A 111,667-nucleotide genomic window follows, 5' to 3' on the forward strand; every position below is an offset into this window, starting at 1 on the left:
GAAAAATCTCCCATGCGAACTCTTTCAAACTACCGTCAGGAGTGGTTCTCCAACATCCGTGGCGACGTGCTTTCGGGTATCGTCGTCGCTCTCGCGCTTATCCCGGAAGCGATAGGCTTCTCGGTGATTGCGGGTGTCGATCCCAAGGTGGGGCTCTATGCCTCCTTCGCAATTGCCTGCGTGGCCGCCTTTGTGGGCGGTCGGCCGGGCATGATCTCTGCCGCCACGGCTGCGACCGCTGTCGTCATGATCTCGTTGGTCAAAGAGCACGGTCTTCAGTATCTGTTCGCGGCCACTATTCTGATGGGCGTCATCCAGATCGTCGCGGGATGGCTGAGGCTCGGCCGCGTAATGCGCTTCGTCTCCCGCTCGGTTATCACGGGCTTCGTCAACGCACTTGCGATCCTGATCTTCATGGCCCAGTTGCCCGAACTCATAGGGGTCCCGACGCTTACCTACGTGATGATCGCAGGCGGCCTCGCCATCATCTATCTCTTTCCATACGTGACCAAGGCGATTCCATCGCCGCTCGTGGCCATCGTGGTCCTCACGGCCATGGCGTGGTGGTTTGGCATCGACCTGCGCACCGTCGGCGACCTCGGTGAGCTACCGTCTTCTATCCCATTCCTGATGCTTCCGCAGGTTCCGTTGACCTGGGAGACGCTGCAGATCATCTTCCCATACTCGGTGACGCTTGCTGCTGTCGGCCTGCTCGAATCGCTGCTTACCGCGCAGATCGTCGACGACATGACGGACACGCCGAGCAACAAGAGTCAGGAATGCGTTGGACAGGGCGCGGGGAACATCGCCTCGGCACTGATCGGCGGCATGGGCGGATGCGCCATGATCGGACAGTCGGTCATCAACGTAACATCTGGCGGTCGAGGACGGCTTTCAACGTTCGTCGCGGGTGCTTTCCTGTTGTTCCTGATCGTCGTCCTTAACGACCTCGTCCAGATCATCCCCATGGCTGCGCTTGTTGCGGTTATGATTATGGTTTCCATTGGCACTTTCTCCTGGCGGTCGATCCTCGACCTGAGACGCCATCCGCTTCCGTCATCCGTCGTCATGCTGGCGACGGTCATCACTGTCGTCGCAACGCATGATTTGGCGAAAGGCGTGATCGTTGGCGTCCTTCTGTCCGGCATCTTTTTTGCTGGTAAGGTAGCCCGTCTGTTCAGGGTCACGCGCGTGGAGGATGCCGAACAAAACAGTGTCACCTATGCAGTGGTGGGGCAGGTCTTCTTTGCGTCGGCGGAAGCCTTTATCCATGCGTTCGACTTCACGGATAAGGGTAAGCGGATCATCATCGATCTGACAAAGGCCCATCTCTGGGACATCACCGCAATTGGCGCGTTGGACAAGATCGTATTGAAGTTCCGTCAGGCAGGCGACGAGGTCGAAGTCCTCGGCTTCAACGAAGCGAGTGCTGATATGATTGACCGCTTCGCACTGCACGACAAGGATGAGCGGCTTGCGGCAAGCGCCTCACTGCACTGAACAACGTGGCTGCGTACATTCGTGCGTAGCCATCTGCCCCGGAGTTGTGTTGCAACGACGCCTTGCTTTTGCGCACCACGTGAACCAGTTTGATGCCGCTAGGCGAGACCCCGATCAACCGTTCCAGCCTGCTTGTACCTCATCAACACAGTCATGACGTCAGGAACTGCCAGTATGCGTTCTGCGAACTCCCGAAAGCCGCCAATCAACTTTCAATTCCAGCGATGCAATGGGGTGTTGTTTTAAATGGTGTGCGGTTAAATCATAACCGGATGTTTCTGCTTCTGAAATGTCTGCGATAGATTGCAGGAGACAAAGTGAATGTTTTAACAAACTGAAGCCTGAATGAAACCGTTGAACCAAAGCCTGCCATACTGGCGATATTCTCGACGGAACAATCGCCAGTTTCCAACAGGCGCTGCGCAACGGAAAGCCGCTGATTGAGCAACCACTGGACCAGGGTTGTCCCTGTTTTCTGGCGGAAATGGCGCGTGAAACTGCGGCGGCTCATATTGGCCCGGTTGGCGAGAACGTCGACGGTGATGGTTTCATTCAGATGAGCCAGTGCCCAGTCCATTGCCTTGGAGAGACTGTTGGTGCGGCTTATATCCGGTATCGGCATCTCAATATACTGGGACTGCCCGCCATGACGATAAGGCGCGACGACCAGTCTTCGGGCGACACGATTGGCAATTTCCGCACCCTGATCCTTCCGCAATATATAGAGACAACAATCAATGGCCGCCGCCGTGCCAGCCGAGGTAATGATGTCTCCTTCGTCGGAGTAAAGCGCATCTCTGTCGAGGTGGACGTCTGGATAGGCCTTTTGGAAGTCATCTGCCCAGGCCCAATGTGTAGAAACAGTTCTTTTTTCGAGAAGACCTGCATAAGCCAGAACGAATGTCCCCAAGCAAAGCCCCACAATTCTGGCACCGCGTGCTTTCGCCTTTACCAGAGCGTCAATCAGTGTTTTCTGGGGAATGTCATCGGGAGCGCCCCAGGAAGGTATGATCACAGTGTCAGCCTGCTCCACGACCGATAAATCGTGTCTTACGTCGATATCAAATCCGGAAAGCGTTCTTATCGGACCGATGCGTTCTGCGCATACATGCAAATTGTATCGCGGAATGCCGAGCTTCAGCAGGTCGTCGCCAAACACGATACCCGGTACTGAAAGATGAAAGGGGCTTATTCCGTCGTAGGCCAAGACAGCTACAGTGTGCATTAAAGGGTTCCATCTTCCGTTTGGCCCAATGTTAGCAGAAATTGTCCGATGAGCCACTTTCATGTCGATCGAAACCAGGCGAAGCAATTGCATCTTTTGAACAAGAGGACGTTATGATGCAACATCCCACGATAAGAGCAATCGCCGGTGCTCCCGAAACCTCCAGGCTGGACCCTTCTGTAACGGCACTCCTTGTGATTGATTTTCAGGAGGAGTATTTCAGCGGGCGACTACCCATCCCCAATGGTGCAGCAGCACTAGAGAATGCGAAGCTTTTGATTGAAAAAGCCGACAAGGCTGGAATGTCCGTTTTCCACGTCCAGCACATTACACCTTCCGGGTCTCCCATTTTTGCCGAAGGCGGGGAAACGGTCGCTTTTCATCGCGATATCACTCCAGAGAAGCACCATGCAGTCATCAGGAAATCTGAGGTCAGTGTATTCCAAGGCACCGATATCGACGTCCAGCTCAAGGCCGCCGGTGCAACGACCCTGATCATTACCGGGTTGATGACACATGCTTGTGTAGCGGGTGCCGCAAGGGATGCAGCTCCTCTGGGTTACCAGGTGATTGTCTCAGCCGACGCCAGCGCCACGCGAGACCTGTCTAATCATCAGGGTGTCATTATTCCCCACGAACAATTGCACCAGTCTGCACTCGTGTCATTGGAAGATACCTTTGCTGAAGTGCACAGCACGGCAGAAATATTGAGCTACTTCACGGCCTGATATGGAAATGATCGCGTGTCTCTGCAAATGATCGAAGCGGCCGATTGGAAGGGGTGGGTGGTGTCCATTTTACCCTTCGGTCACAAAACATTCCAAAGCCTGCCCAATTGAAGCGGGTGGGTTTTCTGTCTGTCTCCTGAAGTCGACACGTCAGAGAAGAAGAAGGACAGAAAGGGATATTGTCCTCTCCGACCGGAATGCGCCTTCATGTTTGAAACTGGTGTGCCACTCACACACTTCTCAAAGCAGTCGTTCCACTGATCAAGCTTTAAATGTCCGTGATGGACAGAAACGCGAGTGGCTGGTTTCGAGCCGACAGATGTTGAAAATGGTCTTCCTGTGTCTGAAAAGTCTGTCGTTCGAACCTGAGTTTTACACTATTGCAATCGAAATTCCTCCGAAAAAATCAACAGTAGAAATTATATCGCCAAACTTGGGAGATTCCCAATTCTCAGCGAGGGACTTCTATGTCGCCAATTGAAACTTGCCGCCCTCTACAGCCTCAATCACCATGCCGAGCGTTTCATGGCGGTCTTTTCCATCGGTAGACAGAACATGCCTTTCAAGCTGAGCCATCGATGAGAACTGTTGATGGAGTGCCGTGATCGGCGCCGGGTCGTTCAACGTGGCACCTCCACGCTCCTGGCAGCGGAGGATGGCAACATCCAACGGCGGGCGCAAGACAACGTAATGGAGAGGCGTGGCAAGTCTCCTGAACGGCTGCAGAAACCAAGGGCCGATTATGCCATCGACGATGACAAAATAGCCGCCCTTGGCATAGGCTTCGGCAACACCTGCGAGTACGTCCATGACCACGGCGTTCTGTTCATTTGCCTCGGGCAAATACGGCGGGATGGCGCCGTTTTTGATGAAGTGCCAGAAGTCGTCCGAGTGTAGATGAACCTTGGGCGAGCCGGATTCTTTGGCAAGGGCTAGTCCCGTGGTGGTCTTCCCTGAACCGGGTGGTCCCGTGAGGATAAGTATTTCGCCTGCGTGTTTCATAATGTTGCTTCGATTGTATTCTTTTACAAGAGTCTGGAGACATGTGACGCGTTTTTGCTGTTGTACCATGTCCGGTTTCTGACACTTTGATCAACCCATTGAATGACAGCAATGAGAGTCGAAGATTGTCAGTCAGTAAAGCGCTCTTATTCCAGACATTGGCTTAGCGCTCACATGCTTTAGAGCGGTAGCTCTACTTTCATGCTTCAACGACCGTTAGTGAGTGGGGGGTGTCAGTCGGCTTGCAGGAAGAGAGGATAGAAGCGGACAGTGGGGCCGCAACAATCTGTCGTGTAAGTCGGACTTTCACGCCCAACCTGGCAATCATAGACTGGTCTGTTGCTGTCTTTCGCTTGTCGCAAAAATGTTTCAATCACTTTTTGAGTAATTCTTCTACAACGTGGGAACCGAGTGTCTCTCTTAGCGCTGCAACTCCGTTTTTGGGCAATCTAGATAGGTCACTGATGATGCCCGCTTTCCACGCATCACCGCGTGCCCATGCTTCCTCCCAAGCATCGCAAAGCTCATTGCCGTGGCGCGTTTTCACGAGAGCTTGCGAAGAGCAAAGCAGCCTGCGTCAGATCTTTGTCGGCCTTCAAGCGCCCCAACATGTCATTGCGTCTTCGAGAGGACACAATCAGCTTGTGGATGGCATACCTCTCGGGAGCAGGAACGAGAACGTTTATGCCTTCGCGGAAAAGAAACACCGTGCGGATAGGCTCATAGATCAGGTAGTCGAGGAACCGCAAATTCTCTGCCGACGCGCCGCTGAGGACGGGCATGGGCGACGGTTTGCCTGTGTATTCTTTTGATCCCCGATTCCCGGTCAGGAACTCCATCCGATAGCCTTTGGCGTTCACGAAGGCGACGACCTTGGCCTTATCGGTCTGGTGCGGAACCGCTCGGAATTCAGGATCGACTACCCGGAGGATTTCGAGGATTGGCGGGAGACTATCTTGGACGCCAGCCGATATTGCGAAGTCCTGGGCGAAGTTGGCGTCGCCTGTCTGCATCGCCGCGGAGGGAAGCCAGACACCGAGCAATCCAGCATAGGTGCTGAATGCCACCGACCCAATCGAGATGGCGCGCAGCCGGAACAACCGAACGTCGGCTAAGGCTTTCGTGACGTTACCAGCGAAGGGATCAAGACTGGGAAGGCCGGCGCGTCGCAGCGTGCTAACCATGCGTCTACGCTCGCGGATGTTGTCCTTGATCTTTGTGGGCTCTTACCCGCTTTGTGATCGCTTCGTCGCTGGCGGGACCGACGTAGTTTCGTTTGTCTTTGCCCTCGGGAGTGGAGAGATCGAAATACCAATATTCGCGATCTTTGACGGTCACCCTCACAAACCATCTTTCTAAAGGGAAGTCTGTTACGAATTGTGCATCTATTGTCCGCTGCGCCAACTCCGCAAACATCGTTCTATAGCTAATGTCGATCTCTTTCATCCTGGGCCTTTCGAATGAGTTGATCGATCAGAGGCGAGCTGAACTATGTAGTTATAAGTTACTGCCAAAACCTTATAACGAATTGACCGCAAATAAAGGCCCAGGAAATGGGGCCCAAGATGTCGTGTTCGCCTGTACCACGTGGCAGGCAAAACATGCTGGAGGGGCGGGGCGACCATTATCCTCCAGTCGCAAATCATAAGCCCGCCTGAAAAACCAGGCGAGATTTTCGCATTCGGGAGCTAGCGGCGTTATGTCTTGGCCGCAGCTATTCCAATTCACGGCAAAAAGCCGAATGGCCGACTCGGACCTTATCTTGGTCGTCAGAATTGAAAGAGCATGGGTTCTTGACTGGCAATCAGATGGCTTCGCGCGATGCTAACTTGATGACAGCCTCCGAGATATCAGGACGGATTGGGCTCCGCTTCCGGCCCTTTAGGATCATTTAAAAATGCAATGGCAGCTCGGTAGTTTTGTGCTGTTATTGTCTTTAAAATATCTCTGCTCTTGTAAAACAGACATGGAAGGGCTAAATATCCGAAATCGATTTTGTCATCGAACGACGCGGCCAAAATTAAAAGCCCTTCTTTTTCTTTCAAATCGTAAAACTCGCGACGAATTTAATTTCGTTATTATTTAACCGTTCGATTTGAAGGATATTCAATATGACCAACGGAACAGTAAAATTCTTTAATAGCACAAAAGGCTTTGGATTCATTCAGCCTGATGATGGTTCTCCTGATGTGTTTGTTCATGTTTCGGCTGTTGAGCGTGCAGGTTTGCACTCGCTCAATGAAGGCCAGAAAGTAAGCTTCGAACTGGTAGCTGATCGCCGCTCGGGCAAGAAGGCCGCCGATAACCTACAGGCTCTGTAATCAGAGACGAAATGTTGTCTCCGATCTTTGACCACGGATGTACTGGCACTGCTCGTTGAGACTATTGGAAGGTCGGGTTAGCCCGGCCTTTTTTATTTTGGTCCTGTTTTTCTGATCCAAACACGGAATCAATAGCCAGAAGGGGAGTAAAATATGGGAGAGCCCACCAAAGAAACGCTCTTCAAGCAGCCTCGCACTAGAATGGAAACAAAGAACGCTGTTACCGACAAGACAGCCAAAGCCATTCTGGAAAAAGAAAGGGCTGCAGTTGATGCAAAGACTGAACGGCTTCGAGCAGCGCGACTTGAGCGTGACCACACTAAATCATCACAAGGGTAGGATAGAAATTGCAGGTACTCGTACGCGATAACAATGTTGAACAAGCGCTCCGTGTCCTAAAAAAGAAATTACAGCGCGAGGGTGTCTTTCGTGAAATGAAATCACGGCGCGCTTACGAGAAGCCGTCAGAACAGCGTGTTCGCGAAAAAGATGAGGCAATCCGTCGTGCTCGCAAAGATGCAAAAAAAAGGGCCCAGCGAGAAGGCCTTTTGCCAAAGCCTAAAAGAAAGTCGGCTCCTTCGCGTCCGCGGAATCAAGCGCCGTCAGCAGCTGAATAACTATCGTGTCCGGATGTTGGCACGATAACTCTGTGCCAGCATCCTTCACTATTGTGAGCTGGTTAAAGTTGGCTGTGCAATAAACCAGCATTTGGCAAAGTCAAAATGCGCGTTTGTGGCTGACGTTTAAAAACCTCTTTCTGACACAACCTTATCCATTTTAGAGCGTAGTTTCACTTTCTTGTTCGGAAACGACGATGGCAGATGATCAATTCGCACTTTACGGGCGAGGAACACATATGTTTGCCGGGCTTCCTGTGAGGAATTTCGGGATCTCTCTCGAATGGTATCGACGCTTCCTTGGCAGTTCGCCAAATTTTTGCCCGAACGATACGGAAGCGGTGTGGCTGATAGCAGAATACCGCTGGATCTATATCATCGTCGATCCTAAACGTGCGGGCGGCGCGATCCAGACCGTCATGTGCAGCGATCTCGAAGCCACGATCGCGGAGATTTCAAAACGAGGCATCGATTTTAGCGACGAGGAGCGGCCAGCTGAAGGGGTCCGTAAGGTCATTTATTATGACCCCGATGGAAATGAGATTGGCCTTGGCAGCATTCCTCCGGAAGAGGAATAGCTTACCGATCCTGCCGGGTTTGCACGGCCGGTTCGGGGATGTACTCCCGAGGTATCCGATGGCGCGGCTAGAAGACGTCCTAATTTCCCAACTGCGACTAGACACTTAATCAATAGCTAGGGCTCGATCGGCAAATTTTAGAGCCTTCAACTTTCCGAAGCTTCGGTTCGAGAAGGGGAGCGGGTGAAAATTCCAACCGATCGACGATTGTGATGTCGCCAGATGTTAACGGGGAGGCTTGTTTTTCACTTTTAGGTCTTGCGGCTGAGAAAAATCCTTTAATGTCAATATCTTACAAATTCAACCAGCTCCAGCAACTGCGTTCAATTCGAATAGTAGGACGCACAAACAAGTCGATCAATCTAGTGGATATACCAGGCATGGGTCGAGCACTATCTGGCGTTCGCCGACACGGCTGTAGCCGCCCGCGAACAGCACAGACTTAGGTGATGCCTCTCGTTCTGCATAGGTTACGCACATCACCTGAATTCCTTCCGGCTTGCACATGACGAGATAGGCCAGGGCGCCGTCCCAATGGCTTTCCTCGATGGCGCCCTTTATGACCATCGTAATACGGCCGTCATAGTCCGGCACGCGATTTATCCAGTCATCGATTGTCTGGCAGGTTGCCGGGGTACCAAAGCCCTCGGCTTCACGAAAGGGCCCATCTTGTTCGAACACTGGCTGGGCAATTCCAAAAGTGCAACTTGCGTATAGTACAATCGCGATCAGGGACGCCGTCGAACCGCTGCTCATCACCGACCCCTACTATCCACATTATTTCGTTTGGATCAGCATCGACCACTTCAAGAGGGCAATGCCGATCCGTGGTGCATATTCGCTTCGCCAATAATTCTATTTCTGTTCGATCTTGAGTTCTTTCTCGAAGGCGACGCGCGACTGCTCCACAATCTTCTTTAGCAGACCGGGTTTGACAAACGCGTTTTTGTCGCCGTCGTCTCTCCTGGCCTTTTGCTCGAATAGGTCGGTTACTTGCGGATGTGAGGGCAGAACGATGTCGGCCTTCATGGCGTCGAGCCGTTCAAAGCTGGTGCGGAAATCCTGCACAATATCCGGGTAGACTTTGTTGCGGACAAGATAGTTGCCTGCAACGCTGATACTACAAGGGAAAATAACCTGTCGCTGCGCGCCCGTATCGGAGTCCATCAGCGACCAAGTCGTGCAGCCTTTCGTATGACCGGGCGTTAACGTAGCGGTCATACGCAGGTCGCCAAGCGTAACGACGTCGCCGTCATGCAGCGTTCTGTCCACCTTGATCGCCGGGAAGCGGACCACGCCATAGTTGGTATCGCTTTCCGGGATACCACTTTCGAGCGCGGGCACGTCCTGCTCCATGGCCATGAATATCGCACCTGAGCTGTGCTTCAACTGCGCGATGCCGGCGACGTGGTCGTAATGCGCATGGCTACTCAGGATAATCTTAACGTCGTCGAGCCTGAATCCCAACGCTTTAATATTGTCTTCGATCGGCTTGACATTCTCTGCCAGCGTTCCATCGAGCAGGATCGCCTGCCCATTCGAGACTAGCAGATAGGAAGCCAGGCCGCGCGTGCCGACGTAATAGATGTGGTCGGTAATTTTGAACGCCTCTGTCGGCTGGCTCCAGTCAATCGGTGTGGAATGAGCGTCGATCGAGTTGCCGATCATGCCGAAAGCCAATGCCAGAACCGATACCGATATTTTTTTCATGCCTAAAACTTTCTTTCCGATGCTACGGACACAAACCACGTGTTTGAGAGGCGTAACGGCTATGTGCTCGCTTGACAAACGACGATATCTCGAAGCAGGCATTAGAAATATTTGGGCATCGCTACGTGACCGGTGGGCGACAGATCGACCCGTTCGTGCCAGGGCGTCCCCGCGATACGCTCTCGGTTAGGGTAGTTGGCAGCTGTGCAGTCAGATGGCTGTAGCCGGTACGGCCGAGGCTTCACGACCAGTCGGACGTTGTCGATGTGGGATTCTCAACCAATAGTAGCCAAGCAGCTAGATTTGGCCGTTTGCTACAACACTCTCGCACGGCAAAACTTCCGATTCCTAGTGGACCCGGGTTTTTGAGCAATTTCGGAGAAGGAGCGAAGTAATTCTCTGCCTCAAACCGGTCGTCTCGCGAGGTGATATCGATACCGCCATTTCAGATATGGTTGATTATGCCGAGCGCAGCGAAAGCGCCGACCAAGTCGGGTCTATGCACTCAGTATCCAGTCGCGAAAGGCGGTAATCTTCGGCACCTGTTGTTTGTTGTCAGGACAAACGAGATAATAGGCGAATTCCTCCATACTGGTTGAGGGCAGCAACTGGATCAATTGCCCACTTGTCAGTTCGTCCTCGACGAGAGCTGCAGGCAAAAGTCCTGCACCCTGACCGGCAAGTACCGCCTTGAGCAAAAGTCCACTGTCATCGAAGGACGGACCGCGTGCTATTGTCCGCTCGGATACGTTATGCGCTTCAAACCAAAGGCTCCAACCCTGTCGTTCGGCGTCGTGAACTTGTGGCCAGCGTACAAGATCAGACGGTTGATCTGGAATACCCAACTCCTTCACCAGATCAGCCGTCGCCACAGCGATCACCTCGACCGTCACGACGCGATCGCTACGAAGGCCGGGATAACGGCCCATCCCATGCCGGATGGCAACATCCACATCCGAACGAGAAAAATCGACGAGTGCATTGCTCGTGATGATCTTGAGATCGATGTCAGGCTGCGCCTCACGAAAGGAAGCTAATCGTGGGATTAACCAAGCGGACGCGAAGAAGGGTGTGATGCCAATGGTGAGCAGTCCGGTCTCGCTCTGGTTCGTTATCCGTTCTGACGCGTCGGCGATTTGACGGAACGCGTTCCGTATGGAAGGCAGGTAGTCGCGGCCAGCGTCGGTTAAATAGATTCCCCGCGTCACCCGATCGAACAGTCTCACTCCCAAGCTCTCCTCAAGAACCTTGAGCATCTGACTTACTGCTCCCGGTGTCACGCACAATTCCTCTGCGGCCAGCTTGACCGACAGGTGACGGGCCGCGGCCTCAAACGCCTTGAGCGCATTGAGAGGGGGAAGTCGACGGATCATAAATTAGTAAATCTAATCCTTTTGGTTCAAATCTTATAGTTTGTTCAGCAAGGTAATGAAAGATTAATGTCTCTTATCAATGACGTCAACACAGTTCCGGCTGGAAGGATGTCTATATTTTCTAAATCATAGAAAATGCGAATTGTCGCGCATGCGTGGTAGGAAGGCCAAAGACGAATGACGTTCGAGGTAGAATTCAGTGATCTGATCGATGTTGGTAGGCTTATCGCACGGCGAGTAATAACCTCTGCGGAGGTCACTGAAACACTTCTGGCGCGTATTCAACGAATAGATGGCCGATTGAACGCGTATGCGCGGCTTTTAAGCGATAGCGCAATTCTCCAGGCGGAATTGGCAGATCGGGAGATCGCGAAAGGAATACATCGAGGGCCGCTCCACGGTGTTCCCATCGCCGTGAAAGACATCTGCTGGGTCGAGGGCGCCCCTACGGCAGCCGGAACTCTGGTTAATAGGAACTATGTTCCGACACGCGACGCGACCGTGGTCCGAAAATTGAAAGAAGCGGGCGCGGTGCTGATCGGAAAAACGCAACTTACCGAGGGGGCCTATTCGGATTATCACCCTTCAATATCCCCGGTGTATAATCCCTGGAATAGCGAGTATTGGACGGGCATTTCTTCCAGCGGTTCGGCCGTCGCCACCGCAGCGGGCCTATGCTTCGGATCGATTGCCTCCGACACCGGGGGCTCCATTCGCTGGCCCTCAGCTGCCAACGGCGTATGCGGAATCAAGCCAACCTGGGGCCGTGTCAGTCGTTACGGAGCGTTCGAGCTCGCGCCTTCATTGGATCACCTTGGGCCGATCGCCCGAAGCGTGGTCGACGTCGCAGCCATGCTTAAGGTAATAGCTGGACATGATGACGATGATCCTACAACAAGTCTTCGTCCAGTTGACGATTTCCTTGCCGATACGTATGCCGATGTACGCGGTAAGCGTATCGGTGTAGATCGACGCTGGAATAGTGAAGACGTTGATCCCGAGATTCAGACGGCGTTGGCTGAAGCTTGTATGGTCTTTTCCGGCGTTGGCGTGGAGCTTGTTGATGTGTCATTTCCCGCTGTTCAGCAGATCGTGGCCGATTGGACGCCAAATTGCGCCGTAGAGACGGCTGTAGCCCATCAACTGTCCTATCCAATCCATAAGAATCAGTACGGCCCCATCTTATCATCGGTCATTGAAGCGGGAATGGTCGTTTCCGGTATAGATTATCAAAAAATATTGCTTCGCCGAGCAGCGTTTCGGGGGAACGTCGAAACGCTGTTCTTATCCGTTGACGCCGTGCTGACCCCAGTCCAGCCATTTGCCCCTCTCACATTAAAAACGATAGCGACACTGGGTGAGCAACCCGAACTGATTGCGAAATTGCAACGCTACACTTGCCCATTCGACATGAGCGGGCACCCCACACTTGCTTTTCCTGGGGGATTTTCGACGGAAGGGGCGCCGATCGGCTTGCAACTGGTGTCAGCCTCATTCGATGAAAGCAATCTCTTTAGTCTTGGCGCAGCGTTCCAGAGCGTAACGGACTGGCATCGCCGTCACCCGGTCCTTGGGGAACGTGAGGCTGGGTTTTGTGTTGCGGAAACGAAGCGATGAACCGGTTCGAGCAAGCCATGACGTCTCTAGCAGGCAGTCCGGCAGGCGTACTCGATTTCGAATGGCTTGAAATTCGTAAGGGCACCGGTCATGGACGAGCCGAAGTACCTTTCTCTTCACAGACTACTAAATGGGTAACTGTGGTCGCATTGACTGGCTCCGCGTGCGGCTCTGGCTGTCTGTCGTTCTTGTCGGATGGCGCGCGCAGTTTCGCTGCAGCGGAACTGAAGACTAACTTCATCGGAGCTGTGCGCAACCATTTCGTAGTTTGTGAAGCGCATCGGGTTTATTCCGGAAGCACCACACAAGTCTTGAACGCGGAAATATGCAGCGAAAAAGAGGGTCGAATGATCACCCTGAATCGTTGCATGCTAACGCTGCTCTATCAAAGTTATGGAGGGGTAATATGACCTCCAGAAAGCAGCCGTTCATAATTTTCTATGGCTGGCTCGTGGTCGTGGCAACTTTTGTCATAACCTTCGTCGGTTTCGGAAGTGCCTACACCTTCAGTTCGTTTGTTGAACCACTTCAGCACGAGTTCGGCGCGTCGCGCGGATCGGTGTCCCTTGTCTTCTCATTCGCAGGCTTTCTCTATTTCGGAATTGGTATTGTGTCCGCCCCGCTCGCTGATCGGTACGGTGTGAAGGTGCTTTCTGTAGTCGGGATGATCTTCGTTGGAGCCGGGCTTATCCTGGCCGGCCGGGCCCAATCCATGATTCAGGTCTATGCAGCCTATAGCATCGGCATCGGCCTTGGCGTCGGTAGCGCCTATGTGCCTGCGCTCGGCGCAGTGCAGCGATGGTTTGTCATTCATCGCGGTTTTGCTTCCGGTCTTGCGGTCAGCGGCATTGGAGTTGGGACCCTTGTTTTGCCTCCATTTGCAGTATGGCTGATCTCCACCGTCGGATGGCGCAACGCCTACACGGTCCTTGGTTTCATCGCGATTGTGCTTGGACTTCTGGCGGCATCGTTGATGGAGGACGATCCAGCGAAACGAGGACTGCAACCGGACGGTGCACGCGACGTACCCACCCCGCGGATTCATTCCCTGCAGTCGAGTTTACCGGTGGATCGGATCGTTCGAACGCCGCGTTTCATCCAGCTATACATCGCATCCCTCGTTGGCTCACTTGGGGTGTTCGTCCCTTTTGTTCATCTAACGCGTTATGCGATCGATCATGGGGTTACCCCGACAATTGCAGTGTGGTTACTCGGAGTGATAGGCATCGGCAGCACGGTTGGTCGCTTTTTTCTCGGCGGCATTGCCGACAAGATAGGTCGAGAGCGGTTCCTCGTTGCCATGTATATCGGCATGGCTGCGTCTCTCTTTATCTGGGCCATTAGCTCGTCATTCTATCCACTCGCCCTGTTCGCTGTTTTATTCGGAGTATTCTATGGAGGTTGGGTCGCAATCCTTCCAGCCGTAGTGGCCGATCTATTTGGCACACGACACGCCAGCCGTGTTATTGGCGTGCTCTATACGAGCGTCGCCGTAGGAACCCTTGTTGGACCGAGCGCGGCAGGCTTCATCTATGATGTTAGCCATAACTATTTCATTCCGATCGCCGCCAGCGCCGTATCAAGCATCGTCGCTGCGATCATCATTACCGTTGCAGCATACCGAGCTGCTGCGAAGGAGGTGGTAGCAGCTAATTGAATTCGCTTTTCAATAAACGGGGTCAATTCCTTCAAGACGAAGTGGTCATGGTTCCAGTCAACTGTTAGATTCTTGACTGGCAATCAAGCAGGCTGTCGAAGAATGCTTTGCGTTTTCGGCCGGTTGAACCGACCTATTAATCTATCCGTACTTACCCAAAACACCATGGCCAATATTCAAGATGACGTGACTTATAAAGTGAATAAGAAAGAGCACTCATATAACGAATCTCAAAAAGCCGAATTATTGCAAAGTCCAGATAACAGTCATCAATCGATGCGGGCACCACTGGTCGGATCAAACAGATGTATCCGTTCGAATGAAATACCCAGTTCGACGACATCACCCACTGTCAGCGGCATCTCGCTGTCGACGACAGCCGTCACTTTCTCTGAGCCTACCTCAAGCACAACATGGGTTTGAGCCCCGGTTGGCTCGATAAGGCGCACTTTTGCTTGAATACCGCCATGGCGCCGAACTTCCAGATGTTCAGGGCGCAATCCCAGCACAACCTTTCCGCCTTTATCAAGGTTGCTATCGGGCATGTCCAATTTTGCGCCGTTTTCCAACAAGATAACGACGCCTGCTGAGCCATGCTCAACCGTTGCGTTTAGAAAATTCATCGAGGGAGAACCAATGAAGCCTGCAACGAAGACATTAGCGGGCTTCGTGTAGAGCTCCATAGGCGTGCCCTGTTGCTCGATCCGCCCTTTGTTCAACACCACGACTCTATCCGCCAATGTCATTGCTTCAATCTGATCGTGCGTGACATAAATCGACGTAATCTTCACCTTCTGGTGCAGCTCCTTGATCTCTGCACGCATCAATACGCGCAATTTTGCATCGAGATTTGAGAGCGGCTCGTCAAACAGAAAGACAGAAGGCTTTCGCACAATGGCGCGCCCCATTGCGACACGCTGGCGCTGGCCCCCGGACAATTGATGCGGCTTGCGGTCTAATAGTGCTGTCAGATCCAGCATCCGCGCCGCTTCACCGACCCGATCCCGAATTTCCGCTTTCGGTCGGCCCGCTAATTGAAGGTTGAACGCTATGTTGTCGAAGACAGACATATGCGGATAGAGCGCATAATTCTGGAAAACCATGGCAACATCGCGCTCACTAGGATTGGCGCGGTTCACATTCCTGTCGCCAATATGCAGATCACCAGATGTGATTTGTTCGAGACCGGCAATCATGCGCAGCAACGTTGACTTGCCGCACCCCGAAGGTCCGACAAGCGCAACGAATTCTGCATCCGCAATCGAAAGATCGATGCTGGGAATGACTTCCACATTGCCATAGGTCTTGTGAATTGAACGAAGTTCGACCGAGGCCATCAACTCACCCTTTCTGCCGATTGACCGGCGAAGACTGCCGACCGGCGACGAGAACTGCAAGATCGGGCCGATCAGTCGTCAATTGTCCGATAGGCTTTCTCAACCAATATTCAAGCTCAGTTTCGGTATTTGGTACCCAACATCCAAGCCTTGGTGTCCCAACCTCAGCCACACATTGGTCTAATACAATCTCCAGCAAGCTCTTCTCAAAAGCCAACACCGTTGCAACATCGTTGCCACGCTTCAGCACTTTTTCAAATCCACCGAAAAACTCCGCCGAGCGCCGGTCAATCGACATCAGCAACTGCTGGTTTGGAAATTTCATGCGGATATCTTCCAGTACTTCCGGCACGAAGCAGGTGAGGAAGACACGATCCAGCATATTGCGCTCTTGAGCAAGGGTAATGATCTTTTCGGGCATACCGGGATATGGTCTTCCCCGCTCATCAATCTTGATCTCCAGCTCAAGCTCCAGCTGGGTGAGAGCGAAGATATCCAGCACATCCGCTAGAGTGGGTACGGTTTGACCGCGGCTGTCGTTCAAGAGGACTTTTCCAAGCGCTTCGGCACTTTGCGCCTGAACAGGTCCTCTGCCATTGGTGGTACGGTCGAGCAACGCGTCATGGATCACAACCGGCACACCATCGGAACTCAAATGTACGTCGAGTTCCACTGCATCGACATCGAAAGCGAGCAGGTTTTGAAAGCCTGCGATACTATTTTCGGCCCACAGATTACGCCCACCGCGATGACCAATGATCTTCACCATTTTTGTATTCTCCAATTGTTCACTATTTGCCGCTGTCGACGAGACCCTTCACGAACCATCGCTGCATGATGAGGATCACCAGCACGGGCGGAAGCATGGTCCAAAGCGAGGCGTTCATGAGAAGGTGCCATGTCGGAAGACCATCCGACTGCGGCATCACCTGTTTCAAACCCACAACGGCGGTCGCCATATTGGGGTCTGTCGTCATCAACAACGGCCACAGATACTGGTTCCAGCCCATCAGGAAGAGAATGATCGACAATGCCACGATATTCGACCGGGAAAGTGGAAGCAGAATGCAGAAGAAGAATTGCATCGGCTTGGCGCCGTCAATCCGCGCGGCTTCACACAGATCGTCAGGAATTGTCAGAAAGAACTGCCTGAACAAAAATGTTGCCGTTGCTGAAGCGATGATCGGCAGGATAAGTCCAGGATAGGTGTTCACCATGTTCCAGTTCAGCTCGACCGAAATGCCCAACCAAGCAAAGATGATATTCAGCGGCAGCGCCATATTGGCTGCTGATTCATAGGTTGGGACAATTCGCACCTCAATCGGCAGCATCATCGATATGAATATCAGCCAAAAGGCGGTCATTCGGAACGGAAAGCGGAAATAGGTGACTGCAAAGGCGGCAAGCACCGACAGAGCCAGTTTTCCGACGGTAATTCCGAGCGCCACGATAAACGTGTTCAACAAAAGCTGCCCGAAATTGATCGTTGTCAGAACTTCCAGCGAATTGACCAAAAACTGGTCGCCCGGCAGCCAACTCATCGGGACTTTCAACACGTCCTGCTGGCTCAGCGAACCCGTGACCACCACGAAATAAAGTGGCAGGCAAACCAACACGATCCCGATTATGAGAACCGCATGGCAAACCACGTCCAATATCGGTGTGCGTTCATTCATGATTTATACCGCATAATTGACGCGCCGTTCGACCAAGCGAAATTGCGCGAATGTGAGGGCGAGAGCGAGTATCATCAAAATGACCGACTGCGCAGCAGACGAGCCCATGTCCAGATTGACGAAGCCATCCTGATAGACCTTATAGACGAGGATCGACGTCGCCCCTGCCGGTCCGCCACGTGTCGTGGCATCTATAATCGCAAATGTGTCGAACAGGCCGTAGACGAAGTTGATGACGATCAGGAAGAACAGCGTCGGCGCGATCATCGGCAGGGAAATGCGCTGGAACCGTCGAATGGGCCCCGCACCATCGATGGCGGCAGATTCCAGGATCGAACGCGGCACGGCCAAAAGTGCGGCGACGAGAAAAATGTAGTTGTAACAGATGTGCTTCCAGGATGCCGCAAGGATGATAAGGATCATCGCATCGGTGGTGTTCTTCGTGGGGTCCCAACCGATACCGAGCGTGTGCAGTATTTGCGCAATCGGTCCGACACGGGTGTTGAACAGAAATGCCAGCATTATGCCCGCAACTGCGGGAGCGATAGCATAAGGAAGCAACAAGATCGTACGATAAGCGCCACGAGCGCGGATGATATGGTTGGTCGCGAAAGCAAACAGCAACGCAACCGAAAGCGTGATTGCATTCTGCGCCAGCGTGAACCAGAGCGTCATTTTGGCCGACATCCAGTAAGACGGGCTGGCGATTAATGCCGCAAAGTTCGAGAAGCCAACCCATTGCACTGAACCGCCAAACGGATCATTGAGCTGAAACGCCTGGATGAGCGCCCTGAATGACGGAATGAAAAAGAAGAACAGCAGGACGAGCATTTGTGGCGCCAGCAATAGGACTGGCGTTTTCCATTCTCGAAAATGCGCGCGCTTCAGGCCGCTTTCCTGCCGCTCCCCCAAAGGGGAGCGCAGACGGAAAGCACCTCCACCTTGTGCTTTCATTGCCTTATTTTCCTGCGCTTAGCTTTTCAAAGCGGCGAAGCACTTCGTTGCCGCGCGTGACAGCGGAATCCAGCGCTTCCTGTGCCGGCTTCTGCCCCAGTGAGGCGGCCATCACTTCTTCCATAATGAAGATATTGGCCTGATTGGAGTTACCGAAGCGGAAGCCCAGCGAATTATCGGAGTTTGGCTTGCGCATAAGCTGTTCAACCGCGATGGCGCGGGTGGGATGCTGCTCGAAATAGCCTTCACTTTTCAGCGCTTCATAGGCCGTCGTCGTAACGGGAACATAGCCGGTGTTTTTGCTCCACCACACCTGAGTTTCCGGCTTTGCAAGAAAGTCGAAGAACGCGGCAGCGCCTTTATATTCATCGTCGGAATGACCCTTCATTGCCCATAAAGCGCCGCCACCGATGACACTATTATGTGCTGTACGGTCCTTTTCATGGGGGAGGAAAGTCGCATTCCACGGGAATTTTGCTGAAACCTCCACCGCAGCATGAGAAGCAGTCGATGCAATAATCGTCGAACAGGTGCCTGAGGTGAACAACTGAACCGGCTGAATTCCCTGACCCGCGATCTCCATGACCCCGCTCGAAACGAGGTCATGCATGCGCTCCACTTGACGGGTCAGAGACTTGTTGAAAACAAACTCGGTATCGATACCGTCAATGCCATTGCGCTTTGTGCCATAAGGGTAGTCGTTCACGGCAGCGTAGTTTTCGAGAAAGCTCCACTCATAGTCGCCCGGCAAAACCATGGCACATTTCGAAATGCCCTTGTCATGGATCGCGTGCAACTGTTGTGTCAACTCATCCCAGTTATCAGCTGGCTTTTCAAAGCCTGCGGCCTTGAAATGATCCTGATTGTACCAAAGGATTGGCGTTGACGAGTTGAATGGCAGAGCCTGCAACTTACCCTTGTCGCGATAGTAAGCGGCAACCGGCGCAATCACCGTATTCCAGTCGATACTGTAGCCTTCCTTGGCCATCAGATCGGCGACGGGTATTACCGCCGATGAGTTCAGCATGGTCAAAAATGCGCGTTCATTGGTTTGCACAATGACCGGCGCGCGCTTCGCGCGATAGGCTGCAATCATCGCATTGATAAGCTCTTCATATTTGCCCTTATTGACCGGGACAATCTCATACTCATCCTGAGATTCATTGAACTTCTTCGAAAGTTCATTCACGCGATCATTGAGCACGCCTCCCATCGCATGCCAGAATTCGATCTGCGTTTTTGCCTCAGCCGCTATGCTGGACAGCATCGAACAGCCCAACATCAAGGAAGCCACTAAAAGACGCTTCATCGTATCCTCCCGTCTCGATCAAGTGCTTTCATTTTGAGCATACGCTCTGATAATCGTTTGTCCAGCCCATAATTGAAGCGTCAAAATGATTACTTATCCTGCCCTTTAATGCGCTTATATTTGCGTTTGGAACGCAAGGCGATATTGCTCTTCCAAACACGCCGATTTTATCATACGCTCACATATCAATCATTTTCTCATGAGTCGCTTGATGGATATCACCCAAATGAACCCCGCCTCGCTAGCATTCGATCTGGTCATTTTTGACTGTGACGGGGTGCTGGTCGACAGCGAGATCATCAGCTGCGGCGCAGTGGCCGATGTGCTGAGCAGGCACGGCGTACCGACGGACCTCGACTATGCATTGCGGACTTTCCTGGGACGCCCGGCGTCGGCAGTGACCGATGCCTTTACGGAACAAATGAACAAGCCACTCCCCGACACATTTGTTTCAAGCTGGCGAGAGTATCTTTTTACGCGCTTTGAACACGAACTGGTTGCCGTTGATGGAATTCGTTCGGCGATTGAAGCTATACCACTGCCCCGCTGCGTCGCCTCATCTAGCGATGAGGAACGACTTCAGATATCATTGGGGCAAACAGGTCTACTACCACTTTTCGAAGGCAGTATCTTCAGTACAACGATGGTTAAACACGGCAAGCCTGCTCCTGACCTCTTTCTTTATGCGGCCAGACAGATGGGGGTGTCGGCCCCACGATGCGTCGTTGTCGAAGACAGCCCCAGCGGCGTAAAGGCTGCCAAGGCAGCGGGGATGACGGCTGTCGGATTTACCGGTGGGAGCCACTATTCGGTACTGGACAATACTGAAACATTGCTTAATGCCGGTGCGGATCACATTTTAAAGCGTGCTGCCGACCTGCCTGCCCTACTGAGAGAAATTTCCGCCGATGGCCGATAACGACAAACCCAGACTGGACGATGCCGCAAGAGCGGGTTGGCTTTATTATATTGCCGGCAAGACACAGGACGAGATCGCACAGATGCTGGGCGTTTCACGCCCCACGGCACAGAGATTTGTATCACAATGCCGGTCTGAAGGGCTGATCACGTTTCGGATGAACCATCCAATTGCAAATTGCATGGAACTTGCAGGCAGGATGTCGGAGAAATTCGACCTAGCTTATTGCGACGTTGTTCCCTCGGAAGGGACTTGGCCGGAAGGTTCAACGACCGTCCCCGAAGCCGCTGCCGTTTTCATAGAGCGGCAGTTACGGTCCAGAACTGCCATTGTGATGGCGCTTGGCACCGGCCGCACCATGCGCGCCACGGTCCAGCGCGTTTCTCCACTCAACGGCTCGGTCCATCGACTGGTGTCACTGGTGGGGCATATTGGCATTGACGGATCGGCGAGCCCGTTCGATGCCTTGATCAAGCTTTCGGAAACAGTCAGCGCACAGCATTATCCGCTTCTTTTGCCGCTCTACCTATCTTCGGTAGAAGAAAGGGACGCGTTGCTAGCTATTGAGCCGGTGAGGCGCGTCCACCAACTAGCATCGACTGCCGATCTCTGGGTGACCGGGATCAGCGATCTGGCGGCGGATTCGCCACTTGCAAAAGAAGGGTTTCTTAGCCGCGATGAGCTTTTTCAACTTAACAGGCTTGGAGGCGTTGGAGAAATTTGCGGTTGGGCATTTGATATCGATGGGAAAATCGTCGAAGGTGCCACGAATTTGCGTATCACCAGCGTCGCACCGCAGATCAATGTCAGCAGACAACGCATTTGCGTGGCTTCGGGTGAACGGAAAGTGCAACCATTGTTGTCTGCGCTCCGCGGCAGCATCATCAACGGACTTATTACCGATGAAATTACCGCGATGAATTTGCTGGCCTGATAATCCAGCACCTTGATAGAAGCCTCGTTTGCATCGGTTTGACATATTTCCTGTCGTCCGCACTCTCACCCAGAAAACCGTTGGTAATTTCATTCCACGTCATCGTGCCTCCATCCAAATGCTCGCCAGCAATATGAACGTCGGCTTCTCCCAACTAATCACTACCTTTCCATGCGGGCAGGATTGTTTCTATCCATGCCGCATTGACGTTCTGCTGCACAGATCAAAAAAGCCTGTCGCAGCAACGCGTAAACAAGCGTGATACGAATTTTGACTGGCAATCAGGTCGCGGCGCTAACATTCTCCAGAATCATTTCATCGTGCTCTCGAAGCAGCAATAGTTAGCCTTCTCTTCGAAGCGTCAAGGTTGGCGTGGAGTGCTTCGTTCCCTTATTCCGAAGGGCCTGTTAAGCAGAAAGAAGCCGCCGAAATACCTCGGCGGCTTCTTCCCGACATCGCGATAATCGGGATGGCTAACTAGACAGTTTCCAACTGTTCAGGGCTCAGTCGGAGCGCTGCGGCCCGACGGTGTCCTTCGAGCTGTTCCGTTGCGCTTTGCCGAACAGCAGCTGGCGCTACAGCAGCAACGCCACGCTCGTCCAGCCATTGATGCGTGGCAATTTTTACGTATGAGCCCACCCAAAGTCCACCCGTGTAACGGCCCGCCGCCATAGTGGGCAGTGTGTGGTTCGTGCCGCAGCATTTGTCGGAGTATACAACACTGGCCAGTTCGCCGATGAAAATCGAACCATAGTTGCGGAGCTTTTTCGCCGTTGCCTTCGGGTCGCGTGTGTGGACCTGAAGATGCTCTGTTGCGATATAGTCGGAGTAGGCGATCATGGTTTCTTCGTCGTCAACAACGGTCACTTCGCCGTAATCTTTCCATGCAACCCCTGCTACAGCAGCGGTGGAAAGGTTCCGCAGCTGTTTTTCGACTTCTTTGATGGTCTCATCCGCCAGCTTCCGATCTGTCGTAACCAGGCCAACGCGTGTGCGGACGTCATGCTCAGCCTGAGCAAGCATGTCGGTCGCCAGCGTCGCAGGATTGGCTGTTTCGTCGGCAACGATGAAGATTTCGCTTGGCCCCGCGAGCTGATCAATACCTACTTGGCCGAAAACCTGACGCTTTGCTTCGTTTACAAACGCATTGCCGGGCCCCACGATTTTGTCGACCGCGGGAATAGTCTCCGTGCCATATGCCATGGCTGCGATTGCCTGTGCACCGCCGACGCGGAAGATGCGGTCTGCACCCGCCAGATGACAGCCTGCAATCATGGCCTGATGCGCATTCGGGGGAAGACAGGCGATGACCTGATCACAACCAGCGACTTTAGCCGGGACGATCGTCATTACCGGGGCTGAGAGAAGAGGATAACGTCCGCCTGGTACGTAACAGCCTACGATTTCAATCGGAATAACCCGATGACCGAGATGCAGGCCCGGCAAGCTCTCAATTTCCAACGGGAGGATCGTGCCGAGTTGTGCTTCGGCGAAACGGCGGACATTGGCGATGGCAAATTCGGTGTCTTGACGCGTCTGCGGATCAAGGTCGGCAACGGCCTTGAGCTTTTCTTCCTCAGTGACCTCGAAACGGTCGAGATCCGCTTTATCAAAAGCATGAGAATATTCGCGAACAGCAGCATCGCCGCGTTCTCGGACATTTGCGATGATGTCCTTCACTATTTTTTCGACTGGCGCCGTATCAGAGACGGCGTCTCGTGTCGGTTCTTTTATTTGAATAAACTTGCCTTTCAGCGCATCGAGACGCGACGTCATCAAAACCTCCTGTGTGGGATGATCATCCTCAACATCTTCCAAGCTTGGCTATCCGACAATTGCCCACAAACCATATGTTCATTATAATCACCAAAGCAGATGAACCAATTTCGCTCCAGGTATCCTCCCTGCGTTTACGATGACAATGTGGGTAAGCACAGAAACATGGAAAACGATATATGCCTAAAATCGGTAGCAAACTTCGCGAACTTCGTCGTCGCCGAGATCTGGGAGTTCGAGAACTCGCCGCTCGTTCCGGGATATCTCACTCCACAATATCATTGATCGAACGTGACCGGATGAGCCCGTCCATCGACACTCTTGGTGCAGTACTCGATGCGTTGGGGACAACACTGACCGGTTTTTTCTCCGATTTGCAATCCAGCCTTCCCTATTCGCCCTTCTATTCGTCGGCAGATTTAGCTGAGATTGGGAAGGTAGATACTATTTCCTATAGAGTAATCGGTCTGGACCATCCCAATCGAGAACTTCTCATGTTACATGAACGTTATGCACCTGGGGCGGATTCTGGCGAGGAATTCACTCACGCAGCACAGGAGGCTGGCATGGTACTTTCTGGTCTGGTTGAAGTTACGGTCGGAAGCCAGAAGAGGGTGCTAAAACCCGGCGATGGGTATTATTTTGATAGCCGTATGCCTCATCGGTTTCGAAATGTCTTCGACGGTCAGAGCGAGATTATAAGCGCGGTTACTCCGCCAACTTATTAATCCCTTCACCCTATACTGAAATATGGTGAATATATTGATCGTTTCGGTTAACCCCGCTTTCCAAAGTTTTCAAACGTGCTTTGCTATAGGCCATCGAGAGCACAAAGGGGAGCGTCCGATGAACATACTCAAAGTTTCGATTATAGCGTCCACAGTCCTGGCAGCAGGTGTCTTTGGTGCCCAGGCCCGTGATCTGACCGTTGTATCCTGGGGAGGAAATTTTCAGGACGCGCAACGTAAAATTTTCTTTCAACCCTTCGCCTCCACGATCGGCAAGCCGGTTTTGGACGAAAGTTGGGAGGGCGGTTACGGCGTTCTCCAGGCCAAGGTGAAGGCCGGTGTTCCAAACTGGGACGTGGTGGAAGTTGAGGCTGAAGAATTAGCGCTAGGGTGCGCCGACGGTATCTATGAGAAAATTGATTGGGAGAAGCTTGGCGGGAAGGATGCATATCTTCCTGCAGCAGTCAGTGACTGTGGTGTTGGCAATATCGTGTGGTCGACCGGGCTTTCATATGACGGCGAAAAGCTCAAAGAAGAGCCAAGGACATGGGCTGATTTCTGGGATACGAAGAAGTTTCCCGGCAAGCGCGGCCTTCGCAAAGGGCCGAAATACGCTCTTGAGTTCGCATTGATGGCCGACGGCGTTCCTGCTAATCAGGTTTATGAAGTTTTGAGCAGTGAAGGCGGCGTTGACCGGGCTTTCAGGAAACTTGAAGAATTGAAGGCAGATATCATCTGGTGGGACGCTGGCGCGCAGCCGCTACAGCTGCTCTCGTCAGGGCAGGTCGTTATGACTTCTGCTTACAATGGTCGTATCAGCGGCATCAACCGGTCCGAAGGCAAGAAGTTCGGATTTGTGTTCCCGGGCAGTGTATACGCCATCGATAGCTGGGTCATTTTGAAAGATAGCCCGAACAAGGATGCGGGCATGGATTTCATCGCCTATGCCAGCAAGGCGGAGAACCAGGCGAAACTTCCTGAATATATCGCTTACGGTTTACCGACCCTTGGGGCGACGAAGCTGGTGCTTGAACAGTTCCAGAAAGAGCTTCCGACTGCCGATGAAAACATCGGCGGAGCCATCGCTCTGGACGTGGATTTCTGGACCGACAACCTGGAAGAGTTGACGCAGCGTTTCAATGCCTGGCTAGCTCAATAAGAATCAACGATTGCAATCTCTTGCTCCGTTGCCCTCAGGGGCAGCGGAGCAGCCTTTGGCCTCGAGACTGCCAAAAATCAGCGCAGGTTATGATGAGTGACGCGTTTATCCATTTCGACCAGGTCAGCAAAGCGTTCGGTATGATGACCGTTGTCGATAATCTCGATCTGTCGATTGGCAAGGGAGAATTCGTGAGCATGCTGGGCCCATCCGGGTCCGGCAAGACAACACTTCTCATGATGCTGGCCGGTTTCGAGAATCCAACTAGCGGTGCAATTGCTGTAGGTGGCAGGCGCGTAGATGCTTTGCCGCCCCATAAGCGAAATATGGGAGTTGTATTCCAGAATTACGCTTTGTTTCCTCACATGTCTGTTGCGGACAACGTAGGATTTCCGCTCAAGATGAGGGGCCTTTCCAAAGCCGAGATTGTCGAGCGTGTGACGAAGGCCCTCGACATGGTTCAACTGGGTGCCTTCCACGAACGTCGACCAATACAATTATCCGGTGGTCAGCAACAGAGGGTTGCGCTGGCTCGCGCATTGGTATTCGAGCCGGAAGTCGTATTGATGGATGAGCCGTTGGGCGCTCTTGACAAGAAGCTTCGCGAACAGATGCAGATGGATATTCGCGATATCCATCATCGCTTAGGCTTGACTATCGTCTTTGTTACACACGATCAGACTGAAGCTTTGACGATGTCCGATCGCATAGCGATCTTCAATCACGGCAAGATCGAGCAGATCGGCGAACCCTCGGAAATTTACGACCGGCCAAAAACTCAGTTCGTTGCCGAGTTTATTGGCGAAACTAACCTAGTGAGCGGCACAGTCGCTTCATCGTCCAATGGCATCGTGGACGTCACTTTGGATGATGGTCAAACAATCAAAGTAGCATCTACCGCAGGCTTGGAACCTCGAAGCACTATCAATGTGTCTGTGCGCCCGGAACGTATAGAGCTCGGACAGTCTGGAGCGGCAAAAAATCAGCTAAAGGTAACGGTAGCCGATATTGTGTATCACGGTGACCATCTTCAGGTACAAGTGGACGCCGGAAACAGATCCTTCGTGGTCAAGGCTACTAGAACTGCGATCACGCCAAAAATAGGGCAAGAGGTCATAGCCTCTTTCGCTCCGGAACAATGCTGGGTCGTTTCATGAACCGTCCATCTCGGCTCCAAAATCAAATCAAGTCGATAGCGCTAATTGCACCACTGGGTCTCTTCCTGGCATTTTTCTTCGTCGCACCACTTGCAACGATGATGAAGTCGGCGGTTTCCGATCCTATCGCGTCAAGAGCACTACCCACCGTATCCGAGTCCCTGCAGGATTGGGACAGAGCAACTGTCCCGTCGGCGGCAGCTCAGCTAGCGCTCGCCAACGACATCCGAAATGTCAGCGACGATGAGCTTTTCGGCGACTTGGTCCGTCGATTGAACAGTGCAAAGTCCGGCTTTCGCACCTTGATGACCAAGACACGTACCGCTGTTGCGGAGAACCAGTCAATCTCCGATCTGGTGTCGGTGGACCCGCGATGGAGCGATCCGGTATTCTGGATTGCAATCCAGGAAGCGGCTAGCACCACGATTACCGACAGAAACCTGCTGTCGGCTGTCGATCTACAGCGAGACGCCAACGGCAGTATCATCAATGTGCCCGAAGATAAATCCGCCAATCGGACCACGCTCTTTCGAACGCTGATCATGGCCGGAGTGGTGACGATATGTTGTGTTGCTATAGGACTACCCTTTGCGATGGTTGTCGCATCGACTAATGGTTGGAGACGTCAATTGCTACTGGGAGCTGTGCTTCTTCCTCTCTGGACTTCGCTCCTTGTGCGAACTGCAGCCTGGTACATCATTCTTCAGGACAATGGCCTCATCAATATGACGCTTCAAACCCTTGGTTTGACAAGCGGGCCCGTTCCACTCATCTTCAACCGGTTGGGCGTCGTGATTGCAATGACCCACGTCCTTCTACCCTTCATGGTACTGCCGATCTTCAGCGTTCTCATCGGGATTCCGAAGAACCTGATGCCTGCCGCTGCATCTTTAGGTGCGTCGCCCATTCGTGCGTTTGTACTTGTATTGCTGCCACTGAGCCTTCGGGGTGTCGTGTCCGGAGGGCTTCTCGTCTTTATGAGTGCACTTGGTTACTACATCACACCAGCACTGATCGGGGGGGCTAAGGATCAGATGATTAGCTCTGTCATCGCCTATTACGCTACTGGGGCGGCCAACTGGGGTATGGCCGGCGCGCTTGGAATCGTGCTTCTGGCTGCAACAATGATCCTCTACGTCGTCTATCTTCGTCTATCTTCGGAGGAAGCGCGCGCATGAGAACGCTCATCGTCAGCAAGGCAATATTCGGGTCTGGGGTTATCATCTTTTTGATGGCTCCGTTATTTGCCATCCTTCCTCTGGCTTTTACAGACAGCATTTTCTTGAATTACCCGATTCCTGGTTTTTCTTTTCGTTGGTTTCATGAGTTGTTCACGGCCGACGCTTGGCGTCGATCCATCGTCAATAGTTTAACTATTGGAATTGGAACGACGATCCTTGCGAGCATTCTTGGTACGGTTGCTGCACTCGGATTACGTGGAAAGTCTGTATCTTTGTTATTCAGCTTCTTTCGAACAGTATTTCTGCTGCCAATGGTCGTTCCAGCAGTCGTGCTTGGCGTCGGCATGCAGTTGATGTTCGCACAGTATGGCCTCGCAAATACGTATATGGGTGTCATCGTTGCTCATACGGTCATTGCAATTCCGTTTGTTGTTGTTAACGTGACCGCTGCGCTTCAGGGCATTGACCGCCGCCTGGAAAATGCCGCAGCTAGCCTTGGCGCATCACCTTGGATGGTTTTGCGTCAGGTAACTCTACCATTGGCAACACCGGGCATCGTGACAGGGGCGGTGTTTGCTTTTGCAACGTCCTTGGACGAAGTCGTGCTAACCTTGTTTGTTGCAGGTCCGAACCAACGCACGGTTGCTCGTCAGATGTTCTCGACAATCAGAGAGAATATAAGTCCAGCCATCGCTGCTGCGGCGTTTCTGTTCATCATTGGAACGATCATCATCGCCTCGCTCTTACTGCTTTCAAAGCGAAACCCCCGAGCACACGGCTAATATAACAAGACCGCAGTAAGGAAATAGCGATGTGCGGTCGTCCGATCCGTGTTCGAACAAAAGCGGCAGGGTATGGATATGGGTCGTCGAGAGCCAATCTGGATACAAAGAAGTTTTTGACTGGCAATCTGGGAATGAAACGACGGGCGCGGTTACTTAGTCTCAATTCGATTTAGTTTAACGATTTCATCATGTGTGATGCCGCCTTGAGACCGCATGAATCTCTCAATCAGGCGATCTCGATTAACTGGCGCATTAAGCCTGTCAGCCGATTCCAGTGCCAGAACTAATTCGTTTTTGGTCAGCTCCGTGCAAAAGGCGGGCGTTCCGGGTTGTTGACGCCAGGATTCCGATAAAACACCGGCATCGACTGCGTCGAAACCAGATTCCTCGACGAGCCCCATGATGACCGATTTGGAAGCAGGCTCGTCACCGGACACAGGTATTGCTATGCGGCCTCGTGTTCCTTTAGGGTGACCTCGTTCGGCCAGAGTGGTCGCCAATGCAGCATTCCATGCCTTGATAACCGGAAGTCCAAGTTGCAGCTCCACCCAGGCGCTCTCCGGTATACCACCATCTACCCCTGAAATCACGCCGTCGCGGAAGGGGTAATAGTTGGACGTGTCAACGACTATTGTGCTTCGTGGAACCTTGAGAAAGTGACAGGTTAGCTCCCGATAACTAGAAAATGGAATTGAAAGGATAACGACATCTACATTTTCTAACGCCACCTCCTTCGATACGGCTATCGCGCCGATGTCGTGCGCCAGAGTGCGAAGAGAATCCGGACCTCTTGAGTTTGCAATTTTAACATTATGTCCGGAAGCTGCGAGCTTCCTTGCGAGGGTGGCACCAATATTGCCAGCGCCAATAATACCGATTTTCATAAGAGATTCCTTCAGTTATGGAATAACTGCTCAACTAGACCGGTAGGCCGGAATGTTTGCGCAGGCTTTTATCGAATGCTGCTTCAGGTACCAGGCGGCGAAGTAATCGTATTTTTCCAGCGAGCTTTCCGGCGGTGTAGCGGCGCTTGGGAGAGGTTGCAGTTACAGCTGCGAGAACTGTAGTCGCTACCGTTTCGGGGGTATCTCCGACAGCGATCTGATCGCGCAAGTGCTCCGACATCGTAAAGCGCATCGGTTCATACAGGCCGATAGGCTGATCGGGCTTCAGTACGTTTTCCTCGAAGGCGGAGCGAGTATAGGCAGGCTCGATCAGAATGACCCGAATTCCGAACGTGCGAACTTCATGATCGAGAGATTCTGAATAGCCCTCGATCGCATGTTTGGTGGAGGCATAAAGCGCGTTGTAGGGCGACGGGACGAGACCCAGTACCGAGCTCATATTTATAATACGGCCTGACTTCTGTTTCCGCATTACGGGTAGAACTGCGTTCGTAACACGGATGACACCGAAGACATTCACATCAAACAAGGCTTGCGCCTGAGCGATTGAGGATTCTTCCGCCCCGGCCAGGAGGCCAATGCCGGCATTGTTTACCAGCACATCAATCGAGCCAGCTTCCTTCAGGACGGTCTCGACCAGCTTCGTCACCGACCCTTCATCTGTAACGTCACAGGGCACCATGGTGATGCCGTCGATATTTTTATAATTTGCGCGCCTGCTGGTACCGAACACACGGTATCCGGCGTTAAGCAATGCTTTTGCCGTTGCCAGGCCGATGCCGGAAGAGGCTCCGGTGACAATAGCAACATCAGGTTTTGAGCGATTCATGGGGGCGGTCCTCAGTGTTTCACGACTAACGGCTGTAAGTCGGTCTGTCCGGATTTCTGTTTCAAATTTCGTCGTTCCAACGGCGGAAAAGCACGCTGGCATTCACGCCTCCGAAGCCGAAACCATTGGAAAGCGCATATTCCATAACTTTCGACTGGGCGTTTTTCGCCACGAAGCCGAGACCTTCACCAGCAATATCCGGTGTATCGAGATTAAGGGTTGGTGGGGCGACCTGGTCACGCAGAGCAAGGATCGTAAAAATTGCTTCAAGCCCCCCGGCTGCGCCCAGGAGATGGCCAGTCGCCGATTTGGTTGCGCTGACAGCGACGTTAGTCTCGGCGCCGAATACGGATCTTATGGCCCTTATTTCTCCCAGATCTCCGATCTGTGTAGAGGTTGCGTGTGCATTAATGTGACCGATATCATCGGGACGAATGCCGGCCTGTGATATTGCAATCTCGATTGCCCGTTGCGCTCCGCCTCCATCTTCCGGGCCAGACGTGATGTGATGTGCGTCAGCAGATGTGCCGTAACCCACAAGCTCGGCTAGCGGCTTGGCACCGCGTGCCAAGGCGTGACTGAGAGCTTCGATCACAAGGATGCCTGTACCTTCGCCCATAACAAACCCGTCGCGTTGTGTGTCGAACGGACGAGAGGCTTTTTCCGGAGTATCATTGAAACCCGTTGATAATGATCGTGCGGCGGCAAATCCGCCTAGGCTGACTTCGTTGATGCAGGCTTCGGTCCCGCCACATATAGCGATGTCAGCTTCGTTGGACCTGATGAGACGTGCAGCGTCTCCGATCGCCTGCACGCCAGCTGCACAGGCGGTTACCGGTGCTCCAATTGGCCCTTTAAAACCATGTCGAATAGACACCTGTCCTGCGGCCAGATTGACGAGGAACGACGGAACGGTGAACGGTGAAAGACGACGGGCGCCTTTTTGGTCAACGGCTCTGACAGCTGCGGTAATTGCGGGAAAACCGCCAATGCCGGATGCTATGATTGTAGCAGTGCGCTCTTTTTGGGTTTCCGAAACCGGTTTCCATCCAGCCTGCTTTAGTGCCTCTTCAGCGGCTGCAAGGGCGAACAATATGAAACGGTCTACTTTGCGCTGATCTTTTGGGGCAAGAATACGATCGGCATCAAAGCCGGCCTCGGCATCTTCCGATATTGTCGGCACCACGCCGCCGATCTTCGATGGCAAATCGCCCACAATGTCATCGGATAGTCGTTTCACGCCTGAACGACCGGCAAGCAAACGGGACCAGGTTACCGGCACATTGGTTGCAAGGGGACTGATTGCCCCCATTCCTGTCACAACGATACGACGCATGATGAATACTCCGACTTCAATCCATTGATTCCGAAGGCGCGCCAGCCAGACCACTCATTCGTCTTGCTTCGGCAGCTGCAGCATCGAGAAATCGTCTGGATAGGTCCTTATCGTTCACAACGCGAGAAAGCGTAACGGCACCAACCATGATGGAGAGCAGCGCCATGGCTTTGTCGCTTCTTTCTTGTGATGGTGTGCTTGTGAGCAGTTCATTGAGAACTGCCAGATGACCGCGGATGCCATCCTCGAAGGGAGCTTTCACATCCGGACTTTGACGTGCAACGTCCGCCCCGAGCGCCACGAGAGGGCATCCATCTCCGATTTCATCCCGATGGTCGAGGGAGAGATAGAGATTCAAAATCGCTTCCAATTGGGCGGCGTTGCCCGCAGCAGCGTCGGCCCACCTTCGAGTAGCGCCTTCCATGGCGCGGCGTGATGCTTTGGCCGCAAGATCATCCTTGGATTCGAACTGCTTATAAAAGCCCCCCTGTGTCAGGCCGGCGCCCTTCATTAAGTCCTTCAGTCCGATGCCATCAAAGCCATGTTCTCGGAAAAGCCTGCTTGCGACATCAATCACTGTCTCGCGATTAGCTTCCGCCTGCGCTCGGCTGACTCTCATTTGCCGTCTCCTTTAGATTTCATTTGACATCTATAACAGGTTTAGATTGTAATCGCAATCTAAATAAATCGCTTTCGTCCGTTTAGAAGGTCCACCTGCCATGAAGCGCAAATACGTTTTGGCATCGGGATGCGGCATTGCTGCATTCCTCTTATTTGAAGTATCCCGCCATAAGCGGACCGATGCCGACCCAAGTAGTTCGCCAGCTCTGGTTCGTCTGGTCGTGGCAAAGGCAGTCGGACTGCTCGCTTACCGGCATGATCGAGGCAATGATCCAGAGCGATCTCGAGTTTCTTAGCCGCCGTTTCAATGTCGTTGTGCGGCTCATAAGGCATACTTCATGAAGGACCACTTTTCAGGGGGCCGACCACTTGTTTGACGACTTTGTCCGGAGTCGTTGCCTGAAAACCCAATTCCGTAAAGTCGCACGCGGTGTAAATCATCGTTTGACGAAGCCTTGGCGGACCGCCGGGCCGGCCCTGTCTACCCTTGGTCTCGTCATTTACAGTCCTTGACAGTATCCTAATTCATAAATTATGATACCGCATAGTATCTAATAACGCGCAGGCCTATTGGCGGGTTTCGGCCGTGTCCTCCACTCAAGAAAAGAACGCAAGATGAAACGCAAATATGTCCTGGCTTTCGCAGGCATGGTCGCAGCGGCTGGTGCCGCTGCCTTCGTTCTGGTTTCCGAAACGCTTAATAGGGAAGCCGAGGCCGCGGACCCGAGGACTGCGCCACCACTGGTCAAGGTGACAGAAGTGGCGTGGACGGAAACGGCGGGGCGCTCCTTTACCGGCACCGTCGCTTCGCGGGTACAGAGCAATCTCGGGTTCAGGGTTCCGGGCAAGATCGTCGAGCGGATGGTTGATGCGGGCGAGCAGGTGAGAAGAGGCCAGCCGCTGATGCAGATTGATGAAGCCGATCTCCAGCTTGCACTAACAGCAAAGCGTAATGCCGTTACAGCGGCGCGGGCGGTCCTGATCCAGGCCCAGGCGGATGAGAAACGGTATGCGGCACTTGTGAAAAATGGATTGGCTGCCACTCCGCAGCGTTATGAACAGGCGAAAGCGGCTCTCGATACGGCCGCAGCACAGCTTGCTGCGGCTGAAGCGGACGCCAAGGTGGCGGAAAATGCGGTTGCCTATACCGTTCTTCTCGCCGATTCGGACGGAACGGTTGTCGACACGCTCGCAGACCCAGGACAGGTCGTGGCCGCGGGCCAGACGGTCATCCAACTGGCGCAGGCCGGGCCGCGTGAAGCTGTTGTCTGGCTGCCTGAAACCTTGCGGCCGGATATTGGATCTGAGGCGCAGGCCAGTATCTATGGAGGTAGCAGTCTCAACGGAAAGGCCAGGTTGCGACAGATTTCCGATTCTGCCGACCCGCAAACCCGGACATACGAGGCACGTTACGTGCTCGACGGCGCCGCTGCGTCTGCTCCGCTTGGCTCGACAGTGACGATCAAAATATCGGACGCGAACAGGCAGTCAGAGGTCGCCGTGCCCGTCGGTGCCATCGTGGACGACGGTAGCCGGACAGGTGTGTGGACTATCAACGGTGCCACTTCCACCGTGAAGTTCACCCCGGTCGACGTTAAACGGATCGGCGAGGAAACCGCCATCGTTAGGGGTATCGGCATTGGAGAGAAGATTGTTGCTCTGGGCGCACATCTTCTGGAAAACGGCGCAGCCGTCAGAATTGCCTCGAGCCAGGAGGTGACAAGATAATGCGCTTCAATCTCTCAGCCCTCGCGGTTCGCGAACGCGCCGTTACCTTATTCTTTATCGTTCTGTTGGCGGCTGCAGGCGTCTATGCCTTCGTCAAACTGGGACGCGCTGAGGATCCATCCTTCACCATCAAGACCCTGACGGTCACTTCATTCTGGCCGGGCGCCACTGCACGCGAGATGCAGGATCTTGTCGCTGAGCCACTTGAGAAGCGGCTCCAGGAACTTACCTGGTACGACCGTGTCGAGACCACCACGAGACCGGGATATGCCTTCCTGACCGTCACGCTGAAGGACAACACACCGCCCACGGCTGTCGAAGAGGAATTCTATCAAGCGCGAAAGAAGCTTGGAGACGAAGCCCGAAATCTCCCGCCGGGCGCCATGGGTCCGTTCGTCAATGATGAATATTCCGATGTAAGCTTCGGCCTTTACGCTTTGAAGGCGAAGGGGATGCCGATGCGCGACTTGGTTCGGCAGGCCGAGGTTATCCGGCAGGATCTCCTGCATGTTCCCGGTGTCAAGAAAATCAACATTCTGGGCGAACTTCCCGAACAGATCTTCGTCGAATTTTCCTATACCAAGCTGGCAACACTTGGAATATCGGCGCAGGATATCGCCGCAGCTTTGCAGAGACAGAACACCGTCACGCCGGCCGGCTCGATCGATACGCGTGGGCCGCAAGTCTTCATTCGTTTCGATGGAGCCTATAACAGCATCCAGGCCATTGCCGATACGCCGATCGTTGCCGGAGGCCGAACGCTGAAGTTGTCGGACATCGCCGACGTTCGGCGCGGTTACGAAGATCCTGCCACCTATCTCATTCGCCACAATGGCGAACCCGCCATCATGCTGGGCGTGGTGATGCAACAAGGGTGGAACGGACTGGATCTCGGCGAGGCGCTTGAAGCGCGATCCGCCGCAATCGCGCAAACTTTGCCACTTGGCATGTCACTCACCAAGGTCAGCGACCAGGCCGTCAACATCGACGAGGCGGTCGGCGAATTCATGCTGAAGTTCGCCATGGCTCTTGGTGTCGTGCTGTTCGTGAGCCTCGTCGCACTCGGCTGGCGCGTCGGCATCGTCGTCGCGCTCGCCGTGCCGCTGACGCTGGCTGTGGTTTTCCTCATCATGTTGGAAACCGGACGCTTCTTCGACCGGATCACGCTCGGCGCGCTCATCCTTGCACTTGGGCTTCTCGTGGATGACGCCATTATCGCCATCGAGGTGATGGTGGTGAAGATGGAAGAGGGCATGGACCGCATCAAGGCGGCCGCCTATGCCTGGAGCCACACAGCGGCGCCGATGCTGTCGGGGACACTCGTCACCATAATCGGACTTATGCCCGTCGGATTCGCCAAATCGAGCGCAGGCGAATATGCCGGCAACATCTTCTGGGTCGTGGGGTTTGCCCTGATCGTCTCCTGGTTTGTTGCTGTGATCTTCACGCCGTATATGGGCGTGAAGATGTTGCCTGACATAAAACCAGTCCAAGGCGGGCACCACGCCATCTACGATACACCGAACTACCGCCGCCTGCGCTTACTCATCGAATTGGCGGTTCGCCACAAGTTCATGACCTGCGGGGTGGTTGGCGTCATGATGGCTGTCTCGGTTGTCGGGATGGGAGGTGTAAAGCAGCAGTTCTTCCCGACTTCGGACCGGCCTGAGGTCCTCGTCGAAATTCGCATGCCTGAAGGCACGAGCATCGAAAGCACAACGGCCGCAGTGGCGAAAGTTGAAGACTGGTTGCAAAACCAGCCAGAAACAAAGATCGCCACCAGCTATGTCGGGCAGGGCGCACCCCGGTTCTTCTTTGCCATGTCACCGGAATTGCCTGATCCTTCTTTCGCAAAAATAGTCGTGCTTACCCCTGACGCCCATGCACGAGAAGAACTGAAGCACCGCCTTCGGGCAGCCATATCAGAAGGCCTCGTTCCGGAGGCGTCCGTGCGCGTAACGCAGCTTGTGTTCGGGCCGTATACGCCATTCCCGGTCGAGTTTCGGATCATGGGACCGGATCAAGACGAGCTTTACAGGATTTCCGCGAAGGCGCTCGCGATTATGAAGACAGTCCCCGATGTCCGCCAAGCCAATCGCGACTGGGGTAACCGCACGCCGGTGTTGCGCTTCATGCCGGATCAGGATCGGTTAAACCTGATCGGCCTTTCTCCATCGGAGGTGGCGCAGCAAATGCAAATGCTACTGAGCGGCATTCCGGTCACGCAGGTGCGCGACAACATTCGCAACGTGCCTGTCGTTGCTCGAAGCGCCGGCGAAAACCGACTTGACCCTTCGAGGCTTGCTGACTTTTCTCTGATGAGCAGAGATGGCCGTCAGGTACCGCTCGATCAGATCGGGCACTCCGAGATTCGGTTCGAGGAGCCCATCCTGAAACGGCGCGACAGGACGCCCGTCATAACGATCAGGTCCGATATCAGCGAGGCGACACAGCCGCCGGAAGTGTCGCAGCAGGTTATGAAGGCTCTCCAGCCGCTGATCGCATCGCTCCCGGTCGGGTATCGTATTGAAATGGGCGGGAACATCGAGGAGTCGCAAAAGGCAAATGCCGCACTCCTTCGGGTCTTCCCCCTAATGATCGCTGCGATGTTGATCGTGATCATCTTGCAGGTTCGCAGTCTGTCGACGATGACGATGGTCATGTTGACCGCACCGCTTGGCCTCGCCGGCGTGGTGCCGACATTGCTCCTGTTCAATCAACCTTTCGGCTTCAACGCCATTCTCGGCTTGATCGGATTGGCAGGTATCCTGATGCGCAACACGTTGATCCTGACGGAGCAGATCAAGGAGAACAAGGCGGCTGGTCTCGACGACTATCACGCCGTCATCGAAGCGACAGTACAGCGCACACGCCCTGTCATCCTGACAGCGCTCGCAGCTGTCCTGGCCTTTATCCCCCTAACACATTCGGTGTTCTGGGGATCAATGGCCTATACGCTGATTGGCGGAACGGCAGCAGGGACGGTGATGATCCTGCTCTTCCTTCCGGCGCTGTACGCCGTGTGGTTCCGGATCAAGACTCCAAAATACGGGAGCCACCGTGAAACGATTGTGGAGGAGCTGCGGAATACCAGAGCCATGGCTGCCGAGTAAGACGGTGCAACAATATCGGCGATGCCAGCCCACCTAATATGTCGTTGTGGCGCCATTGGTTTTGCGAGAGATCCGCACCATACTCTGTCTGCTGACTGTTAACCACAGTCAGCTTGCGGGATTGCGCGCGGTGACGATCCATGTTGCGCCATTGATCATCACCGACCGCTCACCGGCGCAGCCCCCGAAGGCTGCACCAACCGCGGCCGAGGCGCGGGAGCGGATGTCATCCGGCTGATCAGCAAGAGCGCTCGCTAACGGGCCGACATCGAGTGTCATGTTCACGGCGTCATCGAGAGCCGCATCCCGCGTTTCTCCCTTGCCGAATGGGATGGCGGCATCGAAGGGCGCAATAGAGACATCAATGAAACCGGCCGCCGCTAGAATACGCGCCACACGTCTCTGGTCGCCAAAGGAGAACGGGCCAGGTGTTTCGGGACCAGGCGGCGTCATCTTCGGGATGATGTCCTTGATCGCGCCTAACGGCAAACGCACCCAATCGTTCTCGGCCATGCTGCGCCAGCAGACGAAAGCGACCCGGCCATCCGGCCGGAGCGCGCCGCGCATATGAGTGAAGGCCGCCGCAGGATCGTCAAAGAACATCATTCCGAAACGCGAGAACAGGATGTCGAACGCACTTTCTGGCAACACGTCGCTGCTGGCGTCAGCTACCTGGAATATGGTCGGCGCATCCTGCGGCGCGAGCGTGCGCGCTCTTTCGATCAGCGGTTCTGATATGTCCACGCCTAGCACATAGCCCCCGGCGCCGACGCAATTAGCCAAATCCAGACAGGACGCTCCCGCGCCGCAGCCAATGTCCAGCACGCGTTCACCCGCGACGGGCGCCGCGGCTTCGATCGCCGCCTGGCCAAACGCTGCCATCATGGCATCAAGCCGGGCCTGATAAGCGACCCACCGCTCTCCGCCTTGGCCTTTCCAATCGGCAATCTGAGAAGCAATTTTACCTGTCACGACAATCCTCGTTCTGAACCGATCTTAGCCATGCTATCCGCCCTTTGATTGTTGTGACGGTGCGCGGCGATGAACATGGCGACAGCGGACCGGCAATAGGATTCGATCTCGTTGTCGTCTTCTGCTCTCGCCTCATCGAAGCGGGCGATCATCAAAAGATCGGAACCTTTGATAAGAGCAGCGAATAGGCGAGCGGACTGGAGAGGATCGGGCACATTCACAACCGCCTTCGAGTGCAACTGGCGCAACAACGCCTCGATCTGCTCGATGACATGGGCGGGACCGGCTTCGTAAAAGAGCTTGCTTAACGACTTTTGGTTTGTTTTGTCCGCCATGACCATAGCTTCGACACTTCGAACGTCCGGGCTCAGCAGTGTGCGTAGGAGCGATGATCCAGCAGCCATGAGCTGCTCTTCGGCCGATCCTTCGACGCCTTCAAGAAAGGGCTGTGGTGCAAACAACTGATGACAGCGTGCTGCGATAGCCGCGCTAAACAGCGCTTCCTTGTTCTCGAAGTGCCGATAGATGCTCAGCTTTGAAATCTTCGCTCGTTTGGCGACCTTGTCCAGGGTTGTCGCCTGAAAACCCAATTCCACAAAGAGTTCGCACGCAGCCTCGACGATTGTTTTGCCAAGTGCCTCGTTGATGGGCCTGCCACGCCGGCTTTGAATATTTTCGCTCACGAGAATTACAGTCCTTGACAGTATCTTTATTCTTGATTTAGGATACCATGTAGTTTCCGAAATTAGCAAGCCAAAGAGAGAGACGAGGGTGTGATGCAACGACGAACATTGCTGAAGCCGCGCTTTCCAGCGTCAGCGTCCCCCGTACCAGACCAATGCACAATCCAACCCATCCCCCTCTTTCCGCAACACGGAGCCTATCACCATGGATGACGTCATCATCATCGGCGGCAGTTTTGCCGGTCTCGCTGCTGCGCTGCAGCTCGGCCGTGCCCGCCGCAAAGTCACCGTTCTTGATACCGGCCTGCCGCGCAATCGCTTCGCGGGCCGTTCGCACGGTATGCTCGGCCACGATCACAAGCCGCCGTTGGACATTCTGGCCGAGGCGAGGCGCCAACTGGCGCGTTATCCTGCGATTAGGCTGGCCAATGCCCGCGCCGAAAGCATCTCCGGTACGATTGACAATTTCTCCGTACTCACTGCGGAGGGCGAAACCCTTGGTGCGCGCCGCCTGATCCTGAGTTATGGCGTTGTCGACCAAATGCCTGCTGTTCCGGGGTTTGCCGAAAGTTGGGGCACGTCCATCATCCCATGCCCTTATTGCGATGGCTTCGAAGTTGCTGACCAGCATTGGGGCCTGGTCTGGTCTGGCCCACAGTCGATGAACCAGGTCAGGCTGTTTCAAGATTGGACCGACAGGTTGACTATCTTCGGCAATGGTCACGATATCACGCCCGATATACGGGCCGATCTGGCGGGCCGCCAGCTACCTCTCGTCGATGGGCGGATCACCGAGATCGCCCGTCATGGGGATCACAATTCGACGATCAAGCTCGATACCGGCTCCGATGTCGCGGTCGACATCCTGTTCGCGCATCCGCGTAACAAGCCTTCCACAAACTTGCATGAATCATTGGGTCTCATCACGGTCGACACGCCTCTTGGCATCGTGCTCAAGGTCGATGAACGCCGTGAGACCAGCATTCCGGGCATTTACGCTGCCGGGGACCTCACCAACCCCCAGTTGCCCTCGGTCACCACGGCATCATGGCAAGGCGCTATGGCGGGAATCTTCGCCCAGCAGTCGATGCTCGTTTGAGAGCAAAGAACCCGAGCGGTGGCGCTCCAAGCTGAAGCAACGGAAGTGATCCTCATGCATTGAACCAGTTCTGGCGTCGCCCTGGTGACCGGCGCATCCCCCGGCGTCGGTCTCGCCACCGCCCAAGCCTTGGAAATCTTTTCGGGTGTTCGGAACCAGTCGCCGTGCCAAGGGGAGAAATGCGATGGCATAGGGTCATATCTCTATAAGACGTTACGGAGCTAAATTACTGCGGGTGAGTAGCAGGACCCAGAATCTTGACTGGCAATCAGTACGTAGTCAATGGCAGGGGGCAGCGGTTCATTTCCCTTCAAGGATTAGCGGTCTATGCTCTAACGACAGTTCACTTCTTGATTGGCAATCTGGAAGTGGAGTTGCATAAATCCGTTGAAGAGGCCGCCCGGTTGATGCGTCTTGGTCAGGGCGCAGCAATGTGGCCAGCGGCCTTAGGTTTCTTGAAGCCAGATCATGGTTCGTTTGGTCGGCTTCGAGTACGTATATCCCATTGACATATCCCATTTGATTCACTATCTACATCATATCACTATGGATAAAACTAGGAGTGACGCAGATGGAGCAGGGAGCAGTATTCCAGAGCAACCGGAGCCAAGCTATCCGCTTGCCAAAAGCAGTAGCATTGCCTGCTGATGTGAAACGCGTTGATATTGTTGCTGTGGGGCGCACTCGAATCATAGCACCCGCTGGTGAGGTCTGGGATAGCTGGTTTGATAGCTTAGAGGCGACTTCCGACTTCATGAATGAGCGTGATCAGCCTGCTCCACAGGAACGCGAGGCGTTCTAATGCTGAAGTACATGCTGGATACAAATATATGCATTTTCACGATCAAGAACCGGCCGCAGCAAGTGCGCGAGGCGTTCAACCGCTTCCACGATCAATTGTGCATCAGCTCAGTCAGTTTAATGGAGCTGATTTACGGGGCGGAGAAGTCTGCCCATCCTGAAAAGAACCTTGCAGTCGTGGAAGGGTTCGCAGCTCGCCTTGAGGTGTTATCGTATGATGAACCGGCAGCAAACCATACGGGCCAATTACGTGCTGAATTGGCCCGCAGTGGAACTCCAATCGGTCCATACGATCAATTGATTGCTGGCCATGCTCGCTCGCGTGGCCTGATAATCGTTACAAACAATCGCAGGGAATTTGATCGTGTTCCTGGCTTGCGAGTAGAAGACTGGACTGATTAATCCCTAACGTATGTTCACGGTATTCATTGATAATCCAGGATGATGTATTTCTGTTCACGTTACTGAAGGGTCGTGGGTTCAATTCCCTTCAAGGCGTGTAATTGTGTTCGGCACAGTGATAAAGGCGATCCTTGACAGGAATCCGCAGTCCTTGAGAATGAAGCACTTCCGACAATTTTTAAGCTTTCCTGATGCTTCGCGCTTTCGATTAGTAGGCTACCCAGTATTCCCAGTTCAGAAGATTTTAGTTTAACGAGAACACAACAACAGCTTTCCGTCAGACTTTAGGTATGCAAAATCGGCATATCGATCAGCGTACTTTCGATTTCTGCTTTCGAGGTGAGGCTCATATAATGATGTATCATTCATCAATATGTCAAGAAAGCCAAGAGGACACGAATATATGGCGTATGTAACTGCAGAAATTCGAGCTTCGAAAGTATATCATGGATATGGTGAGGATCGGAAAGCTGTAATCGATAATCTTGACGCGGGCGGATTTGTAACAAAACTTATAAAGGTTTCCAGAATTTTGTCGGTTACCGAAGATTATATTTTTATTGAGTGTCCTCACAACACCGTTCAGACGTGGGAGTATAAGGGAGCGCTTGAGGATTTCAGGTTGAAACTGCGTCAGGCGGGGGTCGCGGCGGAATGAGTGCTTCTCCTGCACGTGGGGTTGAAAAATGAAAATAGTGTCCGTCAACGTTTACTATGTGCGCGGACAGGGCCTGAAGCCCGTTCTGGTGAAAATTCAGACGGATGAAGGCATATCCGGATTAGGCGAGGCCGCCATTTCCTATGGAAGCGGCGGCACAGCTGTAGCGGGTATGATTAAAGATCTGAGCGAACGGTTTTTGTTGGGGGCTAATCCGCTGTCCATCAATCGAATCGTTTCGGACATGTACGACCAGGCGTTCTGGTTAAAGAACCCCGGCGGAATTGCTTGTGCCGGGATGAGCGCCATAGAGCAGGCGCTGTGGGATATTCGCGCCAGAGCGTTGGATGTGCCTGTATATGAACTCTTTGGCGGAAAAATTCGCGATGAACTGAACTACTATGCGAATGGCTGGTATTTCGGAGCGACATCCAACTCAGACCTGATTAGAAAAGCTGCCGACGCTGTTGACGACGGACATTATGCCCTGAAGATGTATCCGTTGGCGCAGATACAGCCAAATGGAACATTGCGGCATCCAAATGGTCGATACTCTGACAATCGTGACGCGGTCACCGCTGGAATCGAACGCGTGCGCGACGTACGAAAGGCGATCGGTTCCGATGTCAGGCTTATGCTTGATTTCGGTGGCGGCATTTCTATCGCAGACACCATGCGGTTCTGTGAGCGTATCAAAGAATATGAAATCGAGTTTGTGGAGGAAATCACCGATCCGGGCGACCTCGGTGCGTTGTCTCAAGTCGCTTCGTCGATTGATATTCCGATTGCGACTGGAGAGCGGCACTATCTCAGACAAGGTTTTCGCGATCTTCTTGAGAGACGTGCAATCAGTATATTGCAGCCCGATATTGGCAATGCGGGTGGTTTCGCGGAAGTCCATAAAATATCAGCGATGGCTGACGCCTACGGTTTGAAGGTGCAGCCGCATGTGTGCGGAAGTTCTATCGCAGCCAACATCGCGACCCACATGAGCGCCTGTTTACCCAATTTTTATATTCAAGAACATTTCCCATATTGGGCTGACATACCCGGATATATTGAAGTGGCTACCGTCCCCTTTGAGGAAACGGTCAGGAACGGACGCCTTCCGATCTCAGAACACATTGGGTTTGGAGTCGAGTTGCATGAGGCTGTCATGAAGGAACATCTTTGGGCTATTATCCGATAAATGCCGTTACCTCATACTGACGGGTGAACTGCAATCTAACATCGCTATTGTCTGCTATTTTGTTTGCCCTTGGCACTGTTGTAGGCGAGTGTGTGCCACAACTGAAGTGCTGGGATGAGATTTGATGAAAAAGCCAGGGAAACAAAACTGGGAAGTAGGGATGAACCTCATCTACTTTTCAGCCTTCCGGGCGGTGATGCTAACTGGAACGGTAAGCGCCGCTGCTGAACTTATAGGGCGCAGTCAACCCGCCGTCAGTCGGCTTCTGAATAAGCTTGAAACCGAGTTGGGTGTCACCCTGTTTGAGCGCAGAAAAGGTTTGATCACGCCGACGTCGGTTGCCCACCTTCTTCTGGATGAAATCGATAGAGCGTATACATCTCTCGATTCTTTGCGAAATTTTGCGGCAACTGTTGCCGAAGGTGAAACCAGCCGTATAACTGCGGCTGTTATGCCCGCCCTTGGGATAAGTTTCATGCCCCAGGCGCTAAAGAAGTTTAAAGATAGCTGGCCTCAAACACGTGTGCAGTTGAATATACGGCTTTCTGCCAAGATCGAAGAATGGGCGGCGTCCCAACAGCTGGATTTTGGTCTTGCTGAACTCCCATTCCGCAGATCTGGCTTTCAAACAGAAGTTTTCAGCGATGCCTCTTATATTGCTGCGGTTCCACGTGACCACCATCTCGCGAGCCGCGACAAAATTGAACCACCGGATCTTCGAAACGTACCATTTGTATCATTTGCGTCATTCACCGCAGCTGGCCCGATTATTGCGCAGGCATTCCGCGCGGCGGGTGAAAAACTGGACCCAGCTTATGAAACAACGATTTCCGCTGCGGCATATGAATTCGCCAAAATTGGCCTGGGGGTCGCGCTTATAGACCCTTATACGGCCATTCACCAACTTGATGATCGGGTAATGCTGGTGCCATTCCTGCCTAAAATACCGTTCAACGTGGCGCTTCTTCGCCCTTACTCCCGTCCGCAAAGTCGCGTGTCGGAAGCGCTTCTGGACCTTCTTTTCAGCGAGCGAGACGCAGTGTTGGCGAAGTTGCCGCACTTTTGACGGATAGGAATCAGACTTCCGGGGGCTCATCCATTATGCATTTACTGCATATAGGAGGCCAATTTTTTTATTTTGAGCATTCCGAATTAGCTGCTGTACTCGCCCGACGCCTAGGAAGGGAGCAGTTAAATGAGGATGGAGGCCGCGCGGGACGAAAGTTATGATGTGATCGTCATTGGCGGCGGTATCAACGGTACCAGCGCTGTCCGCGAACTCTCCGCCGCTGGGTACAAGGTCTTGCTTGTTGAAAAGGGTGATTTCGCAAACGGTGCGTCGAGCAGATCGTCCAGGATACTCCACTGCGGTCTAAGATATTTTGAGACGAGACATCCGGTCCGCACGTTCGCATCGTCGCCTTTGAAGTTGAAGAACGCGATTTCCATGGCGCGTGCCGCTATGAATGCGCGGGAAGAACTGGTGCGTCTCCAACCAATGCGATGCAAGCCTTTCAAAATGTGCTTTCCTTTATACGAAGCGGATGATCTGCGTGGATGGCACCTGGATATTGGGCTTTCGCTCTTGAAGCGTCTTGGATCGGGGCGACTGCCGCTGGAGTACCAACGGCACAAGCGCAACTTTGATAGCTCAGTGCCTTTGGCAAAGGACCTTCGAGATCGGAAACAACTGAAGTCGATAGCGACTTACCGCGAATACATCATGGACTGGCCCGATAGGCTTTGCGTCGATGCGGCCATCGAAGCAGAGAAGCTAGGCGCTGATGTCCGTTTGTTCACCAGTGCGAGCATCAGAGAAAAAAACTCTGATGGGCTGTGGCGGGTCGATCTTAGCACCGCAGATCGTGAAATGAGCAGCGTGTTCGCACCTATCATTCTCAATCTTGCCGGAACTTGGATCGATGACGTTCTACAGGGAGTGTCCGGGGAGGGGAATGATCGTCTGATTCACGGGACGAAAGGCGCGCATATAGTCGTTCGTCTTCCGGATTATTATCGTGGTCATGGGGTCGCGGCGCTTAACCGATTGGGAATGCCGATTTATTGTCTGCCGTTCAATGAGGACCTGTATCATATTGGCCCGACTGAAACCTATTTCGAAGGCGACGCCAGTAACGTTAAGGCCGATGACGTCGATATTGAGTTTCTACTCGATGAAATCAATTTTCTTCTCCCAGCCCTCAAACTGACGAAACACAACGTCGAATTTACCTGGGCCGGTGTGCGGCCGTTGACCTTCAATCCCAAAAATCCTGACGGCGACAGAGTTCGGCAAATTCATGATTTGAAGGGCAAAGGCCATTCGGGAATTTTCGCGATGACCGCCGGACCAGTTATGAGCCATATGAGTGCAGGAAGGGAGCTGCTGGCGACAGTAGATGCAAACATTCCGATGCGGCTTGATCGGCAAAGAAGGCCAGTGCAGCAGACGAATACACCGTTGGGGACCGATGAAGGCGCGTTGTCGTTTCGGCATTATGTCTCGTACGAACACGCCCAGGATCTGAAAGGTATCTTCTATACCCGTAGCGGCATAGGTTGGGGGCGGCACATAGACCGAGCCACTGCAACTGATGCGGCCAGTGAAATCGCGGATTTGCTAGGATGGGAGCCAGAGCAGATCGAGCGCGAAGTAGATAAGTTTCTTCAATACCAACGGGAAATTCACCGTTCGGGAGAGCCTGCAAAATCCTAACGAAACAAAAAAGAGGAGTGAACAGAAATGGGTATGCGCAGAAATCAAAATCTTGCTTTGGTGGCAGTTTCCACACTTACTATGGCGATTTCGCTTTTTGCGAGCCAGGCTCGTGCTGATGGCGAGCGATTGAAGGAAATCCTGGAGCGCGGCACTCTCCGTGTTGGTTTGCAAGGGGCTTTCAAGCCCTGGTCTTTCCCAGGTGCGGACGGCAATCTTCAAGGTATCGAAGTTGATCTCGCCAAGAGCGTCTCGGATGCGCTGGGTGTCAAACTAGAGCCCGTCATTATTACATCTGCGAACCGCATGCAGTTCCTCCAGCAGAACCGGATCGATCTGATTGTCGGCGGTATGTATGATACTGCGGAACGTCGTAAGGTGATCGGCATTATTGAACCCGCTTACTGGGCCTCGGGGCCGACCTTGCTTGCCAAGAAGGGTGTCATCAAAAGCTGGGACGACATTGCCGGAAAGCCGGTGTGCGGAAAGCAGGGAAACTACTATAATCAACAAGTCGAACGGCAACTGAAAGCAAAGCTGATTGCATTTACCGGAAATTCCGAAGGTAAGGAAGCTCTGCGTGCTGGACGTTGCATTGCTTGGGTCTACGATGATGTCAGCATCATGGCTGATCTCGAGACACCAGAGTGGCAAGATTACGAAATGCCTGTTCAGGCCCTCTATAATAATCCGTGGGCTGCTGCTGTCCCGCTTGAAGAACGCGATAAGGGTTGGGGCGCATTCATGGCGGGTATGGCATATCGCTGGCAAGCTGATGGTACGCTGATTGAACTCGCCAAGAAATGGAGTGTAGCACCGTCTGATTGGTTCACCGAGCAGAATAAGAAGCTCCATTGGGATACCGCTTACCTCGAGCCGAAAGAGTAAGGCCGGTGCTTTCTGATCAGCAGTAGCTCGGAGTGATGATGATCGAACATATATCAAGTTTCTTCCGCAATCTGAACGAGACTGCGGGCTTGAACTTTATCGTCTTCTATGACGACTACGAGTTCAGCCGCTTTCTTGAAGGGGCGTTGATTTCACTGCGGCTTATGGCGTTTTCCATCTTGCTGTCGCTGGTGATCGGCGTGTTGGGAGCTTGGGCACAAACGTCAAAAAGCGCGATAATTCGCGTGGCGGTTGATGCTTATATCCAGGCGTTTCGAAATACACCTCCGATGATCCAGCTTTTGTTTTTCTACTTCGGTCTGGGTGCGTTCACGCCAGCCGTTGACATGGGGGGATATTACGAGCCCATTATCTCTTCTTTTGGGTGGGCTGTAATCTCGCTTGGTATCTTTGGTGGGGCGTTCAACGTCGAGATATTCCGGGCTGGCCTGGAAGCCGTTCCTGAAACGACAAAAGAAGCGGCTGAAAGCCTCAGCTTTTCGAACTGGCAAATCTATATGTATGTGACACTTCCACTGGCGTTTCGCATTAGCCTGCCAGCTTTGACGAATAACCTAGTGAGTTTGGCCAAAACAACCTCGCTTGCTTATGTTATCGCCGTTCCAGAAATGACCTATGTCCTCAATCAGGTTTGGTCGGACAACATCAACGTGCCTGAGATGATCCTCGTGCTTTTTGTGTTCTATGTCGCGGTTGTGAGTATCCTCGCCTGGGGCCTCCACGCTCTCGAACGCCGTTTGGCACTACCGGGGTATGGACATGAATAAGCGCGCTTTCACAATTGTTCCTTCGCATTACGGCGTAACGGCATTCTCTAGCGCTCTGTCGTTGCGATACGGAATTGTTCTCGTTGCAATGTTTTTCGGATCATTGTGTGTCGCTTATGCGCAAACAATGAATGCCGGAACGCCGACTGCAGTCGAGACACTTTTCGGGTGGGTTCCATTCATCTTGCGTGGCTTTTTGCTGAACCTCTATATGAGTTTTTTAGCGATGGCCTTGGCGACGGTTCTCGGAATTCTGCTCGGTCTCATGCAGATCAGCTTGTTCTGGCCGGTAAGAGCCATTGCGCGCCTGGTGACGCATCTCCTGAGAAACTCGCCTTGGCTCGTTATTCTCTTCATCGCCATGTATATGATGCCAGAGGATTTTGGTCTTCCGGGCGGGATTGTGATACCGTTTCCTGGCTGGATGAAAGCAACCGTCGCTTTTGCGCTGCCCGTCATGGGCAACATAAGCGAGATCGTCCGTGGGGCGGTTCGATCCATTCCGTCGGGGCAGTGGGAATCGGCCGAAAGTCTTGGCTTTACCCGTGTTCAGACACTTTGGAACATCATATTGCCACAGAGCTTCCGGCGTTCAATACCTCCATGGATGAACTGGTACGCGCTACTTACGCTCTCCACTCCGATGGCCTCTATTTTCAGCGTCAGAGAGTCTGTTGCCAACGCACAGGCTGCAATGGAAGCGTCGGGCGGACGGCCGGAATTTCTCTTTCCGTTCTATCTGTTCCTTCTCTGTCTGTTCTTCGCGTACATCTATCCAATCGCGCTTCTGACAAGGAAACTGGAGAAAAGATATGCTGCATAAAGAAAATATCGATGCACCCCCTCTGGTTTCTCTAAAGGACGTGCACAAGGCGTATGGCGATCTGGAAGTTATCAAAGGGATCAGTCTTGATGTTCGCAAAGGTGAGGTGATCTGCATCATCGGTCCGTCGGGTTCGGGCAAATCGACTCTCATACGTTGTATCAATGGTCTAAGCCCAGTGCAGAAGGGCTCGATAATCGTCGCCGGGCAGGAGGTGAATGATCCCAAGCTCGACAAGCTCGCATTGCGGCGAAAGGTCGGAATAGTCTTTCAGCAGTACAATCTGTTTCCGCATAAGACGGTTTTGCAGAACGTCATGATGGCGCCGATCAAGGTCCTGCGTGAACCAAAACAGGAAGTTGAGGAACGGGCGCATGCTCTGATTGCAAAAGTCAAACTTACTGGCAAGGAAAACCAGTATCCCGGCCAGCTGTCAGGTGGTCAGCAGCAGCGCGTCGCCATCGCGCGAAGCCTGGCCATGCGTCCTGACGTTATGCTTTTCGATGAAGTTACCGCAGCGCTCGATCCTGAAACCGTCAAGGAAGTATTGGCGACGATAAAGGAACTCGCGTCCGACGGGATGACCTGCATTCTGGTTACCCATGAAATGGGCTTCGCACGCGAAGTGGCCGATCACATCTACTTCACGGATCGAGGTGTGATCGTCGAGCATGCTCCACCGAAAGAGTTCTTTACCTCAGCCAAGGATCCTCGGACCCAACAGTTCTTAAGTCAGATATTCTAGCCGAAGTACGACACGACAATCATCAGTAGCATCAGGAACATGCCAGGCCGAGCGCCAGGTGTGAACGGGTTTCTATAAACCAAAGGGAAAAGCGATGTACCAGCAAGCCTCCAACGGTGTCAAAAATGACCCACTGCTGCAGCCGCTGAAAATCAAGCATCTTGAACTTCGCAATCGCATCATGAGCACCAGCCACGCGTGTGGTCTGGAGGTCAGCGGGCTGCCGCTTGAAGCCTATCAACGGTATCATGAAGAAAAGGCCAAGGGTGGAATAGCCCTGTCGATGTTCGGTGGATCCTCCAATATCGATATCGATTCTCCGAATGTCTTTCGGCAACTGAATGTTGGAACAGATGACATCATCCCACATTTTCAGCAGTTTGCCGAGCGTATGCACCGCCACGGTGCAGCGCTCATGTGTCAGATAACACATCTTGGCCGACGCGGCGAAAGTTATGGCGGCGATAGGCTGGCGATGATTGCGCCGTCGCCCCTCCGTGAGACGCTTCATCGCAGCATACCCAGAGAGATGGACGACCATGATATTAATCGCGTTGTGAAGGCATTTGCTGCTGCGGCGCTGCGATGCAAGGAGGGAGGGCTGGACGGCATCGAAACGCATGCTGGTGGTCACATGATAGGGCAGTTCCTGTCTCCGATTTCCAACCGCAGAACCGATCGCTTTGGCGGATCGCTCGAAAACAGAATGCGGTTTCCGCTGATGGTGCATGAAGCTATCAGAAAGGCCGTGGGTGATGATTTCGTCGTTGGTATCCGCATGGCAGTGGATGAAGGACCCGATGGCGGCATGGGTTTCGAGGAATCTCTGAAGGTTGCACAAGCACTTCGCAATATTGGCGGGATCGATTTTTTCAATGCGATTTATGGCATGATGGACACGACCCGTGGTCTCGCGGAAGACGCTATGCCTGGAATGGGATCGCCGCTTGCACCTTGGGTCGAGCCGGTCGGACGTTTCCGCCAGGAGCTCGATATTCCGGTATTCCATGCCGCACGTATTTCCGATGCTGCTTCCGCCCGATACGCTATCCGCGAAGGCAAAATGGATATGGCGGGCATGACCAGAGCGCAGATCGCTGATCCATACCTTGCAAGTAAAATAGCGTCGGGACGAGAAAGCGAAATCCGGCCATGCGTGGGCGCTACACATTGCCAGTCGCCGCATCGTCCCGCGTGTCTTCATAATCCGGCAACGGGAAGAGAAACAGTCCTGCCTCAGGTCTTTACTAAAACCGAAAGCGCCAAACGTAAGGTCGTCGTGGTTGGCGGGGGGGCCGCAGGCCTTGAGGCCGCCAGAATATGCGCGGAACGGGGTCATGAGGTTTCGTTGTTTGAAGCGGCATCCGATTTCGGCGGTCAGCTTCTTCTTGGCGCGAAGGGTTCGTGGCGTGGTGACCTCATCGGCATCGTTGAGTGGCGCGTGGCTGAACTTAATCGTCTCGGCGTGTCCCTCCAAACGAATGCTTATCTTGATGAAAATGAAATCCTGGCGCTGAATCCTGATGTTGTCTTGCTGGCAACGGGCGGCATGCCGCAAATTGATCTTCTGCACGGCGGTGATCTATGCGTTTCGACGTGGGATATCCTGGCTGGTCAGTCCAAGCTATCGGGTGAAGTTCTCGTCGTTGATGGCACCGGGCGACATCCGGCTCCGCTGGCGGCCGAGAAGGCCGTTGGCTTTGGGGCCAAGGTCCAATTCGTCACCATAGACGCCCAAATCTGTGAAGAATTGACTTATGCCGAACGTTTACGCTGGAAAAAGCTATTTCTGAAATTTGGCCTTTATCCCAAAACCGAAACACGCTTGACGGAAGTCCACCGCCAGGACAACCGACTGATCGCAACGCTTGTGAACGATATTACGCGAGAAACAGAAACAATTGTGGTCGATCATGTTGTTGTGGAGCAAGGAAGTGTTCCGTCCAACGAAGTTTTTGAAGCGCTTCGATCCAGTTCTTCAAATGACGGTGTTACCGACTTGCGCGCTATGGTTGACGCCACGCCTCAGCCTATCCGCGAAAGACTTGGATTTGAGCTTCACCGGATAGGAGATGCTCTTGCCAGTCGGAACATTCACTCCGCGATGTTGGACGCAATAAGAATATGCAGCTCGCTTTGAGAATTTTGGGAGCGTATTCAGCGTCCGAATTTATCCAGCAGTTGATACCATGCGGCTACTGTACGGACGGCTGGCGCTCTCATCGAGAAAAATGGAATATCTACCGGTTTCTGGCGCCGCATCAGCGCCAGATCAGGCTTTTCGCCTTGCAAAAGATCAATCGCGTAGCGTCCCAGAAGGCTCGACATCGCGATTCCCGTTCCATTGTAGCCGAGCGAAAAGCCAATATTCTTATCGATCAACCCGATTTGTGGAAGACTGTCCATCGTCATGGCAACAAGCCCCGACCAGCGATTGACGATCCCGTAGTCTTTCAACTGCGGGAAGATATCAGACATTGCTCTTTCAAGGGTCGCATAGGCGGCCATGGAGTCATTTCTGCCGAATGCGCCCCTACCGCCAAAAAGCAAGCAGTCTCCGCTACGTCGGAACCATCGCATCATTCTTCGCGTCTCGCTGTAGCTCCGATTGTTGCAAAGAATTTCATCAAAAACAGAACTGGGCAACGCTTCCGTCGAGATGATCGCACTCCTGAACGGTATGATGGTCTTACGCACATTGCCGGTGACAGGCGTGATGTCGGAATAGGCATTCGTTGCGATCAGAATCTGTTTGCACCTGATCGATCCGAATTTTGTACAAACGAGTTTTGCCGGGCCTTCTTCCGCGATGCGAAGAGCGGGACTATTTTCGTAAATGAGGCCTCCGGCCAAAAGAACGGCGTTGGCCAAACCCCGGCAGTAACTAAGAGGATGTATAGTGCCAGCATGGGAGTTCAAAACTCCTCCATAGAAGCGCGTACTTCCGGTCTCTGCCGCAACCTCATTCGCATCAAGCACTGTGATGCTCGTATCGCCGAATATGTCCCTGATTGTCTTCGCTTCTTCCACGAGCGCCGCGAAGGCGGCCTCGTTATGCGCACAGCGAATGTTCCCGGTTTTCGCCAGATTCGCTTCTCGGATCTGAAATCGCTCGACATAGCTTTCAACGCAATCCATGGCTTTGTGACCGAGCGCGTTCATGCGTTGAGCGACTTGCCTGCCGTGAGTTTGCGCCATGACGCTTAGTGATACACGATACTTCGTTGATACCACGCCGCCATTTCTTCCTGATGCGCCGAAGCCGACTTCTTCTGCTTCGAGAACAACAGGTTTCAAACCAAGTTCAATTGCTCTTACGGCGGCCGACAAGCCTGTATACCCACCTCCGATGATGACCAAATCAGCGGCAATGTCGTCCTGCAATGTCTTGCAGTTCAGAGGTGGTGTTGCAGTCTCACGCCACAAAGATCGGGGTAGGCCGAGTTCTCGCATCTGGAAAATACCTGGGCTTATTTACAAGTTATTTTCTCTCGCTTTCGACAGCATCGGCGAGTTCTCGCAGGGTCGAGAAATGGAAGTCCGGCGTCGTCACTACTTCCGGAACAGGCGTTCCACCGAAACCCTTGAGACCCTTTCGGCGCTCGATCCAGCAGACTTTGTATCCAAGCTCTTTAGCGACGCCTATATCGTGGTACTGGCTCTGGGCAACATGCAGGATTTCATCCTGCTTGAAACCAAATGCCGATTGGCGCCCAAGATTGTAGGAAAAGAAGCGTGGATCCGGTTTTGGATACCTTGCATCGTCAGCAGTGACGCTGTCGTGAAACGGGTTGCCGAGCTTGTTCGAATTGGCGCTGAAACCGACACGATCATAATTGGTCATCGCAACAAGTCTAAAATGCCTACGCAATCGTCTGAGCGCTTCAGCGGAATCCTCGAATGCGGGAAATTCAAAGAAGTGGCTATGAAATTTGTCACCCGCGGCGCTGTCGTCCGACAGCCCAAGTTCTTTCGCAGCGTAGAGATAAACTTCGCGCATGACCTCGCTTGCGCGGCCCGGAAATTTCTCCCTTGCTTTCAGATAGGGCTGGAAAATCTGATCATCACTCAGCGTCTTCGCGGCCGCTCCGCCTGCGGCGCGAAAACCATCCAGAATACCCTTCTCGAAGTCGATGCAGGTTCCGACGATATCAAAAGTCAGAACTTTAAAATTTTCGAAGGCCATGAAAATTGTTTCTCCTATTCCGGGCACAAGCCAGTTGTCTGGCTACATTGGGATACTTGAGACAAATCCATCAATTCCAAAAATAATCACCTCTGGGGTTACATTTTGTAATGTCACATATTCGACGGCTCCTTCCCTCGCTCAACGCACTCGTCGCCTTCGAAGCGGCAGTCCGATGCGGAACATTTGCAAACGCGGCACGGGAACTTGGGGTTACAAGTCCCGCAGTCAGCCGCACCATCGGGCGTCTGGAGCTTCATCTCGGAATGCAGCTTTTCAAACGAACGCCGATGGGAGCAGAACTGACGGAACAAGGAGGTGATCTTTTTGCGGAAGTCTCGAAGAGCTTTTCAAACATTGAACGTGTTTTGGCTGGACTAAGACAAAATGCGCAAACGAAGCGACGCACGCTGCGAATATCAGTCTCAGGGGCTTTCGCTACGCATTGGTTTATGCCGCGGATGAACCAATTCCAAGCGCTGTTTCCTGATGTAGACATTCAGTGGCAACTGATCATCGGGCCGCTCGATTGTCCGGTTAACGACGCGGATATCGCGATGCGGTTCGATCCGAAAGTGGATGACCGGTATCGAATTTTTCCACTTATGCCAGAGATTCTGCTGCCTGTGCGATCTCCGGCCTTCGATTTCAATTCGAAACAGTCCCAGTCGGGTTTGAATCAGGTGATTACTCTTAGCGGGTCACAGTTCAGATGGGCAGATTTGTATTCCGTTGATGCACTGACAGAGATAGCCCGGGAACTTCAATTCTCGGATTACAATGTCGTTGTACAGGCCGCGCTGATGGGACAAGGCAACGCTATCGGCTGGTTAAGTGTGGTGTCAACCTTGCTGGCCAACGGCTCGCTCGTTCCATCGCATCCTGTTGTGGTTTCGACTGGCCGAAGCTGTAATCTAGTGACTTCGATCAAAACGGATGAATGGTTCATTCGCGACATTTGCGACTGGATCATCGATGAATATCGACGGGATGTGAGAGAGATTAACAAAGCATACGAAGGACTGATCAACGAATTCTGAGATTCGCCGCCCGTAGCGGCAATCCAAACTTCGCTGTCGCTTTGATCAAAAAGTAAATGGTCGCGGGTTTCTATCCGATGCGCGTATGATGTGCTCTTGACTGGCAATCTGGAAAGGTAGTCCTAGGTGATGCCACTGCTGCTGATCACTCCGAGGCAAACACAACAGGAAAGGCAGCGATTAGTGTTGTGCAGCCTATACTCGCCGGATGCGATAGCGCGAGGCCGGCTCGTGCGAGAGCATAATTGTATTTTAGCGGCTTTACCGTTAGCTCTTCGGCCGTCTACCATCGAAACCGTCGCTGCGGACGAAGATCCTGGGACTGAAGTCCCGTAGCCAGTAACTTGCGCGTATTGGATTTCCGGTTTGGTCGGCCAATGAACCCCATTAATTTATCATCCGAGTTTTCTTTGTCGAATGGCTGTTGCCGCCAGACACAGCTGGATGAAAAGAATCTGGGCGGCGGCCTGTGCTGTATTGGTCGTTGGATCATACTGAGGCGCGACTTCAACCACATCCGATCCAATGAAATTCAAGCCGTTGAGACCGCGCATGATCTGCATTGCCTCACGGGGCTGCAGGCCGCCGACCTCGGGCGTACCGGTGCCCGGAGCAAAGCCGGGGTCGAGGCTATCGATATCAAAAGAAAGATAGACCGGACCTTTGCCGACAACCTCGTGTGCGATCTCGATCACACGGTCAATGCCGAGTGATATGACATCTTCGACATGCAGAACTGTCATGCCGGAATCACTTGAAAATTCCCAAAGATATTCGGCACCGCCCCTGATGCCGATCTGAATTGTTCTCTGCGGATCTAGAACACCGTCCAGAACCGCCTGTCGGAAGGGACCGCCATGATGGAACTTGCAGCCCTCATAAGGCCCACTCGTGTCGCAATGGGCGTCGATATGGATCATTCCGACAGGCTTTTCACGTCCGATGGCCCGGAGAATGGACCCGCTGATCGAATGGTCGCCACCGACCGAAAGCGGGTAGATTCCGGCGTCGACGATTGCGGTATAAAACGCTTCGATATCAGCATGTGAGCGCGCCAGGTCAAAACGCGAGTTGAGCGGCACGTCGCCGATATCAGCCACTTTGATTTCGGTGGAGGGCGCCATTTGTAAAACATGATCGAACGGTCCGATTCTTTCTATCGAACGCACAGCTTTTGGACCGAAACGGGCGCCCGAACGATTGGTTACGCCAAGGTCCATCGGTACGCCTACAATAGCGGCTTCCAGACCGCAGAAAGATGGATCGGCAATAGCAGCGGGCAGATGAGGCAAAGCGAGAAATGTCGAGACATTTGCATAGGGAAGGGCACGCTTTCCAGCCTCTGAAAATTGAGCGCTAGCGGCCTTGCGGAAAACCGGATCAAAAATATCCCCGCCTTCGGTTTCTGCGTATTTTTCGCGGAGCGCTTCTAGCGTCTTCGGGTCCATATCGATCTCCCATCCCCTTGTTATAACTGGCTTTCCCAGTGAGAAACACCGGTTGAGTAAGCCGGCAGCGACGAAATTGTACTGTTGGCCACGTCTCCAAGAATGTTACGTTTGGCACCAGAGGATAGAGACATCCTCCCAATTGGGCGATATCATTGATGGAAACGAAGGTTTCATGAGCATCAAACCATAGTGGTTCCAATCTAGTGCCGATGACCGATCTCGATGTGCGTTTACTGAAAGTTTTCAGAACCATTGTTGCCAATGGAGGATTGAAAGGGGCTGCCAAGGCGCTGAACGTGGGACTGCCGACAATCAGCAAACAACTCTCAGATCTGGAAATTAGACTCGGTATTCGCTTGTGCATTCGTGGCGGCTCGAAGTTCGAGCTTACGCCAGACGGTAGTGAAATTTACCGGGCAAGCACGGAGCTGTTTTTATCGATCGCGAAGTTTCGGAATGATGTTGGTAAAATCAAGAAGAAGAAAGAACTGCTTCGAATTGCAGTTATCGACAACATCATTACTGATGAAAACTCTCCGTTGCCATGGCTCATAAGCTATTTCGATGCCAGAAATTGTCATGTCAGCGTGGTTGTAACAAAGCCAGAAGAAATCGAAAAAGGGATTTGCGGAAACATTTTCGATATCGGCATCACACCGATTTATCACCGGAATCCAGACCTGCAATATACGTCCCTGTATAATGAAGTTTCCTATCTTTACTGTGGGCACTTACACCCCTTTTTTGCGAATCAGGATGAGGAACTGGACTGCAGGACTGTTGATGCCGCACCCTGCGTAGAGCATCTTTATGTTGACAGACGTTTCATTCCGACACTCAAGGATAAAAGCGGCGACGGTCCGTCTGCTCTCCAACTGGAAGCGGTGCTAACGCTTATCCTGTCGGGAAATTATCTGGGTTTCCTGCCCGGACATTTTGCAGCGGCCTTTGAAGACAGGCATCAGATAAGGAAAGTTCATCAGGAACGGCGCCAATATTCCACCGAGATTGGTTTTATCCATCGTCGGGAAGGCGTCCTCAATGCTACCACACTACAGGCGATCGGATTGCTGCGAAATCGCATTATTTCAGAGGGCAAACCCATTTAACTGCCCCAGTTGCAAACCCTGCCAGGCAATGGGAAATCCTACGACGTTCGCGCTAGAGCATAATCCGACCGGAGTGAAACGAGGACGATCAAGATTATGCTTGAAATAGAAGAAGTTAGAGCGCCGATCTGATTCAATCAGATCGAAACGCGCTCTAGTACGCTGTTTTCGGTCTTCTCAGCTTCTCGCAGCGCCCAATTGCGGAATACTTCAAGCTGCGGATTGCGGTCGCGGTCCGCATGGGTCGTTAGCCAGTAACAATTGCGGCTGTCGTAGCGCAAATTCAATGGATTGACGAGCTGACCGCTTTCGAGCTCGTCAAGGATCAGGCTTCGCGGGATAAGCGCCAGACCGTGCCCGCCGATCGCCGCGCGAATGACGAGAGAATAATAGCCAAGTTTCAGAATTCGCTCGGGGCGAAATTCGCTGATGTTGTTCGCGATAGCGAAATCGTTCCAGTAAAGGGGCGTTTTCAAGTGCTCCAACATTGGGAAGCTACCGATATCCATGGGGTCCGATATGCCGCCATGGCGCGCGATACAATGCGGAGAACCAACCAGCACGACATCACGACCAAGAAAATAGTCCATATGCCATCCGGGCCATTCCCCCTCACCAAAACGGAAAACGACATCTGCCTCGTCTTCCGTGTCGCTAGGTGCAAATGAACTGAACTGAACGTCTATGTCTGGATGGGCTTCGGCAAACTGTACGAACCGCTGAATAAACCAACGGTCGCCAAGTATTGGCAAAACGTGCAGTCGCAATGTTGGCTTGTTGGAGCGCAGGTGCATGACCCGAGCAGCGGCAGTTTCAAGGGCGCCCAGAGCGACACGTGCCTGTTCAATGTAAACCGTTCCGGCTTCGGTCGGCATGAGACCCTGGCTTGTGCGCGAGAAGAGTCCGAGGCCGACCAGATTCTCCACAGATTTGAGCTGCTTGCTCACGGCACTTTGCGTCATGTGGAGAAATTTTGCCGCTTCGGAAATCGTTCCGTGTTGTGCGAGAGCAGCTAATACACGAAGACCCGTCGTTGTTGGCAAATGCTGGCGCATCGTTGAATCAGCTCCCCTATTCCTTTTTGGACTACCATCCCGGAAATCTATTCAATTGTCCAGTCAACGACCGTTTGCAACTATCCGACCGGTCAGGAGGACAATCATGAATGAATCTGTAAGGCTTTGGGGAGCCCGTTTCCGCTCTCCTCCATCTCCCGAACTCGTACGCCTGTCGCGTTCTCCCCAAAACCATTTCAGGCTCGTTCCGGAAGACCTGCGCTCGTCGATAGCCCACGCCCATGAGCTGGAGCGCGCCGGCATCCTCGATGCAGTCGAAACTGAGCAAATCACGACCGCGCTGGAATCTATCGGCAAGGACTGGCAGGCCAACCGCCTGCAACCTTCCGAAGATGACGAAGACGTTCACACCTTTTTGGAACGCGTGCTAACGAGCCGGCTCGGTGCTCTTGGCGGAAAACTGCGCGCCGGGCGTTCGCGCAACGATCAGGCGGCCAACAATCTCAAGCTTCATCTGCGCCGGATCGCTCCCACGCTTGTCGCAAGCATCGCCTCACTCCAGGATGCACTTGTTGCCCAGGCAAAAGCACACCAGCACACACTGGCAACCGGTTTTACCCATCTTCAACCTGCGCAGCCTGTGACGTTCGGGCATCAGCTTCTGGCCCATGCACAAGGATTTTCGCGCGATATTGGCCGGATTATCGACTGGCACAAGAGAGCAGGGCGCTCGCCGCTGGGGGCTGCCGCCCTTGCAGGGTCGGCAATTGCCTTACATCCGGAGCTGTCGGCAAGCGAGCTAGGCTATGATGCACCGTGTGAAAATTCGATTGATGCCGTGGGCAGCCGCGATCATGTCGCCGAATTTCTGTTTGTGACCGCCATGCTCGGCGTCAATCTTTCCCGCCTGGCAGAAGAGGTCTTTCTGTGGTCGTCCAAGCAGTTTCATTGGATAGAGCTGGATGACAGCTACGCCACCGGCTCGTCCATCATGCCGCAGAAGAAGAATGCCGATATTGCGGAACTGACGCGTGGTCGTTCTGCACGTCTGATCGCGTCGCTGAACGGCATGCTGATCGCCCTCAAGGGACTGCCTTTCGCCTATAACCGTGATCTCAGCGAAGACAAATGGGCATGTTTCGAGGCGATCGACACACTTGAACTCGTGCTGCCAGCGATGGCGGGTATGATCGCGACGATGAAAGTCGATCATGAGCGGTTGAGAAAACAGTCGTTCGAGGGCTTCACTCTTGCCACGGAAGTGGCCGACTGGCTCTCCCGGCAGGGTATTCCGTTTAGCGAAGCACATGAAATTACCGGTGCACTGGTGCGCTACTGTGAGGAAAAGGCAATCGGCCTGGAAGATCTGTCGTCTGATGATCTGCCCGCCGTCGATACGCGCCTGAAGGCCGATGTCCTCACGCATCTTTCCCCGGAAGCGGCTGTTGCAGCCCGCAAGGGATATGGCGGCACCGCGCCCGAACGGGTGGGAGAGCAGATTGACCGGCTGCAGCAGCTCCTCCAGTCACAACGCCAATGGGCGGAACAGAACTGAACGCATTCGGGAACAACAAGAAGGCGTGACGGACCATCCGTCACGCGTCAATCAATATCGGTGAAACACACCGGACGCATCAGACCAAAATGGGAGAACTGTCATGGGGACTACGCATATCTTGAAAGCACTCGGCTGCGGTATCGCAATTGCGTGTGTTGCCAGCGCGAGCGCCGCTTCGGCTGCCGGGGGCGATCTGCCCGACCGCGTCAAAAGCTCCGGTAAAATCATCGTCGGGATAGAGACCACCTATCCGCCGATGGGGTACAAGAACCCGGCTACCAACGAACGTGTCGGTTTCAATGTTGATCTCGTCAACAGCCTCGCCAAAGAGATGAAGCTCGAAGTCGAATGGCAGGAAATGAGCTTTGAACAGCTCATGACGTCGCTGACCAGCAAGCGCATCGACATGATCGGCACAGCTATCAGCGATTACCCATCGCGTCGCGACAAGCTCACCTTCGTCGATTATCTGCGCACCGGCGCCCAACCATTCACACTTGCTGCCAAAAGCGGCGACATCAAGAGCGAGGGCGATCTATGCGGGAAGAAGGTCGGGGCACCGCGCACGACAAGCTTTTTTCCTGAAACGCAGAAATGGAGCGAGGCCAATTGTGTCGGAACTGGCAAACCGGCCATTACAGTCAATGGTACTGCCGGAGCGACCGCCACACGTCTTGATCTGAAACAGGGTCGCCTCGATGCGGCGGTGCTTGGGCCTGAATATGTGGCATATCTGATGAAGGATGAGCCCGGCGTCTATGCACTGGCAGGCAATCCCTTGATGGAAAGTCTGTTCGGGCTCGCCTTCGACAAGAACGAAACCGGCCTTCGCGATGGCGTGGCCGAAGCGGTTCAGGGGCTCATAAAGAATGGAACATACAAGCAGATTCTGAAAAAATATGGACTTGAGCGCCAAGGTGTCGCCGAAGTGGCGATCGACGCAGGAAAATGAGCATGTCAGTGGCGCAAACTCTTCCAGTCGATACCATGCGTGCCGTTGAACTCGTCCGCACCGGGGGGCCGGATGTCCTGAAACTCGGTCAGGTTGCCGCGCCCAGGCTCTTACCTGGAAGCGTCATGATCGAGGTGCATGCCACCGCGCTCAATCATGCCGATCTGTTGCAGCGTCGGGGAACTTATGGCGGGGGCATTTCGCTCCCGACAATTCTCGGCATTGAATGCTCTGGTACCATCGTGGACATGGCATCCGACGTCAAAGGGTGGAATATCGGCGATAGAGTTTGCGCTCTGATCAACGGCGGAGGTTATGCGGATCTGGTCTGCGTGCCGGCAAGCCTTGTGCTTCCGGTTCCCGCGAATATCGACCTGATCACGGCGGCGGCTTTGCCGGAAGCGGCTTGCACGGTCTGGTCCAACATTATCGATATCGCCCGGTTCGCGCCGGGAGATATGCTTCTTGTGCATGGAGGGGCGGGAGGTATCGGTAGTTTTGCCATTCAGGCCGGGCGAGCGCGCGGCGCGTGCATCTTTGCGACAGCGGGCGGTCACGAAAAAATGGAATATTGTCGAAGTATTGGTGCCGACCGTCCCATCGATTACAGGAACGAAGACTTCGTTTCGGTTATCATGGACGAAACCAGCGGCCGTGGCGCGGATATTATTCTCGACAATATGGGCGGCCTCTATCTCGACCGGAACATCGACGCGATGGCTCATGACGGGCGTATCGTCATGATCGGCCTTCAGGGAGGCCGTGAAGCCAACATTCATCTGGGCAAAATGATGGGCAAGCGCGGTTCGCTCTTCACCACATCATTGCGAGACCGTCCTGTCGAGGATAAGGCGCGTATCGTGTCAGGCGTCCTCAAGGATTTCTGGCCCGATGTCGAAACCGGGCGTATCCGCCCCCTGATCGATCAGGAGTTTCCTCTTTCGGATGCAGCAGGTGCGCACAGCTACATGGAAAGCGGCGAGCATGTCGGGAAGATCGTTCTCAGGGTCAGAGGCGACGCCGACCGGAATGCGAAAGGTTAAACAACAATGACTGATAACGTTTATCAAATCAGCCATCTGGTACACGTACCGCGACGCCATTATGGCCGTCTTGTCGCGGCTGCGGTCGTGGTTCTCGCGCTTGCCGCAATCATCCATGCATTTGCCGTCGGACAGATTGAATGGAACTATGTGGGAGAATTCCTCACCGTTCCGGCCATCATGACCGGGCTGTTGAACACCATCATCATGTCGGTTCTGGCCATGGCGCTGGGCATAGCACTCGGGATCGTGTTTGCCGTGATGCGCCTGTCGGACAATCCGGTACTTTCCTATGTCTCCATCGGCTATGTATGGTTCTTCCGGGCGGTTCCGGCACTTCTGCAACTGCTGTTGTGGTTCAATCTGGCACTGGTTTTCCCTACTATGGGCATACCGGGCGTCTTTTCGGTCTCGACCGTTGAAATCATGACGCCTTTTGTGGCCACGCTCCTCGGTCTTGGCATCCAGCAAGGCGCATTTACCGCTGAAGTCGTCCGTGCCGGGCTGCTCTCCGTGGACAAGGGCCAGTACGAAGCCGCCCAGACCATCGGCATGACACGCCTGAAATTGCTGCGCCGGATCATCATGCCACAAGCCATGCGTGTCATCGTGCCGCCGGTCGGCAATGAATTCATTGGCATGGTGAAGCTCACCTCGCTCGCAAGTGTGATCCAGTATGCGGAAATCCTGCACAGCGCACAGAACATCTACTACGCAAATTCCCGCGTCGTAGAACTCCTGATCGTTGCTGCGTTCTGGTACCTGATCGTCGTGACCATACTCAGTCTCATCCAGGGGCGTATCGAAAAATACTTCTCAAAGGGCGTCATGTCGCCGGGTGAATCGAAGTGACGGAGGTAATGGACATGGCAAATACTGTTTCAACTGACGTCGCAAAGCAAAATCTCTCGTCTCAGGGGCCACTGGTCGTGGCCGCAGATGTGCGCAAGAAATTCGGGACGCTCGAAGTCCTGAAAGGCGTAAGCCTCCAGATCGCCAAGGGCGAAGTTCTCTGCATTATTGGCCCGTCGGGTTCCGGCAAGAGCACGTTCCTGCGCTGCATAAATCAGCTCGAACAGATGAATGGTGGCGCGATCTGGGTTGGCGGCGAGTTGATCGGCTATCGTCGCGAAGGCAATCACCTGCATGAACTGAGCGATGCGGAGGTTGCCCGCCAACGGCGCTCGATAGGCATGGTGTTTCAGCGCTTCAACCTTTTCCCGCACCTGACGGTGACTGAGAACATCGTCGAGGGTCCGATACAGGTGCTGCGGGAGAAACCAGACGTTGCCAGAAAAAGCGCTCATGCACTTCTCGAACGGGTTGGGCTTTACGACAAGCGTGACGCTTATCCGGCCCAGTTGTCGGGTGGACAGCAACAGCGTGTCGCCATCGCCCGCGCGCTTGCCATGCAACCGACGCTGCTGCTGTTCGACGAGCCGACTTCGGCACTCGATCCGGAACTGGTCGGGGAAGTTCTGCGTGTCATGAGCGATCTGGCACAAAGCGGGATGACGATGATCGTCGTAACCCACGAGCTTGGCTTTGCCCGTGAAGTTGCTGACCGTGTCGCCTTCATGGATCAGGGCGAAATCATCGAAATTGGTTCGCCTGAACAGGTTCTTACAAATCCGCAGCAGACGCGAACGCAGAACTTCATCAAAGCCGTACACAAGAAGTAACACCGGACTTACACAACAGGGGATAAGGACATGATCAAGAGCAAGCTTGCACTTTCCGTTCTCGCCTTGATGGCAGCAAGCCACGCCGCGACGGGACAGGAACTGCCGGAGCGAATTGCGGCAAAGAAAGAAATCGTTATCGCCAATGTCCCGAACTATCCGCCACTCGAATTCAAGGATCCGAAAACGGGTACCTTGACGGGTCTTGATATCGATCTGGGCAATGCCATCGGTGCAAAACTTGGTGTCGCCGTCAAATGGGAAGAGATCAGCTTCGAGCAGTTGGTCAGCGCGCTCAATACCGGGCGTGCAGATATGATCATCTCCGGCATGACAGATATGCCGGGACGCCGGGAAACACTGGATTTCGTTGATTACCTCGCTTCGGGTGCCCAGTTCTACACCACCGCTGACCGGGCGGAACAATACAAAACACCAGCAGATTTCTGCGGCAAGACAGTTGGAGCCAGTCGACGCACTTCATTCCCGAAGGAAATGGAAGCCTGGAGCAAGGAAACTTGTGAAAAGAACGGCAAGCCAGCCCTGAAGATCGTTGGCACGGAAGGGTCGGCCGATGCCCGTACCCAGCTACGCCAGAAACGTCTCGACGCAGCCGTGCAGGGAAGTGAAACGCTCCCATATCTTCTGAATCTGGAGCCGGACACTTACACCATCGTCGGCGAGCCATTCACGACCGTGCATCAGGGGATTGCCATCAGCAAGAAGGACGAGCAACTGCGCGATCTCATTGCCAAGGCGCTCAAGGACATGATTGCCGATGGTTCCTATGACGCTGTTCTCAAGAAATGGGAACTGCAGTCTGCCGGTGTCAAGACGGTCAAGATCAATGAAGAGCCGGTAAAATAGCAGTCGGGATTGTAACCGGCCTGCATAATATCAGCAGCAATAAAATGACAAGGCGGTTCCGCTTCAACGCGGCACCGCCCGGTGAAAATTTGCTAAAATGGCGGAGGTGAAGGTGGAAGATTTAGGTGTTGGGGGACGTTGTCCCGGCTCGCCGAAGTGGCCGTCCGGCAAGCGTTCGGCGGTGGCGCTTGCCTTCGATCTGGATGGTCCGACCGGTGGCGCTATGCTCGATGGCAGCCTGCTCGACAATCTGCGCTACTTTACCGAAGGCTCTTACGGGCCGTGGCGTGCGTTGCCGCGCCTGCTGGATCTGTTGGCCGAATATGATCTGGTTGCCACTTTCTTCACCCCCACATGGGTAGTGGAACAGTGGCCCGAGCGCTGTGAGGCTATCCTGAAAGCCGGTCACGAGATAGCTTATCATGGCCATTACCACGAAGTGTTTATCGACCGGACGCCTGCAGAACAGCTCGCTATCATGCAGCGTTCCGCTCAGGTTTTTGAAAGCCGTCTCGGCATCAAGCCGGTTGGATTTCGCACGCCCTCCGGCGATTGGAGCCCGCATACCGCAACGATCCTCAAGGAATTCGGCGTTCTTTATTCCAGCTCGATGCGAGGCGACGATCGGCCTTATTTCCATTCTGTTCCGGACGGCAAACCGGGATTGGTGGAGATTCCGGGCCGCTGGGATATCGACGACTACACGGCGCTTGCCTATTTCGAAGAGCCTGATTTTCCAACCGGTCAAGACCGCATAGCGGATTTCCGCACTGTGGAAGCTAACTGGCGTGCCGAGTTCGAGGGCTTTCGCCGTGATGGCCTGTGCTGGACGACAATCCTGCATCCAAAAGTCTCGGCAAAACTGGGCAGGCTCAGCATTCTGAAGGGGCTGTTCGAGGCGATCCGCGCTCACGACGATGTCTGGGTCGCGCGCGGTCGAGAGATCGCTCAATGGTGGATAGACCAGAATGCGTCATGCGGTGAAGGAGAAACAAGATGATCCCGACCTTCCTATGGCCGCATGGCAAGCGTTGTGCCGTAGCGGTTACCGTACTGTTCGATGACGGTCTTGACGCCATTGCCCGCGCGCCCGATCTGGCAGAACGGGCCAAGAGTTTTTCTGTCTGGGAATATGGCGCGGCGCGCGGTGTTGATCGCCTGTGCGCGCTTTTCGACAATCTCGGTGTGAAGACCACATGGTTCGTTCCGGGAGAGGTTGCGATGAAGCATCGCGATGCCGTGGCGACTGTGGCCGGAGCCGGTCATGAAATTGCAGCGCGCGGTGTGGCATTCGAGGATTTTTCCATGCTCGGACATGATGCGCAAAAGAATGTTCTTTTGCGTTCTGCTGACATACTCGCTGAGGTGACAGGACGGCGTCCGAACGGCTTCCGCCTGCCGCGAGGTTTGTGGCCGCGCCATTTCGACTTAGTGCTTAAAGAGGCAGGTTTCGACTGGTCAGCTTCGCTCAACGGTGACGACGCGCCTTATGTCCATCCTTCGTCTCTGGTTGAGATTCCGGTTCATGTCGAACTAGAGGATCGGCCTTATTTCCAGTTCAATTTCGCCCCCGCTTTTCCCAAAGGGCTGGGTCGCATCGCCTCCTATGAGGGCGTGCTGCACAACTGGAAGGCGGAATTCGACGCTTACCGCCAATATGGACGCTGTTATGTGCTGCAAGTACGGCCCGAAATGATCGGAACACCGGGACGTATTTTCATCCTCGAACAGCTTCTGCAACACATACTTCAACATGACGATGTATGGCTTGCCACCGGCGGCGAGATTGCCGCTTGGACAGCAGAGCAGGCAGGACCGCTCGAAACCCAGCATCCTCTAAATATCTTCGAACATTATCGTAAGGAACAGGGCCGTGACTGACCATCCGTCCATGACGCTGGCGCGGAATGTCGCGGCTATGCGCTTTGCCGACTTTCCGGCAGCGACGATTCATAAGGCAAAAATCCATATCCTCGATACGCTTGGGGCGGCGATCGCAGGCATTACCTCTCTTGAGGCCCAGACGGTGCTGCAAGCCTTTGGTCTGGTTCATGGCGGTGGAACCTGTCCAGCGTCGGTCTGGGGCACGACGATGATGCTCGACAGCCGCACCGCGAGCTTCGTCAACGGTGTCTCGGCACACGCGTTTGAACTCGATGACAGCGGTGGTTGCGACCATTCGGGCGCTGTCGTGATGCCTGCGGTAATCGCAGCATTGGGCGAGGTTCGCGGCACAGTCACAGGGCAGGATTTTCTGACCGCGGTTCTCGCCGGATACGAAGTCGGGCGGCGAATGTTGGAAGCCAGCGGCGGCTACGAAACCCATAACGAGCTGGGCTGGCATTCGACCGGCACTTGCGGGGCTTTCGCTGCCGCGGCTGCCGCGAGTGTACTTTTCGGTCTGGATGCCGACCGGCACGCCTCGGCGCTGGGTGTCGCCAGTTCATATGCGGGCGGTACGTGGGCGTTCATTCATGATGGTAGCCAGACCAAGAAGCTGCATGCTGGCCGCGCTGCAGAAGGCGGCTTCGTCGCCGCAAAGCTCGCAGCCTCCGGGTTCGATGGTCCGCTTTCGGTACTGGACGCCGCAGGTTGGGGTAATTTCTTTACGACCTTCTGTCGCGGCGAAGCCAGGCCGGATCTGCTCAATGCTGATTTTGGACAGTTCTGGCGTGTCAACCGTTGCTCCATAAAGCCCTATGCAACATGCCGCGGCACCCATTCGGCTATCGATGCTATCGATAAGATTTTGACCGAACGCGGTATTGCACCGCAGGATATCGCTCGTATTGATGTGGCAATGAGCGCGTTTCAGGCAGGCATGTGCGGCGGCAAGATCATCAGCAGCCGCGCTGACGCGCAAATGAGTCTGGCTTATGCCGTTGCTGCGCGGCTCCAATATGGCAAGGTCGGGCTTGATGAGCTTGAACGGGAGGCATGGTCTGCTCCAGCGATAGAGCAGTGGCTTGCACTCACCAATGTCGGAATTGATACCGCAATGGCTGCCAATACAGAACCTGCAATCGCGGTGACGCTGCACGATGGTCGCATGTTCAGCGAAACGGTCGAGTTTCCACTGGGAGGCATGGCCAATCCGATGAGCGACGCTGCGGTCATAGCCAAGTTCGAGACGCTTGCCGGGCGTGTTTTGCCAGGGGAACGTTGCCGCGCGCTTTGTGATTTCGTCATGAACCTCGACATGGCTCCCGATGCTCGACACCTGCCGGTTCTTCTCGCCTTGCCAGCGAAATCCTGACCCCGTCTGCGCCTTTCTCCAGACCAGAGACAAGCCAAATGAATATTCAGTATGCATCCCGTATGGACGGCATCAAGCCGTCGGCTATCCGCAGCTTGAATACAAATCCCGAGATGATTTTCTTCGGTGGGGGATATCCCGATGGGGACGTTTTTCCGTTCGACGCGATCAAGACCGCCTTCGATGCGGCGATAGTAAATTCTGGCCGTGAGGCGCTGCAGTACTCTTTTTCTGTCGGTTTGCCCAAGCTGCGCCAGCAGATCGCGGACCGCATGAAACAGGAACACATCCATTGCACAATGGACAACGTCCTTATCCTGCAGGGCGCACAGCAGGGGCTCGACCTTGTGGCACGTCTGCTGATCGACAAGGGCGATGTCATCATTACTGAGGCCCCGACATTTCTCGGCGCGCTTGGTGCGTTCGCGGCTTGCGAACCGCAATACGAAACCGTTCCGGTGGATGATGACGGCCTCGACACGGACGCTTTGGAAGCCCTTTTGATGTGCCAGCCTCGTGCAAAGCTGCTTTATACAATCCCGGATTATCACAACCCGACTGGCGTCACCATGAGCCTGGAACGGAGAAAGGCCCTGATCCGGCTCGCGAACAAATACGGACTGGTTATTTTGGAGGACTCACCTTATCGCGAGGTGCATTTCGATGCGCCACCGCCGGTCCCGTTGAAAAGTCTGGATGAGGAGGGACGCGTCATTTATCTCGGCAGCTTCTCGAAGATATTATCCCCTGGACTGCGGCTCGGCTGGACTGTCGCTTCCGAAGAGATCATTCATAAACTCACGCTACTCAAGCTTGGCGCCGATACCCAGTGCAGCACCTTGAATATGACCGCAATTTCCAATCTCCTGGAAACCTATGATCTGGAGAAGCACATCGGAACCATCAGGCAATACTATAGGCACAAAAAGGATGTCATGCTTGATGCACTGCGTAACGAACTGCCTCAGGGCATTCGTTTCACCGATCCTGCCGGTGGTCTGTTCACTTGGCTGACGTTCCCTGACGGTTTTGATGCACGAAAGTTTCTGATCGACTGCGCAATCCCGAAATTCGAGGTTGGCTATGTTCCGGGCGACCCGTTTTATGCGAAGGATCCCGAGATCAATCATGCACGGGTCAGCTTTTCCTCGGTACCGCTGGGGAACATCGAACCGGGTATCGCGCGTCTGGGGGAAGCATTGAGGAATTATGCCGCCGGATAGCATAGCATTGCCAGTATATCGAAGGTCAGATAGGAGAAGCGACGAGTTGGGGAAGGTTTTTTGTTTCCCGATTCTAAGTCGTAATTCACGGATTTGCTGAGGGGCTTCATGCCTATTTATGAGCTGGCGGCACTGGGGGCTGCTATCTGCTGGGCGCTCACGGGCCTCATCTCGGCTGGACCTGCTGGCCATTTGGGCGCACTGACCTTCAATCAGGTGCGCCAGATCTTTGTAAGCTGCCTGCTTATTGTCTATGTGATAGCAACCGGAACGTGGCAACAGATCCATTCTGGCAATGCTTTTCCGCTCATCCTGTCTGGCTTGATCGGAATCTTCCTGGGTGACACGATCCTCTTCGTGACCTTGAACCGGCTAGGGCCACGCCGATCCGGAATTCTATTTGCAATGAATGCTCCCATTGCCGCAGTTCTGGGGTGGGTCGTGCTTGGTGAAAAACTCACGACTTCTGTTGTAGCCGGCATTACCCTCACCATTCTGGGTGTTTGTCTGGCGATATTCTTCAACAACCGTCGAACGCAGCTTCATCCTTGGGAGACGGTAAAAGGCTCCCTGATTGTCGGGTTATTGTTCGGTTTGCTTGCCGCACTTGGGCAAGCAGTCGGATCAATCATCGTGCGGCCGGTTATGGCAACCGGTATCGATCCGTTTCTGGCCTCGCTGCTGCGTGTCGGAACGGCGGCCTGCTGCCTCAGCTTCGTCTCGATGTTTCCCGTCGCAGCCTTTCGTCCACGCACCCCCCTGACGTGGCGGGTGACTTGCCTCACAGCGCTCTCAGGCCTTCTGTCGCTTGCTATGGGAATGACGCTGCTGCTCTTTGCCTTGTCGGGTGGGGAAACAGGTGTGGTCTCAACGATTTCCGCGACGACGCCAGTCATCATCCTTCCACTATTGTGGCTGCGAACTGGACAACGTCCCGCAGCCGGAGCTTGGTTAGGGGCCTTGTTCGTGGTCGCTGGCCTGGCGTTCATCATGTATTGATAGTTCAGCCAGATACCGCAAGGTTCCGTCATTTTGACTGGCAATCAGGTGGTTGTGCCGACAGCTCATTATGCCCACTTCAGCACATTTTTTGGCCGTACCGGACTTTCTGCTTCCGGCCCATTCAAGACCGTGTCACCCGTTCGAGATCATCAAAACGGCCGATCATGCGGATGGCGTTATACTCTTTTTAACTGTGAAAGGGCTCATAAAGAGCAGCGCCAGCTTTGAGGGCCGCTAGCTTGAGCCGCTTGTCTCGAGTCCAAAGGGATGTGCGCTGATCAAGTAGGACAGAAGCGAGCAAGTGAGCATCCGTGTAGCCAATACCCATGCTAAAAACGCTATGCCTCTCAATGAGAGTCATAACCTCGTCGTGGGTTGCTACGATAGTCTCACGCTGTGCGCGGAGAAAAGTTAACACAGCGGTCCTGTCGCGTAGGCTGCCCAAAGCAAGTTCGCCAATAACTGCCGGATGGCAAAGCAGAAGATCGTTACCAATAATTTTTACAAGATCGTTATCACCTCGGCGGAAATGATCAATCCAAATGGAAGTATCTGCTAGTATCACTTATTCACTGAGCTCCGACGGCGGGGGGCGGCTTCAGCGTCCGGCATGGTACCTCCAAGAGCGATAAGCCGTTTACCAGTCTCGACGCGCACGAGTGCTTCTAACGCTTGGCGGACCAAAGCGGCTGTCTCCTTTGTGCCCGTCAGGGATCTGGCTTTTTCCAAGAGATTATCATCAAGATTAATGGTTGAACGCATAAAACTACCTCCTGCAGTTGAGTTAACTTATCACCAAATGGTGCTAATTTCAACACTTGGGTTGTCACTCTGATTTACATGCGTGGCTATCGTAAGTTGTTATGAGGAGGCTCGGCATTCTCACACTTCTGACTGGCAATCTAATGGAAGAATTGGCAATCAGACGTGAACGCCTCAGACGCTTTCAACCCGCAAAACCGCTAGGATATTCTATCCAAGAACGGAGTTGATGGCCGCTGCGACTGCTGAATTGCTTATGGGCTTGCGCACGATGGTTACGTCGCGAAGCTTTTCGGGGATGAGCACCCTGTCGCTATAGCCTGTCGTAAAAAGAAAAGGGATTTTCAGCTTTAGAAGCAATTCGGCGATATTTTCCGAAGTACGGTCTCCCAGATTAAAATCGAGAATTGCAAGATTGGGTTTGGAACGTTCAATCATCTCGAATGCCTCAGGCGCACTCGAGGCAAGATGAATATGCTCGGCGCCCAATTTTCGTAAGGTGTTTTCCATATCAAGGGCAATCAGGCTCTGATCTTCGACAACCAGAATCTTCATTCCATTGATGTGGGTTTTCTCGACAATGTCTTTTGGAATATCTGCCGTGATCAACTCGTCGTTTAATTGCGTCACATATACAGATGGAACAGAAAACTGCGCCTGAAGCCCATCCCGGTGGTATTCGATTTTGACTTTTCCCCGGAGGTCGTATTCGAAAGAATTTCTTATCAGCTTGCTACCGAATCCCGTTCGTGACGGCCACGTAACGGATGGCCCATTGGCTTCGTTCCAGAATACTTCGCAATCACCGGATGCTACCAGTTTCCACCTGATTTTCAGGCGTCCATTCGGAACCGAAAGCGCGCCATATTTCGCAGCATTTGTCATCATTTCGTGGAAGACCATGGCGATAACGCCAAATGCTCTTTGATCGAGATGGACCGGTGGACCTTCCAGAGTTATGCGACCGGGTGTGTCAATATAAAGATTGACTTCGGTTTTGAGCAAACTTGCTAGCGAACCGCCGTTTTCGCCGTCCAAAGACTGGTCGTGAGCTGATGCGAGTGCGCGTAATCGCCCTTCAAGCGTTTGAGCGTAGTCAGCAACATTCGCAGCGTTGGCTCCCGTCTGAAGCGCAATCGACTTGACCAGAGAAAGAATGTTCTTAACGCGATGATTGAGTTCGGCGTTCAAAACCCGACGTCGCTGTTCAGTTTTCGCTCTTTCCTGTTCAGACAGTTCATTTTGCCGAAGGATGACGTCGCGTAAGTAAGTGCCAATCGACTGCGCTACTGAGAGATCTGTAGTGGTCCAGGGCGTTGAACGCCCACGAACTTCTTCCCGCCAGGTATAGAAGCTGCCTCTGGGCGTTAATCGGGTACCGAAAGGTGTTTCGACAGTAGTCTTCACCGGCTCTCCCGCCCATTCGATGGCGTGGGCCTCCTCATTGCGGAACAGTACAAGATAATCACTGAACGCCATGGAAAGTGGAATTGCGAGCATGCCTGCAACGCTTCCGGCGTAGTCGGCCAAGTGGGTTCTGATTTCCTGGCTTGCCCAAAGCTCGCGTGGAGATTCATCGCCTGCAACTTTGAGTAGTTGGCGCGTTTGATGTTCGTTGAGCGTATCGCCACGTTGAAGCCACTGCCCGTTCATCAACAATGCAGCCCCGTTGCCTGCAACCAATTCGGGAAACCGGCTGAGTTGTTCCCCCAGACTGTCGCGAATTTCATCACCGATACTCAGTTGCGACACAATAGTGTCGAGCTTGGTTCGTGCGTCTGCTGTGATCTGCAGTGTTTTTCGTCTGTCACAATCGGCTATATGTAGCGAAAAATACTGCCCGAACAGTTCAGCTCCTATGCGCAGAGGAAGAGGGGTGACTTTCTGACTGTCGTGATGACAGGAAATCAGGCCCCATAGTTCACCATCAACAACAATCGAAATCGACAATGACGCGGAGACACCCATATTCTGCAGGTATTGGCAGTGGATCGGGGAAACACTGCGCAACTGCGCAAAGGACATGTCGACAGCAGGTTCGTCTGCTGCAAGTGAGGGACAAAGTGCAACGGGCTGATAGGATGTGTCGGAAATCATCCTGATTGTATTGACAAGATAGAGACGTCGAGCCTGGAGGGGTATATCCGATGCAGGAAAATGCTGTCCCATGAAGCTGCCAAGCGCGGGTGATTTTGCCTCCGCAATGACGCGACCTGCTCCGTTATGGAGAAATTGATAGATCATCACACGGTCGTAACCCAGCATGGCCTTGACGAGGCGCGCGCCCGTTGCAGCGACCCTCTCTACTGTTTCCTCGCGACCAATGCGATGGATGACGCTACGCGTGAGATCAAGTGCCTGCCGGGCACTTTGCCCTCGATCCGCGCAGGGCTCTATTTCGACAAAAGTCTTTCCCAGATGCGTGTGGATCACAGCGTCAAAAAGCGTGGATTTGCCTGGAAAGCGAAGCCCAAGTACCACTGAGGATAAGCCCGGCTCTCTCGCTTTGGCCGCGGCGTTACGGAAATCATGCGCATTTTTCTCGCCAACAATCAAAGAAATGTCGGTGCCAGGGATCAAATCCCCTCGATAGCCCGTTATGCATGGAATATTAGCAGAAGCAAAAAGGAAATTTTGGCCAGACTGATCCATAACGAGCATTGCGCCGTGCGGTTGGATCGAACCAGGAATGTGGATTGGTTCGAGATCACAATTGGTGAGATTAACAGGTTCGGACATATCCATTGCGGCAGAACTTTCCGGACTTAACCGTTCGTGAGCGCACCTTTTGCAGGATTGCTAAACTATCTGAGAGCTGAAAACGGCTAGACGTTGTGACCGCTGACAAACGAAAATATCCGTTGAGATGGTATTATCAACGATGGAGCATGAAAACAAACCCGTCTTTTCAATGGGTTAGGTTAATTGCGTCTAAAAGTAACATAGACCGAAAGGATCGTCCGTCCACTATTGGACACAACGGCCGCGAAAAGAGGAACTCGACTGTATGAATTTAACATCGACCCACGAGATGTCGGGCAATTTGCTTCTGATGATGCTCAATGAGGAAGACCGACAAAAGCTGCTGCCCCATACGGTCTTCTACGAACTTGAGGCGGAGGCTGTTTTGCAGAAGGCCGGAGACGATGTTGTTCACACTTGGTTTCCGTGCGGATCCGCGTTGGCGAGTTTTCAGCGCTGGGTCGACGAAGACAACAGCGCTGTCGAGATTGCGTTGATCGGGAGGGAAGGGGCTGTAGGAGGTATTGTGTCGAACGGCAGTTTACCCGCCTATGCCACTGCCATCGTTCGTAACTCGGGAAGTTTTATCAGGATCAAAACGGCTGCACTCGAACAGTTGAAGCTGGATTCCATCTCGCTTCGGCACTGGTTTGCGCGCTATTCCGATTGCCTGATGGCACAGGTATTTCAAACAGCTGCGTGTAACGCGACCCATACGATAACACAGCGAACCGCCAAATGGCTGCTGTCAGCGGCAGAACGAACTGGCACAGATCAGTTTGAAATGACGCACGATCAGTTGTCGGAAATGCTTGGAGTTGGCAGGACATTTGTAACGCGCATTGTCGGTCAATTGCGCAATGAGGGCATCATTGTCACCAGGCGCGGGTTATTTATCATTAAGGACAAGAGCGCTTTGAAGCGCAAATCGTGCAAGTGCACACAGGAAATCGAAGAGCATTACGATGCAGTAATGCATGGAATTTATTCATAAAGATAATATTTAGTCTTGGCCCGTGTAACGAATTATGGAAAATTTTGCTAATGAATCAACGCACCGTCCTGCAACGTCGTTGGGATTTGAAGGCGGCTACCGCTCCCTACCACGAACGGATTGACAGGCTTGATTCGTTTTATGGTATGTTCATTTCGTTGGACGCCTACAGGAAATATCTGGAAGCCACCTGGCGTAGCAGAGTGGCGTTGGAAACATTGCTGGATGTCAGTGACCTGAGACGAGTATTCTCAGATTGGGACAATCATAAAATTCAATCTGAACTTCAAATGGATTATGCGGATCTGTCGGACGGGGAAGAACCGAAGAAGTCGGAATTGCAGTTCGACGCAGGGGCGCCTGTTGATCTGCCTTCAGCGATTGGTACGCTATACGTGCTTGAAGGTTCCGCTTTGGGGGCAACAGTGCTCATCCACAAGGCGCGATTGCTTGGTCTCGGCGCCGGGTACGGTGCGCGACACCTGGCAAAGCAGGTCGGAAACCTGGCCGGTTGGAAGAAGACTGTTGCTTTGCTTCAAACCATGTCGCTCGACAAAAAAGATGAAGAACGGTGCTTCGAAGCCGCGATTGACAGCTTTCGCACGTTTGAGATCAATTACGAGAAAGCGTTTGGTGAGCCATAAGATCGCGAGCAAAATAGGAGCTTGCTGAGCTGCTATGAATTCACTGAGCTGATGCGTGATTTATTGCTAAAAGGTCAGAGTTCGAGAGTGCTGCTTGCGATGACGCCCTACATTTGAAATCTGGTGTGATCCAGATTAAATCTGTTTGCGTATAATCCTGATGAACACAAAAGTTTCGTTCCTCTCGCAACAGTGGCACATGGAAGCTCAGCATAATTTACAGGTTCTGGCTTCGCTACATCTGAGCGGATGGGGTTTAATACGGATGAATGGACAGACCGCACCTGAAGATCAGCCCTCAATGGAGGAATTGATGCTGGCGGTCAGTTCCCGACGCGACGTGGACGCTTTCGAGGTGATTTTCAAGCATTTCGCACCCCGGGTGAAGACTTATATGGCCAAACTGTCTGCTGATACGCAAACAGCGGAAGAATTAATGCAAGAGACCATGATTGCAGTCTGGAACAAGGCAGATCAGTTCGATGTTGCCAAAGGAGCCTTGTCGACCTGGATTTTCACCATCGCACGAAACCAGCGCATCGATGCAGTGCGACGCGCCCGGCGCCCGGAGTTCGACCCAACCGATCCGGCCTTTGTGCCCGATGCGGAACAGCCCGCTGACTTGAGGATTGCCGAACGGCAATCCGCCAGCCAGTTGCGCGCGGCAATGGCTGACTTGCCGAAGGAGCAATCCACCTTGCTTGAACTCGCTTATTTCGAGGAAAGCACGCATAGCGCCATCGCAAAGAAGCTGAACCTCCCGCTTGGCACGGTTAAATCCCGCCTGCGGCTGGCATTCAACAAATTGCGCGCTGCGCTCGATAATTCGGGAGCGCACTGATGGATATCAAGCATCATCTGAGCGACGAACTCCTTTCAAGCTATGCTGCAGGCACGTTGGCCGAGGGTTGGAGTATCGCGGTCGCCACTCATATTGCGCTCTGCCCGGCCTGCCGTTCAAGGCTCAAGCAGTTTGAACAGATTGGCGGGCAGCTTCTTGACGCGGTTGAGCCACAGAAACTCGAAGCATCCACATGGGATAGTTTCAAGGACAGGTTGCAGAAGACACAGCAATCAATGGAACATTCGGCACCGCGCTTCGAGATAAAGCAGCCTGCCGTGATACCGGAACCGCTGCGATCCTATGTCGGTGGCGATTTGCCGGACCTGAAATGGAAATCGCTTGGCCGGGGTGCCTATCAGGTGCCAATCGAGACAGGCGACAGCGAAACGCAGGTTCGCCTTTTGCGAATTCCAGCGGGGAAGCCGGTGCCAGAACATGGGCATGGCGGTCGCGAACTGACATTGGTGTTGAGCGGTAGTTTCTATGATGGAACCGGGCTTTTTGCGCGCGGTGATATTGAGGAAGCGGATGCTGATCTCGTGCATCAGCCGATTGCCTCACCGGATGGCGATTGCATCTGTCTTGCGGTGACTGACGCACCGCTCAAATTCCAGAGCTGGCTTATGCGGCTCGTGCAGCCATTGATCGGCATCTAAAGAAAAGGCGGCATATTTGCCGCCTTTTTCATTAGTTCAACACGACAATTGCCGCATTCAACGCTGTCGCCAGCGATAGCCATATGAGGTATGGCACGAATAGCAACGCCGAGATGCGATCTGGTTGCCACGCGCGAATGATAAACAAAAGCACGCAAAACCAGACGCCGATGATTACGACAAGCCCCAGCACGGTCATGTGAGCGCCGAAGAAAATAGGCGTCCAGATGAAGTTCAATACCATCTGGCCAAACCACAGTCCGCGCCGCTTCCACCCACGATCGCTTATCCATGTGTGCCAGCCTGCAATGGCAATGAAGATATAAAGTATCGTCCAGATGGGGCCAAAGGCTGCGTTAGGCGGGGTAAACCAAGGCTTTTGAAGCGCTGCATACCATTCGCCCGGCGGGAAACCGATACCGATTGCCATTCCTACAACAATGATGACGAAGACGAAGACGGCCAAAAGACCCCATCTTTGCATATGCTTACTCCAACCTAGCCGCTGCTCCGCGACGTAACCCAATAGCCAATATAGGCTGACGCGGCAGACAGGACAGTGCCCCAGACCACGTCTGCGATTGTCAGGGTCCAAGACCAGTTTTTCAAAGTGGCCTGATTGGTCAGATCATAAGTCGCATAAGCGACGAATCCGAGAAGCGCACCGTGAACGAGCGTGACTGTACCACTACCGGCCAGAAGTCCGGGCTTGACCGCAAAGAAAACCAGTCCAAACACGAAAATCACATAGAAAACGACTGCTGGCGCGAGACGAAAACCTGGCGCAAGCATGTCGCCCATGACAGGGCGGTAAAACACGTTCGCCATGTTGGATAACCACACGGAGTCGATTGCCAGAAATGCAACCGCTGTCACCACATAGGCTATGAGATAATCTTTCATCGATAACTCGCTCTTACTTGATTCGGGTCCAGCCCACATTGCGACACAGGAGGCCAGCCAGAACGCAGCCATTGCTCGTCATGGTATCGCCGTCAACTTTCACGCTGATCTTGTAGGTGAGGTTACGTTGCGGATCGAAAGCTGTGCCAGAATATTGTCCGTTCGCAGTTTCGTTGATGCTCATCACCAGCCGGTCGCCGGTTTTCTCTTTTGGTGTTCCGGGCTTGATCCAGGTATTGGTGGCGCAGATATCCTCGCCGCATTCAGCAATTTTCACTCGCGCATTCCCATCCCCGCGCACCCAGTTGCCGTTGATCTCAGCCGCCTGCGCTGTGAAGGGAAACGACACTGTCATTATGCCAATCGTCAGTATCCATTTCATCGACGCTTCCTCCGTTAGTGGGGGGGTGAAGCCTAAGCATGTTCAATCGTGTAGAGCCCAACATTGATTGCACCTTCCTCAAACCCACCTTCGCAATAGCAAAGGTAGTATTCCCAAAGCCGTCGGAATTTATCGTCAAAGCCAAGCTTCGCGATTTCAGGCCAGTTGGCGATAAAGCGCTGACGCCATTCGGCAAGCGTAAGCGCGTATGAATGGCCAAAATGCTCGGTCTCCTTTAAAACCAAACCGGCCTTCGTAAGGTCGCGCTCAAGCACTTTATCTGACGGCAGAAAGCCCCCCGGAAAGATGAATTTCTGGATGAAATCGGCCTTGCGGCGATAATTTTCGTAGCGCGCTTCTTCTATTGAAATGACCTGCAGGACTGCTCTGCCGCCGGGCTTGAGACAGCGTTTCAGGGTTGTGAAATATTCCGGCCAATAGGCTTCGCCAACGGCCTCAAACATTTCGATTGATACAATGCGGTCAAACTGGCCCTGAACATCGCGGTAATCTTGCAAGCGAAGGTCAACGGCATCGCTGAGCCCTCCGTTTTCAACTGCGGCTTTTGCCCAAGCGAGCTGCGATGGCGACAGGGTTATTCCCGTCACATTGGCATTGTGACAGTTTGCGAGATAGCCCGCCAGGGCACCCCAGCCACAACCGATTTCAAGAATTCTTTCGCCGCCCTCAAGCGCCAGTTTTTCAGCAATACACTGCAACTTCTGCTTCTGCGCACTTTCAAGGCTATGGGTCGTCTCATTCCAGATCGCAGATGAATAAAGCATCGAAGGGTCGAGCCATCGGGCATAGAAATCATTGCCGAGATCGTAGTGGGCTTCGATGTTGCGCCGGCTGCCGCGGCGCGTGTTTGCATTGAGCAGGTGGCTGATACGGTTCAGCACCCGCATCCAGCCAGATCCGCGTAATGTGGATGTCAGCGTAACGCGATTGCGCGCCGCAAAGCGGATGACCGATGTGAGATGGGGTGATGTCCATTCGCCTTCGATATAGGATTGCGCAAAGCCAATATCCCCGCCCGTCAGCAGGCGACGCAGGCTGTTCCATTTGACAATTGCAATTTTGGCTTCCGGTCCGGGCAATAGACCATTAACAGCAATGACCTCACCGCCGGGCAGTGAAAGCACCAATCGCCCATGCTGGACCTGCTTCAGCAGCCGTTTCAACACGATAGTCGAAGGGCTGAAAGCTGGTCGTTCAGTCCGGCTTGATGCCGATAGTTGATGATACTCGTCGAGCTGGCTCATGCGGCCTTGTTCCTCTGCTGGGCGGTCTCGTTACGAACAGATGTGATGGAAATCTCTGGCCCTGCAGGTCTTCTGCGTAAACCGATGCCCTTCAACCATATTTTCAGCGCCTCCCAGTGAATGCCGCCAATCACTTTCAAGGTGAGAAACGGAATTGTAAGAAAGGCGCGTAGCAAGGCGGCGTCGCTCAATTCAACCCGGCGCGCCAGATGGCGGGCAGTCAAAAGCAGGCCTTCATCGTCAAAACTGTTGATGCGGATGGAAAGCCAGTCTGCGGGAGGCGTGACTTCAAACTCATATCGCAGCTTCATGTCCATGAAGGGCGAGACGTAAAAAGCCTTGTCGCAGCTTTGTACGATGCGTCCGTTAACGCAGTTATGGACCGGGATCATATAGCCGTGGCGCTGGCGGAAAGTGTTATCAACTTCCCAAAGGATTGCCACAAGCTCACCGCCACAATTATAGCAGAAGAAAACACTGAGCGGGTTAAATGCCCAGCCCGCAATACGCGGCATAGTGAGCAGGCGGATCGCACCGCCATCAGGCAGTATTCCGGCTGCCTCCATGGCACGTTCCACCTGCTCACGCAGCGGCAGAGCCGATCCATCGCCTCTGTCTTTCCTGTAGAAAGAAAACAGATTGAAACGGTCAAGTGAAAACAGCTTCAATTTGCGATCGAGGGCTTCCAGTTCATCAAGGTCGAGCAGGAGCGAGTAGATTTTATAGGCCAGTTTGTGAACCTTCGGTCGTAAACGCGCATGGGTCACATGACCGGGAAACAGTGCCGACTGGAAGCTCTCGGTCATGCCAGTGCCCTTTCCCGGAGAGGCAAACTCTGGCGAACGATGCGCCCACTTTCCTGCTCGACCAGCCATGGGCGGCGCATACCGCCCAGATCTTCTGCCACGGCGAGACCGGCCTGAAGGCCGTCCTCATGAAAGCCGGAGCCGAAATGCGCGCCGCAAAACCATGTCCGGCGCTGCCCTTGCAAGGACCAGATTTCTTTCTGCGCACGATCCGTTGCCATGTCGAAAATCGGATGTTCATAGATCTCGCGACGGATCACCAGTTCCTCGCGCGGTGCACGACAAGGATTGAGCGTAACAAAAGTCTCAGGCGCGTTGCCCAGCGGTTGCAGGCGGTTCATCCAGTAAGTAATGGATGGTTGCGTCGGGCCAGTGGCTGCGTTGGTAAGGTAATTCCAACTGGACCACGCCGCGCGACGTTTGGGCATCAGTGAAATATCGTTGTGCAGCACCGCTTCATTTCGTGAATATTGAAACGCGCCAAGAATGCGGCTTTCATCCCCGCTCGGATCGGCCAACATCCGCAAAGCCTGATCGGCATGCGTGGCAATCACAACATCGTCGAACACATGGGAAACGCTGTTTCCGTCGATCAACTCGACAGAATGCTCGGCACGTCGCACGGATTTGATCGGTGTTGAGAGCCTGATCCGGTCCGCGTAGGGCTTGGTGATCCGCCTTAGATATTCTCGGCTGCCGCCGGTTACCGTACGCCAGATTGGTCTGTCACGAAGAGCAAGAAGACCGTGATTACAGCAGAAGCGGACGAAGCTGGCAGCCGGATATTGCCCCACTTCCATGGCAGGGGTGGACCAGATCGCTGCCGCCATCGGATAAAGATGATCTTCACGAAAAGCCCGGCCATAACCATTGCGTGCAAGATAATCATCCAGCGAAATACCGCCCATGATACTCAGGTCTTTGGGTGCATTGCGATAAAATCGCAAGAGATCGCGGATCATCGACCAGAAGCGCGGGCTGACCAGATTGGAGCGCTGGGCAAAGAGGCCGAGGCCGGTACCGCCGGAATATTCGTAAGCGCCATTTCCGACTGAAACGGCAAACGACATGTTCGACGCGGCGGTTGGAACTTCAAGCGCGCGAAACAGGGCGGTCAGATTGGGATAGGTCACTTCATTATAGACAATGAAACCGGTATCGACGGCCACAGGACCGTGACTGCTCTCAAATTCTACAGTGTTGCTATGGCCGCCGATGCGGTCCGATGCTTCAAATAAAGTCACGTCGTGGCGTTGCGAAAGCAGCCATGCAGCAGACAATCCGGAAATCCCGCTACCGATAATCGCGACGTTGAGATGCTTAGGGCTGCCCGGACTGTTCGTGATATCCATAGTCCCTCTCTTCACCGCGGGTTGAGCTGCGTGTGTGCCGCATTTTCATCGTTTTACGTTTTGAGAAGAAGTTTGGTTCAGTCGGCGACCAAACTTTTTTAATTTTTTGCGCCGCTTAAGAAACCAACCAGTCAAAAAGAACGTATTGCATAAGGAAAAGCAAACTCCCCATTAAAGGTCCGCCATGCAACCCGGTCTGCTTTTAATTGTTGCCATCAGCCTGTCTGCCATCATGGCATTTGCCTGGGCGCTTGAACGAAAGACCGGCAAAAACGGCTGGATCGATGCCATCTGGTCGTTTTCGGTTGGGGCGGGCTCAATCATAGCCGTCATGCTTGCAGATGCGACCTGGCAACGGCGTTCAGTGATACTGATCCTCATTCTGGCGTGGTCTCTTCGCCTTGGCTTTCACATCGCCAAGCGCAGCATGGGCCATGGTGAAGACCCCCGTTATGCAAGGCTGATAAAAGAATGGGGCGAAAACGCATCCGTTCGCCTCTTCTGGTTTTTGCAGATACAGGCTCTCGCAGCCTTCATACTCGTTCTGGTAGTCTACATCGCAGCTGTAAGTCGCCCCGGTTTTCCATATTTCTGGGATATGGTCGGGATCGCAATCGTCGCCATAGCACTGACGGGGGAAGCGCTATCTGACGCGCAGCTTTCGCAGTTTCGCAAAACCTCGGAAGCCAAAACTGAAATTTGTGAAACCGGCGTTTGGGCCTATTCCAGACATCCAAACTACTTCTTTGAATGGCTGTTCTGGTGTGCGTGGCCGCTGATGGCAATCACCGCATCGTCATGGAGCTGGCTGTCGCTGCTTGCTCCGATCCAGATGTACTGGTTGCTGGTGCATGTCTCCGGCATTCCCCCGCTTGAAGAGCACATGCTGAAATCGCGCGGTGAAAAATTCCGCGCCCTGCAACATCGCGTCAATGCATTTTTTCTCGGGCCGCGAAAAGGCAAGGGAAGATCAAGGCGCTCGACATGAATATAGTGGCATCTGCGCGTCCGAAAATACGTTCTCCAACACATAAACCAAGGATCATTGAATGACCGCGAAAGCGCTTGTCTGGTTGCGCAACGATCTGCGCCGTGCTGACAATCCTGCCCTTCATTCCGCGTCGAAGCTGGGGGGGCACGGTCACGGCCCTTTTCGTACATGAAACCAATCCAAAATTGCGTGCACCCGGCGGCGTTGTCCGTTGGTGATTGGAGCAGAGCCTAAACTTGCTCGAGAAAAGCCTCAACCAACGAAATGTCGAATTGATTGTTGCCGATGGCGAAGCGCTCTATATCATCGAGCAGTTAATCGAGGAAACGGTTTTGATACCGTTGCCGGAACCGCCGTTATGCTCCTCAGGAACGTGAAGTCGATGTGTGCTCATCAAATTCATCTTAAAGGATAAAGGATTCCACGTGGAGTCCTTCGCGGGCAATCTGCCGGCGGAGCCCTGGGAGATTAAAACCGGCAACGGCGGTTCTTATCAAGTTTTACTCCATATGCCAAATCGCTGCGCAGGCACGTCGTGAGCAAACCACTACCCTCACAAGACCAGTTGGTCGAGACATCGACCGTCAAACACAAGCCCAAGAGGGAAATTTACAATGAGGCAATCTGGGCTGGGAAGATGAGCGGTCTTTGGCGAATAGGCGAATCTGTTGCAAATGTTTCGTCAATGGGAATTGATATAGGGTTTCCAGCTTCTAAAAAGCTGGATTGTTCGATGTTCAAAGGCCGCCATTTCGATAAGTCCGTCATCCTTTTGTGTATTCGATGGTACCTGACTTACAATCTGAGCCTTCGCAATCTGAAAGAAATGATGGCCGGGCGCAGCATCGCGGTGGACCATTCCACGGTGCACCGCTGGGTTCTGCATTTCAGCCCCATGCTGCTTGAGTGTTTCCATCGAAGGAAGCGTCCAGTCACACGCAAATGGAATCTGGATGAGACCTATGTGAAGGTCAAAGGTGAGTGGCTTTATCCGTACCGAGCCATCGACAGCAACGGCGATACAGTCGGGTTTATGTTCAGCAGAAATCGCGACCTGAAAGCTGGCAAACGCTTTATCCGCAAGGGGCTGGCCCAACATGGCAGGCCAGAGAAGATCACAATTGACGGCAGCCAGACCAATCGGATGGCCATCATGCAATGTGATGCAGAGAACCGGTTGCGACATGGTGGCAAGCTCATCACCATCTGCTCGAGCAAATACATGAACAACACCATCGAGCAGGATCATCGCCGTGTCAAACGACGGATACGATCCATGCTCGGCTTCAAGGCTGAAGCCGCTGCCAGCATCACGCTCGCCGGTGTCATGCTCGTTCATATGATGCGAAAGCTGCAAGGCAATTTCGGATCAACCGCACCGCTTTCACTCAAACAACAATTCACAGCGCTTGCAGCATAGTTGCGTCCAACGGTTCGCCACGCTTTGCCTCACCGAAATTTTTGCAACTGATCCACCAGGAAGATAGAGAAGATCATGGGGCGGTTCAAATCGCCCCGCCAAGCACAGCGCTTCCTGTCAGCCCACGATCAGATAAATACCGTCTTTCGTCCCCGCAGCTACCACCTCCCATCCCACTCCTGGCGACACGCCAGGGCAGATGCCTTCTGCCTTTGGTCCGACTACGCCGCAGAAATGACGGCTTGAAAAGGCAACCGCCGCGCGCCCGTGCAACCAATCACAAACAGCTTGGCAACACCGTTTCCAGTATCTTGTCGTCAATGAGGTGCTCGCCAGTTCAGTGCGTATCGGGTGAATCGAAGCTGACCGCTGCGTATCAACGCGCCCTTGTCGACCAGATCCTGCAAATCGCGGGTGGCGGTAGCGCGTGAGGTCTTTGTTATGGCCAGATAGTTCTCGGCACTGAGGCCACCGATAAAGCCATCCGGTCCCGCTTCGAACAGACGCGCAATGACTTTCTCCTGTCGGGGATTGAACGCTCCCCTGAACCGGTCGTAGAAATGTGCCTTGGCGATGTAAAAGCCGACGCGATCCAGCGTAGTTTGTTGAGCAGTCAGTACGGTTTGGGAAAACCATACCAACCATTCGGTGACGTCGAGGGTCCGCTGATGGGTTTCCAACTGATCGTAATAAGCCTTCCGTTGCTGTTCGATGGTGAAACTGAGCATGATCAGGCTCGGTTGCCCCAGTGATTGGCCGAGCGCTTTCTCGGCCAGTGCGCGACCAAGTCGTCCATTGCCGTCTTTGAACGGGTGAATGCTTTCGAACCACAAATGGCTGAGCCCGGCGCGGGTAAGCGCGGGGAGGGGCGTACTGCCTGTCAGAGCACTTGCGTTGAACCACGATATGAACTGATGCATTTCCTCTGGTACCTGCGCTGATGGCGGCGCCTCGAAATGAATCGTCGGACGGTCCAACTGGCCAGAGACGATCTGCATAGCGTCGGAATGGCTGCGATAAGCACCTATACTTTCCAGATGCCGACTGCCTGTCATCAACATCGTATGCCACCGAAACAGAGTGGCGTCATCAAGCGGCAGGGCATAGGTGCCATAAACGTCGACCGTCATTTCCGCGATCCCGTGTTCACGCGGTTGCACCGAACGCCGGTCCGTGTCCAGGCCGAGTTGTCGCCGCAGTGATGACTGGACGCTCAAGCGGTCCAATGTTTCGCCTTCGATCGCGCTCGTCTTGATCGCTTCGTCGCTCAAGAGTTCGATGCGCAACCGGTCGCGGTCGTCGGGATCGATGTGACGCACAGCGCCGATGACTTCGCCGGAGGAGAGCAGAAATCGCTGTTCCAGTGCCGCGAGTGCAGACGCGTCATAGCGAAAATGCGGCCAATCAGGCTGTGTCCAGTTCCAGGGCATGAGCGATAACATCCATTTCTATCGCTCACTATATCAGATATTAATGAGTAATAGAAGTCGCCCCTGATACTCACCGCCCTGTTTGTGGAGAATATGTTGTGCGTCCGCTTTGCGCTTTTTTCCAGACATTAGCGTAGCATTCTCACGCGTTCCAGAGCCGGTCGTTCCGCTTTTTTGCTGCTAACTAACATGATGGGGTGGGAAGCGGATGAGCGGGTTTAGGGTTCGAGTCTTCGTAAGCGGACCTTTAACTGGTCGGTGGCCGCGGCAGACTTGAAAGCGCATTGCATATAATGACGTTCCAGGGCAGCTGAAAAACCCACTTCGATCTAATTGGGACGCAGCGCCTCAAAACTGATAATCTCGTCGTCCCTATGCGGTGCTCTTCCATGCTGGTAGTTGCCTGACACCACTATATCGACAAAGCCCGTGCGCTGCAGCGCCATCAAGAACTCTTCGACTCCCCACCACCGCAACTTAAACAAATCGAGTTCGGATTTCACAAGATTTCCATCTCGCCAGAGTTCATAGCGCAGATGGGTCAGTGTGGTTTGCGCGATATAGTCGGTTTCAACCCGATGATCTGTGAGTGTTAGCAGATCTCCGTCCTGGGTTTTCCAACTTCGGACCGAACCGGTCGGCCCAAGAAAACCGCCTATGGGATCGAGATCTATGATTAATTTTGCCCCTGGGACCAGGCAATCATAGAAGCGCCTTAGCACGCCGGTCGCCGATGTCAGATCCGTGACCAGCTGAAACGACCCCGCCGGAATGATGACGGCAATAAAGCTTTTGCTATAAGAAAACTCTTCGAAAGTCTGTCGTGTCACGCTTGCGTAAAGGTTTCTCTTCCTGCATTCGTCCTGGCAGTAACCAAGCATCTCGTCAGACGCATCGAACCCCTCTATCGAAAACCCGGACTCAAGCAGCGGCACATAAACACGACCGTTGCCGACAGCAGGTTCGAGGATCGGACCTTCGGACCCAGCGAGCCGTCGCTGATAATATTCCACGTCGCCGAATGAACGCCCGACCGGTTTATCCAGATTATAGACCCAGGAAGCCAGTTTTCCGTAACGATTATTCATTCCAGCCTCGTAGGATCGATTTAGCCGTAGCACTTTCACCATATGCGAAATCAACCGCGATATATTTAAAGGAAACGATCCTCGCAAGTTTTAAGTGACTAGAAGGGGCTGGAAACCCTGTCGGTGAAGCGGCCACTCTGGGTTTAAGCTACGTCCAATTCTTGACACTGCGTAATCTGATCTGCGCGTTTGCGAGGTGGTTCCCTGAAGAAGTTATAGTGGACGCAGACAGTCGAGCACGCACAACTCAACCGCGTCTGTTGTCTGACGCAATGGATAAATTCAATTAGCGACAATTACAGCGTTTTCGAATTCATGTATTCTGTATGTGTTTGTCGTCAATCGCCATTTAATTGTTCTTCTCATAGCTGGGATCGTGACATTGCAGAGATTGATCGTAACGGGCCCAAATGGCGCGGGAAAAAGTTACCTCGCGGCAAAATTGTCGGCAGTTCGTCCCGATGTGCCAATTATCTCCTTTGACAACATTAAGCTCATCAAAAACTGGGAACAACGTTCAAAATCACAAATTGAGGTCAAACTGATTCAGGCATTGCAAAGTGACGCATGGATATTGGAGGGTGGTCCAAGTTTATTGCCTTACGCAATACCATATGCTGACAGTCTTGTCTGGCTAGACCCACCCAGATGGGTGCGAGCGTGCCGTTTGGCCATCAGACCGTTGCTAAACTTCGGACGGGCTCGTTCAGAGCTTCCTGCAGGCAATATAGATTGGCCATGGGAACAATACCGTTTTGCAATCCGTAGCCTGAGACATCAAACCAAGTTTCAAGAAAACATTGCTAGCCAACTTGCTGTTGTCGATAATATACATGTCTGGCGCGTCAGGAAATCAAGCGAAATTTCCGCTGTAATCAATGCATGGCGAATGGCAAATGCTTAAATCACTCTTCGGATATTACCGCCATCCCGCCTGAACGTCTTCTGAATACGTTACTTAAATAGCAATCGCGGGGTACGGTTGCCGTAAGGCAATTTTTTGGAACGATATCTGGACCAATCGTCGACCGCATTTTCCGAGATGTGCCAAGTCACCTAAATAGTTTCACGGATGGCTGCTTCGGAGGTTGGACGAAGTTCGGAGAAGGTCTGCAATCAAGGTCGAAAGTTGTCGGTCTGTAATGTGCCGTCTTATTCCGCTGTTGAGACAAAGTCTCGCGTACGCCTGTAATCAGTCGGTTTGCTAACTGTTCCATGTATGTCCGTGAAGCGTCTTATTCCGGACATTAGCTTAGCATTCTCAAGCTTTCCAAAGCGGTCATTCCGCTTTTTCTTACTGCTAACGACCATTATGGGGTGGAGAGGGGCCTAAGCACTTCAAGCTGACAACCCGCACGAAGCCGGCAGCCTTGAGATCGAGGTCGTCAACGAAGTCCTCGATGAAGCGGACCAAGTTTTCCGGTCCCACATAATCATCGACTGCTCCCGGCAGAAGCAGTAATTGCGAGCGATCTGTTGCAGAAAGATGTGACATAGTAAAGTATAACCATCAGCCGCTATCTTAAGGAATCCACATTGAGTTTTCAGACCGGGGAACCGCATGGGACATTTTAAGCTTGTTTATCAGAGCTATCCGCTCGACCTTCCAGTCGAAGAGCCACGCATCACCTTGCGGGCCTCAAGTGGATCTTGGCCTGGTCAGCAGCTGGATGACTACGTCGTCTTGGATTTAGACGTGAAATCTCCGAAATTCTTCTTCGATCCTAACAATGACCCCGAGGATGACGTCTCCCAGTGGTTGAACCCGGGTCTGGATACACAGTGGCTCAAAATACCATTGAAGCGCTTCGAGAACGATGACTATCGCAGCCTCCAGGAAATCCGGGTCGACTTCCAAGGCGAAGGAACTCGAAACGCTTTGACGAGTGAAGATTGGTGGGAAGCCCCAGGTCTTATCACCACCTACAGCGATGAGTTTTTCGCTCGTGCGGAAATTTCCATCCGTCACGACGGTGGTGGCATGTTTTCGGTTCAGCTTTCAGGCGCCACCCAGTTTGCCACTGCCTTTGACATAGCCTTTAGTGCTCCCCTGACCGTCAAGCTGGTCGGATATCGCAACTCGTCGACCAAAGATGATCTTTTAGGCTGGTTCAACAGCTTTCTCAGAAAAGACGACTTCATTTTCACGCCGCTGCAGCGAGGTGAAGATCTCTATCTCAATGGTGCGGTCAAGTAACAGCCGCGCCAATCGCGCTGAATGCTTCGAGAATGACCGTCACAGCACTGTCCCGCTTGTGGCTTCATTCGGGTGTACCCGGCTTTGTTGATCATCATCGCTTCTCTCCTTCGGGCTGGCGCCCCTGTTGCGGCGGCGCGCCGCCGTGCCGTCCTGGGTAGCGATCAACGGGGATCGCCGGTTCAGGGTCGGAACATCAGCCCCCCTTCACGTAGCCCAGACCCTCGACGATCTTTCCGTCACGGACGCGCATAATATTGACGTCTCGACCCCGGTCCGCTTCCCGGTTGCTCCAACGAAGTTGCCAACGGATGATTCCGCGATCGCCCATCGCGGAGATTTCCTCTGCTTTGAAGACGAGGTTGTCGGATGACGCGACGCCCTTCCAGAAAGCAAGGCAGGTCTCACGTCCTTCGTAGCGCGCGCCATCCGGGGCCGGCGCCGTATTTTCGAGAACACAGCCGTCGCCGATGAGGTCATCGAGGTCTTCGGGGTGATGCTGCTCGAATGCGTTGTGGAAGCGTTCCACAATTTCATGAGTAATTTTGCTGTCACTGGTCATCTTCTCACCTCATTGAGCGATGGAGCCGGGTCTATTCCGCGTAGACAGATGGACCACGGCTCGATTCGAACGGATATCGTCGGCTTGGTTCTCTCTCACGTGCTTTGCGACTGGCCGCATGCGACCGTCATTCCGGCAGCGGCGCCGACTCACCAGGCATCTTGGCGTAGGCCAGGGCTTCGATGATCCGCCCGTCACGAACACGTATCAGGGTGACGCCGCGGATCGAGCCGCTGTCGCCGAAATGGAAGCGCCAACGGATGTTTGCGCGGTCACCCATGACGATAGTGTCTTCGACCTCGAAGCGGTTGACGCGGTCTGCGGCCATGGCCTGCCAGAACGCCAGGTTGACATCGTAGCCTTCGTAGCGCGTGCCGTTCGGTGCCGGCTGGATTGACTCCATGACGCAATCCGGCGCGACCAGGTCCTCGAAAATCTCGGGATCGTGCTCCTCAAACGCCTGGTTGAATCGGTGGATGACTTCGGCTGTGTCTTTCGCATGCATGGCTTCTTCTTATACAGACAGGTCTGTCTATATGTTGCACTATACAGACCTGTCTGTTAAGGTCAAGCGATGAAGCAGAAAAAATCTGAAACCCAGTCCGAAGCGGGTTCCGCGCGTCGTCGTTTGCTCGAGACCGCGACACGGCTTTTCTACGAAGGAGGCATCCATGCTGTCGGCATCGACCGCATCATTGCGGAAGCCGGCGTAGCCAAAGCGACCTTCTACAATCACTTTCCATCGAAGGACGACCTCGTCGTCGCCTATCTCCAAGAGATCGATAGGGTCGGGCGGGCAGCGGTGGCTGCGCTTCCGAAGCAATCGCCCCGGAAAATGATCTCGGCGATCATGGAGCGCATCAGCGAGACTGTGACTGCAGGCCCTTGGCGGGGATGTCCGTTTCTCAACGCGGCAGCCGAATATCCAGATCCGGCCAGCGCCGTGCGCCAGTCCATCGATGCGCGCCGCGTCTGGTATCACGATAGCCTCCAGAGCCTTCTCGCAAAGGACGGCGATCCGACTCCTTCCGTCACCGCGTCCCTCCTCGTCGCGCTTTCGGACGGTCTCCTCGAAAGTGCCTATCTGGATGACGCCGAACGTGTCCCCGCCCTTGTCCGCGAGGCGGTAGCCAGACTGCTCGATCGCCGATGAACGCCACTCGCCAACAAAGCCGAACCGGTCTTCGCCAGTTCCTCGATTTCGAGCAACAGCGCGATTGGATGGAAGGCAAAACGATCCTGCGCGACGCCGAGGAGCGCCTGGAATCCCTCGAACTGCGTTTCAAATACGCCGCCCGGTTCGAGAAGCTGCTGCGCATGCCACAGGCTCCAGAGGTTCTGGAGATTCTTAGGCGCTACGGTCGCGACTGCATCCCGATCCCGCGCCGGACCGAGCGGCATTACTGGTCGATTTCCTGTCTGCCGTCGACCCCCGGCAAGGCGCTCGTCCGCATCAATGCGAGCTGGATGGAGTTTTTCTCGCTTTATGCGGATGGCGACGATATCCATGCGCTTTTCGTGGTGCATCTTTCCGATTTCACCACCGACCATTCACGCGATCACGGCCAGGTGGACGACGCTTTTCTGGAACGTTGTGTCGTGGCCCCTGAAGACGTCAGCTATTTTTTTCCCCGCGGAGAGGACATGTTTGGCGTCAAGGTCCGTGGCTTTCCCTCAATTGGCAAATTTCTCGCGGCGAGCCGGGCGTTGCGGGCCATCCGGGCATTCAATCTGACGCACATGAACCGGGGCCGGAACGCCTATCAGGCGAGCCACTGTTACAGTCTGGCCGATCACATGCTGGGCGACGAGGGACGCTGAATAACGGATCAGAACATCCGAGCCGGCGACCGCCATGTCCGGCTACGGGTGAAGACTGCTTTCCCGCTCTGCCTATCCGTAATCGAACAGGCCGCTCGCGGCCCCGAAGTCCCCCGGAAGCGCATTGCGAAGGAGTTGGACAAGTCTACAATTTATAGTCTGCGCAGCGGTCTCCACGTATTGGCATTGTAAATATGGATGGCCGCGAACCGCCGTTGAAAACTGCAGTTTAAATGGCCAAGGAATCATTGCTAGCCACGCAGCCCAGTCTGAGCTAGCAGCGCTGGTATTACAGCCTTATTTGCTTTCTTCTTACATAAGGCGCATGGTGGTCATCGATAGCAATTGAAACGGGTGCTGTCATTCGGGCTTCAAATGCCTGACCCGCAACAAAGGAGGACATAATGTCTTCCATCGCCTTGAATTCCAGAAACATTACTATGATTTCGCGCCTTCTTAGGGAGGCTCGTAAACCTGGCGACACGCAGGATTTGCGCACTGACGCTGCACGATATCTTGCACGCCGGTTTCAGGAGGGAACTCGTGATGAAGGTCGCCTGCAGATCGCCCTGAAACAGTTCATCCAGAAGCATAAGGCAATGGCAAAGTCCGCTGATCGCTATGATGATGGCGGCGGCGCGGTAGAAAGAGAAAAATAAGGTCCCTTTCATTTCCAGACCTAGCAGAAGTTTCGATGATTTTGAGGTCGGCGTAGGCTTTGTCAGCTACGACGGAATGACCTCGGTTCCGTTTCTAATCGATAAAACCGTACTGTAGAAAAATGGCGTCATCGCAGCAATGGAATTTTCGCTTCTTGCTGCTCCGACGTCTCGGAAACTGATCTACAATGTTGCCCGCGAAGTTTTTGCCCAGGCCCGGCAAACTTCTTATCGGATCGCTGCTGATGACATGAAGTAGCTTCTTTTGCAAATCTTGAAGTAGTAGGTGAACCTATCTGCCGTCACATCCCAGCCTCAGTTGCTTTGCTCAAAAATAAGGCGCATGGTGCATGTCTCGACAGCTTTTGAAACGGGCGCTGTCGGTTGCGAGTGCAGACTCCAGCCCCAATAAAAGGAGGATGAAATGTCTTCCAAAATTATCAAGCCCTACTTTGGACCTACCGACTTTCGAATGATGCGCGAAATATTGCGACGCGCTGGCTATCGGCTTTACGATACCGCAGAAAACCGAACCGCTCACCTAGTCGCAGCAAAGTTGCTCATTCAAGAATTCCAATCTGGACGCTCGCAATCGCGACGACTTTCGAAGTTTTCTCGGCGTCATACAGTTGAGAATGTGGATGGATCTCCAGCCGTGATTTGAACCATCAACGGATTGGTCCGATACCCAAGGAATAATTAATCCTGAAAGACAGGAGGTTTTCAAAATGCCCCGCGGTCAGAAAAGAAGTAACCGAGAAATAAGAAAACCAAAGCAAGACAAGTCCAAGGCGAAAGTTGCGTCAACTGAAGTTGTTGCAGGACGCTTCCCTACCTCTACCAATGACTTGATCAAAACCAAACGGCATTAGTTATAGCTGTGTCGCCTCACCAAGAGAGACGAGGCGACAAGCTTCTCTGGAAACGCACTCAGTACGTTCATCTATAGCCCCTAAACACGAGCCGAACTCGCTTTCTCTCGTACTCCCGCTTAAACTGCAGCGCAAAAGACGTAATACCCCGCCGCTGCCTCATACTTCGTTCAAACTTCGAAAGTTGCGGCTGGTCGGAAGTTGTAAATCTCGACGATCCAAGTCCAGATAATTTGGGGTGCTTCGTTATCTCTTAATCTAATTAATTATTATTCATAATATCGCAACATCCGTTTGAGGATATAATCATGTCAAGCTCTACTTTTAGTTCAACAGGCAATCTGTATTGCGAGGGAAAGAATATTGGGTCTGTTCACTACAGCATCTCCCTGCTCACAGAAGGCGAAAAGACGTTTACAACAGGGACGATATGGGCGAGCATGGAGATGCTCCGGCAGGCTTATTCAGGTGAGCTGGTTCAGTTATCATCGGAAAAAGGTGATGGCTTGCTGAGTGTGGACGTACGAAACGTCAGCATCCATGGAAGTGCAGACTTCATTCTGGTGGGAAAGCACACGCTTTAGAACCCTACTGTTCGAACTTAATAGATATAGGAACCCAGCACCCATGCCATCAATCCAATATCGATGCATATTATGAGAGTTGCGATCAAGTAAACACTCATTTTACGATCCACAGATTTGTGGGCTGACATTTTCTCCTCGCCAGATTGATCACGTGTCATTGAGACGATACCAGCCCCGACATACCCTCACGAAATAGGCCGCTCGGTCCCGATGCGAACTCGCCGCATTGGAGCTCAAGTAGGTTTTCAACCAGGGTAAATGCGTTGAGGGCATGTGTTTGGCCAAACACCTTGCACTGAACGGCTCGCGGACCCTATGTTCTATCCGCACAATATTCCGGATCGCGGGATAGAGCTGTTTGGAGCGAAATCCAACCCTTTGCTCGCTTAACACAACGCCTGATATTGAGGTACGCATAATATCAAGCCAATCTCAATCGGAGCTTCTTTCGAGGTGGCCATCGCAGGACCGAGGGCTTTGCCGCAACTTGCGGAGCGGTGTAGCCGCCTTCATTTTCCCAGGTTTCCAGTTCTCTTTGATTAGATTGCGACAAGCGTTGGGCGCGAACTGCCAAAAGCATGTCCAGCATTTGCACAGGAACATGGCGCCCGTCGCTGAATATCTCACAAAGGTGTTTGGCGGCTTCCAAGCGGGTCTCTGGTTTTTCGCACCCCTCCAACGAATATCCGGAGCGTTGCATGAAATCGCGGAGCGAAGGGAAATCTTCGGGGCCAAAGTAGGGTAGGTGTGAAGCGGAAGACATCCTGTGTCCCCCTTCATTTTTGGGGCAGGAGATTGTTCTCTCCCAACGACAGCGCCCGTTTCAAAAAGCTGTTGATGATATACCGTGCACCTTTTCGGAATAAATCACAAGCTAACATTTGATGTTTATTTAGGAATAAGCGGATCAAGAATCTTGGAATACTATCGTGAGCCGACGAAAATCAACGCGTTGCCTTATACTCTTGCATCCTCTCAATTTCATGAATGAATTGTTCCGCATACTGCGCTGTATTAACGTAGTTCTGTTCATTGGAGCCAAGAATATGATGGCGCGTGAATACCGCTTTTAGTCGATCCAGAAATTTGGGTTCAGTTTCAGCTAGATGCCCAATGAGAACCTGAAGTATTTGCTCGTGTGCAAGAACCTTTCGTTCCAGAGCTGTGGTGTCATTAGCCATTGCGTTTACTCCTCGGTGAAGAATGGCGCGGCGAGCGGGAACGTGAGAATCCGCCGCAAGAACGCCGAAGAATGTTCGCTAGCTGCGTCCAATCCTTTGATGGTGAGCTCATCTGTTCACGAGCATTTGTGAGATCACTTCTGCTAGCCGTCGTGTCCTCATCATGCCGCGGACGTACAGAAACAGTTTCCAATGCAATGTTACGGTTACGTTGTTTTTTCATTACAGCCTCCTCATTCAGCTTCCCCGCCCTATTAAAGCGCCTTAGCGAGTTCGTTGCCGCACGCTGTTGCCAGCGCGGCATTGGGTTGCTCTGCGCCCAACGGTGTTGCCCACCCTGACTTCTCGATAAGGCTACGGCGAGAGTAAGCTGGGGCGGCCTTAAACTCAGCCAGGATGTTCACAACGGCCGGGTCGTTTCTTGATTTTTCAAGACAGTAAGGCGTCAGGGCAAGCGCCACCCCGTCGGACATGTTGGATACAATCAGGCGCTCAGAAGTACCGTGCGTGACCCAACCTCCGACGGAAAACCCGATAGCAATTGCCGCAATGGCGCCAATCAATGCTCCGCCGAGTGCGGGCTTTAACCATTCAAGCCTGTTCATGATGGTATCCGATCTTCAACGATCGAACGCACATAATTATGCGTTGGATTTTGAGTATAGCACCATTGTGATCAATTTCCGCGAGAATTCTTCTAGTTCACTAATTTAAGTTGCATGTCTGGATGTAGTTTTCGTACTCACCTAATTTTCGGAACAAACACATTTTCTGCAAGTAGGGTGTGCGGCGTCTGTAGCGGCTTGGCTCGCTTCGGCAGGCGCTACCCTCGTCGGTCACATTCTGGCCGGCGAGGACTTTGCGGGTTGATCCGGTTGGAGTCATCCATATAATTTCATGACGCATTCATTGTTTTGGCGGCGTTGCTTTGGCACTAGCTGAAGGGAGGCCACTATGCCGCTATTTAACGAAGCGAGCCGCATATATAACACATTGGAAGTCAATTTTATGCGGAGTTGCTTTAGCAATGCAGCAATCATGCTCGAAGAGAGCGACCGCGACTATTCTCCGTCGGAATTAGCATCGAGCATCATCATGTTGTACGAGAGCGGGTTGAGAGACCAATTCTACATCTGTGAGCTAGCTGCCCGTCTTGCTCATCAGCGATATCAGACTCGACACGACATTCAGAGAATTCCAGCGGCAAACAACAATGGCTCGGCGCAGGCTGTGCCAACTGTTCCCACGGAATATAATCCGTTTGCTTGACGGGGAACAAAAATCTCGCTGGCGTAGTATCTCACGAGGCGATGACAGCCGCCACGCGCCAGAAACTCACTTAACACGGGGATATGGCGTAGCCCTGCCCAGCTCGTCCCTAAGGCAGGGCATCTTTCCAATTATTCGCTGGGTGCGTACGAAGCTCAGCGGATAGAACGCTGGCAAGGACATGCACCACATTTGCCGACTGCTGCCCGGGATGTACCTGAATGTCCCGGGCTTTCTGTTGAAAACTTAATTCGGTTTGCCGGCATCGGAACATAGCCACCGCACGTTTGTTATACTGAGAATGAGAAAGCTTTGGGTGCATGCCAGAACGACCAAACATTTACCAAACCGCTAGACGTTTTGCCACCAGCGTGAGGCGTCGTGATCTTCCCTCACAAGCAATCGCAGATGCATTGAAAGACGGATTGATGATGACATCCTCCAACAATAACGAAGATATTTTTTCTGAACTTTTAGCGCGCCTCGAAGATACCGAGAAAAAACAGAGCGATTGAAAAGGTTCTTGATTTTCAAGTTTCCCTGAATAAAATTTGAATGCAGGCATATGATAACCTTCCAGCTAGCCCCGCGCGATCCCGCTGCGGGGTGCTTTTTATGTGGGGCTCGATTTCTGAAGATGAAATCACTCAGGATGTGTCAGATCGAGTATCCTGCCCCTAAGTGACCTTAATTGTTCGCTTGCTATCAAATCACAAACAGTCCATCCTAAATTGTCAGTGAATTGATTGAATACGGGCTCTGCTGACGTGGGTCGAATTACCATTGCCCGCAATTTGAAAGGAGGACGCCATGTCTTCCAATATCTATAATGGCGATTTTCACTCAAACCATCGCATTCTGAAGCAGATGATTATTAAGGCCGGCTATCTCACGTCCAGGATGAAGCCCCTCCCAGGACCCCATTATAATGAGTCAGCGTTGATTCTGAAGAGTTTTATGGCTGGAGTAATGGGCGACATTCAAACGGACCCAGGTCCACAGACGGAAATGTCTTCCGCCTATGGCACGGCTTAACAATTATCGTTTGAGAGCGCCCAAACCGGGCCTCTCAAATAATAAATTTGAAATCGTTATTTCACTGTAAAAACAATGAAAATATTAGGCGATTTAAGTATTATTCGTCAATTTAATGAACCAAAATATATTAATAGTTTGACAAATTTTATTTAAACAACTAAAATAAAACCATCGAGATTTTCTTGTTGAGCTTTGATCCCTGCGCGATTAGCACCGTGCGCTGAACGAAAACTCCCTTTAAAAAATCGTTTCATCTCTGCGTTTTTCAAACGCAGCTATCAATATTGCTAGGAAAGGGGTTCACATGAACACCGGCACAGTTAAATGGTTTAATGCAGCAAAAGGCTTTGGCTTTATTCAGCCTGACAATGGCGGCTTGGATGCATTTGTTCATATTTCTGCAGTTGAGCGCGCAGGCTTGCATACGCTCAATGAGGGCCAGAAACTGACTTATGACCTGGAACAGGATCGCAAGTCTGGGAAAATGACTGTTTGTAATTTGCAGGCAGCGTAAATGAGGCTTCTTCTTTCTTGTGACCACAGATGTACTGGCACAAGCGAAAAAACTAGCTTTGGGCCAAGCAATGCTTGGCCTTTTTATTTTCCTCATAAGGAACTTCTCACTTGACGGAAAATTCCCTGATTGCTTTTACGAAAGATACGCTTTTCAAGCGAATTCCATCGGGCAGAGAGTCGGTCGCCTCACGCACAGACAAAGCTGTACGTTCTATCTTGGACGCTGAGGTAAGTGAGCGGGATGCCAAGACTCTCCGCTTGCGAAAACAACGTCTTGAGAGAAAGAGCATTATGCCGTCAACCTCAAAAAGGGTGGGCGCAACGGCCGGTAGCGTTAAGCTCACAAGTTCATCTATGATCAAGGACAAAGGGAATGACACCTAAATGACCAAAGCGCGGCTCATTGTTGTCGCGGCATTCGATCGTAATGATGCGGGTGAATTAGTTGCTGCATTCGACCCAATGGCTTTTGAAACCGAGGGTCGTGCTTTACGCGCAGCGGCGGAATTGCAAGGAAAGCACATTGGAGTTGTAGCCTGGAGCCGCGAAGCAGATCCTGATATTGGAGAGTATGGCCCGCCCGCAATTTTGTTCCAGTATGGCGATATCCCAGATATGGATTAGCGCTCTTTAATTCAAGAATGGCCATACATTCAGCTTGCCAAAAATCGATAGCAAGTCGTGGAGATGTCGGCGAGCGCGAAGGCCATGCTTTTGTGCTTAATTGGGCTTTGTTGATAAAGTAGGTTCTCGCATGCCGAAATTATCAGCTATGTGGCTCATATATTCAAGTAGGACTGGCTCAGGCATCGGATTACCTACATTCGCCTGGCGGCATTAACCGAACGAGATGACCGTCCGGTTCCTTATATGAAAGCGAAAAGCTGACCGACAGTTCCCAGCCCCACGCAACGAAGCTTGAATTTGCGCGTTCTTCCACCGGCCAATGGTGGCCGAAGGAGAACTCAAATGGGTATCGCACAATATGATCCTGCTGCACTGGGCGCTCCGTATGGAACGCTGGCAGGAAGGCTTACTTAAAGAAGCCGCTCAAACAGCGGCAGATTTAGGCAGTTCGTTTCTTTCTTGATAGAGAGGGGCGGATGCGAGACCGAGCGTTGTTCGATCTCGCGATCGATAGCAAGCTACGAGGCTGCGATCTAGTTAGGATCAAGATCGGAACTCTCTTTACGGGCCAGAATATCCGAACACGAGCAACGGTCATACAGCAGAAAACCGTACGTCCTGTACAGTTCGAGATTACGGCGGAAGTCAGAGCAAGCTTGCTCTCTTGGCTTCGGCGGAGAGGCGGCACCATAGATGATAGAGGTGGCTTCTCTATTCGGCGAGCTAAAGTCAAGCGCTTCGATATTTCACAATCTCCGCATTTCAAAGTCTTTCGCAGGGGATCAGACAGTAAACCTTTGAAGGGTTGGAAAACGGAAAGGCAGCTTTCTGACCGGCAAAGTGTGAGAGAGGTCGTCCGGTACTGCAAATGGCTGCCGGGCAAGGCGGGCTCTCCCTCCCAACGTATGCGACAGAAATGTCGAAGATTTTTTAGTGACTGAAATCTTGTCGATACAGCTAGGAATTGGGCGATAAAGGGAGGTTCGCGCCAAGGGTTATTCAGGGTTATTCAAACCCGACTTTCGCATCGGTAACGGTAATCCCCGATGATTAACGGTCCCAATTCTTGAGATATTTGGCTGGCGATGTGCCGAGCGCTTTCTTGAACATATTGATGAACGCTGACACCGATTCATATCCAAGGTCGCCAGAAACCTGCTGCACCGTTGCCCCAGCTGCAAGACTTCGGAGTGCGATGATCAACTGCAACTGCTGTCGCCAACGACCGAAAGTCAGGCCGGTCTCCTGTTGAACGAGACGAGCGAGCGAATTCTCGCTCATCGCCACTCGCTCCGCCCATTGCGCTATCGTGCTACGGTCGGAAGGGTCGTCGACCAGTGCCCACGCGATGCGTCCAAGTCGAGGTTCATCCGTCAATGGCAGATGCAGATCCTCTACTGGCATACGCGGCAAAGCCGATAGAAGCAGTGTGGTGATGAGATCAGCATCGGCCATCGCGACGGCGGACTGGTCAGCCAACTCGATGATAAGTTCCCTGACAAGTGGAGACAGGGAAAGCGTGCAGCATCGGTCTGGAAGATCGGCAGCGCCTGGTTCAATGAACAAGAAGAACAAGCGAGCATTGGCGGTCGCCACATTGCTGTGCAGCATACCCCCTGGAACCCAGACGCCACAATGCGGAGGTACCATCCAAATCCCGCTCGGAACACGACAGGTCACTCCTCCCCGTAAAGCCAGAACGAGCTGGCCCTTGCGATGGCGATGCTCAGGTGCTTCGCGTTCATTCTGCGACACATCAATCCTTACAGCACTCGCCCGTGCCGCGGACTTGTCTAGATCATTATCGTCTCGAGCCCATGAGAGGGCCATCGGAATTTGGTGGGATTTCGTTATCATATGGGAGAATAACTAAATTCCTCAGCCTGATTTGTCGATAAATTTTCGAATGGACATGACGTTCGGAGACCTCAATGGCATTTCAACAACACGATCCCCATTATACCCAGCTCTCATCAATCGAAGTCTCATCACAGTTGCCGAGGGCCGGGAGAGTTCAACAACACCTCCTCCCTTTACTGAAGGGAGCAAGCTTCGTCCTCTCCAGGTTCCGTGCCCTAATGATTTCTCCGGCGACAAATACGCCGGCCATGTCATGTGTGGATCCTGCGGAAGCTTATCTGCATGCCTGCGTTGCGGCCGCGCCTTTTTGCTATGTCTCACCTGCGATCTACGGCCTCACCGGCACGATTGACGAGCGAGGCGTTACCCGGAGCAGTTCACAGCCAGGAGATAAGGTGTGAGCGTTCGGTCGATTGTCACCACCGATACGGTCGTCTTTTCATTGAAGACATTCCTGGCAGCAATGCTTGCCTATTTCATCGCGATCAGCTTCGACCTTCCTCGACCGTTCTGGGCGGTGGCAACCGTCTACATCGTCGCTCATCCGCTTTCGGGCGCGATCTCATCGAAGTCGGTCTATCGATTGCTCGGAACCCTCATCGGTGGCGGTGCAACGATCGTCATGGTTCCGAACCTGGTGAACGAGCCGATACTGCTTTCAGCGGCGATCATTGCATGGGTATCGGCATGCACGTTCTTCAGTCTTCTGGACCGCACGCCCCGAAGCTACGTCCTGTTGCTGGCGGGATACACGGTGCTTCTTGCAGGAGTGCCGTTGGTCACAGCCCCGGCGAACACGTTCGACACGGTCGTGTCGCGCATTGAGGAGATCGGTCTCGCAATTATATGCGCGTCGATCGTCAGCCATGTCGTCTTTCCAGCTCATGTGGGTACCGTTCTTGTCAATCGGATCGACGGATGGATGGCCAGGGCGTGGTCGCTCCTCACAACAATGGCGGTCGGAGAATGTGGTGAAACCCAGAGCAGAGTGGCACGACTAGGCCTGGCTGCGGACGCAGCAGACTTGCGGTCATTTACAACCCATCTTCAATATGATGGCTCCAGATATCGACGTGCGATATCGTTAGTGCGATCACTGCAGCACCGCATGGTGTCTCTCCTTCCACTCTTGGCAGAAATTGAGGATTTACGACGATCACTGGTCAAGCTTAGCACGCCCGGCTCGGCAGTTGCTTTGTCGTTGATTGCCGCTATCGGTTCGGCGATCGGCTCTCGATCAAAGAATCCCACAAGGAGTTTCACGACAGAGATCGATGCGCTCGACCGTTTTGATGCGCACCACTCTTGGGAAAAGCACCTTCTTGCCAACGCCGCTCGGAACCTGCGGGATATTCTTCGGATCTCCGATGACTGCGGTACCCTTCGCGAAGCCATAGAAGATGAGAACACAGCGAGAGCGGCTCGCCGCTTCGCTTTTATCGACCAGACGCCAACCCAGCATCGTGACGTCGGCATGGCTTTGTTATCAGCGGTGGCAGTCGCGATTTGCCTGTCGTCATCGACCCTTTTCTGGATCGCGAGCGGTTGGTCTGACGGAATGACATTTACACAGATATCAGGCGTCCTTTGTTGCCTCCTCGCGACGATGGACGATCCGGTTCCTGCCATGCGCAAGTTTGTTGGCGTGACAATCGGCGCGGTCGTCGCAGCGTTCGTCTACGGCTTCGCAGTCCTTCCTATGATCGACGGATTTCTGCCGCTCGCCGCAGCTCTCGGGCTGTTTCTGATTCCGGCCGGGATATGCCTCGCTGAGCCTTCCCGGGCCATCGTCGGGATGGGACTTTGTATAAACTTTCCTCTTCTTCTCATGCTTCAGTCACACCAGAGCAGCGACTTCGTCTTATTCGGGAACACAGGAATCGCGACCATTCTTGCGATGATCTGGACGATTGTGGTCTGCAGGCTCTTCCGTTCCGTTAGGGCGGAGACAAACGCCAGAAGGCTTTTTTCCGTTGTACAGAAGCATGTCGCGAAAATCGCGGCCGGCAGACATACCGAGCCCCATGTCACGCACCATCGCGTCATTGATGTTGCCGGCCTCTTTGCTTCCAGAGCTTCAAAACTTCCACTGAGTTCCGATGCCGCAAATACCGACCTTACGCGGGATCTGCGGACGGGACTTCATATGATGGCTATGCAGAAGCTTGTCGATGAAGTGTCCAGCTCTATTCGCTGCAAAGCGGAAGCAGTCTTCGAAGCACTCGAAGACGTGTACGAACTGAAGTCCGGTGGCCGCCGCGGACCTTTGGAAAATGCCCTGAGGATTTTGGATGATCTTATTCTTTCCGCTCCGGGCACGATCACATCAACTGCGGAAGGGCAGCTTCTGGTGAGCGCGGTCGCTCTTCGCCTTTGCCTCGCCCCGGACGCTGATCCGCCGGTTTTAACAACACCACCTTCAAGGAGGATTGCTGCGTGACCGGACAATTCGATCTTTACGGCGTCTTCCTGCCGTTGTTCGCGGCGCTGGCCCTTTTCGCGTACGGCGTGTTCCGCGTTCTCGCGTCGGTTCTCGACAAGGACGGATTTTACCGACTGGTATGGCATCGCCCTCTGTTCAATCTAGCGATCTACGTCACCCTCCTCGCTGGATTTTCAGTCGCTTTAAACTGGTTTCAAAGATGAAGAATGTCACCATCATTTCCGCACGAGTCTTTTTGACACTTTCTATGGTCGGCTGCGCAGCGGTACTGAGCTGGCACCTATGGTCCTTCTACATGGAAGCGCCATGGACGCGCGACGCTCACATCCGTGCTGATATCGTGCGACTTGCGCCAGATGTCTCCGGCCCCGTCACTGAGGTTCTGGTGTCGGACAACGCTCGGGTGGAGAAAGGGGCGCCGCTGTTCCGTATAGAAACAGATCGATTCAAGCTTGCACTCCGCGAAGCGGAAGCCCAGACGCAGAGCATGAAGGCCGCGGCGGAGCTGGCGAAGACGGATTTCGAACGATATCAACTGCTAGCCTCTAAAGAAGCCGTCAGCCTAAAGCAGCGGCAGCAGGCGGAAAGCCAGATGCATCAGGCAAACGCAGCGTATCAATCAGCACTTGCAGCGCGGGATCTGGCCAGACTCGACCTTGAACGGACAACCGTGAAGGCACCGGCATCAGGGGCGATCACGAATTTCTCTGTGCGCAGGGGAAACTATGTTTCTGCGGGAAGTGCAGTCGGTGTGCTGGTTGAAAGAGAATCCATCTACATCGCAGGATATTTCGAAGAGACGAAGCTTCCCAGAATCCACGTCAACGATCTCGTGAGGATCGATATTATGGGTGAGCCGGAACCGCTGATCGGACATGTCGCAAGCATCTCCGCGGGTATCGAGGATCGGGAGCGAAGCGACTCTGTCGGTTCCCTCGCAAGTGTGGCTCCGACGTTCTCATGGGTCCGTCTGGCCCAGAGGATTCCGGTACGGATCGAGATCGATGATACTCCCGATGCCGTCCGGCTCATTGCGGGCCGCACTGCAACAGTGACGATTGAACCGACGCGCAACTAATAATGTGAACTTATCTGACCCGGTCAAAGGCATAATCTGGTCGATAATATTATCCTGTCGAAAGTTTCCAAAAACCTGCGACTGTCAATTGCCATCTGATCTGCAGCGAGGCAGCTGAATAAAATAATGTCTCCAATGAGGGTCGAAAGCCGCTGTTCGGTAACGCGCTTTCATTTCAGATATTAGCGTAGCCTTCACACCTTCCTCAAAGCAGTCGTTCCATCTATTTTCCCAGAGAAATCAGTACCTGTGTTTGCGTTCCGTGTTTTAAGCATTACGTGACAGGAAATTTTCAGATTATATGAACCAACGTCCCACAGACGGCCAAGACCGCGACGACGATCCACGGCTGGACTTTCCAGACAGTGAGTAGGAGAAACCCGGCCAACGCTAATGCGAAATCCCGCGGTGAAAAAACCGCGCTTGTCCAAACCGGGGCGTAGAGGGCTGCGCCCAGGATGCCGACGACGGCGGCGTTCGCGCCACGCATGGCTGCCTGAGCGATCGGTCGCAGTCGCAACGCATCCCAATAGGGGAGCATTCCGTAGACCAGTAGAAGACCCGGCAGGAAGATCGCAACGACCGCGATGGAAGCGCCCGCTAGACCATTGGGCATCGGCCCCATGACCGCGCCGAGATAGGCGGAAAAGGTGAATAGCGGTCCTGGTACGGCCTGCGCCAGGCCATAACCGACCAGAAAGGATTCGTTCGTGACCCAACCAGGTGCCACCACCTGAGCTTGCAGCAAGGGGAGCACGACATGTCCTCCTCCGAACACCAAAGCGCCGGAACGGTAAAAAGCGTCAAAAAGTGCCACCGCCTGATGGCCGGTCGTCATGACCAGCAACGGCGGGATCACGAAAAGTGCAGCAAATAGAAAGAGAGCTACCGCCCCGTTGCGACGCGAAACCGGAAAGCGGAGATAACCCGTTGGCTTGGAAAGTTCGTTGCGGCAGAGCCAGAGGCCGGCGATGGCGCCTAGCGCAATCGCACCGATCTGGCCGATTGAGCCGCCAATGAAAACCACTACTGCGATCCCGGCCAAAGCAATTCCGGCGCGTTCCCGATCGGGAGTGAGGCTCTTCGCCATGCCCCAGATCGCCTGCGCGACCACGGCGACGGCGACCAGCTTCAAGCCGTGCAACACACCTTCCGCAGTAGTTCCAGTAAATGCTGCCGCGCTGAGAGCGAGGGCAAACAGGATTGCGACCGACGGCATCGTGAAAGCGAGCCAGGCGGCGAAACCACCGAACAACCCATTGCCGCGCAGGACCCCGAGCGAGAATCCAACCTGGCTCGAAGCTGGCCCGGGTAAGAACTGACAGAGTGCGACTAGATCGGCATAACCTTCCTCGTCGATCCACTTGCGGCGCACCACCAGTTCATCGCGGAAATATCCAAGATGAGCGATTGGCCCACCGAAGGATGTCAGCCCGAGTTTGAGAAACACTCGAAAGACTTCAGGAGCCGATCCGGCAGCCGGTTGCGCGGCACCGGCTGAATTATCGCGTGCGGTCATCACTATCTCCGGACGATAAAAACGTTGTCAATGGAGCGAACGCAGGTAAATGGACTCAGCGATGTTCTAGCATCTCCCCGATCAACTCGCGGACCTTGCCGCGTGCCATCTCCAGCGCCTCCCGGCCGAGCGGCGTCGCTCGATAGATGTGCCGGACGGAACGGCCCGCGCGCTGCTTCTCGGAAATGAGATAGCCCTTCTTCTCCATCGAACGCAGCATCGGATAGAGTGTCCCGGCACTCAGCTTGTATCCATGATTGGCCAATTCTTCGATCATCCATTGTCCATAGACCTCGCCTTCGGCCGCATGATGCAGAACGTGAAGGCGAATGAGTCCATTCAGCAGGTCTTGATGTTCCATATGCCCACATGGTCCCAATGCATCCATTCGTACGAGTAACGTTATCGAATTTCGATAATATAGAGTGACTATGTCACGGCGATGAACGAATTGCACGCCCGGAAAACTGGCAGAAGCAGGCGGTGCGGACACAGCAGAAAGTCCCTCGATGGTTTGAAATGGGCGGTCTGCGGCTTGGCTTGGGCCTCGATTTTTATTGTATCGATCAGCTTGATTCTTCCAGGTTGGGCGAAATGCGCTTTACTGCCGTGGTTTCGTTCCAACTACGTTTGCCTGTAAGCTGACATCAACGAAGCAACTTCAATCCTGTGAGAATCGCGACGCCTAAAGCGGCAGTAAGAGCCAGAATAGTGAGGCTCCAGCTCGCACCAAAGTTCGTTATACTGGAAGCCATCGCTAACGGTGCAGTGGCGGACACGATTAATCTGGCTGATATGATTTTGCCCTGCATGGCACCGTAGCCATCACTGCCGAATAGCGACAAGGGTAACGTTCCGGAGACAATACTGAAGAGACCGTTCCCGAAGCCAAAAAGACAGGCAAACATCATCGTCGCAATAATGGATGGAGCACCGAATAGCAGAACAATGAGGGCTAAACCCATCAAGGAGGCAGAGATTACTGCCAGACTGATCGGAGCGAGGTTTTTGCCACCGAGCATGTTGATCAGGCGGCTGGCTACCTGAGAAGGTCCGAATATCGCGCCAATAAAAGCTGCAGAACCTGTAAGACCGAGCGCGCCCAACATCGGCACCATATGGACCAGAATGGCCGCTGCAACGAGAGCCTGCGTCGAGAATGCCACGAGAATAAGCACGAAACCTTTGCGCCGTTGATGGGCAGGCAGATCACCTGAAGAGGCAGTTGCGACTGTTCCATTTGTTGATCGCTTCTGACCACTCTTTGCAATCGAACGCGCGAGCATAAGGTGTACCGGCACGCAGAGAAACAAATGGAGGCAAGCGAACAGCAAATAGGTCTGTTGCCAGGTCAGCCAATGTTGAAGGGTTGTTGTAATGGGCCAGAAAATTGTCGAGGCAAAGCCTGCAATCAGTGTCAGATAGGTGATGCTACGCTGGGCAAAATTTGGCGCTAATTGCACTAATAATGCAAAGGCTGCTCCATATTGGACGAGGTTTGCGGCGATTTCGATGATCGTTAGCGCACCTGCAAACACCAAAGCATTTGGAGAAAGCGAACACAGTATGAGAGAGACGGCGGCCAGTATCGAGCCTATCGTCATCATGCGACCTGCGCCATAACGATCAATCCATTTGCCTAACCAGGGAGCCAGAAAGCCTCCTGCCAGCAGGGCAACCGACAGCGCTCCGAAAATCCATTCGTTGGAAACGGAGAAGTCCCCCGCCATGGACGGCGCGAGAATGCTGAAGGAATAATATAAAGTGCCGTAACCGATATTCTGGGTCAGTCCGAGACCGGCGATGGCCGCAATGGGAAGCCGTTCAGCGCTCATATTGATCTCAACGAAACACGCTTTTCGAGTTTGGCAGCTTCTTCCTTGCGCTCGCTATAACGGTCTGTGAGATAATCCGAGATGCCACGCGTAAGAAGTGTAAACTTCATTAGTTCTTCCATTACGTCCACCACGCGATCATAGAAGGATGAAGGTTTCATCCGGCCAGCGTCGTCGAATTCCTGCCACGCCTTTGCGACGGATGACTGGTTTGGAATGGTGATCATTCGCATCCAGCGTCCCAGAATGCGCATCTGATTGACAGCGTTGAAGCTCTGCGATCCGCCGGATACCTGCATCAATGCGAGAGTTCGGCCCTGCGTCGGACGAATTGCACCACCCGGCAATGGAATCCAGTCGATCTGCGATTTCATGACAGCGCTCATGGCTCCATGACGTTCGGGACTGGTCCAGACTTGCCCTTCTGACCAAAGCATTGCCTCACGCAATTCTTGCACCTTCGGATGCTCTGCTGAACCATCGTCTGGCAAAGGAAGACCATTGGCATGAAAGACACGCGTTTCAGCACCCATCGCATCGAGAAGGCGCTGCGCTTCCAGCGTCAGAAACCGACTATAGGAACGATCACGAAGTGAGCCATAGAGCAAAAGGATGCGAGGCTTATGCTTTGAAAAGTCGGCGCGTAATGCATCCAAGTCGGGCAATGCGAAGGAATTCTGATCGAGGTTCGGCAGGTCCATGTCAGCGCGACTTTCTTTCATAGTTTATGACTTCTCCGTCCTCTTTGGTGAATGACGACACCGGGTTTTCCAGAATATCGAGAACCAGTTCTGACGGACGGCACAGTCTGGTGCCAAGTGACGTTTCCACGATTGGACGATTGGTCAGGATAGGATGCGCCATCATGAAGTCGACCAGTTCATCATCGGTCCATTTGGGATCGGACAATCCCAGTTCGGCATATGGCGTGCCTTTCTCGCGAAGGATTTGGCGAGGCGTCATCTGCATTGCTCGAAGCAATTCGACAAGTCGTTCTCGCGATGGCGGATTTTGTACATACTCAATGACGACAGGCTCTTCGCCGCTGGCACGGATCAAGGCCAATGTGTTGCGAGAGGTGCCACAGTTCGGATTGTGATAGATCGTAACTGACATCAGAGTTTTCCTGTTTCGGTGACTGGCTTTTGATTGGCACCGCGTTCGTACCAGCCCTTGGAGCGGTTCACGATCCAGACGACCGAGAGCATGACCGGCACTTCCACAAGAACGCCAACCACTGTTGCGAGCGCCGCACCAGATGAGAAGCCGAAAAGGCTGATTGCGGCTGCTACTGCCAGCTCGAAGAAGTTGGATGCGCCAATCAAAGCTGAGGGACCGGCGACGCAATGTTGCTCTCCTGAAATTCGGTTCAACAGATAGGCGAGGCCAGAGTTGAAATAGACCTGGATGAGGATCGGGACGGCTAGCATCGCAATGATCATGGGCTGTGCGATGATCTGCTCTCCTTGAAACCCGAATAGCAGAACAAGTGTCGCCAAAAGCGCAATCAGGGACAGCGGCTGTAGTGTCTTCAGTATTGCATCGAAAGCTCGTTCTCCACCGCTGGCGAGAATGCTTCTGCGCAGGATTTGCGCGATAATCACCGGAATGACGATATAGAGGACAACCGACAGAACGAGCGTGTCCCACGGGACAGTAATTGCCGACAGTCCGAGCAGTAGCCCGACGATAGGGGCAAATGCCACAACCATGATCGCATCGTTCAGTGCGACCTGCGACAGAGTGAAATGCGGTTCGCCCTTGGTCAGGTTGGACCAGACGAACACCATTGCTGTGCAAGGTGCGGCCGCCAGAATAATCAGCCCGGCGATGTAGGAATCGATCTGGTCTTCAGGCAGATAAGGGCGAAACAACCAGCCGATAAATAGCCAGCCGAGAAGCGCCATAGAGAATGGTTTGACGGCCCAGTTGATAAAGAGCGTGACGCCGATGCCACGCCAGTGCTCAGTGACCTGTCTCAATGCGCTGAAATCGATCTTCAGCAACATGGGGATGATCATGAGCCAGATGAGAATGGCGACTGGAATATTGACCCTGGCGACTTCAGCAGATCCGATTGCATGAAATACTGTCGGAAAGAAATGGCCCAGAGCTACGCCTGCGACAATGCACAGAGCCACCCAGACAGTCAGATAACGTTCGAATGTGGACATCAGTTATTCTCCACGTTTGTCTGTGTGCTACCTTCCATGGTGCCGATTTCTTTCAGATGATTTTGAAGCGCCATTCGGTCTATCGTGGCGTGGGGAAGGTTCAGGAACACTGATACCCGGTTCTTCAGAAAACGGGCGGCTTGTGCAAAGGCGCGCTGTCTTTCTGCTTCATTTCCTTCAACCGCGGCGGGGTCCTCAATGCCCCAGTGGGCTGTCATAGGATGGCCAATCCAGACAGGGCAGGCCTCTCCGGCAGCGTTGTCACAGACCGTGAAAATGAAATCCATCTGAGGGGCTTCGGTACCTGAAAACACATCCCAGCTTTTTGAACTCAGGTTCTCCGTGGAATAGCCAAGAGCATCCAGTTCCTTGATTGCGAGAGGATGAACGTCGCCTTTTGGCTGACTACCAGCCGAATAGGCGTGAAAACGTCCTTCGCCATCCTTGTTCAGAATTGCCTCGCCCAAAATTGAGCGTGCGGAATTGCCCGTGCACAAGAAGAGCACGTTGTAGATCCGATCCGTCATTTTATCAGTCCGTTTATGGAAGGCCGAATTCAGCGGCCTTGTGTTACTGGGCGACCGTCTTCGGTTCGCAACAGGGTGTCAGGCTTTTTATAAGAGGTGCGCAGAGCTCGGCACTGCCGCCACAGCAGTCCTTGATCATGAAAAGGGTCAGTTCTCTAAATCGGTCGAGATCAGCGCGATAGATGATCGAGCGGCTCTGACGTTCGCCGTTCACAAGCCCAGCACGAGACAATGTTGCCAGATGTGCAGACATCGTGTTCTGCGGTACATCCAGAATACGCGCCAGTTCACCGGCGGGGATTCCCGCTGGTTCGTGCTTCACCAACAGCCGGAAGGTATCGAGCCTTGTCGATTGGGCGAGGGCGGCCAGCGCCGTAATTGCGTCTTCATTTTCCATGTATCCAGAATAATGGATATATTGGTGCTGTCAATTCGAAATTTGGATGCTTAGCGGCATTTGGGCGCTTTCTGAAATAGGGCTGTTGATTATGGAATGGCGCGCCCCTTAGCGACGTTGACCAATGCCGTCGAGGGATTTGCCACACAGGTGATTTGTCAGGCAAGGGATATCGCGACAAAAACAGGAGTCACCGCTGTTGAAGTGCGGACGGTCTGGGGCGATCCGGCGGAGGTGATCCTCGAAATGGCCTTTCGCGATAATGTTGATGCCATCGTTGTGGGGCGGAGGGGACGTGGCAGACTAGCGGGCCTTTTGCTTGGCGGCGTTTCGCAGAAGCTGGTGAGCCTGGCTCCCTGCACAGTGGTTGTTGTGCCGTAAACTCGACCCGATGCCGATTAATGTCAGTTGATCGGCGCGGCCAGGATGCCGGATAGGATATCGGCGGGGCTTCGGTCGGCATCGAAGCGGCGCCAGGTAATCTCACCTGCGTTCCTTTTCAGCTGTCGAGAGAGGATGTCGACCGTTGCGTCAGACGGGCCACCGCGCCGTTGGTCGACGCGGCGCCACAGCACGTCGGGAGAGACATCCAGCCAGATGCCGATGAATGGCACATGCTGTTCCATCGCAACTTTTTCGATACGAGTGCGATCCGCCGGTCTATCGAAGACGGCATCCGCGAGGACGGTTCCACCCCCGGCGAGGATGAGTTCTGCACGCCATACCATCTCACCATATACTCGGTCGGAGACTTCCGGCCGATACGCCTCCTCCGGCAGGCGCGTTTCCGGCGGTACTCCGTGCAGTGCCTTGCGGATGCGGTCACTCTCCACGATGCGGGCTCCCGGCGGCGCTCCGATATGGGCGGCGAGCGCCTCGGCGATCGTGGTCTTGCCCGAACCGCTCAGCCCGCCAATGGCGATGAGGCGGGGAGGGCGCTTCTCGAGCAATTCCATGGCAAGGTCGAAATAGGCACGGGCTTCGGCGCGCAGGCAACCCGACAGATCGCCGCTTTCCTCGATTTGCGTGCCGGTGACATGGGCGCGCACTGCGGCCCTTATGGCCATAAGGAAAGGCAGGAGGGCGAAACCGTCCTCGTTGTCCGTCTCATCTAGATACCGGTTCATCACCAGATTTGCGAGTTCCGGGAAACCACGGTGACGCAGGTCCATAAGCAGAAAGGCCAGATCGTAGAGCACGTCCACCGTCGCGATCTGGTCGTTGAATTCTATGCAATCGAACAGGCAGGGCTGGCCGTCGAGCAAGCAGATGTTGCGCAGGTGCAGGTCGCCGTGGCAGCGTCGCACCTTGCCGCCCACCTCACGTTGGTTCATAACATCGGCGTGCTGCGAAAGCGTCTCTCGGAACACGCCGTCTAGAATAGTAACTTCCTCTTCGCGGAAGCAATGGCTGGTGGCAAAGCCAGCCTTGTTGATGTCGAGTACGCTCGCGAGATTTTCGGAGCCGCTGCCGCTATGCACAGCCGGGGCTTGGGAGTGAAAACGGGCGATCATGCGCGCAGTCTGAGTCATCAGTTCGGGCGTCAACTTTCCGACCGCGGCCATGCGATCAAGCAGAAGAGACTGGTCGAAGCGTTTCATCTCGATCACTGCTTCGACCAGTTCTCCGTCTCCATCCAGCGTAAGCCGACCTTGCATATTGCGCACAATGCGCCTGACACCGACATAGAGCCCCGGCGCCGTGATGGAGTTGAATTCGACTTCCTTCAGGCACGCCGCGAGCCGCAATTTTGGCGTCGAGAAGTCGACATAGGGTAACTTGACAGCGCGCTTGATCTTGAAGGCGCAGTCGCCAGCAAGAATGATCCGGGAAATATGCGTGTCGATGATCTCGACGGACTCGGAAACTCCAGGCTTGCCGATATCGGTCAACAAGGCTATTGCATCAGTTTGGTTTGAAATACCCAAGAACCTCTCTCCAACGTTAGGGGCTGCCAGCACCGCATGCATCTGACATCCTGCAAACTGATCGCACTGATATTTTTTATATCGTCCGCGCTTTTTTAAAGTTTAGCATTGTCGCAGGGGAGGGCATTGACCCCGGTCAAACAGCAGGAAAGCATTTATCCACCATATGGCGGACAGTTTTAAAGCTGCCTCCTACGTTGCAGGCCTCCCGATCCAGGGCAGGGACAAACAGAGCCCCTTCCTCAAAAATCCGTTGATCACGGAAAGGTTCTTCATTTCGGGTGCTTACGGCTTTCGGCTTGATTGAGCGAACCACGTTTCTCTGAGTGCCACCTGACCGATCGTCGGTGGTATGGATCTTCAGCTTTCGTCAACTCTTGTCCCTTGCATTTAAAAGAAGTGTTTTCAAAGCCTCACTTGCCATAAATCAGAGGCTTGCAATCCGCTGTCAGCACAATGCCGCCCTTAAGTGGCCTGGGCGGGATAATTATGATGCAAGCGACTTGGCGAGCTAGCGTGTGCCGGTTCCGAGGACGAGCATCTTGGAGCCAAAGTGCAGATGCGGCTCGTCTTTTTACCAGTTTTTGATCCGCGTCAAGGAAAGAGGGCGCCAAACGGGGTTTGCTGAGGCCTTTGTTGGATTGAACTGGATCGGGTGAAGCCAGGCGAACGAAGCGTTTTCAGGCGCGACCGGCCAAGTGATGGACCCGGATCGGCGAAGATATCCGACAGGCGGTTCCACTGTCCTCTTGCTCTAGTGCCTCCGGAGAGCCCCTAAGGTTGAAGGGGCGTAGGCAGCGGTTCCTGCGAACATTTGTTCAACTCCAAGGAGATCAGCTATGGCCGAAGCTGCCACCAAACTACCTATTACCAAATCCGCTGCCCCCGCAACGACCGGAGAGCGGATGCCCTTCGAAAACCTGCGCCGCGAGATCGATCGGCTTTTTGACGATTTTCGGCCGTTCGACTGGCGCCTGCCGTCAAAGGTTCTGGGTTTCGAGGTGCCGCGCATCTCCCGCGCCGAATGGCAGATAGCTCCTGCGATAGACCTCGTTGAAAAGGATGATGCTTATGAGATCACGGCGGAACTTCCTGGCCTCGACGAAAAGAACGTCGAGATCAAGTTGTCCAACCACACGCTGACGATCAAGGGCGAAAAGAGCGAGAGAAAGGAGGATAAGCAGAAAGACTACCATCTGTCCGAGCGCCGATACGGTTCATTCCAGCGCAGTTTCCTGCTTCCCGACGGTGTCGATAATGACAAGATCGACGCATATTTCGCCAAGGGCCTTCTCACGGTGAAGTTGCCCAAGACCGTCGAGGCGAAGAGGGCGGAAAAGAAGATCGCGGTTAAGGGAGAGTGATTTCGTTTCC

The 111,667-nt window shown here is 53.4% G+C and carries 114 protein-coding genes and 3 pseudogenes; 67 read left to right on the forward strand and 50 right to left on the reverse strand.

Annotation, left to right across the window (positions count from 1 at the left end):
• Positions 1–12 precede the first annotated feature (12 nt).
• Positions 13–1,500 carry a SulP family inorganic anion transporter gene (locus AC1RHM_RS07480; protein WP_029928529.1) on the forward strand — a complete coding sequence of 496 codons (1,488 nt, stop codon included), beginning with the start codon at positions 13–15 and terminating at the stop codon, positions 1,498–1,500.
• Between the two features lie 262 nt (positions 1,501–1,762).
• Here the strand turns inward: AC1RHM_RS07480 and AC1RHM_RS07485 are convergent, their stop codons facing one another.
• A complete protein-coding gene (locus tag AC1RHM_RS07485; protein WP_235907487.1) occupies positions 1,763–2,818 on the reverse strand; it encodes a GlxA family transcriptional regulator in 1,056 nt (351 codons plus the stop codon).
• Between the two features lie 20 nt (positions 2,819–2,838).
• On the opposite strand from AC1RHM_RS07485, the gene AC1RHM_RS07490 reads away from it, so the two are divergent.
• The gene (locus tag AC1RHM_RS07490; protein ID WP_010660386.1) at positions 2,839–3,453 is read left to right on the forward strand and encodes a cysteine hydrolase family protein; all 615 of its coding nucleotides are present in this window, start codon (positions 2,839–2,841) and stop codon (positions 3,451–3,453) included.
• Between the two features lie 465 nt (positions 3,454–3,918).
• Here AC1RHM_RS07490 and AC1RHM_RS07495 read toward each other — a convergent pair whose 3' ends face one another.
• The 3 genes and pseudogenes from AC1RHM_RS07495 to AC1RHM_RS07505 form a co-directional block, all read right to left on the reverse strand.
• Positions 3,919–4,455, reverse strand: coding sequence for an ATP-binding protein (locus AC1RHM_RS07495; protein WP_010660385.1), 537 nt, complete (start codon positions 4,453–4,455; stop codon positions 3,919–3,921).
• A 373-nt stretch (positions 4,456–4,828) separates the two neighbouring features.
• Positions 4,829–5,901 (reverse strand): annotated as a pseudogene (locus AC1RHM_RS07500) (nucleotidyltransferase family protein).
• A gap of 404 nt (positions 5,902–6,305) precedes the next feature.
• The gene (locus AC1RHM_RS07505) at positions 6,306–6,500 is read right to left on the reverse strand and encodes a hypothetical protein (RefSeq protein WP_151612489.1); all 195 of its coding nucleotides are present in this window, start codon (positions 6,498–6,500) and stop codon (positions 6,306–6,308) included.
• 66 nt (positions 6,501–6,566) lie between these two features.
• Here AC1RHM_RS07505 and AC1RHM_RS07510 point away from each other — a divergent pair, with 66 nt between their 5' ends.
• The 4 genes from AC1RHM_RS07510 (at position 6,567) to AC1RHM_RS07525 (ending at position 7,971) form a co-directional block, all read left to right on the forward strand.
• Positions 6,567–6,776 (forward strand): cold-shock protein, encoded by a 210-nt coding sequence (locus AC1RHM_RS07510; protein WP_078337443.1) that lies wholly within the window; start codon positions 6,567–6,569, stop codon positions 6,774–6,776.
• 153 nt (positions 6,777–6,929) lie between these two features.
• Positions 6,930–7,115 (forward strand): hypothetical protein, encoded by a 186-nt coding sequence (locus AC1RHM_RS07515; RefSeq protein ID WP_078337441.1) that lies wholly within the window; start codon positions 6,930–6,932, stop codon positions 7,113–7,115.
• Positions 7,116–7,123: 8 nt separating this feature from the next.
• Positions 7,124–7,393 carry a 30S ribosomal protein S21 gene (gene rpsU, locus AC1RHM_RS07520; RefSeq protein WP_151612491.1) on the forward strand — a complete coding sequence of 90 codons (270 nt, stop codon included), beginning with the start codon at positions 7,124–7,126 and terminating at the stop codon, positions 7,391–7,393.
• Between the two features lie 197 nt (positions 7,394–7,590).
• Positions 7,591–7,971, forward strand: a complete 381-nt coding sequence (locus AC1RHM_RS07525; RefSeq protein ID WP_192799988.1) for a VOC family protein — start codon at positions 7,591–7,593, stop codon at positions 7,969–7,971.
• 357 nt (positions 7,972–8,328) lie between these two features.
• Here AC1RHM_RS07525 and AC1RHM_RS07530 read toward each other — a convergent pair whose 3' ends face one another.
• The 3 genes from AC1RHM_RS07530 to gcvA all read right to left on the reverse strand — a co-directional run bounded on the left by AC1RHM_RS07530 (position 8,329) and on the right by gcvA (position 11,054).
• Entirely contained in the window at positions 8,329–8,727 is a 399-nt protein-coding gene (locus tag AC1RHM_RS07530) for a hypothetical protein (protein WP_151612493.1), read from the reverse strand.
• 99 nt (positions 8,728–8,826) lie between these two features.
• The gene (bla, locus tag AC1RHM_RS07535) at positions 8,827–9,681 is read right to left on the reverse strand and encodes a subclass B3 metallo-beta-lactamase (RefSeq protein ID WP_226622755.1); all 855 of its coding nucleotides are present in this window, start codon (positions 9,679–9,681) and stop codon (positions 8,827–8,829) included.
• 497 nt (positions 9,682–10,178) lie between these two features.
• The gene (gene gcvA / locus AC1RHM_RS07540) at positions 10,179–11,054 is read right to left on the reverse strand and encodes a transcriptional regulator GcvA (protein WP_151612496.1); all 876 of its coding nucleotides are present in this window, start codon (positions 11,052–11,054) and stop codon (positions 10,179–10,181) included.
• A gap of 177 nt (positions 11,055–11,231) precedes the next feature.
• Between gcvA and AC1RHM_RS07545 the strand changes: the two genes are divergently transcribed.
• Genes AC1RHM_RS07545 through AC1RHM_RS07555 form a run of 3 tightly spaced genes read left to right on the forward strand, consistent with a single transcriptional unit; the run spans position 11,232 to position 14,328 of the window.
• Positions 11,232–12,671, forward strand: coding sequence for an amidase (locus tag AC1RHM_RS07545; protein ID WP_151612498.1), 1,440 nt, complete (start codon positions 11,232–11,234; stop codon positions 12,669–12,671).
• A complete protein-coding gene (locus AC1RHM_RS07550) occupies positions 12,668–13,081 on the forward strand; it encodes a PaaI family thioesterase (protein WP_151612500.1) in 414 nt (137 codons plus the stop codon). Before AC1RHM_RS07545 ends, AC1RHM_RS07550 begins: the two co-directional genes overlap by 4 nt.
• A complete protein-coding gene (locus AC1RHM_RS07555; protein WP_151612502.1) occupies positions 13,078–14,328 on the forward strand; it encodes an MFS transporter in 1,251 nt (416 codons plus the stop codon). The genes AC1RHM_RS07550 and AC1RHM_RS07555 overlap by 4 nt, the downstream gene beginning before the upstream one ends.
• A 269-nt stretch (positions 14,329–14,597) precedes the next feature.
• Here the strand turns inward: AC1RHM_RS07555 and AC1RHM_RS07560 are convergent, their stop codons facing one another.
• Genes AC1RHM_RS07560 through AC1RHM_RS07580 form a run of 5 tightly spaced genes read right to left on the reverse strand, consistent with a single transcriptional unit; the run spans position 14,598 to position 19,604 of the window.
• Complete coding sequence (locus AC1RHM_RS07560; RefSeq protein WP_151895735.1) at positions 14,598–15,665, reverse strand: ABC transporter ATP-binding protein; 1,068 nt, start codon at positions 15,663–15,665, stop codon at positions 14,598–14,600.
• Between the two features lie 4 nt (positions 15,666–15,669).
• Positions 15,670–16,434 carry a glycerophosphodiester phosphodiesterase family protein gene (locus tag AC1RHM_RS07565; protein WP_151895736.1) on the reverse strand — a complete coding sequence of 255 codons (765 nt, stop codon included), beginning with the start codon at positions 16,432–16,434 and terminating at the stop codon, positions 15,670–15,672.
• 22 nt (positions 16,435–16,456) lie between these two features.
• Entirely contained in the window at positions 16,457–17,341 is an 885-nt protein-coding gene (locus AC1RHM_RS07570) for an ABC transporter permease subunit (protein ID WP_151895737.1), read from the reverse strand.
• 3 nt (positions 17,342–17,344) lie between these two features.
• A complete protein-coding gene (locus AC1RHM_RS07575) occupies positions 17,345–18,295 on the reverse strand; it encodes an ABC transporter permease subunit (protein WP_151895738.1) in 951 nt (316 codons plus the stop codon).
• A gap of 4 nt (positions 18,296–18,299) precedes the next feature.
• Complete coding sequence (locus tag AC1RHM_RS07580) at positions 18,300–19,604, reverse strand: extracellular solute-binding protein (RefSeq protein ID WP_244980368.1); 1,305 nt, start codon at positions 19,602–19,604, stop codon at positions 18,300–18,302.
• 211 nt (positions 19,605–19,815) lie between these two features.
• Between AC1RHM_RS07580 and AC1RHM_RS07585 the strand changes: the two genes are divergently transcribed.
• Together AC1RHM_RS07585 and AC1RHM_RS07590 are read left to right on the forward strand one after the other, a co-directional pair.
• Positions 19,816–20,523 carry an HAD family hydrolase gene (locus tag AC1RHM_RS07585; protein WP_244980367.1) on the forward strand — a complete coding sequence of 236 codons (708 nt, stop codon included), beginning with the start codon at positions 19,816–19,818 and terminating at the stop codon, positions 20,521–20,523.
• Positions 20,513–21,457 carry a sugar-binding transcriptional regulator gene (locus AC1RHM_RS07590; RefSeq protein WP_151895739.1) on the forward strand — a complete coding sequence of 315 codons (945 nt, stop codon included), beginning with the start codon at positions 20,513–20,515 and terminating at the stop codon, positions 21,455–21,457. The genes AC1RHM_RS07585 and AC1RHM_RS07590 overlap by 11 nt, the downstream gene beginning before the upstream one ends.
• Positions 21,458–21,934: 477 nt before the next feature.
• On the opposite strand, the gene hisD is transcribed toward AC1RHM_RS07590, so the two are convergent.
• Positions 21,935–23,233 carry a histidinol dehydrogenase gene (hisD, locus tag AC1RHM_RS07595; RefSeq protein WP_094513698.1) on the reverse strand — a complete coding sequence of 433 codons (1,299 nt, stop codon included), beginning with the start codon at positions 23,231–23,233 and terminating at the stop codon, positions 21,935–21,937.
• A 179-nt stretch (positions 23,234–23,412) separates the two neighbouring features.
• On the opposite strand from hisD, the gene AC1RHM_RS07600 reads away from it, so the two are divergent.
• From AC1RHM_RS07600 to AC1RHM_RS07620, 5 genes are all read left to right on the forward strand, one after another.
• Complete coding sequence (locus AC1RHM_RS07600) at positions 23,413–23,961, forward strand: cupin domain-containing protein (RefSeq protein ID WP_094513646.1); 549 nt, start codon at positions 23,413–23,415, stop codon at positions 23,959–23,961.
• A 118-nt stretch (positions 23,962–24,079) separates the two neighbouring features.
• Positions 24,080–25,120, forward strand: coding sequence for an ABC transporter substrate-binding protein (locus AC1RHM_RS07605; protein ID WP_151895740.1), 1,041 nt, complete (start codon positions 24,080–24,082; stop codon positions 25,118–25,120).
• 92 nt (positions 25,121–25,212) lie between these two features.
• Positions 25,213–26,277 carry an ABC transporter ATP-binding protein gene (locus tag AC1RHM_RS07610; RefSeq protein WP_167387087.1) on the forward strand — a complete coding sequence of 355 codons (1,065 nt, stop codon included), beginning with the start codon at positions 25,213–25,215 and terminating at the stop codon, positions 26,275–26,277.
• Complete coding sequence (locus AC1RHM_RS07615; RefSeq protein ID WP_151895741.1) at positions 26,274–27,455, forward strand: ABC transporter permease; 1,182 nt, start codon at positions 26,274–26,276, stop codon at positions 27,453–27,455. Before AC1RHM_RS07610 ends, AC1RHM_RS07615 begins: the two co-directional genes overlap by 4 nt.
• Entirely contained in the window at positions 27,452–28,240 is a 789-nt protein-coding gene (locus AC1RHM_RS07620; RefSeq protein WP_151895742.1) for an ABC transporter permease, read from the forward strand. Before AC1RHM_RS07615 ends, AC1RHM_RS07620 begins: the two co-directional genes overlap by 4 nt.
• A gap of 152 nt (positions 28,241–28,392) precedes the next feature.
• Here AC1RHM_RS07620 and AC1RHM_RS07625 read toward each other — a convergent pair whose 3' ends face one another.
• From AC1RHM_RS07625 to AC1RHM_RS07640, 4 genes are all read right to left on the reverse strand, one after another.
• Positions 28,393–29,127 carry an NADPH-dependent F420 reductase gene (locus tag AC1RHM_RS07625; RefSeq protein WP_151895743.1) on the reverse strand — a complete coding sequence of 245 codons (735 nt, stop codon included), beginning with the start codon at positions 29,125–29,127 and terminating at the stop codon, positions 28,393–28,395.
• 34 nt (positions 29,128–29,161) lie between these two features.
• Positions 29,162–29,977 (reverse strand): oxidoreductase, encoded by an 816-nt coding sequence (locus tag AC1RHM_RS07630; protein WP_151895744.1) that lies wholly within the window; start codon positions 29,975–29,977, stop codon positions 29,162–29,164.
• Between the two features lie 61 nt (positions 29,978–30,038).
• Positions 30,039–31,313, reverse strand: a complete 1,275-nt coding sequence (gene fabF, locus AC1RHM_RS07635) for a beta-ketoacyl-ACP synthase II (protein ID WP_151895745.1) — start codon at positions 31,311–31,313, stop codon at positions 30,039–30,041.
• Between the two features lie 16 nt (positions 31,314–31,329).
• The gene (locus AC1RHM_RS07640; RefSeq protein ID WP_151895746.1) at positions 31,330–31,932 is read right to left on the reverse strand and encodes a TetR/AcrR family transcriptional regulator; all 603 of its coding nucleotides are present in this window, start codon (positions 31,930–31,932) and stop codon (positions 31,330–31,332) included.
• A 182-nt stretch (positions 31,933–32,114) separates the two neighbouring features.
• On the opposite strand from AC1RHM_RS07640, the gene AC1RHM_RS07645 reads away from it, so the two are divergent.
• The 3 genes from AC1RHM_RS07645 to AC1RHM_RS07655 all read left to right on the forward strand — a co-directional run bounded on the left by AC1RHM_RS07645 (position 32,115) and on the right by AC1RHM_RS07655 (position 36,775).
• On the forward strand, positions 32,115–32,276 hold the full coding sequence (locus tag AC1RHM_RS07645; protein WP_192931039.1) for a hypothetical protein: 162 nt from the start codon (positions 32,115–32,117) through the stop codon (positions 32,274–32,276).
• Positions 32,277–32,549: 273 nt separating this feature from the next.
• The gene (locus tag AC1RHM_RS07650; RefSeq protein WP_151895747.1) at positions 32,550–33,662 is read left to right on the forward strand and encodes an efflux RND transporter periplasmic adaptor subunit; all 1,113 of its coding nucleotides are present in this window, start codon (positions 32,550–32,552) and stop codon (positions 33,660–33,662) included.
• Entirely contained in the window at positions 33,662–36,775 is a 3,114-nt protein-coding gene (locus AC1RHM_RS07655; protein WP_151895748.1) for an efflux RND transporter permease subunit, read from the forward strand. The genes AC1RHM_RS07650 and AC1RHM_RS07655 overlap by 1 nt, the downstream gene beginning before the upstream one ends.
• Before the next feature lie 108 nt (positions 36,776–36,883).
• Here AC1RHM_RS07655 and AC1RHM_RS07660 read toward each other — a convergent pair whose 3' ends face one another.
• On the reverse strand, positions 36,884–37,747 hold the full coding sequence (locus AC1RHM_RS07660) for a class I SAM-dependent methyltransferase (RefSeq protein WP_151895749.1): 864 nt from the start codon (positions 37,745–37,747) through the stop codon (positions 36,884–36,886).
• On the reverse strand, positions 37,744–38,430 hold the full coding sequence (locus AC1RHM_RS07665; RefSeq protein WP_151895750.1) for a TetR/AcrR family transcriptional regulator: 687 nt from the start codon (positions 38,428–38,430) through the stop codon (positions 37,744–37,746). The genes AC1RHM_RS07660 and AC1RHM_RS07665 overlap by 4 nt, the downstream gene beginning before the upstream one ends.
• A 205-nt stretch (positions 38,431–38,635) precedes the next feature.
• Between AC1RHM_RS07665 and AC1RHM_RS07670 the strand changes: the two genes are divergently transcribed.
• From AC1RHM_RS07670 to AC1RHM_RS07720, 11 genes are all read left to right on the forward strand, one after another.
• Positions 38,636–39,529 (forward strand): NAD(P)/FAD-dependent oxidoreductase, encoded by an 894-nt coding sequence (locus tag AC1RHM_RS07670; RefSeq protein WP_151895751.1) that lies wholly within the window; start codon positions 38,636–38,638, stop codon positions 39,527–39,529.
• Between the two features lie 571 nt (positions 39,530–40,100).
• Positions 40,101–40,331: a type II toxin-antitoxin system VapB family antitoxin gene (gene vapB / locus AC1RHM_RS07675; RefSeq protein WP_010660354.1), complete on the forward strand. Its 231-nt coding sequence runs from the start codon at positions 40,101–40,103 to the stop codon at positions 40,329–40,331.
• Complete coding sequence (vapC, locus tag AC1RHM_RS07680; RefSeq protein WP_029928525.1) at positions 40,331–40,732, forward strand: type II toxin-antitoxin system tRNA(fMet)-specific endonuclease VapC; 402 nt, start codon at positions 40,331–40,333, stop codon at positions 40,730–40,732. Before vapB ends, vapC begins: the two co-directional genes overlap by 1 nt.
• Before the next feature lie 686 nt (positions 40,733–41,418).
• Positions 41,419–42,579 carry a mandelate racemase/muconate lactonizing enzyme family protein gene (locus AC1RHM_RS07685; protein ID WP_029928521.1) on the forward strand — a complete coding sequence of 387 codons (1,161 nt, stop codon included), beginning with the start codon at positions 41,419–41,421 and terminating at the stop codon, positions 42,577–42,579.
• A gap of 124 nt (positions 42,580–42,703) precedes the next feature.
• Positions 42,704–43,645 (forward strand): LysR substrate-binding domain-containing protein, encoded by a 942-nt coding sequence (locus AC1RHM_RS07690; protein WP_226622753.1) that lies wholly within the window; start codon positions 42,704–42,706, stop codon positions 43,643–43,645.
• Between the two features lie 129 nt (positions 43,646–43,774).
• A complete protein-coding gene (locus AC1RHM_RS07695) occupies positions 43,775–45,295 on the forward strand; it encodes an FAD-dependent oxidoreductase (protein ID WP_029928517.1) in 1,521 nt (506 codons plus the stop codon).
• A 27-nt stretch (positions 45,296–45,322) separates the two neighbouring features.
• On the forward strand, positions 45,323–46,183 hold the full coding sequence (locus AC1RHM_RS07700; protein WP_312826816.1) for a transporter substrate-binding domain-containing protein: 861 nt from the start codon (positions 45,323–45,325) through the stop codon (positions 46,181–46,183).
• A gap of 38 nt (positions 46,184–46,221) precedes the next feature.
• Positions 46,222–46,971 carry an amino acid ABC transporter permease gene (locus AC1RHM_RS07705; RefSeq protein WP_029928513.1) on the forward strand — a complete coding sequence of 250 codons (750 nt, stop codon included), beginning with the start codon at positions 46,222–46,224 and terminating at the stop codon, positions 46,969–46,971.
• Complete coding sequence (locus AC1RHM_RS07710; RefSeq protein ID WP_029928511.1) at positions 46,964–47,794, forward strand: amino acid ABC transporter permease; 831 nt, start codon at positions 46,964–46,966, stop codon at positions 47,792–47,794. The genes AC1RHM_RS07705 and AC1RHM_RS07710 overlap by 8 nt, the downstream gene beginning before the upstream one ends.
• The gene (locus AC1RHM_RS07715; RefSeq protein WP_029928509.1) at positions 47,784–48,539 is read left to right on the forward strand and encodes an amino acid ABC transporter ATP-binding protein; all 756 of its coding nucleotides are present in this window, start codon (positions 47,784–47,786) and stop codon (positions 48,537–48,539) included. The genes AC1RHM_RS07710 and AC1RHM_RS07715 overlap by 11 nt, the downstream gene beginning before the upstream one ends.
• 94 nt (positions 48,540–48,633) lie before the next feature.
• On the forward strand, positions 48,634–50,679 hold the full coding sequence (locus tag AC1RHM_RS07720; protein WP_114048301.1) for an oxidoreductase: 2,046 nt from the start codon (positions 48,634–48,636) through the stop codon (positions 50,677–50,679).
• A 17-nt stretch (positions 50,680–50,696) separates the two neighbouring features.
• Here the strand turns inward: AC1RHM_RS07720 and AC1RHM_RS07725 are convergent, their stop codons facing one another.
• Both AC1RHM_RS07725 and AC1RHM_RS07730 read right to left on the reverse strand, forming a co-directional pair.
• The gene (locus AC1RHM_RS07725) at positions 50,697–51,923 is read right to left on the reverse strand and encodes an NAD(P)/FAD-dependent oxidoreductase (protein ID WP_226622752.1); all 1,227 of its coding nucleotides are present in this window, start codon (positions 51,921–51,923) and stop codon (positions 50,697–50,699) included.
• 97 nt (positions 51,924–52,020) lie between these two features.
• Positions 52,021–52,725 (reverse strand): HAD-IA family hydrolase, encoded by a 705-nt coding sequence (locus AC1RHM_RS07730; RefSeq protein ID WP_094515227.1) that lies wholly within the window; start codon positions 52,723–52,725, stop codon positions 52,021–52,023.
• 110 nt (positions 52,726–52,835) lie between these two features.
• Between AC1RHM_RS07730 and AC1RHM_RS07735 the strand changes: the two genes are divergently transcribed.
• On the forward strand, positions 52,836–53,765 hold the full coding sequence (locus tag AC1RHM_RS07735) for a LysR family transcriptional regulator (protein WP_029928501.1): 930 nt from the start codon (positions 52,836–52,838) through the stop codon (positions 53,763–53,765).
• A gap of 395 nt (positions 53,766–54,160) precedes the next feature.
• Here the strand turns inward: AC1RHM_RS07735 and speB are convergent, their stop codons facing one another.
• Positions 54,161–55,213, reverse strand: coding sequence for an agmatinase (speB, locus tag AC1RHM_RS07740; protein ID WP_151612504.1), 1,053 nt, complete (start codon positions 55,211–55,213; stop codon positions 54,161–54,163).
• 212 nt (positions 55,214–55,425) lie between these two features.
• Here speB and AC1RHM_RS07745 point away from each other — a divergent pair, with 212 nt between their 5' ends.
• On the forward strand, positions 55,426–56,325 hold the full coding sequence (locus tag AC1RHM_RS07745) for a LysR family transcriptional regulator (RefSeq protein WP_151612506.1): 900 nt from the start codon (positions 55,426–55,428) through the stop codon (positions 56,323–56,325).
• Between the two features lie 137 nt (positions 56,326–56,462).
• On the opposite strand, the gene AC1RHM_RS07750 is transcribed toward AC1RHM_RS07745, so the two are convergent.
• Positions 56,463–57,380: a LysR substrate-binding domain-containing protein gene (locus tag AC1RHM_RS07750; RefSeq protein ID WP_492332505.1), complete on the reverse strand. Its 918-nt coding sequence runs from the start codon at positions 57,378–57,380 to the stop codon at positions 56,463–56,465.
• A 106-nt stretch (positions 57,381–57,486) separates the two neighbouring features.
• On the opposite strand from AC1RHM_RS07750, the gene argH reads away from it, so the two are divergent.
• From argH to AC1RHM_RS07805, 11 genes are all read left to right on the forward strand, one after another.
• Complete coding sequence (argH, locus tag AC1RHM_RS07755; RefSeq protein ID WP_151612510.1) at positions 57,487–58,896, forward strand: argininosuccinate lyase; 1,410 nt, start codon at positions 57,487–57,489, stop codon at positions 58,894–58,896.
• Between the two features lie 103 nt (positions 58,897–58,999).
• Positions 59,000–59,851 (forward strand): ABC transporter substrate-binding protein, encoded by an 852-nt coding sequence (locus AC1RHM_RS07760; protein WP_151612512.1) that lies wholly within the window; start codon positions 59,000–59,002, stop codon positions 59,849–59,851.
• Positions 59,852–59,853: 2 nt separating this feature from the next.
• On the forward strand, positions 59,854–60,894 hold the full coding sequence (locus AC1RHM_RS07765) for an NAD(P)H-quinone oxidoreductase (RefSeq protein WP_226622749.1): 1,041 nt from the start codon (positions 59,854–59,856) through the stop codon (positions 60,892–60,894).
• 6 nt (positions 60,895–60,900) lie between these two features.
• Positions 60,901–61,746 carry an amino acid ABC transporter permease gene (locus AC1RHM_RS07770; protein ID WP_140019261.1) on the forward strand — a complete coding sequence of 282 codons (846 nt, stop codon included), beginning with the start codon at positions 60,901–60,903 and terminating at the stop codon, positions 61,744–61,746.
• A gap of 14 nt (positions 61,747–61,760) precedes the next feature.
• A complete protein-coding gene (locus tag AC1RHM_RS07775) occupies positions 61,761–62,576 on the forward strand; it encodes an amino acid ABC transporter ATP-binding protein (protein ID WP_166942472.1) in 816 nt (271 codons plus the stop codon).
• A gap of 30 nt (positions 62,577–62,606) precedes the next feature.
• Positions 62,607–63,443 carry an ABC transporter substrate-binding protein gene (locus AC1RHM_RS07780; RefSeq protein WP_113464104.1) on the forward strand — a complete coding sequence of 279 codons (837 nt, stop codon included), beginning with the start codon at positions 62,607–62,609 and terminating at the stop codon, positions 63,441–63,443.
• 112 nt (positions 63,444–63,555) lie between these two features.
• On the forward strand, positions 63,556–64,443 hold the full coding sequence (locus tag AC1RHM_RS07785; protein WP_226622747.1) for a polysaccharide deacetylase family protein: 888 nt from the start codon (positions 63,556–63,558) through the stop codon (positions 64,441–64,443).
• Positions 64,440–65,324, forward strand: a complete 885-nt coding sequence (locus tag AC1RHM_RS07790; protein ID WP_151612517.1) for a polysaccharide deacetylase family protein — start codon at positions 64,440–64,442, stop codon at positions 65,322–65,324. The genes AC1RHM_RS07785 and AC1RHM_RS07790 overlap by 4 nt, the downstream gene beginning before the upstream one ends.
• Positions 65,317–66,699, forward strand: coding sequence for an MmgE/PrpD family protein (locus tag AC1RHM_RS07795; protein WP_226622746.1), 1,383 nt, complete (start codon positions 65,317–65,319; stop codon positions 66,697–66,699). The genes AC1RHM_RS07790 and AC1RHM_RS07795 overlap by 8 nt, the downstream gene beginning before the upstream one ends.
• Positions 66,700–66,737: 38 nt before the next feature.
• Entirely contained in the window at positions 66,738–67,922 is a 1,185-nt protein-coding gene (locus AC1RHM_RS07800) for an aminotransferase-like domain-containing protein (RefSeq protein ID WP_036596251.1), read from the forward strand.
• Between the two features lie 108 nt (positions 67,923–68,030).
• Positions 68,031–68,921, forward strand: a complete 891-nt coding sequence (locus AC1RHM_RS07805) for a DMT family transporter (RefSeq protein WP_151612519.1) — start codon at positions 68,031–68,033, stop codon at positions 68,919–68,921.
• Between the two features lie 190 nt (positions 68,922–69,111).
• On the opposite strand, the gene AC1RHM_RS07810 is transcribed toward AC1RHM_RS07805, so the two are convergent.
• From AC1RHM_RS07810 to AC1RHM_RS07820, 3 genes are all read right to left on the reverse strand, one after another.
• On the reverse strand, positions 69,112–69,489 hold the full coding sequence (locus tag AC1RHM_RS07810; protein ID WP_010660356.1) for a type II toxin-antitoxin system VapC family toxin: 378 nt from the start codon (positions 69,487–69,489) through the stop codon (positions 69,112–69,114).
• Positions 69,486–69,686 carry a type II toxin-antitoxin system VapB family antitoxin gene (locus AC1RHM_RS07815; RefSeq protein ID WP_010660355.1) on the reverse strand — a complete coding sequence of 67 codons (201 nt, stop codon included), beginning with the start codon at positions 69,684–69,686 and terminating at the stop codon, positions 69,486–69,488. Before AC1RHM_RS07815 ends, AC1RHM_RS07810 begins: the two co-directional genes overlap by 4 nt.
• 210 nt (positions 69,687–69,896) lie before the next feature.
• On the reverse strand, positions 69,897–72,431 hold the full coding sequence (locus AC1RHM_RS07820) for an HWE histidine kinase domain-containing protein (RefSeq protein ID WP_010660341.1): 2,535 nt from the start codon (positions 72,429–72,431) through the stop codon (positions 69,897–69,899).
• Between the two features lie 307 nt (positions 72,432–72,738).
• Between AC1RHM_RS07820 and AC1RHM_RS07825 the strand changes: the two genes are divergently transcribed.
• The 4 genes from AC1RHM_RS07825 to AC1RHM_RS07840 all read left to right on the forward strand — a co-directional run bounded on the left by AC1RHM_RS07825 (position 72,739) and on the right by AC1RHM_RS07840 (position 75,566).
• Positions 72,739–73,422, forward strand: coding sequence for a Crp/Fnr family transcriptional regulator (locus tag AC1RHM_RS07825; RefSeq protein WP_235693250.1), 684 nt, complete (start codon positions 72,739–72,741; stop codon positions 73,420–73,422).
• 50 nt (positions 73,423–73,472) lie between these two features.
• Positions 73,473–74,066: a biliverdin-producing heme oxygenase gene (locus tag AC1RHM_RS07830; RefSeq protein ID WP_010660339.1), complete on the forward strand. Its 594-nt coding sequence runs from the start codon at positions 73,473–73,475 to the stop codon at positions 74,064–74,066.
• A gap of 265 nt (positions 74,067–74,331) precedes the next feature.
• Complete coding sequence (locus AC1RHM_RS07835) at positions 74,332–74,907, forward strand: sigma-70 family RNA polymerase sigma factor (RefSeq protein ID WP_226622780.1); 576 nt, start codon at positions 74,332–74,334, stop codon at positions 74,905–74,907.
• Positions 74,907–75,566 (forward strand): ChrR family anti-sigma-E factor, encoded by a 660-nt coding sequence (locus AC1RHM_RS07840; protein WP_010660337.1) that lies wholly within the window; start codon positions 74,907–74,909, stop codon positions 75,564–75,566. Before AC1RHM_RS07835 ends, AC1RHM_RS07840 begins: the two co-directional genes overlap by 1 nt.
• A gap of 31 nt (positions 75,567–75,597) precedes the next feature.
• Here the strand turns inward: AC1RHM_RS07840 and AC1RHM_RS07845 are convergent, their stop codons facing one another.
• Genes AC1RHM_RS07845 through AC1RHM_RS07870 form a run of 6 tightly spaced genes read right to left on the reverse strand, consistent with a single transcriptional unit; the run spans position 75,598 to position 80,274 of the window.
• On the reverse strand, positions 75,598–76,050 hold the full coding sequence (locus AC1RHM_RS07845; protein ID WP_010660336.1) for a TspO/MBR family protein: 453 nt from the start codon (positions 76,048–76,050) through the stop codon (positions 75,598–75,600).
• A gap of 14 nt (positions 76,051–76,064) precedes the next feature.
• Positions 76,065–76,469, reverse strand: a complete 405-nt coding sequence (locus AC1RHM_RS07850) for a DUF2177 family protein (RefSeq protein WP_010660335.1) — start codon at positions 76,467–76,469, stop codon at positions 76,065–76,067.
• A 13-nt stretch (positions 76,470–76,482) separates the two neighbouring features.
• Complete coding sequence (locus AC1RHM_RS07855) at positions 76,483–76,851, reverse strand: DUF2147 domain-containing protein (protein WP_029928465.1); 369 nt, start codon at positions 76,849–76,851, stop codon at positions 76,483–76,485.
• Positions 76,852–76,883: 32 nt separating this feature from the next.
• Positions 76,884–78,116, reverse strand: a complete 1,233-nt coding sequence (locus AC1RHM_RS07860; protein ID WP_029928463.1) for an SAM-dependent methyltransferase — start codon at positions 78,114–78,116, stop codon at positions 76,884–76,886.
• Complete coding sequence (locus AC1RHM_RS07865; protein WP_029928460.1) at positions 78,113–78,922, reverse strand: DUF1365 domain-containing protein; 810 nt, start codon at positions 78,920–78,922, stop codon at positions 78,113–78,115. Before AC1RHM_RS07865 ends, AC1RHM_RS07860 begins: the two co-directional genes overlap by 4 nt.
• On the reverse strand, positions 78,919–80,274 hold the full coding sequence (locus AC1RHM_RS07870) for an NAD(P)/FAD-dependent oxidoreductase (protein ID WP_151612521.1): 1,356 nt from the start codon (positions 80,272–80,274) through the stop codon (positions 78,919–78,921). Before AC1RHM_RS07870 ends, AC1RHM_RS07865 begins: the two co-directional genes overlap by 4 nt.
• A 184-nt stretch (positions 80,275–80,458) precedes the next feature.
• On the opposite strand from AC1RHM_RS07870, the gene AC1RHM_RS07875 reads away from it, so the two are divergent.
• The 4 genes and pseudogenes from AC1RHM_RS07875 to AC1RHM_RS07890 all read left to right on the forward strand — a co-directional run.
• Positions 80,459–81,262 (forward strand): DUF1295 domain-containing protein, encoded by an 804-nt coding sequence (locus AC1RHM_RS07875; protein ID WP_029928457.1) that lies wholly within the window; start codon positions 80,459–80,461, stop codon positions 81,260–81,262.
• Between the two features lie 61 nt (positions 81,263–81,323).
• Positions 81,324–81,437 carry a deoxyribodipyrimidine photo-lyase gene (locus AC1RHM_RS07880; protein ID WP_226622745.1) on the forward strand — a complete coding sequence of 38 codons (114 nt, stop codon included), beginning with the start codon at positions 81,324–81,326 and terminating at the stop codon, positions 81,435–81,437.
• Between the two features lie 561 nt (positions 81,438–81,998).
• Positions 81,999–82,685 carry an IS6 family transposase gene (locus AC1RHM_RS07885; protein WP_029928819.1) on the forward strand — a complete coding sequence of 229 codons (687 nt, stop codon included), beginning with the start codon at positions 81,999–82,001 and terminating at the stop codon, positions 82,683–82,685.
• A gap of 54 nt (positions 82,686–82,739) precedes the next feature.
• Positions 82,740–82,931, forward strand: a pseudogene (locus AC1RHM_RS07890) (IS6 family transposase); the annotation flags it as partial.
• A gap of 71 nt (positions 82,932–83,002) precedes the next feature.
• Here AC1RHM_RS07890 and AC1RHM_RS07895 read toward each other — a convergent pair.
• Together AC1RHM_RS07895 and AC1RHM_RS07900 are read right to left on the reverse strand one after the other, a co-directional pair.
• Positions 83,003–84,115 carry a Fic family protein gene (locus tag AC1RHM_RS07895; RefSeq protein ID WP_151612523.1) on the reverse strand — a complete coding sequence of 371 codons (1,113 nt, stop codon included), beginning with the start codon at positions 84,113–84,115 and terminating at the stop codon, positions 83,003–83,005.
• Between the two features lie 329 nt (positions 84,116–84,444).
• Positions 84,445–85,203, reverse strand: coding sequence for a methyltransferase domain-containing protein (locus AC1RHM_RS07900; protein ID WP_029928454.1), 759 nt, complete (start codon positions 85,201–85,203; stop codon positions 84,445–84,447).
• 376 nt (positions 85,204–85,579) lie between these two features.
• On the opposite strand from AC1RHM_RS07900, the gene AC1RHM_RS07905 reads away from it, so the two are divergent.
• A complete protein-coding gene (locus AC1RHM_RS07905; RefSeq protein ID WP_235907498.1) occupies positions 85,580–86,107 on the forward strand; it encodes a P-loop NTPase family protein in 528 nt (175 codons plus the stop codon).
• 396 nt (positions 86,108–86,503) lie between these two features.
• On the opposite strand, the gene AC1RHM_RS07910 is transcribed toward AC1RHM_RS07905, so the two are convergent.
• Positions 86,504–86,698 (reverse strand): hypothetical protein, encoded by a 195-nt coding sequence (locus AC1RHM_RS07910; RefSeq protein ID WP_081861797.1) that lies wholly within the window; start codon positions 86,696–86,698, stop codon positions 86,504–86,506.
• 66 nt (positions 86,699–86,764) lie between these two features.
• Here AC1RHM_RS07910 and AC1RHM_RS07915 point away from each other — a divergent pair, with 66 nt between their 5' ends.
• Positions 86,765–87,400: a hypothetical protein gene (locus AC1RHM_RS07915; protein ID WP_036579105.1), complete on the forward strand. Its 636-nt coding sequence runs from the start codon at positions 86,765–86,767 to the stop codon at positions 87,398–87,400.
• A gap of 196 nt (positions 87,401–87,596) precedes the next feature.
• Here AC1RHM_RS07915 and AC1RHM_RS07920 read toward each other — a convergent pair whose 3' ends face one another.
• Complete coding sequence (locus tag AC1RHM_RS07920; protein ID WP_151576616.1) at positions 87,597–87,962, reverse strand: nuclear transport factor 2 family protein; 366 nt, start codon at positions 87,960–87,962, stop codon at positions 87,597–87,599.
• 127 nt (positions 87,963–88,089) lie between these two features.
• Positions 88,090–88,467: a nuclear transport factor 2 family protein gene (locus tag AC1RHM_RS07925; protein WP_010660320.1), complete on the reverse strand. Its 378-nt coding sequence runs from the start codon at positions 88,465–88,467 to the stop codon at positions 88,090–88,092.
• 69 nt (positions 88,468–88,536) lie between these two features.
• Between AC1RHM_RS07925 and AC1RHM_RS07930 the strand changes: the two genes are divergently transcribed.
• The 4 genes from AC1RHM_RS07930 to AC1RHM_RS07945 all read left to right on the forward strand — a co-directional run bounded on the left by AC1RHM_RS07930 (position 88,537) and on the right by AC1RHM_RS07945 (position 91,898).
• Complete coding sequence (locus AC1RHM_RS07930; protein WP_151612529.1) at positions 88,537–89,115, forward strand: TetR/AcrR family transcriptional regulator; 579 nt, start codon at positions 88,537–88,539, stop codon at positions 89,113–89,115.
• Positions 89,112–89,783 (forward strand): hypothetical protein, encoded by a 672-nt coding sequence (locus tag AC1RHM_RS07935; protein ID WP_151612531.1) that lies wholly within the window; start codon positions 89,112–89,114, stop codon positions 89,781–89,783. The genes AC1RHM_RS07930 and AC1RHM_RS07935 overlap by 4 nt, the downstream gene beginning before the upstream one ends.
• 404 nt (positions 89,784–90,187) lie before the next feature.
• A complete protein-coding gene (locus tag AC1RHM_RS07940) occupies positions 90,188–90,442 on the forward strand; it encodes a hypothetical protein (protein WP_029928444.1) in 255 nt (84 codons plus the stop codon).
• Between the two features lie 1,180 nt (positions 90,443–91,622).
• Positions 91,623–91,898, forward strand: coding sequence for a hypothetical protein (locus tag AC1RHM_RS07945; protein ID WP_151612533.1), 276 nt, complete (start codon positions 91,623–91,625; stop codon positions 91,896–91,898).
• Positions 91,899–92,322: 424 nt separating this feature from the next.
• On the opposite strand, the gene AC1RHM_RS07950 is transcribed toward AC1RHM_RS07945, so the two are convergent.
• The 3 genes from AC1RHM_RS07950 to AC1RHM_RS07960 form a co-directional block, all read right to left on the reverse strand.
• Positions 92,323–92,664 (reverse strand): hypothetical protein, encoded by a 342-nt coding sequence (locus tag AC1RHM_RS07950; protein ID WP_143851093.1) that lies wholly within the window; start codon positions 92,662–92,664, stop codon positions 92,323–92,325.
• A gap of 181 nt (positions 92,665–92,845) precedes the next feature.
• Complete coding sequence (locus AC1RHM_RS07955) at positions 92,846–93,082, reverse strand: hypothetical protein (RefSeq protein WP_051686661.1); 237 nt, start codon at positions 93,080–93,082, stop codon at positions 92,846–92,848.
• A 254-nt stretch (positions 93,083–93,336) separates the two neighbouring features.
• Complete coding sequence (locus AC1RHM_RS07960) at positions 93,337–93,687, reverse strand: hypothetical protein (RefSeq protein WP_029928436.1); 351 nt, start codon at positions 93,685–93,687, stop codon at positions 93,337–93,339.
• Between the two features lie 984 nt (positions 93,688–94,671).
• Here AC1RHM_RS07960 and AC1RHM_RS07965 point away from each other — a divergent pair.
• The 5 genes and pseudogenes from AC1RHM_RS07965 to AC1RHM_RS07985 form a co-directional block, all read left to right on the forward strand.
• Positions 94,672–94,866, forward strand: a complete 195-nt coding sequence (locus tag AC1RHM_RS07965) for a hypothetical protein (RefSeq protein WP_151612537.1) — start codon at positions 94,672–94,674, stop codon at positions 94,864–94,866.
• Between the two features lie 295 nt (positions 94,867–95,161).
• On the forward strand, positions 95,162–95,386 hold the full coding sequence (locus AC1RHM_RS07970; protein WP_029928432.1) for a hypothetical protein: 225 nt from the start codon (positions 95,162–95,164) through the stop codon (positions 95,384–95,386).
• A 307-nt stretch (positions 95,387–95,693) separates the two neighbouring features.
• Entirely contained in the window at positions 95,694–95,903 is a 210-nt protein-coding gene (locus tag AC1RHM_RS07975) for a cold-shock protein (RefSeq protein WP_029928430.1), read from the forward strand.
• A 386-nt stretch (positions 95,904–96,289) separates the two neighbouring features.
• Positions 96,290–96,529, forward strand: a complete 240-nt coding sequence (locus tag AC1RHM_RS07980) for a hypothetical protein (protein WP_029928426.1) — start codon at positions 96,290–96,292, stop codon at positions 96,527–96,529.
• Positions 96,530–96,874: 345 nt separating this feature from the next.
• Positions 96,875–97,230: pseudogene (locus tag AC1RHM_RS07985) on the forward strand (site-specific integrase); the annotation flags it as partial.
• Positions 97,231–97,582: 352 nt separating this feature from the next.
• Here the strand turns inward: AC1RHM_RS07985 and AC1RHM_RS07990 are convergent.
• Positions 97,583–98,389, reverse strand: a complete 807-nt coding sequence (locus AC1RHM_RS07990; RefSeq protein ID WP_151612539.1) for an AraC family transcriptional regulator — start codon at positions 98,387–98,389, stop codon at positions 97,583–97,585.
• Positions 98,390–98,789: 400 nt separating this feature from the next.
• Here AC1RHM_RS07990 and AC1RHM_RS07995 point away from each other — a divergent pair, with 400 nt between their 5' ends.
• Genes AC1RHM_RS07995 through AC1RHM_RS08005 form a run of 3 tightly spaced genes read left to right on the forward strand, consistent with a single transcriptional unit; the run spans position 98,790 to position 101,913 of the window.
• Positions 98,790–100,832, forward strand: coding sequence for an FUSC family protein (locus AC1RHM_RS07995; protein ID WP_151895752.1), 2,043 nt, complete (start codon positions 98,790–98,792; stop codon positions 100,830–100,832).
• Positions 100,829–101,038: a DUF1656 domain-containing protein gene (locus AC1RHM_RS08000; RefSeq protein ID WP_010660317.1), complete on the forward strand. Its 210-nt coding sequence runs from the start codon at positions 100,829–100,831 to the stop codon at positions 101,036–101,038. Before AC1RHM_RS07995 ends, AC1RHM_RS08000 begins: the two co-directional genes overlap by 4 nt.
• The gene (locus AC1RHM_RS08005) at positions 101,035–101,913 is read left to right on the forward strand and encodes an efflux RND transporter periplasmic adaptor subunit (protein WP_010660316.1); all 879 of its coding nucleotides are present in this window, start codon (positions 101,035–101,037) and stop codon (positions 101,911–101,913) included. Before AC1RHM_RS08000 ends, AC1RHM_RS08005 begins: the two co-directional genes overlap by 4 nt.
• Before the next feature lie 292 nt (positions 101,914–102,205).
• On the opposite strand, the gene chrA is transcribed toward AC1RHM_RS08005, so the two are convergent.
• The 8 genes from chrA to AC1RHM_RS08045 all read right to left on the reverse strand — a co-directional run bounded on the left by chrA (position 102,206) and on the right by AC1RHM_RS08045 (position 108,365).
• Positions 102,206–103,432, reverse strand: coding sequence for a chromate efflux transporter (gene chrA, locus AC1RHM_RS08010; protein ID WP_151612543.1), 1,227 nt, complete (start codon positions 103,430–103,432; stop codon positions 102,206–102,208).
• A 55-nt stretch (positions 103,433–103,487) separates the two neighbouring features.
• Complete coding sequence (locus AC1RHM_RS08015) at positions 103,488–103,793, reverse strand: PadR family transcriptional regulator (protein WP_010660314.1); 306 nt, start codon at positions 103,791–103,793, stop codon at positions 103,488–103,490.
• A gap of 286 nt (positions 103,794–104,079) precedes the next feature.
• Positions 104,080–105,267 (reverse strand): arsenite efflux MFS transporter ArsK, encoded by a 1,188-nt coding sequence (arsK, locus tag AC1RHM_RS08020; protein WP_010660313.1) that lies wholly within the window; start codon positions 105,265–105,267, stop codon positions 104,080–104,082.
• Complete coding sequence (gene arsH, locus AC1RHM_RS08025) at positions 105,264–105,989, reverse strand: arsenical resistance protein ArsH (protein WP_151895753.1); 726 nt, start codon at positions 105,987–105,989, stop codon at positions 105,264–105,266. Before arsH ends, arsK begins: the two co-directional genes overlap by 4 nt.
• Positions 105,970–106,383, reverse strand: coding sequence for an arsenate reductase (glutaredoxin) (arsC, locus tag AC1RHM_RS08030; protein ID WP_094515233.1), 414 nt, complete (start codon positions 106,381–106,383; stop codon positions 105,970–105,972). Before arsC ends, arsH begins: the two co-directional genes overlap by 20 nt.
• Positions 106,383–107,441, reverse strand: coding sequence for an ACR3 family arsenite efflux transporter (arsB, locus tag AC1RHM_RS08035; protein ID WP_010660310.1), 1,059 nt, complete (start codon positions 107,439–107,441; stop codon positions 106,383–106,385). Before arsB ends, arsC begins: the two co-directional genes overlap by 1 nt.
• Entirely contained in the window at positions 107,441–107,968 is a 528-nt protein-coding gene (locus AC1RHM_RS08040) for an arsenate reductase ArsC (RefSeq protein WP_010660309.1), read from the reverse strand. Before AC1RHM_RS08040 ends, arsB begins: the two co-directional genes overlap by 1 nt.
• A gap of 43 nt (positions 107,969–108,011) precedes the next feature.
• Complete coding sequence (locus AC1RHM_RS08045; RefSeq protein WP_094515235.1) at positions 108,012–108,365, reverse strand: ArsR/SmtB family transcription factor; 354 nt, start codon at positions 108,363–108,365, stop codon at positions 108,012–108,014.
• A 96-nt stretch (positions 108,366–108,461) separates the two neighbouring features.
• On the opposite strand from AC1RHM_RS08045, the gene AC1RHM_RS08050 reads away from it, so the two are divergent.
• On the forward strand, positions 108,462–108,746 hold the full coding sequence (locus AC1RHM_RS08050; protein ID WP_094515236.1) for a universal stress protein: 285 nt from the start codon (positions 108,462–108,464) through the stop codon (positions 108,744–108,746).
• Positions 108,747–108,769: 23 nt separating this feature from the next.
• On the opposite strand, the gene AC1RHM_RS08055 is transcribed toward AC1RHM_RS08050, so the two are convergent.
• Positions 108,770–110,335, reverse strand: coding sequence for a bifunctional aminoglycoside phosphotransferase/ATP-binding protein (locus AC1RHM_RS08055; protein ID WP_094515237.1), 1,566 nt, complete (start codon positions 110,333–110,335; stop codon positions 108,770–108,772).
• 797 nt (positions 110,336–111,132) lie between these two features.
• On the opposite strand from AC1RHM_RS08055, the gene AC1RHM_RS08060 reads away from it, so the two are divergent.
• On the forward strand, positions 111,133–111,657 hold the full coding sequence (locus AC1RHM_RS08060; RefSeq protein WP_151576625.1) for an Hsp20/alpha crystallin family protein: 525 nt from the start codon (positions 111,133–111,135) through the stop codon (positions 111,655–111,657).
• Positions 111,658–111,667: the final 10 nt, after the last annotated feature.

The sequence above is a fragment of the Brucella sp. GW823-FHT04E01 genome (assembly GCF_058796175.1).

Coding starts and splice junctions, on each gene's coding strand:
- hisD (WP_094513698.1), bottom strand. CDS start 23,233: ATGACGTCGCGTCTCGATGCGCTGAAAGGCAAGTTTATTCAAATAAAA.
- AC1RHM_RS07625 (WP_151895743.1), bottom strand. CDS start 29,127: ATGAAAATCGGTATTATTGGCGCTGGCAATATTGGTGCCACCCTCGCA.
- AC1RHM_RS07485 (WP_235907487.1), bottom strand. CDS start 2,818: ATGCAATTGCTTCGCCTGGTTTCGATCGACATGAAAGTGGCTCATCGG.
- AC1RHM_RS07590 (WP_151895739.1), top strand. CDS start 20,513: ATGGCCGATAACGACAAACCCAGACTGGACGATGCCGCAAGAGCGGGT.
- AC1RHM_RS07855 (WP_029928465.1), bottom strand. CDS start 76,851: ATGAAATGGATACTGACGATTGGCATAATGACAGTGTCGTTTCCCTTC.
- AC1RHM_RS07805 (WP_151612519.1), top strand. CDS start 68,031: ATGCCTATTTATGAGCTGGCGGCACTGGGGGCTGCTATCTGCTGGGCG.
- bla (WP_226622755.1), bottom strand. CDS start 9,681: ATGAAAAAAATATCGGTATCGGTTCTGGCATTGGCTTTCGGCATGATC.
- AC1RHM_RS07510 (WP_078337443.1), top strand. CDS start 6,567: ATGACCAACGGAACAGTAAAATTCTTTAATAGCACAAAAGGCTTTGGA.
- AC1RHM_RS07750 (WP_492332505.1), bottom strand. CDS start 57,380: ATGCGCCAGCATTTGCCAACAACGACGGGTCTTCGTGTATTAGCTGCT.
- AC1RHM_RS07645 (WP_192931039.1), top strand. CDS start 32,115: ATGCCGACCCAAGTAGTTCGCCAGCTCTGGTTCGTCTGGTCGTGGCAA.
- arsK (WP_010660313.1), bottom strand. CDS start 105,267: ATGAGCGCTGAACGGCTTCCCATTGCGGCCATCGCCGGTCTCGGACTG.
- AC1RHM_RS07715 (WP_029928509.1), top strand. CDS start 47,784: ATGCTGCATAAAGAAAATATCGATGCACCCCCTCTGGTTTCTCTAAAG.
- AC1RHM_RS07915 (WP_036579105.1), top strand. CDS start 86,765: ATGGGACATTTTAAGCTTGTTTATCAGAGCTATCCGCTCGACCTTCCA.
- chrA (WP_151612543.1), bottom strand. CDS start 103,432: ATGACCGCACGCGATAATTCAGCCGGTGCCGCGCAACCGGCTGCCGGA.
- AC1RHM_RS07825 (WP_235693250.1), top strand. CDS start 72,739: ATGATGCTCAATGAGGAAGACCGACAAAAGCTGCTGCCCCATACGGTC.
- AC1RHM_RS07975 (WP_029928430.1), top strand. CDS start 95,694: ATGAACACCGGCACAGTTAAATGGTTTAATGCAGCAAAAGGCTTTGGC.
- AC1RHM_RS07800 (WP_036596251.1), top strand. CDS start 66,738: ATGAATATTCAGTATGCATCCCGTATGGACGGCATCAAGCCGTCGGCT.
- AC1RHM_RS07515 (WP_078337441.1), top strand. CDS start 6,930: ATGGGAGAGCCCACCAAAGAAACGCTCTTCAAGCAGCCTCGCACTAGA.
- arsB (WP_010660310.1), bottom strand. CDS start 107,441: ATGTCCACATTCGAACGTTATCTGACTGTCTGGGTGGCTCTGTGCATT.
- AC1RHM_RS07555 (WP_151612502.1), top strand. CDS start 13,078: ATGACCTCCAGAAAGCAGCCGTTCATAATTTTCTATGGCTGGCTCGTG.
- AC1RHM_RS07920 (WP_151576616.1), bottom strand. CDS start 87,962: ATGACCAGTGACAGCAAAATTACTCATGAAATTGTGGAACGCTTCCAC.
- AC1RHM_RS07880 (WP_226622745.1), top strand. CDS start 81,324: ATGACCGCGAAAGCGCTTGTCTGGTTGCGCAACGATCTGCGCCGTGCT.
- AC1RHM_RS07860 (WP_029928463.1), bottom strand. CDS start 78,116: ATGAGCCAGCTCGACGAGTATCATCAACTATCGGCATCAAGCCGGACT.
- AC1RHM_RS07775 (WP_166942472.1), top strand. CDS start 61,761: ATGGCAAATACTGTTTCAACTGACGTCGCAAAGCAAAATCTCTCGTCT.
- AC1RHM_RS07650 (WP_151895747.1), top strand. CDS start 32,550: ATGAAACGCAAATATGTCCTGGCTTTCGCAGGCATGGTCGCAGCGGCT.
- AC1RHM_RS07965 (WP_151612537.1), top strand. CDS start 94,672: ATGCCAGAACGACCAAACATTTACCAAACCGCTAGACGTTTTGCCACC.
- AC1RHM_RS07960 (WP_029928436.1), bottom strand. CDS start 93,687: ATGAACAGGCTTGAATGGTTAAAGCCCGCACTCGGCGGAGCATTGATT.
- AC1RHM_RS07970 (WP_029928432.1), top strand. CDS start 95,162: ATGTCTTCCAATATCTATAATGGCGATTTTCACTCAAACCATCGCATT.
- AC1RHM_RS07600 (WP_094513646.1), top strand. CDS start 23,413: ATGCCTAAAATCGGTAGCAAACTTCGCGAACTTCGTCGTCGCCGAGAT.
- AC1RHM_RS07735 (WP_029928501.1), top strand. CDS start 52,836: ATGTCACATATTCGACGGCTCCTTCCCTCGCTCAACGCACTCGTCGCC.
- vapC (WP_029928525.1), top strand. CDS start 40,331: ATGCTGAAGTACATGCTGGATACAAATATATGCATTTTCACGATCAAG.
- AC1RHM_RS07630 (WP_151895744.1), bottom strand. CDS start 29,977: ATGAATCGCTCAAAACCTGATGTTGCTATTGTCACCGGAGCCTCTTCC.
- AC1RHM_RS07690 (WP_226622753.1), top strand. CDS start 42,704: ATGAAAAAGCCAGGGAAACAAAACTGGGAAGTAGGGATGAACCTCATC.
- AC1RHM_RS07865 (WP_029928460.1), bottom strand. CDS start 78,922: ATGACCGAGAGCTTCCAGTCGGCACTGTTTCCCGGTCATGTGACCCAT.
- AC1RHM_RS08005 (WP_010660316.1), top strand. CDS start 101,035: ATGAAGAATGTCACCATCATTTCCGCACGAGTCTTTTTGACACTTTCT.
- AC1RHM_RS07605 (WP_151895740.1), top strand. CDS start 24,080: ATGAACATACTCAAAGTTTCGATTATAGCGTCCACAGTCCTGGCAGCA.
- AC1RHM_RS08045 (WP_094515235.1), bottom strand. CDS start 108,365: ATGGAAAATGAAGACGCAATTACGGCGCTGGCCGCCCTCGCCCAATCG.
- speB (WP_151612504.1), bottom strand. CDS start 55,213: ATGGACCCGAAGACGCTAGAAGCGCTCCGCGAAAAATACGCAGAAACC.
- AC1RHM_RS07780 (WP_113464104.1), top strand. CDS start 62,607: ATGATCAAGAGCAAGCTTGCACTTTCCGTTCTCGCCTTGATGGCAGCA.
- AC1RHM_RS07840 (WP_010660337.1), top strand. CDS start 74,907: ATGGATATCAAGCATCATCTGAGCGACGAACTCCTTTCAAGCTATGCT.
- AC1RHM_RS08060 (WP_151576625.1), top strand. CDS start 111,133: ATGGCCGAAGCTGCCACCAAACTACCTATTACCAAATCCGCTGCCCCC.
- AC1RHM_RS07945 (WP_151612533.1), top strand. CDS start 91,623: ATGTCAAGCTCTACTTTTAGTTCAACAGGCAATCTGTATTGCGAGGGA.
- argH (WP_151612510.1), top strand. CDS start 57,487: ATGAATGAATCTGTAAGGCTTTGGGGAGCCCGTTTCCGCTCTCCTCCA.
- arsC (WP_094515233.1), bottom strand. CDS start 106,383: ATGTCAGTTACGATCTATCACAATCCGAACTGTGGCACCTCTCGCAAC.
- AC1RHM_RS07790 (WP_151612517.1), top strand. CDS start 64,440: ATGATCCCGACCTTCCTATGGCCGCATGGCAAGCGTTGTGCCGTAGCG.
- AC1RHM_RS07695 (WP_029928517.1), top strand. CDS start 43,775: ATGAGGATGGAGGCCGCGCGGGACGAAAGTTATGATGTGATCGTCATT.
- AC1RHM_RS07640 (WP_151895746.1), bottom strand. CDS start 31,932: ATGAGAGTCAGCCGAGCGCAGGCGGAAGCTAATCGCGAGACAGTGATT.
- AC1RHM_RS07770 (WP_140019261.1), top strand. CDS start 60,901: ATGACTGATAACGTTTATCAAATCAGCCATCTGGTACACGTACCGCGA.
- AC1RHM_RS07835 (WP_226622780.1), top strand. CDS start 74,332: ATGAATGGACAGACCGCACCTGAAGATCAGCCCTCAATGGAGGAATTG.
- AC1RHM_RS07930 (WP_151612529.1), top strand. CDS start 88,537: ATGAAGCAGAAAAAATCTGAAACCCAGTCCGAAGCGGGTTCCGCGCGT.
- AC1RHM_RS07845 (WP_010660336.1), bottom strand. CDS start 76,050: ATGCAAAGATGGGGTCTTTTGGCCGTCTTCGTCTTCGTCATCATTGTT.
- AC1RHM_RS07730 (WP_094515227.1), bottom strand. CDS start 52,725: ATGGCCTTCGAAAATTTTAAAGTTCTGACTTTTGATATCGTCGGAACC.
- AC1RHM_RS07850 (WP_010660335.1), bottom strand. CDS start 76,469: ATGAAAGATTATCTCATAGCCTATGTGGTGACAGCGGTTGCATTTCTG.
- AC1RHM_RS07900 (WP_029928454.1), bottom strand. CDS start 85,203: ATGAATAATCGTTACGGAAAACTGGCTTCCTGGGTCTATAATCTGGAT.
- AC1RHM_RS07830 (WP_010660339.1), top strand. CDS start 73,473: ATGAATCAACGCACCGTCCTGCAACGTCGTTGGGATTTGAAGGCGGCT.
- AC1RHM_RS07990 (WP_151612539.1), bottom strand. CDS start 98,389: ATGATAACGAAATCCCACCAAATTCCGATGGCCCTCTCATGGGCTCGA.
- AC1RHM_RS08050 (WP_094515236.1), top strand. CDS start 108,462: ATGGCGCGCCCCTTAGCGACGTTGACCAATGCCGTCGAGGGATTTGCC.
- AC1RHM_RS07875 (WP_029928457.1), top strand. CDS start 80,459: ATGCAACCCGGTCTGCTTTTAATTGTTGCCATCAGCCTGTCTGCCATC.
- AC1RHM_RS08040 (WP_010660309.1), bottom strand. CDS start 107,968: ATGACGGATCGGATCTACAACGTGCTCTTCTTGTGCACGGGCAATTCC.
- AC1RHM_RS07760 (WP_151612512.1), top strand. CDS start 59,000: ATGGGGACTACGCATATCTTGAAAGCACTCGGCTGCGGTATCGCAATT.
- AC1RHM_RS07615 (WP_151895741.1), top strand. CDS start 26,274: ATGAACCGTCCATCTCGGCTCCAAAATCAAATCAAGTCGATAGCGCTA.
- AC1RHM_RS07820 (WP_010660341.1), bottom strand. CDS start 72,431: ATGGATATGTCCGAACCTGTTAATCTCACCAATTGTGATCTCGAACCA.
- AC1RHM_RS07935 (WP_151612531.1), top strand. CDS start 89,112: ATGAACGCCACTCGCCAACAAAGCCGAACCGGTCTTCGCCAGTTCCTC.
- AC1RHM_RS07575 (WP_151895738.1), bottom strand. CDS start 18,295: ATGAAAGCACAAGGTGGAGGTGCTTTCCGTCTGCGCTCCCCTTTGGGG.
- AC1RHM_RS07925 (WP_010660320.1), bottom strand. CDS start 88,467: ATGCATGCGAAAGACACAGCCGAAGTCATCCACCGATTCAACCAGGCG.
- AC1RHM_RS07815 (WP_010660355.1), bottom strand. CDS start 69,686: ATGCGTTCAACCATTAATCTTGATGATAATCTCTTGGAAAAAGCCAGA.
- AC1RHM_RS07570 (WP_151895737.1), bottom strand. CDS start 17,341: ATGAATGAACGCACACCGATATTGGACGTGGTTTGCCATGCGGTTCTC.
- AC1RHM_RS07765 (WP_226622749.1), top strand. CDS start 59,854: ATGTCAGTGGCGCAAACTCTTCCAGTCGATACCATGCGTGCCGTTGAA.
- gcvA (WP_151612496.1), bottom strand. CDS start 11,054: ATGATCCGTCGACTTCCCCCTCTCAATGCGCTCAAGGCGTTTGAGGCC.
- AC1RHM_RS07585 (WP_244980367.1), top strand. CDS start 19,816: ATGGATATCACCCAAATGAACCCCGCCTCGCTAGCATTCGATCTGGTC.
- AC1RHM_RS07980 (WP_029928426.1), top strand. CDS start 96,290: ATGACCAAAGCGCGGCTCATTGTTGTCGCGGCATTCGATCGTAATGAT.
- AC1RHM_RS07580 (WP_244980368.1), bottom strand. CDS start 19,604: ATGAAGCGTCTTTTAGTGGCTTCCTTGATGTTGGGCTGTTCGATGCTG.
- AC1RHM_RS07910 (WP_081861797.1), bottom strand. CDS start 86,698: ATGTCACATCTTTCTGCAACAGATCGCTCGCAATTACTGCTTCTGCCG.
- vapB (WP_010660354.1), top strand. CDS start 40,101: ATGGAGCAGGGAGCAGTATTCCAGAGCAACCGGAGCCAAGCTATCCGC.
- AC1RHM_RS07490 (WP_010660386.1), top strand. CDS start 2,839: ATGATGCAACATCCCACGATAAGAGCAATCGCCGGTGCTCCCGAAACC.
- AC1RHM_RS07670 (WP_151895751.1), top strand. CDS start 38,636: ATGGATGACGTCATCATCATCGGCGGCAGTTTTGCCGGTCTCGCTGCT.
- AC1RHM_RS07710 (WP_029928511.1), top strand. CDS start 46,964: ATGAATAAGCGCGCTTTCACAATTGTTCCTTCGCATTACGGCGTAACG.
- AC1RHM_RS07610 (WP_167387087.1), top strand. CDS start 25,213: ATGAGTGACGCGTTTATCCATTTCGACCAGGTCAGCAAAGCGTTCGGT.
- AC1RHM_RS07525 (WP_192799988.1), top strand. CDS start 7,591: ATGGCAGATGATCAATTCGCACTTTACGGGCGAGGAACACATATGTTT.
- AC1RHM_RS07545 (WP_151612498.1), top strand. CDS start 11,232: ATGACGTTCGAGGTAGAATTCAGTGATCTGATCGATGTTGGTAGGCTT.
- AC1RHM_RS07685 (WP_029928521.1), top strand. CDS start 41,419: ATGAAAATAGTGTCCGTCAACGTTTACTATGTGCGCGGACAGGGCCTG.
- AC1RHM_RS07720 (WP_114048301.1), top strand. CDS start 48,634: ATGTACCAGCAAGCCTCCAACGGTGTCAAAAATGACCCACTGCTGCAG.
- AC1RHM_RS07955 (WP_051686661.1), bottom strand. CDS start 93,082: ATGGCTAATGACACCACAGCTCTGGAACGAAAGGTTCTTGCACACGAG.
- AC1RHM_RS07745 (WP_151612506.1), top strand. CDS start 55,426: ATGACCGATCTCGATGTGCGTTTACTGAAAGTTTTCAGAACCATTGTT.
- AC1RHM_RS07940 (WP_029928444.1), top strand. CDS start 90,188: ATGTCTTCCATCGCCTTGAATTCCAGAAACATTACTATGATTTCGCGC.
- AC1RHM_RS07895 (WP_151612523.1), bottom strand. CDS start 84,115: ATGCCCTGGAACTGGACACAGCCTGATTGGCCGCATTTTCGCTATGAC.
- AC1RHM_RS07655 (WP_151895748.1), top strand. CDS start 33,662: ATGCGCTTCAATCTCTCAGCCCTCGCGGTTCGCGAACGCGCCGTTACC.
- AC1RHM_RS07480 (WP_029928529.1), top strand. CDS start 13: ATGCGAACTCTTTCAAACTACCGTCAGGAGTGGTTCTCCAACATCCGT.
- AC1RHM_RS07530 (WP_151612493.1), bottom strand. CDS start 8,727: ATGAGCAGCGGTTCGACGGCGTCCCTGATCGCGATTGTACTATACGCA.
- arsH (WP_151895753.1), bottom strand. CDS start 105,989: ATGAAAGAAAGTCGCGCTGACATGGACCTGCCGAACCTCGATCAGAAT.
- AC1RHM_RS07885 (WP_029928819.1), top strand. CDS start 81,999: ATGTTCAAAGGCCGCCATTTCGATAAGTCCGTCATCCTTTTGTGTATT.
- AC1RHM_RS07870 (WP_151612521.1), bottom strand. CDS start 80,274: ATGGATATCACGAACAGTCCGGGCAGCCCTAAGCATCTCAACGTCGCG.
- AC1RHM_RS07495 (WP_010660385.1), bottom strand. CDS start 4,455: ATGAAACACGCAGGCGAAATACTTATCCTCACGGGACCACCCGGTTCA.
- AC1RHM_RS08055 (WP_094515237.1), bottom strand. CDS start 110,335: ATGCATGCGGTGCTGGCAGCCCCTAACGTTGGAGAGAGGTTCTTGGGT.
- fabF (WP_151895745.1), bottom strand. CDS start 31,313: ATGCGTCGTATCGTTGTGACAGGAATGGGGGCAATCAGTCCCCTTGCA.
- AC1RHM_RS07565 (WP_151895736.1), bottom strand. CDS start 16,434: ATGGTGAAGATCATTGGTCATCGCGGTGGGCGTAATCTGTGGGCCGAA.
- AC1RHM_RS07700 (WP_312826816.1), top strand. CDS start 45,323: ATGGGTATGCGCAGAAATCAAAATCTTGCTTTGGTGGCAGTTTCCACA.
- AC1RHM_RS07950 (WP_143851093.1), bottom strand. CDS start 92,664: ATGTCTTCCGCTTCACACCTACCCTACTTTGGCCCCGAAGATTTCCCT.
- AC1RHM_RS08015 (WP_010660314.1), bottom strand. CDS start 103,793: ATGGAACATCAAGACCTGCTGAATGGACTCATTCGCCTTCACGTTCTG.
- AC1RHM_RS07560 (WP_151895735.1), bottom strand. CDS start 15,665: ATGGCCTCGGTCGAACTTCGTTCAATTCACAAGACCTATGGCAATGTG.
- AC1RHM_RS07620 (WP_151895742.1), top strand. CDS start 27,452: ATGAGAACGCTCATCGTCAGCAAGGCAATATTCGGGTCTGGGGTTATC.
- AC1RHM_RS07705 (WP_029928513.1), top strand. CDS start 46,222: ATGATCGAACATATATCAAGTTTCTTCCGCAATCTGAACGAGACTGCG.
- AC1RHM_RS07550 (WP_151612500.1), top strand. CDS start 12,668: ATGAACCGGTTCGAGCAAGCCATGACGTCTCTAGCAGGCAGTCCGGCA.